103 protein-coding genes (1 of these 103 running past the window's edge) are annotated in these 115,343 nt (G+C 33.0%); 56 read left to right on the top strand and 47 right to left on the bottom strand.

What is annotated here, in order from left to right; genetic code table 11:
* On the top strand, nt 1–796 hold the 3' portion of the coding sequence (locus A8975_RS13490; protein ID WP_410504201.1) for an NAD(P)/FAD-dependent oxidoreductase. 110 nt of this gene lie to the left of the window's left edge; only the last 796 of its 906 coding nucleotides appear in the window; the start codon falls outside the window, past its left edge; its stop codon occupies nt 794–796.
* Between the two features lie 454 nt (nt 797–1,250).
* Here the strand turns inward: A8975_RS13490 and A8975_RS13480 are convergent, their stop codons facing one another.
* Together A8975_RS13480 and A8975_RS13475 are read right to left on the bottom strand one after the other, a co-directional pair.
* On the bottom strand, nt 1,251–2,504 hold the full coding sequence (locus A8975_RS13480; protein WP_134201156.1) for a hypothetical protein: 1,254 nt from the start codon (nt 2,502–2,504) through the stop codon (nt 1,251–1,253).
* The gene (locus A8975_RS13475; protein ID WP_208325376.1) at nt 2,491–3,756 is read right to left on the bottom strand and encodes a DUF4270 family protein; all 1,266 of its coding nucleotides are present in this window, start codon (nt 3,754–3,756) and stop codon (nt 2,491–2,493) included. The genes A8975_RS13480 and A8975_RS13475 overlap by 14 nt, the downstream gene beginning before the upstream one ends.
* A gap of 250 nt (nt 3,757–4,006) precedes the next feature.
* Here A8975_RS13475 and A8975_RS13470 point away from each other — a divergent pair, with 250 nt between their 5' ends.
* The 18 genes from A8975_RS13470 to A8975_RS13385 all read left to right on the top strand — a co-directional run bounded on the left by A8975_RS13470 (nt 4,007) and on the right by A8975_RS13385 (nt 31,885).
* Nucleotides 4,007–4,915: a DUF6268 family outer membrane beta-barrel protein gene (locus A8975_RS13470; RefSeq protein WP_134201152.1), complete on the top strand. Its 909-nt coding sequence runs from the start codon at nt 4,007–4,009 to the stop codon at nt 4,913–4,915.
* Entirely contained in the window at nt 4,912–5,907 is a 996-nt protein-coding gene (locus tag A8975_RS13465; RefSeq protein ID WP_134201150.1) for a Kelch repeat-containing protein, read from the top strand. The genes A8975_RS13470 and A8975_RS13465 overlap by 4 nt, the downstream gene beginning before the upstream one ends.
* A 145-nt stretch (nt 5,908–6,052) precedes the next feature.
* A complete protein-coding gene (locus A8975_RS13460; RefSeq protein WP_134201148.1) occupies nt 6,053–6,397 on the top strand; it encodes a DUF4907 domain-containing protein in 345 nt (114 codons plus the stop codon).
* A gap of 3 nt (nt 6,398–6,400) precedes the next feature.
* Nucleotides 6,401–7,444, top strand: a complete 1,044-nt coding sequence (locus A8975_RS13455; protein ID WP_134201146.1) for a sensor histidine kinase — start codon at nt 6,401–6,403, stop codon at nt 7,442–7,444.
* A gap of 1 nt (nt 7,445) precedes the next feature.
* Nucleotides 7,446–8,174, top strand: coding sequence for a LytR/AlgR family response regulator transcription factor (locus A8975_RS13450; RefSeq protein WP_134201144.1), 729 nt, complete (start codon nt 7,446–7,448; stop codon nt 8,172–8,174).
* An 85-nt stretch (nt 8,175–8,259) separates the two neighbouring features.
* Nucleotides 8,260–11,064: a helix-turn-helix domain-containing protein gene (locus A8975_RS13445; protein WP_134201142.1), complete on the top strand. Its 2,805-nt coding sequence runs from the start codon at nt 8,260–8,262 to the stop codon at nt 11,062–11,064.
* A gap of 241 nt (nt 11,065–11,305) precedes the next feature.
* The gene (locus A8975_RS13440) at nt 11,306–14,416 is read left to right on the top strand and encodes a SusC/RagA family TonB-linked outer membrane protein (RefSeq protein WP_131507921.1); all 3,111 of its coding nucleotides are present in this window, start codon (nt 11,306–11,308) and stop codon (nt 14,414–14,416) included.
* A gap of 12 nt (nt 14,417–14,428) precedes the next feature.
* Nucleotides 14,429–15,838, top strand: a complete 1,410-nt coding sequence (locus A8975_RS13435) for a RagB/SusD family nutrient uptake outer membrane protein (RefSeq protein WP_131507919.1) — start codon at nt 14,429–14,431, stop codon at nt 15,836–15,838.
* A 120-nt stretch (nt 15,839–15,958) separates the two neighbouring features.
* A complete protein-coding gene (locus tag A8975_RS13430) occupies nt 15,959–17,341 on the top strand; it encodes a glucoamylase family protein (RefSeq protein WP_134201139.1) in 1,383 nt (460 codons plus the stop codon).
* Nucleotides 17,342–18,709 (top strand): glucoamylase family protein, encoded by a 1,368-nt coding sequence (locus tag A8975_RS13425; protein WP_134201137.1) that lies wholly within the window; start codon nt 17,342–17,344, stop codon nt 18,707–18,709. It abuts the gene before it with no gap.
* Between the two features lie 10 nt (nt 18,710–18,719).
* Complete coding sequence (locus tag A8975_RS13420; RefSeq protein ID WP_134201136.1) at nt 18,720–19,505, top strand: prolyl oligopeptidase family serine peptidase; 786 nt, start codon at nt 18,720–18,722, stop codon at nt 19,503–19,505.
* Between the two features lie 2 nt (nt 19,506–19,507).
* A complete protein-coding gene (gene bglX, locus A8975_RS13415; protein ID WP_134201134.1) occupies nt 19,508–21,850 on the top strand; it encodes a beta-glucosidase BglX in 2,343 nt (780 codons plus the stop codon).
* A gap of 9 nt (nt 21,851–21,859) precedes the next feature.
* Nucleotides 21,860–24,463, top strand: coding sequence for a glycoside hydrolase family 2 TIM barrel-domain containing protein (locus A8975_RS13410; protein ID WP_134201132.1), 2,604 nt, complete (start codon nt 21,860–21,862; stop codon nt 24,461–24,463).
* On the top strand, nt 24,464–25,351 hold the full coding sequence (locus tag A8975_RS13405; RefSeq protein ID WP_134201130.1) for an alpha/beta hydrolase: 888 nt from the start codon (nt 24,464–24,466) through the stop codon (nt 25,349–25,351).
* A 119-nt stretch (nt 25,352–25,470) separates the two neighbouring features.
* A complete protein-coding gene (locus A8975_RS13400; protein WP_243832990.1) occupies nt 25,471–27,162 on the top strand; it encodes a sulfatase in 1,692 nt (563 codons plus the stop codon).
* A 91-nt stretch (nt 27,163–27,253) separates the two neighbouring features.
* A complete protein-coding gene (locus tag A8975_RS13395; protein WP_134201126.1) occupies nt 27,254–29,107 on the top strand; it encodes a family 43 glycosylhydrolase in 1,854 nt (617 codons plus the stop codon).
* Between the two features lie 76 nt (nt 29,108–29,183).
* Nucleotides 29,184–30,935: a DUF4886 domain-containing protein gene (locus A8975_RS13390; protein WP_131507901.1), complete on the top strand. Its 1,752-nt coding sequence runs from the start codon at nt 29,184–29,186 to the stop codon at nt 30,933–30,935.
* A 125-nt stretch (nt 30,936–31,060) separates the two neighbouring features.
* Nucleotides 31,061–31,885 carry an endonuclease/exonuclease/phosphatase family protein gene (locus A8975_RS13385; RefSeq protein ID WP_166667476.1) on the top strand — a complete coding sequence of 275 codons (825 nt, stop codon included), beginning with the start codon at nt 31,061–31,063 and terminating at the stop codon, nt 31,883–31,885.
* Here the strand turns inward: A8975_RS13385 and A8975_RS13380 are convergent.
* From A8975_RS13380 to A8975_RS13355, 6 genes are all read right to left on the bottom strand, one after another.
* Nucleotides 31,882–32,424 (bottom strand): YceI family protein, encoded by a 543-nt coding sequence (locus A8975_RS13380; RefSeq protein ID WP_134201124.1) that lies wholly within the window; start codon nt 32,422–32,424, stop codon nt 31,882–31,884. The two genes, A8975_RS13385 and A8975_RS13380, sit on opposite strands and share 4 nt — an antisense overlap.
* Nucleotides 32,425–32,429: 5 nt before the next feature.
* Nucleotides 32,430–32,792 carry a hypothetical protein gene (locus tag A8975_RS13375; RefSeq protein ID WP_134201122.1) on the bottom strand — a complete coding sequence of 121 codons (363 nt, stop codon included), beginning with the start codon at nt 32,790–32,792 and terminating at the stop codon, nt 32,430–32,432.
* A 9-nt stretch (nt 32,793–32,801) separates the two neighbouring features.
* Nucleotides 32,802–33,650 carry a DUF5777 family beta-barrel protein gene (locus A8975_RS13370; protein WP_134201119.1) on the bottom strand — a complete coding sequence of 283 codons (849 nt, stop codon included), beginning with the start codon at nt 33,648–33,650 and terminating at the stop codon, nt 32,802–32,804.
* 4 nt (nt 33,651–33,654) lie between these two features.
* Nucleotides 33,655–34,410, bottom strand: coding sequence for a T9SS type A sorting domain-containing protein (locus A8975_RS13365; protein ID WP_134201117.1), 756 nt, complete (start codon nt 34,408–34,410; stop codon nt 33,655–33,657).
* A 16-nt stretch (nt 34,411–34,426) separates the two neighbouring features.
* Nucleotides 34,427–34,801 carry an OB-fold protein gene (locus A8975_RS13360; protein WP_134201115.1) on the bottom strand — a complete coding sequence of 125 codons (375 nt, stop codon included), beginning with the start codon at nt 34,799–34,801 and terminating at the stop codon, nt 34,427–34,429.
* 179 nt (nt 34,802–34,980) lie between these two features.
* Nucleotides 34,981–36,057: a hypothetical protein gene (locus tag A8975_RS13355; RefSeq protein WP_134201113.1), complete on the bottom strand. Its 1,077-nt coding sequence runs from the start codon at nt 36,055–36,057 to the stop codon at nt 34,981–34,983.
* Between the two features lie 97 nt (nt 36,058–36,154).
* Here A8975_RS13355 and A8975_RS13350 point away from each other — a divergent pair, with 97 nt between their 5' ends.
* From A8975_RS13350 to A8975_RS13340, 3 genes are read left to right on the top strand one after another with little or no spacing between them, the layout of a single operon-like run.
* Nucleotides 36,155–36,679: an RNA polymerase sigma factor gene (locus A8975_RS13350; RefSeq protein WP_134201111.1), complete on the top strand. Its 525-nt coding sequence runs from the start codon at nt 36,155–36,157 to the stop codon at nt 36,677–36,679.
* Between the two features lie 45 nt (nt 36,680–36,724).
* Nucleotides 36,725–37,642, top strand: a complete 918-nt coding sequence (locus A8975_RS13345) for a FecR family protein (RefSeq protein ID WP_134201109.1) — start codon at nt 36,725–36,727, stop codon at nt 37,640–37,642.
* Entirely contained in the window at nt 37,626–40,139 is a 2,514-nt protein-coding gene (locus tag A8975_RS13340; RefSeq protein ID WP_134201107.1) for a FecR domain-containing protein, read from the top strand. Before A8975_RS13345 ends, A8975_RS13340 begins: the two co-directional genes overlap by 17 nt.
* Here A8975_RS13340 and A8975_RS13335 read toward each other — a convergent pair whose 3' ends face one another.
* Nucleotides 40,140–40,292: an SsrA-binding protein gene (locus tag A8975_RS13335; RefSeq protein WP_129761565.1), complete on the bottom strand. Its 153-nt coding sequence runs from the start codon at nt 40,290–40,292 to the stop codon at nt 40,140–40,142. It lies immediately after the preceding gene.
* A 550-nt stretch (nt 40,293–40,842) separates the two neighbouring features.
* Between A8975_RS13335 and A8975_RS13330 the strand changes: the two genes are divergently transcribed.
* A complete protein-coding gene (locus A8975_RS13330; protein ID WP_134201105.1) occupies nt 40,843–42,798 on the top strand; it encodes an endonuclease in 1,956 nt (651 codons plus the stop codon).
* Between the two features lie 49 nt (nt 42,799–42,847).
* Here A8975_RS13330 and A8975_RS13325 read toward each other — a convergent pair whose 3' ends face one another.
* Together A8975_RS13325 and A8975_RS13320 are read right to left on the bottom strand one after the other, a co-directional pair.
* The gene (locus A8975_RS13325; RefSeq protein ID WP_134201103.1) at nt 42,848–44,704 is read right to left on the bottom strand and encodes a M56 family metallopeptidase; all 1,857 of its coding nucleotides are present in this window, start codon (nt 44,702–44,704) and stop codon (nt 42,848–42,850) included.
* A gap of 2 nt (nt 44,705–44,706) precedes the next feature.
* On the bottom strand, nt 44,707–45,066 hold the full coding sequence (locus A8975_RS13320; RefSeq protein WP_129761568.1) for a BlaI/MecI/CopY family transcriptional regulator: 360 nt from the start codon (nt 45,064–45,066) through the stop codon (nt 44,707–44,709).
* Nucleotides 45,067–45,206: 140 nt separating this feature from the next.
* Here A8975_RS13320 and A8975_RS13315 point away from each other — a divergent pair, with 140 nt between their 5' ends.
* On the top strand, nt 45,207–46,157 hold the full coding sequence (locus A8975_RS13315) for a calcium/sodium antiporter (protein ID WP_131507876.1): 951 nt from the start codon (nt 45,207–45,209) through the stop codon (nt 46,155–46,157).
* 70 nt (nt 46,158–46,227) lie between these two features.
* On the opposite strand, the gene A8975_RS13310 is transcribed toward A8975_RS13315, so the two are convergent.
* Nucleotides 46,228–47,244 (bottom strand): glutamine synthetase beta-grasp domain-containing protein, encoded by a 1,017-nt coding sequence (locus A8975_RS13310; RefSeq protein ID WP_129761570.1) that lies wholly within the window; start codon nt 47,242–47,244, stop codon nt 46,228–46,230.
* 250 nt (nt 47,245–47,494) lie between these two features.
* On the opposite strand from A8975_RS13310, the gene A8975_RS13305 reads away from it, so the two are divergent.
* The 5 genes from A8975_RS13305 (at nt 47,495) to A8975_RS13290 (ending at nt 53,131) form a co-directional block, all read left to right on the top strand.
* Nucleotides 47,495–49,681, top strand: a complete 2,187-nt coding sequence (locus tag A8975_RS13305; protein ID WP_134201101.1) for a glutamine synthetase III — start codon at nt 47,495–47,497, stop codon at nt 49,679–49,681.
* A gap of 180 nt (nt 49,682–49,861) precedes the next feature.
* Nucleotides 49,862–50,005: a hypothetical protein gene (locus A8975_RS14590; RefSeq protein ID WP_165353718.1), complete on the top strand. Its 144-nt coding sequence runs from the start codon at nt 49,862–49,864 to the stop codon at nt 50,003–50,005.
* A 225-nt stretch (nt 50,006–50,230) separates the two neighbouring features.
* Nucleotides 50,231–50,926 carry a Curli production assembly/transport component CsgG gene (locus A8975_RS13300; protein ID WP_243832989.1) on the top strand — a complete coding sequence of 232 codons (696 nt, stop codon included), beginning with the start codon at nt 50,231–50,233 and terminating at the stop codon, nt 50,924–50,926.
* A 36-nt stretch (nt 50,927–50,962) separates the two neighbouring features.
* Nucleotides 50,963–52,141, top strand: a complete 1,179-nt coding sequence (locus tag A8975_RS13295) for an AIR synthase related protein (RefSeq protein ID WP_134201099.1) — start codon at nt 50,963–50,965, stop codon at nt 52,139–52,141.
* Nucleotides 52,142–52,174: 33 nt separating this feature from the next.
* Nucleotides 52,175–53,131 carry a DUF3078 domain-containing protein gene (locus A8975_RS13290; RefSeq protein WP_129761573.1) on the top strand — a complete coding sequence of 319 codons (957 nt, stop codon included), beginning with the start codon at nt 52,175–52,177 and terminating at the stop codon, nt 53,129–53,131.
* Here the strand turns inward: A8975_RS13290 and A8975_RS13285 are convergent.
* Both A8975_RS13285 and A8975_RS14680 read right to left on the bottom strand, forming a co-directional pair.
* On the bottom strand, nt 53,128–53,790 hold the full coding sequence (locus A8975_RS13285) for an ABC transporter ATP-binding protein (protein ID WP_134201097.1): 663 nt from the start codon (nt 53,788–53,790) through the stop codon (nt 53,128–53,130). The two genes, A8975_RS13290 and A8975_RS13285, sit on opposite strands and share 4 nt — an antisense overlap.
* Nucleotides 53,787–54,074 (bottom strand): hypothetical protein, encoded by a 288-nt coding sequence (locus A8975_RS14680; RefSeq protein WP_131507866.1) that lies wholly within the window; start codon nt 54,072–54,074, stop codon nt 53,787–53,789. Before A8975_RS14680 ends, A8975_RS13285 begins: the two co-directional genes overlap by 4 nt.
* A 213-nt stretch (nt 54,075–54,287) precedes the next feature.
* Between A8975_RS14680 and A8975_RS13275 the strand changes: the two genes are divergently transcribed.
* The 5 genes from A8975_RS13275 to A8975_RS13255 all read left to right on the top strand — a co-directional run bounded on the left by A8975_RS13275 (nt 54,288) and on the right by A8975_RS13255 (nt 58,490).
* On the top strand, nt 54,288–54,986 hold the full coding sequence (locus A8975_RS13275; RefSeq protein ID WP_134201095.1) for a hypothetical protein: 699 nt from the start codon (nt 54,288–54,290) through the stop codon (nt 54,984–54,986).
* 77 nt (nt 54,987–55,063) lie between these two features.
* Complete coding sequence (prfA, locus tag A8975_RS13270; protein ID WP_134201093.1) at nt 55,064–56,140, top strand: peptide chain release factor 1; 1,077 nt, start codon at nt 55,064–55,066, stop codon at nt 56,138–56,140.
* Between the two features lie 30 nt (nt 56,141–56,170).
* The gene (gene lepB / locus A8975_RS13265; RefSeq protein WP_131507860.1) at nt 56,171–56,842 is read left to right on the top strand and encodes a signal peptidase I; all 672 of its coding nucleotides are present in this window, start codon (nt 56,171–56,173) and stop codon (nt 56,840–56,842) included.
* 7 nt (nt 56,843–56,849) lie between these two features.
* Nucleotides 56,850–57,662, top strand: coding sequence for an orotidine-5'-phosphate decarboxylase (pyrF, locus tag A8975_RS13260; RefSeq protein WP_134201090.1), 813 nt, complete (start codon nt 56,850–56,852; stop codon nt 57,660–57,662).
* A 33-nt stretch (nt 57,663–57,695) separates the two neighbouring features.
* Entirely contained in the window at nt 57,696–58,490 is a 795-nt protein-coding gene (locus A8975_RS13255) for an ABC transporter substrate-binding protein (RefSeq protein WP_134201088.1), read from the top strand.
* On the opposite strand, the gene A8975_RS13250 is transcribed toward A8975_RS13255, so the two are convergent.
* From A8975_RS13250 to A8975_RS13235, 4 genes are all read right to left on the bottom strand, one after another.
* The gene (locus A8975_RS13250) at nt 58,459–58,686 is read right to left on the bottom strand and encodes a Lacal_2735 family protein (protein WP_129761580.1); all 228 of its coding nucleotides are present in this window, start codon (nt 58,684–58,686) and stop codon (nt 58,459–58,461) included. The two genes, A8975_RS13255 and A8975_RS13250, sit on opposite strands and share 32 nt — an antisense overlap.
* A gap of 158 nt (nt 58,687–58,844) precedes the next feature.
* Nucleotides 58,845–60,203 (bottom strand): hypothetical protein, encoded by a 1,359-nt coding sequence (locus A8975_RS13245; protein WP_129761581.1) that lies wholly within the window; start codon nt 60,201–60,203, stop codon nt 58,845–58,847.
* A gap of 10 nt (nt 60,204–60,213) precedes the next feature.
* Complete coding sequence (locus A8975_RS13240; protein ID WP_134201086.1) at nt 60,214–62,613, bottom strand: TonB-dependent receptor domain-containing protein; 2,400 nt, start codon at nt 62,611–62,613, stop codon at nt 60,214–60,216.
* A gap of 202 nt (nt 62,614–62,815) precedes the next feature.
* Nucleotides 62,816–62,992 carry a Lacal_2735 family protein gene (locus A8975_RS13235; protein ID WP_129761583.1) on the bottom strand — a complete coding sequence of 59 codons (177 nt, stop codon included), beginning with the start codon at nt 62,990–62,992 and terminating at the stop codon, nt 62,816–62,818.
* Between the two features lie 256 nt (nt 62,993–63,248).
* Between A8975_RS13235 and A8975_RS13230 the strand changes: the two genes are divergently transcribed.
* Complete coding sequence (locus A8975_RS13230) at nt 63,249–63,755, top strand: hypothetical protein (protein ID WP_129761584.1); 507 nt, start codon at nt 63,249–63,251, stop codon at nt 63,753–63,755.
* A 16-nt stretch (nt 63,756–63,771) separates the two neighbouring features.
* Here A8975_RS13230 and A8975_RS13225 read toward each other — a convergent pair whose 3' ends face one another.
* Complete coding sequence (locus A8975_RS13225; RefSeq protein WP_134201084.1) at nt 63,772–64,479, bottom strand: DUF4197 domain-containing protein; 708 nt, start codon at nt 64,477–64,479, stop codon at nt 63,772–63,774.
* A gap of 172 nt (nt 64,480–64,651) precedes the next feature.
* Between A8975_RS13225 and A8975_RS13220 the strand changes: the two genes are divergently transcribed.
* Nucleotides 64,652–65,782: a TlpA family protein disulfide reductase gene (locus tag A8975_RS13220; RefSeq protein ID WP_134201082.1), complete on the top strand. Its 1,131-nt coding sequence runs from the start codon at nt 64,652–64,654 to the stop codon at nt 65,780–65,782.
* A 31-nt stretch (nt 65,783–65,813) separates the two neighbouring features.
* On the opposite strand, the gene A8975_RS13215 is transcribed toward A8975_RS13220, so the two are convergent.
* Nucleotides 65,814–66,698, bottom strand: coding sequence for an OmpA family protein (locus A8975_RS13215; protein ID WP_243832988.1), 885 nt, complete (start codon nt 66,696–66,698; stop codon nt 65,814–65,816).
* A 756-nt stretch (nt 66,699–67,454) separates the two neighbouring features.
* Between A8975_RS13215 and A8975_RS13210 the strand changes: the two genes are divergently transcribed.
* Nucleotides 67,455–70,898 carry a methylmalonyl-CoA mutase family protein gene (locus tag A8975_RS13210; RefSeq protein WP_134201078.1) on the top strand — a complete coding sequence of 1,148 codons (3,444 nt, stop codon included), beginning with the start codon at nt 67,455–67,457 and terminating at the stop codon, nt 70,896–70,898.
* 285 nt (nt 70,899–71,183) lie between these two features.
* Nucleotides 71,184–72,347 carry a toxin-antitoxin system YwqK family antitoxin gene (locus A8975_RS13205; RefSeq protein WP_134201076.1) on the top strand — a complete coding sequence of 388 codons (1,164 nt, stop codon included), beginning with the start codon at nt 71,184–71,186 and terminating at the stop codon, nt 72,345–72,347.
* Nucleotides 72,348–72,436: 89 nt separating this feature from the next.
* Here the strand turns inward: A8975_RS13205 and A8975_RS13200 are convergent, their stop codons facing one another.
* Entirely contained in the window at nt 72,437–72,832 is a 396-nt protein-coding gene (locus tag A8975_RS13200; protein ID WP_131507836.1) for a hypothetical protein, read from the bottom strand.
* A gap of 118 nt (nt 72,833–72,950) precedes the next feature.
* Here A8975_RS13200 and A8975_RS13195 point away from each other — a divergent pair, with 118 nt between their 5' ends.
* A complete protein-coding gene (locus A8975_RS13195) occupies nt 72,951–73,394 on the top strand; it encodes an Lrp/AsnC family transcriptional regulator (protein WP_129761596.1) in 444 nt (147 codons plus the stop codon).
* A gap of 11 nt (nt 73,395–73,405) precedes the next feature.
* Here A8975_RS13195 and A8975_RS13190 read toward each other — a convergent pair whose 3' ends face one another.
* The gene (locus tag A8975_RS13190; RefSeq protein ID WP_134201074.1) at nt 73,406–74,371 is read right to left on the bottom strand and encodes a YpdA family putative bacillithiol disulfide reductase; all 966 of its coding nucleotides are present in this window, start codon (nt 74,369–74,371) and stop codon (nt 73,406–73,408) included.
* Between the two features lie 27 nt (nt 74,372–74,398).
* Nucleotides 74,399–75,631 (bottom strand): MDR family MFS transporter, encoded by a 1,233-nt coding sequence (locus tag A8975_RS13185; RefSeq protein ID WP_134201072.1) that lies wholly within the window; start codon nt 75,629–75,631, stop codon nt 74,399–74,401.
* A gap of 234 nt (nt 75,632–75,865) precedes the next feature.
* On the opposite strand from A8975_RS13185, the gene A8975_RS13180 reads away from it, so the two are divergent.
* The gene (locus A8975_RS13180) at nt 75,866–76,465 is read left to right on the top strand and encodes a DUF1684 domain-containing protein (protein ID WP_134201070.1); all 600 of its coding nucleotides are present in this window, start codon (nt 75,866–75,868) and stop codon (nt 76,463–76,465) included.
* Nucleotides 76,466–76,498: 33 nt separating this feature from the next.
* Here the strand turns inward: A8975_RS13180 and A8975_RS13175 are convergent, their stop codons facing one another.
* From A8975_RS13175 to A8975_RS13160, 4 genes are all read right to left on the bottom strand, one after another.
* Nucleotides 76,499–77,956 (bottom strand): T9SS type A sorting domain-containing protein, encoded by a 1,458-nt coding sequence (locus tag A8975_RS13175; protein WP_134201068.1) that lies wholly within the window; start codon nt 77,954–77,956, stop codon nt 76,499–76,501.
* 21 nt (nt 77,957–77,977) lie between these two features.
* Nucleotides 77,978–79,078, bottom strand: coding sequence for a hypothetical protein (locus tag A8975_RS13170; RefSeq protein ID WP_134201066.1), 1,101 nt, complete (start codon nt 79,076–79,078; stop codon nt 77,978–77,980).
* Between the two features lie 100 nt (nt 79,079–79,178).
* Nucleotides 79,179–79,544 (bottom strand): fluoride efflux transporter CrcB, encoded by a 366-nt coding sequence (gene crcB, locus A8975_RS13165; protein WP_131507825.1) that lies wholly within the window; start codon nt 79,542–79,544, stop codon nt 79,179–79,181.
* On the bottom strand, nt 79,545–80,570 hold the full coding sequence (locus tag A8975_RS13160; RefSeq protein WP_134201064.1) for an SRPBCC family protein: 1,026 nt from the start codon (nt 80,568–80,570) through the stop codon (nt 79,545–79,547).
* Nucleotides 80,571–80,908: 338 nt separating this feature from the next.
* Here A8975_RS13160 and A8975_RS13150 point away from each other — a divergent pair, with 338 nt between their 5' ends.
* Nucleotides 80,909–81,295 carry a nucleoside triphosphate pyrophosphohydrolase family protein gene (locus tag A8975_RS13150; RefSeq protein WP_131507820.1) on the top strand — a complete coding sequence of 129 codons (387 nt, stop codon included), beginning with the start codon at nt 80,909–80,911 and terminating at the stop codon, nt 81,293–81,295.
* 31 nt (nt 81,296–81,326) lie between these two features.
* Here A8975_RS13150 and A8975_RS13145 read toward each other — a convergent pair whose 3' ends face one another.
* Complete coding sequence (locus A8975_RS13145) at nt 81,327–82,391, bottom strand: branched-chain amino acid aminotransferase (RefSeq protein ID WP_208325375.1); 1,065 nt, start codon at nt 82,389–82,391, stop codon at nt 81,327–81,329.
* A 270-nt stretch (nt 82,392–82,661) separates the two neighbouring features.
* Between A8975_RS13145 and A8975_RS13140 the strand changes: the two genes are divergently transcribed.
* From A8975_RS13140 to A8975_RS13125, 4 genes are all read left to right on the top strand, one after another.
* Nucleotides 82,662–83,165: a DUF4920 domain-containing protein gene (locus A8975_RS13140; protein ID WP_134201062.1), complete on the top strand. Its 504-nt coding sequence runs from the start codon at nt 82,662–82,664 to the stop codon at nt 83,163–83,165.
* Nucleotides 83,166–83,603 (top strand): hypothetical protein, encoded by a 438-nt coding sequence (locus A8975_RS13135; RefSeq protein WP_134201060.1) that lies wholly within the window; start codon nt 83,166–83,168, stop codon nt 83,601–83,603.
* Between the two features lie 2 nt (nt 83,604–83,605).
* Nucleotides 83,606–84,274, top strand: coding sequence for a tRNA (5-methylaminomethyl-2-thiouridine)(34)-methyltransferase MnmD (gene mnmD / locus A8975_RS13130; RefSeq protein WP_134201058.1), 669 nt, complete (start codon nt 83,606–83,608; stop codon nt 84,272–84,274).
* 81 nt (nt 84,275–84,355) lie between these two features.
* Complete coding sequence (locus A8975_RS13125) at nt 84,356–85,261, top strand: TIGR01777 family oxidoreductase (protein WP_134201056.1); 906 nt, start codon at nt 84,356–84,358, stop codon at nt 85,259–85,261.
* A 59-nt stretch (nt 85,262–85,320) separates the two neighbouring features.
* Here A8975_RS13125 and A8975_RS13120 read toward each other — a convergent pair whose 3' ends face one another.
* The gene (locus A8975_RS13120) at nt 85,321–85,965 is read right to left on the bottom strand and encodes a YceI family protein (RefSeq protein WP_129761608.1); all 645 of its coding nucleotides are present in this window, start codon (nt 85,963–85,965) and stop codon (nt 85,321–85,323) included.
* A 157-nt stretch (nt 85,966–86,122) separates the two neighbouring features.
* Between A8975_RS13120 and A8975_RS13115 the strand changes: the two genes are divergently transcribed.
* The 9 genes from A8975_RS13115 (at nt 86,123) to A8975_RS13075 (ending at nt 95,213) form a co-directional block, all read left to right on the top strand.
* Nucleotides 86,123–86,662: a nucleotide exchange factor GrpE gene (locus A8975_RS13115; protein ID WP_134201054.1), complete on the top strand. Its 540-nt coding sequence runs from the start codon at nt 86,123–86,125 to the stop codon at nt 86,660–86,662.
* Nucleotides 86,663–86,667: 5 nt separating this feature from the next.
* The gene (gene dnaJ / locus A8975_RS13110; RefSeq protein ID WP_134201052.1) at nt 86,668–87,792 is read left to right on the top strand and encodes a molecular chaperone DnaJ; all 1,125 of its coding nucleotides are present in this window, start codon (nt 86,668–86,670) and stop codon (nt 87,790–87,792) included.
* Nucleotides 87,793–88,015: 223 nt separating this feature from the next.
* Nucleotides 88,016–88,942, top strand: a complete 927-nt coding sequence (locus tag A8975_RS13105; protein WP_129761611.1) for an ABC transporter ATP-binding protein — start codon at nt 88,016–88,018, stop codon at nt 88,940–88,942.
* A 2-nt stretch (nt 88,943–88,944) separates the two neighbouring features.
* Nucleotides 88,945–90,258: an ABC transporter permease gene (locus A8975_RS13100; protein WP_134201049.1), complete on the top strand. Its 1,314-nt coding sequence runs from the start codon at nt 88,945–88,947 to the stop codon at nt 90,256–90,258.
* 4 nt (nt 90,259–90,262) lie between these two features.
* Nucleotides 90,263–91,096, top strand: a complete 834-nt coding sequence (locus A8975_RS13095) for a mechanosensitive ion channel family protein (RefSeq protein WP_131507808.1) — start codon at nt 90,263–90,265, stop codon at nt 91,094–91,096.
* Between the two features lie 3 nt (nt 91,097–91,099).
* On the top strand, nt 91,100–92,263 hold the full coding sequence (locus A8975_RS13090) for a sigma-54-dependent transcriptional regulator (RefSeq protein ID WP_129761614.1): 1,164 nt from the start codon (nt 91,100–91,102) through the stop codon (nt 92,261–92,263).
* Nucleotides 92,264–92,274: 11 nt separating this feature from the next.
* Nucleotides 92,275–93,156, top strand: a complete 882-nt coding sequence (locus A8975_RS13085) for a PPK2 family polyphosphate kinase (RefSeq protein WP_134201047.1) — start codon at nt 92,275–92,277, stop codon at nt 93,154–93,156.
* A gap of 72 nt (nt 93,157–93,228) precedes the next feature.
* Nucleotides 93,229–94,632, top strand: coding sequence for a M20/M25/M40 family metallo-hydrolase (locus A8975_RS13080; RefSeq protein WP_131507804.1), 1,404 nt, complete (start codon nt 93,229–93,231; stop codon nt 94,630–94,632).
* A 5-nt stretch (nt 94,633–94,637) separates the two neighbouring features.
* Nucleotides 94,638–95,213 (top strand): DinB family protein, encoded by a 576-nt coding sequence (locus A8975_RS13075; RefSeq protein WP_134201045.1) that lies wholly within the window; start codon nt 94,638–94,640, stop codon nt 95,211–95,213.
* Here the strand turns inward: A8975_RS13075 and A8975_RS13070 are convergent.
* From A8975_RS13070 to lysA, 15 genes are all read right to left on the bottom strand, one after another.
* Nucleotides 95,210–95,623 carry a response regulator gene (locus A8975_RS13070; protein ID WP_134201042.1) on the bottom strand — a complete coding sequence of 138 codons (414 nt, stop codon included), beginning with the start codon at nt 95,621–95,623 and terminating at the stop codon, nt 95,210–95,212. The genes A8975_RS13075 and A8975_RS13070 overlap by 4 nt on opposite strands.
* Nucleotides 95,610–97,097 carry a PAS domain-containing sensor histidine kinase gene (locus A8975_RS13065; RefSeq protein WP_134201040.1) on the bottom strand — a complete coding sequence of 496 codons (1,488 nt, stop codon included), beginning with the start codon at nt 97,095–97,097 and terminating at the stop codon, nt 95,610–95,612. The genes A8975_RS13070 and A8975_RS13065 overlap by 14 nt, the downstream gene beginning before the upstream one ends.
* A gap of 134 nt (nt 97,098–97,231) precedes the next feature.
* Nucleotides 97,232–98,536, bottom strand: coding sequence for an APC family permease (locus tag A8975_RS13060; protein WP_134201038.1), 1,305 nt, complete (start codon nt 98,534–98,536; stop codon nt 97,232–97,234).
* A complete protein-coding gene (locus A8975_RS13055; protein ID WP_134201036.1) occupies nt 98,533–99,777 on the bottom strand; it encodes a DUF418 domain-containing protein in 1,245 nt (414 codons plus the stop codon). Before A8975_RS13055 ends, A8975_RS13060 begins: the two co-directional genes overlap by 4 nt.
* Nucleotides 99,778–99,797: 20 nt before the next feature.
* Nucleotides 99,798–100,769: a hypothetical protein gene (locus A8975_RS13050; protein WP_134201034.1), complete on the bottom strand. Its 972-nt coding sequence runs from the start codon at nt 100,767–100,769 to the stop codon at nt 99,798–99,800.
* A gap of 2 nt (nt 100,770–100,771) precedes the next feature.
* Entirely contained in the window at nt 100,772–102,175 is a 1,404-nt protein-coding gene (locus A8975_RS13045) for a vWA domain-containing protein (protein WP_161566748.1), read from the bottom strand.
* A gap of 193 nt (nt 102,176–102,368) precedes the next feature.
* Nucleotides 102,369–103,703, bottom strand: coding sequence for an MFS transporter (locus A8975_RS13040; RefSeq protein ID WP_131507788.1), 1,335 nt, complete (start codon nt 103,701–103,703; stop codon nt 102,369–102,371).
* A 31-nt stretch (nt 103,704–103,734) separates the two neighbouring features.
* On the bottom strand, nt 103,735–103,989 hold the full coding sequence (locus A8975_RS13035; RefSeq protein WP_131507786.1) for a lactate/malate family dehydrogenase: 255 nt from the start codon (nt 103,987–103,989) through the stop codon (nt 103,735–103,737).
* Entirely contained in the window at nt 103,946–104,404 is a 459-nt protein-coding gene (locus tag A8975_RS13030) for a hypothetical protein (protein WP_134201032.1), read from the bottom strand. Before A8975_RS13030 ends, A8975_RS13035 begins: the two co-directional genes overlap by 44 nt.
* 151 nt (nt 104,405–104,555) lie before the next feature.
* Nucleotides 104,556–105,074 (bottom strand): nuclear transport factor 2 family protein, encoded by a 519-nt coding sequence (locus A8975_RS13025; RefSeq protein WP_131507782.1) that lies wholly within the window; start codon nt 105,072–105,074, stop codon nt 104,556–104,558.
* Between the two features lie 11 nt (nt 105,075–105,085).
* Nucleotides 105,086–105,862 (bottom strand): hypothetical protein, encoded by a 777-nt coding sequence (locus A8975_RS13020; protein WP_134201030.1) that lies wholly within the window; start codon nt 105,860–105,862, stop codon nt 105,086–105,088.
* Nucleotides 105,863–105,879: 17 nt separating this feature from the next.
* Entirely contained in the window at nt 105,880–106,311 is a 432-nt protein-coding gene (locus A8975_RS13015; RefSeq protein WP_131507778.1) for a hypothetical protein, read from the bottom strand.
* A gap of 148 nt (nt 106,312–106,459) precedes the next feature.
* Nucleotides 106,460–107,200 carry a LytR/AlgR family response regulator transcription factor gene (locus A8975_RS13010; RefSeq protein WP_134201028.1) on the bottom strand — a complete coding sequence of 247 codons (741 nt, stop codon included), beginning with the start codon at nt 107,198–107,200 and terminating at the stop codon, nt 106,460–106,462.
* Entirely contained in the window at nt 107,200–109,083 is a 1,884-nt protein-coding gene (locus A8975_RS13005) for a sensor histidine kinase (RefSeq protein ID WP_134201026.1), read from the bottom strand. Before A8975_RS13005 ends, A8975_RS13010 begins: the two co-directional genes overlap by 1 nt.
* A gap of 86 nt (nt 109,084–109,169) precedes the next feature.
* Entirely contained in the window at nt 109,170–110,375 is a 1,206-nt protein-coding gene (lysA, locus tag A8975_RS13000; protein WP_134201024.1) for a diaminopimelate decarboxylase, read from the bottom strand.
* Nucleotides 110,376–110,613: 238 nt separating this feature from the next.
* On the opposite strand from lysA, the gene sucC reads away from it, so the two are divergent.
* Nucleotides 110,614–111,804 (top strand): ADP-forming succinate--CoA ligase subunit beta, encoded by a 1,191-nt coding sequence (gene sucC, locus A8975_RS12995; protein ID WP_129761632.1) that lies wholly within the window; start codon nt 110,614–110,616, stop codon nt 111,802–111,804.
* A gap of 47 nt (nt 111,805–111,851) precedes the next feature.
* Here sucC and A8975_RS12990 read toward each other — a convergent pair whose 3' ends face one another.
* Nucleotides 111,852–112,109: a DUF1456 family protein gene (locus tag A8975_RS12990; RefSeq protein ID WP_129761633.1), complete on the bottom strand. Its 258-nt coding sequence runs from the start codon at nt 112,107–112,109 to the stop codon at nt 111,852–111,854.
* A gap of 315 nt (nt 112,110–112,424) precedes the next feature.
* Between A8975_RS12990 and A8975_RS12985 the strand changes: the two genes are divergently transcribed.
* A complete protein-coding gene (locus A8975_RS12985) occupies nt 112,425–112,826 on the top strand; it encodes a TerB family tellurite resistance protein (RefSeq protein WP_134201022.1) in 402 nt (133 codons plus the stop codon).
* Between the two features lie 42 nt (nt 112,827–112,868).
* On the opposite strand, the gene uvrB is transcribed toward A8975_RS12985, so the two are convergent.
* Together uvrB and A8975_RS12975 are read right to left on the bottom strand one after the other, a co-directional pair.
* Nucleotides 112,869–114,875, bottom strand: a complete 2,007-nt coding sequence (uvrB, locus tag A8975_RS12980) for an excinuclease ABC subunit UvrB (RefSeq protein ID WP_134201020.1) — start codon at nt 114,873–114,875, stop codon at nt 112,869–112,871.
* 35 nt (nt 114,876–114,910) lie between these two features.
* Nucleotides 114,911–115,343: T9SS type B sorting domain-containing protein (locus tag A8975_RS12975; RefSeq protein ID WP_134201018.1), on the bottom strand; the 433-nt coding region annotated here is incomplete at its 5' end.

Here is a 115,343-nt window from a genome sequence, read left to right as displayed (position 1 = left end):
TAAACCTTGTAATAGGCAAACACCACACTCCCATAATTTCTTAACGCAAGATGGTAGTACACCGCAAGAGATTTCTACGATTGCTAAACAACAGGTTTTAAGCTATGACACTATAAGGTTTTATGAAGGGTTGGCTATTAGTGGTAAGAAAATAGCTGAAGGTTATGAGGTTACTACTTCTAATCAAGATGTTTTTAGAGCAAAAAAACTTGTTTTTGCTTCAGGAATAAAAGACTTAATGCCTAATATAAAAGGGTTTTCAGAATGTTGGGGAATATCTGTAGTGCATTGTCCTTATTGTCATGGGTACGAAATACGTAATAAAAAAACAGCAATTATAGCTAATGGTGAACGTGCTTTTCATATTGCTTCTTTGGTCAATAACTTAACAAAAGACATTACGATATTAACTTCTGGAAAAAAAGATTTTGATGACAATCAACTTCTTAAGCTCAAATCACATAATATAACAGTTATAGAAAATGAGGTTTTAGAGATTGAGCACAAGGAAGGACAATTAGAGACTATCATTTTTAAAGATGGTAGTAAAGCACATTTTGAATGTGCTTATGCTTCTATTCCGTTTGAACAAAGCTCTAAAATACCCGAAGAATTAGGTTGTAAGCTAACTGAACATGGACATATTGAAGTTGATTTTATGCATAAAACAACCATGGATGGAATTTTTGCTTGCGGTGATAATAGCTCAATGATGCGTTCTGTAGCTACAGCTGTTTATGGAGGAAATATTACTGGAGCAGTTATTAATAGTGAACTTACAAAAGAAAGCTTTTAGTATGGTGGAGGTGTTAATAACTAATGAGAGAACGGAAACCTTCTCAAACAAAATTTTAAAAATATTAGTTGATAAATTTCCAAGCTTAAAGTTTAATTTTGATTTAGAAGATTTTAATGAGACATATCCTTGTGGGCACTCCGTTTTAAGAGTAGAAGGTAACCTTATTAAGATTAACTCTATTATTAAAATAGTTAAAAGTTATAATATAGAATGTCAATTACTGGAAGATAGAATTTGTAGTTAGTGATGAGGTTTAGAAAAGTAAACTGAATTAAGGTTTTAATTGTTGTTTTTTTAAAAAGTTGTATAAACAATTGAAATACTATATTTTAAATAGGCTCTGGAGTAACTTATAAGGCCATGAAAAAAGCAAGCTCATTTTAGTAAAGCTTGCTTTTTAGGATTAAATATGAAACAATTTAAAATATATTTAATGAATAGTAGGCAATTATTAATTGTACTTTCTTTTAATAAACCATAAGTCAGTTAGGGATAAGTTTATGTTTATGGTATGAATGTTTTCTTGTATTAAAATACCGTCAATGTTTCCTGTTTTTTTATAACCATATGAGAGGTTTAATTTTGAACCATTAAAATCAAGAGGAAACCCTAAACCTAAACTAAAAGAACTACTGCTAATATTTTTATCATCAACTTTTAAATATCCACTGTCGTAGTTAAATCCTGCTCTATAGTTAATACGTTCCCAATACTTATAACTTGTTGGGTCTTTTATAAATTCGGTGCCAAAATTAATGATGTTTTGATCAACATAATCTCCAGTTTCATCACTTTGATTAGTTGAGTTCCAAAAACTTTTTTTAAAGTCTAAAGCAAAATTAAAATATTTGTATTTTTTGCTGATTCCCAGTCCTAACTTAAGGGGAAGTTTAAAGTTAGCAATGTTCTCATTTGTGGTTTCTTCAATTGTTGTTAATGCAGATTCGGTAATTTTACTGGTCGTCGTATCTCTACTTGCAGATAAAGATGTTGGACTTTCAATTGTTAACCCTATAGTGTTTTTTTCTAAAAAAGTGTATTGAGCACCAAAACCAAACCTAACACCTGAATAATAATTATCTTTTTCTATTGCAAGAAGGCTTGTAGTTGTTTGAACACTTTCAGTTTCTTCAATTTTTCCGAAAAGATAAGAGAAACGTAATCCAACATTCAAGTTTTTAAGCAAAGGTTGTCCATAATCAACACGTAAATCGTTTAAAGAACCAGAGCCTGTTATATTAGTGGAGTAGCTTTCGTTATTGCTTCCTTCAATAACACTTTCAATTCCTACAAGCGTATAGCCTACATTGCTTGATGGTAATAAAGAAAGTCCTAGGCCATATTTACCATTAGCATTAAACCCTATTGCAAAATTTGAAAAATTTGTAACGTGTCTTAGTTCGTTGTTTTCTCCATTGTTTAAACTTTCAATTTGAGTATAAAAACCAATATCAAAAATGAATTTTTTCTCTTTTATGGTTGCAAAGGATGCAGGGTTTAAAAAATTAATCTCTTCACTAGCATCTAAAGAAATACCTGTATAACCCATACCGCTAGATTTACCTATGTTAGAATTTCCTTCAATCCCAAGACCAAAAAGTGAATAAGGTGATCCAGTTAAATTATTAGTTTGGCTATTTATGTTTGTACTTAAAGCAAAAAGTAATATAAATGGTAGTAGTAATTTATTCTTAATTTGTATCATAAATGGCATAAGTTAAAATGAGTTTTGCTCCCTCGTTCTCATACATATCATTAAAAATCATTCTATCTACTGATTTGTTATAATCTGCGTGATATAAAATTATAGCATCGTCGATAAGTGGAGACTGTATGAGTTTTCTGTCTATATATTGCAATACAGGTATTTCGTAATAAACGTCATCATATCCATCAACCGATTCAACAATTGTTGACATGACTTCTCCTAATGAGTTGGAAACTTGTTCTGTAATACTATTGTTTTGATCTATGTAATAAAGGCTTAAGCTATCCTTTAAGGGTAAATTATCGTTATAGGAATGTATTTTGGGTTTTAGCCTTAATTTGGCATCAATAACAGTTCCTTGTCCTTCAATTTCATACAGTTTTCTTATGGAAGGAAAGTTAATTCTTGTAAAATACCCAACTCCAGATTGGTAGTAACTTTCATTATTACTATCTAAAGATGATAAATTATAATCTTGATTGGTTAAATTAGATAAGGGTAAGCCAGAAACATCTGATTGAATACGATTAAAGTGTTTTGGGATATCGCTACTTTCAGTTATGTATAAATCATAAGTGTACTCTGTGTCTTCATCGTCGTCGGATAACCTATAAAAAAACCGTAAATATGTGGAGTCTGTTTCTGTTGAAAAACCAATGACTGACCCATCTGAAGCTTCGTCAATTTGTAGTGTAAACCCTTTGTATTCTTGAACAAATTCCTCAGTATCACTTGTGTTGTCTTTAATAAAGTCAAACATAGTATTACCAAACTCAAAAGGTATAGAGACATGTAGAGAGTCGCTGTTTGGTCTAGGAGCAAATGTTTTAGTTGCTATTGGTGAATCATAAAAACTAAGTGTTGAAGTATTATAAAAATCGCTATCATATGGTTTAACCTTCTCATTTAAACGATGAAACCTCATTTGCATTAATTGTGTAGTATCATTGTAGAAATACTGGTCGTAATTTAAAATTAAAGCAACACTGTCTAAAACTGCAGCATCTGAAATTGAATATGTGTATGATGATAATTCAAAGTAAGGTGTTGTGGAAATTTTTCCTAAAGAAGCGTCATTGTATTGTCCAAATAGTAATCGGCCAGTTTCCGAAGTAGTAATACTATCTAATTTAAATGTTGATAAGTCTACACTAAGTGTGTCTATTCTAATTACTCTAACATTAGAATCGGTAAATTCTTCACCAACTATAAAGTTAGAAACTTCATCTTCTTGTGAGCAATTAAACAAACAAGAACAAATTAATATTGAACATAAAAGTCTTAAGAGAGTCATGTCTTTTTTTGACCAAATAAAGCGCTTCCCTTAACCCTATAAAACAATAATATACAAGACTCTTAAATAGATATACTAAACCCAACAATTTATCTATTAATGAAATTATGCTATTTCATAGATAAAATTATTCCATTGGTAGAGTGATAAGTGTTAAGCGTATAATTTATTTTTTCTACTCTTTTAAAGATTCTATGTTCGTTCAATGAAAAAAATTAAAGCACCTTATTTTATTGTATTCTTAATGTGTTATAAGATGTCAGGGCAACTAAATAACTTAAATATAGAGGAGGTTAGTAATATTAACTTTAAATATGAAATGACGCCTAACTTTGATGATGTTCAATTGCAAACAACTGCAATTGGTGCAACTTATAAAGACTCAACAACAATAGGAACTTTTAGTTATGGAGTTAACTATTCTAACTATAACTACACTTTTAAAGATTTGGGCTCACTAGACCATTTTACAGATGGTTTTAACAAGTTAAACTATGTTGCTTTTAAGTTGCAACATAACATTGAGCTAAAGAATAACTGGAGTTCTTCAATTACTTTTGAGCCTAATGTGTTTTCAAATTTTGAGTCAGCATTATCAATTAACGATGTTAACTTAAGTGGAGGTGTGCTTTTGTCAAAAAAGTGGATTAACTCTGTAAGTAATGAAAAAGAACTTCAATTTGGGATAGGCTATAGTGCGTTATTTGGTAAGCCTCAATTATTTCCAGTATTTAATTATTATTACGCAGTAAGTGATAAGTTTTTTCTGTCTTTAGGTTTTCCAAAAACTAGTTTTAAGTATAAAGTGGATTCAAAAAGTCAATTCACTCTAAGTCTTTTTAAAGATGGTTTTCATACAAGTGATATAACATTGAAAGACGCAAATAACCTATACAATTATCAAAACCTAGAACTTTCTTATGATGCAATTAAAGTAAACCTAAACTATGGTTTTCAGTTAGGTAAAGAGTTTGAAGGGTTTTTGAACTTAGGGTTTTTGCCTGAAGCAAATCTTAAACTATCAACAGGAGAAGAGTTTAGTGAGTTTAAAACAAATCAAACAATTTTTTTTGGATGTGGAATTAAATATAACATTAATATAAATAAACTATGAGAAATTTTTTAAGACTAAATATTTTGTGTGCATTATCGTGTGTGCTATGTGTAAGTTGTAGCGATGATGATAATGATGATTTAATAGGGAATTGGGTTGCTAAATCCACTTTTAATGGATCAGCTAGAGCAAATTCAGCTTTTTTTACAATAGGAACTAAAGGTTATATGGGAACCGGATATGATAGTGACGATTACCTTAAAGACTTTTGGGTTTATGATATGGAAACAAATTTTTGGCAACAAAAAGCAGATTTTCCAGGCTTAGAAAGAAGTTCAGCAATTGGATTTGCTATTGACAATACAGGATATATTGGAACAGGATACAATGGTGATATAAACGATGAATTAGAGGATTTTTACAAATACAATGTCGATACAAATACTTGGGAACAAATAGCTGATTTTGGAGGAGGAGTAAGGCGTGGAGCAATTGGGTTTGCGTCCTCAACAAATGGTTATGTAGGCACTGGATATAATGGAAGTAATGACCAAAAAGATTTTTGGAAATATAACCCATTACAAGATCAATGGGAAGAAATAGCTGGTTTTGGAGGTGAAAAAAGAAGAGACGCTACATCTTTTGTAATAGGAGATACAGCTTACATTGCAACAGGAATTAGTAACGGTATTTATCAAGAAGATTTTTGGGCATTCGATTTAAGCACAGAATCTTGGACCGAATTATCCGATTTAGAAGATGACGATGATTATGAAATTACAAGAAGTGCGTCAGTAGGCTTTACAATTATGGGGAAAGGGTATATCGCATGCGGAGAAAATTATGGAGCAATAAATACAGTTTGGGAATACGACCCTTCTACTGATAAATGGATAGAAAGAACAGAGTTTGAGTTATTAGATAGGCAAAATCCTGTGGTTTTTAATGATGGTTTAAGAGCGTTTGTAGCGCTAGGAAGAAATGGTACTTATTATCTAGATGATAATATGGAATTCTTCCCTACACAAGAGCAAGATGACGATGATAATTGATTGATAGCGAAAAAACAAGGAGCGAATTTAAGTTTTTTTAATTGATAAATCATTTTGTTTGCAACTTAGGTTGTTCAATCAGGTTTAGTTGTTTTTCAAAGACAGTGAGACCTGGCTCCTTGTTTTTATTTTAAATTCTAAGACTATGAAAAAGCATAAAATTTATATAGTAACTTTCCTTACTATAGCATTGGCAGTGGTAGGTTTAAACCTTGTAATATTTTTAACCAACAGGGATAATGTGGGTTTTGAAGAGTCATTGGTGATTACTCAGAATGATAAAGGTTGGATTTATGAAATATATGTAGATGAAAAACTGTTAATAAAACAAGAAACAATACCTGCTATTTCAGGTGAATGTTATTTTGAAAATAAAGGAGATGCTGAAAAAATAGGTTACCTTGTTTTGGACAAACTCAAAAACGGAGTAGTGCCTCCAACTGTTTCTTTTCAAGAAATTATGAGTAGTAACATAATTATATCAAATTAAAAGATGAAAATAAAATTTAAGGCAAGTGTCGTGCTACTGCATATACTTTTTTGGTCTTTGGTAACAGTTTTATTATGGAGCTTGTTAGAGCCTCAAAAAACAGGAGGTGTTCCTAAATTTAGATATTTAAGAATGCTGCAAGGACCTTTCCTATTCTATATTAATTATTTAATATTGGTGCCAATGCTACTCTTAAAGAAGAGAATATTTTGGTACGTTCTAGCATCGATACTTTTCTTAGCTTTATTTAATTTTTTGAATGTTCAATTAGCTCCTGCAGCACCTAGATTAGAAACAATGGAGCAATTTAATGAAGCAACAAAAGGGTTTCGCTTTCCGCCACCACCTAACGGTTTTAGATATATGCTTCCGGTAACATTTTCACTTTCAATATTTTTGTTAGGAGGAGTTTTTGCTTTGATTACTGACTTTTATAAAAGAGACAGTACTGCAACACATATGGAAGCTAAGAAAAAAGAAATGGAATTGCAGTTTTTGAGAACACAACTAAACCCTCATTTCCTTTTCAACTCTCTAAATAGTATTTATTCTTTAGTAAGAAGTAAATCTAACGATGCACCAGAAGCAATTATCATGCTGTCTGAACTAATGAGGTATATGCTTTATGAAGTTAATGAAAATAAAGTAATGCTAGAAAAAGAGCTTAACTACATAAAAAGCTATATATCGTTACAACGAATGAGATTAATAAATAGCGAAAATGTTAAATTACAAATTCATGGTAATACAAATGAGTTAAAAATTTATCCACTAGTTTTAATCACTTTTATTGAAAATGCTTTTAAATATGGAACAGATTATAAGGGTAATACCAATATAAATGTTGTGATTGAAATCATAAATAATGAGCTTTTATTAAATGTAGATAATATTATTGGGCATCATAAAAAAGATTATGTAAACTCAGGAGTTGGTCTTCAAAACATTAATAATCAGTTAGAGTTTCTTTACAAAAACAAATATAGCCTCATTACAAAAGAAGAAAACGGTTTTTATAAGGTAGAGTTGAGGTTGAAATTAGTATAATATGAAATGTATAATAATAGATGATGAGCCACTGGCAATAAACATTATAAGCTCTTATTGTAGCTCAATTGATTCTTTAGAGGTTTTAGAAACATTTACAAATGCAATTGATGCTTTAGACTACTTAAGAAACAATAAAGTTGATTTGGTTTTTACTGATATTGAAATGCCACAAATTTCAGGAATAGATTTTATTAAATCTATAGAAAATAAAAAGCCTTTTATAATTTTTACAACAGCTTATCCACAGTATGCCTTAGATGGTTTTGAATTAAATGCGGTTGATTATTTGGTGAAACCAATTCCATTTCCTCGCTTTGTAATGGCTATCAATAGAGTAAAAGAAATATATAAGTTAAAGCATCAAGAGTTGTCTAATTTGGTGCCATCAGGAGCAACTTCTACAACTCCTAGAGAAGATTTTATTTTTGTAAAATCAGAGTATGAAAACCTTAAGCTAAAGCTTTCTGAAATTAGATATATTCAAGGATTAAAAGACTATTTAAAGATTCATTTGTCAAATCAAAAACCAGTTTTAACATTGATGAATTTTAAATCTATTGAGGGTAAACTTTCTACCTCTAATTTTGTAAGAGTTCACAGGTCATACATAGTCAATATTGAATATTTAGAGTCTATTCAACGCAATCAAATTATCATGGAAGACCAAATGAGAATTCCTATTGGAGATAGTTATAAAGGGTACTTATTTGGTTTATTGGGCATTTAATAAATTTACAGGTAATTTCTAAATACTTTTTACAATTCATATAAATAGGTAAATTAGTACCTTGTAAAAGGATTTATCTGTTGCTATGAATTTTTCCCAAATAATAAAGTATGTACTGCTTCTAGTGCTTTGTTTTCAAGCACAACAAGTTTCTGCACAATATTCACCTTATTTTCAAAACTATTCCCTTTCAGAGTATAATGCTGGTAATCAAAACTGGGATGTTTCTAGAGCTGATAATGGAAAACTTTATGTAGCCAATAATGATGGTTTGTTAGAGTATGATGGACTTAAGTGGAATTTTTATGAGTTACCCAATAAAACCACTGTTAGATCTGTTTTGGCTCATAACGACATAATTTATACTGGTTCTTACGAAGAATTTGGGTTTTGGAAAAAAAATGAAAAAGGAATTTTAGTCTACAAATCGCTTAGCCAAGATATACAAAATGAAATTTCTGCAAATGATGAGATTTGGCAAATTATTCCTTTTAAGAACCAAATCATTTTTCGAGCATTTTCTAGCATTTATAGTTTTAAACCCGAAGTAGGTATCGAAAAAATAAGACCTAAATCGGTAATTATGTCTTGTAGTATTGTTGATGACGAATTGTTAGTCTCTACACTTAATAATGGCATTTTTACCTTAGTAGGTAATGAGTTAAAACAAATAATTAGTGACGAAAAATTAGTTAACACAAAAGTTATTTCTATTGATAAGTATAGAGAAGGGTTGTTGCTTACAACTTCATTAAAAGGCTGCTTCTTATATAATGGTAACGGATTAATTAAAACCAACTTTGAAGTAGATGACTACATTATTCAACATCAACTTAATGACTTTTCAATATTAGCAGATGGCAGAATGGTGTTTGGTACTATTAAAGACGGAATTTACTTAACCGATAGTAAAGGAAAAGTGCTTTTTCATTTAAGTAAAGAAAATGGACTTGTCAATAACACTGTTTTAAGGCATCATTTAGATGAGACTAATAAACTCTGGTTAGGTCTAGATAATGGTTTGGCGTCATTAGATTTAAGTAGTCATAATTATTTTTTTAATGATGTTTCAGGAAAGCTAGGAGCTGTTTATGACGTTATAGATTATAAAGGAGATATATACATAGGCAGTAACACAGGCTTATTTTATTTAGATAAAAAAAATAAACTTCAATTTATTGAAGGTTCTCAAGGACAAGTCTGGAATTTAAAAGAAATCAATGGGGAACTTTTTTGCGGTCATAACGATGGAACATTTTTAATTAAAGATAAAAAGCCTATACCTATAAGTAACTACACAGGAGGCTTAACAATAAAAAAGGTACCAGAACAGAAGAATGTTTACATTCAAGGGACTTATACTGGTTTAGTCACTTTTAAAAACGAAAATAATACCTGGAACTCACAGCGACTTGGAGGAGGAATTGCAATGCCAATTCGCTTTTTGGTTTTTGAAGACCAAAATACAGCTTGGGTTTCTCATGCTTATAAAGGACTTTATAAAGTAAAATTTAATGGTAATTATGATAAAATAATAAGTTTTAAAAGTTATGAAAATAAAGGCATTTGGTCGAGTTTTAATGTAAGAGTTTATAAAATTAAAAATGACATTTGTTTTAAAACTAATGACGGATGGCAAAAATATGAACCACTTTTAGATAGTATAGTTCCTCATAAATTACTAAATGAAAGTTTTGGAAAAGGAACACACATTATTTCTGAAGACAACGTAAAACGATTAGTCTTAAAAAATGAAAATGACGTTATAAGTTTTAAATCCTTGGCAATAGCAGAAGATGAGTTTTCATTGACTAGCAATTATTTTAAAAATAGGCTTATTGTAGGTTATGAAAATGTTTCAAAAATTAGTGACTCTACCTATGCTTTAAATTTAATTGATGGTTTTATGCTTATTGACGATAGGTTAAATGAAACTCTAAAAATGGAACAGCCACAGGTAGAAATGGTTGAAATTAATAAAGAACCTGTTGCTATTAATGAAGAAAAACCAATAGAACTTAAGTTTAATCAAAGTGTTGGTGTGTCTATATCTTCAGCTAAATCTGATAACCATTTTTTTGAATATGCTTTTCTTGGGATTGACTCCTCTAAGTGGAATAGAATGGAAAATCATAAACTAGAATTATCCAACCTTAACCATGGAGAATATGATATAGCTATAAGAGCAAGTAATGGATTTGGCGAAACTTCGCCTGTTAAAGAATTAAAAATTAACATACTTCCGCCATGGTATAAAGATGATATAGGTTTTGCATTATACACATTTTTAATTCTCTTAACCTTATTGGTAATTTTCATTTTACACAAACGAAAAATTATTAAAGAGCAAAAAATACTCGAATTAAAGTTTGAAAAGCAACAAGAAGAACTACTCAAAGAAAAAACCTTAGAAAACGAGAAACGTATAGTGCAGTTAAAAAATGAATCGCTTCAAAATGAAATAAAGCTAAAGAGTAAGCAATTAGCAAATACTGCTATGGCTTTAGTTAAAAAGAACGAAACCTTGCAAGAGATTAAGCAAGAATTAGTAGGTAACAAAACAAGTTTTGACAATTACTACTCATACAAAAAGCTATTGAAAAAAGTAGATGGTTCAATTGCACATAAAGATGAATGGAAAGTTTTTGAGTATAACTTCAATCAAGTTCACGAAGAATTCTTCAAAGGTTTAAAGGAAAACCATCCGCAATTAACACAAAAAGACTTAAAGATTTGTGCCTACATCAAAATGAATTTATCCACTAAAGAGATTGCGCCATTGATGAATATTTCGGTAAGAGGCGTAGAAACACATAGATACAGGTTAAAAAAGAAGCTTGATTTAGAAAATGACATTTCTTTGACTGATTATTTGCTAAATTTTAAATAATCACTACTTATTTTTATCTAAATCTTATTTTTTATTACGTCATTAATACGTCATTTATCGTTTTCGTTAGTCTTTTAGCGTACTTCTTTGTAAATTTAAAGTACGTCAAACGTTGATTTTAAGCGGAGTTTCACTTTTGTTAATTCAAATGGCGTAATTAAAATGTAAACAACACTATTTCGTCAAACGCTTAGATTATTAATTTAGAAGTCGAAAACTAACTCATTCTAATTATTAATTTATGAAAACTAAATTCAGTTTATTATTACTTTTATTTTTCTCTCTTGTCTCATGGAGTCAACAAATAGAAGTAAATGGTCAAGTGACCGCTGCAAGTGATGGATTACCATTGCCAGGTGTAAGTGTTATTGTCGATGGTACAAATCGAGGAGCATCCACCGATTTAGATGGTAGATATACCATAAGTGTAGCACCAGGTGAGGTGTTGCAATTTAGCTACATAGGCTTTAAAACACAAAAAATTACAGTTGGTAGCCAAACAACTTTAAATGTTGTTTTGGCCGATGATGTTGAAGCTTTAGAAGAAATTGTAGTTATTGGATATGGTACACAAACCAGAAAAGAAGTAACTGGTGCAATTGCAAGTGTATCTGGTGACGAATTATTAAAACAACCAGCTGCTAACGCCTTACAGTCAATACAAGGTAAAATGACTGGTGTTAATATTGTAAATACTAATGCTCCAGGTAGTCAACCAAACATTATTATTAGAGGTATTGGTACTGCAGCAGGAGGTGATGATCCTTTATATGTAGTAGATGGTGTACAAGTTAACAGTATTACCAATATAAACCCTGCAGATATTGAGTCTTTTGATGTACTTAAAGATGCTTCATCAGCAAGTATTTATGGTATGAATGCTGCTAATGGAGTTGTAATTATTACAACAAAAAAGGGTAAACAAGGTAAGATGAAAATTGAATTGTCTTCTTTTTATGGAGCTAAGTCAATGCTAAACCCAGTTGAAATGGCTAACTCTAGTCAATATGTTAGATATTTTAATGAAAATCAAGTAGCTATTGGTGAAACAGCATTTTTATCACCAAATCAACCTCATGATACCGACTGGTATGATGAATTAACTGACATAGGGTTTAGTAACTCTAACAACATAGCTATCTCAGGAGCAAGTGACGATATTAGCTACTTTTTTAGTTTCAACAATTATAATGAAGATGGTATTTTAGATAATGATGACTATAACCGTAATACTCTAAGAGCAAACAATAGCATTGAGTTATTTGATGATCGATTAAAAATATCTTCAAATATTAGTGCATCTTTTATCAGGTCTTTCCCAAAACCATTTGGAGCATTTAATGCAGCTTATAGACAAGCACCTGTAATTCCTGTGTATTATGAAACAGGACAATATGGTCAATCGTTTTGGAATCAATCAACTGGTATTGCAACTTACTTAGGAAACCCAGGAGAAATTATTGACAGATTAAACTCTACAGGTAACCCAATTATGGCTGTTGATTTTGCAAATGAAAAAAACAATACTACAGACTTACAAGGAAGTATTCAAGCAGATTTACAGATTACAGATTACTTAAAAGCTTCGGCTAGATATACTGCTACAAAATCGTTTAACAAGTCAAGAGCATTTAATGATACAAGAGGTCAATGGTTAGCAGGAGATCCTACTAGAACAGATGAGGAGTTTCAAACTAATCAAGATAACAACCCATCAGTAGTATCATGGGCAGACAATAGCTTGTTTTATCAAAACTCTGAAAGTTATAGGTATAACGTAGAAGGATTTTTAACTTTCGATAAAACCTTTAATAGTGTACACAATGTAAATGCTGTTGTTGGTCTTTCAAGAGGACAAAGAAACGATGTGTACACAATGAATGCAACTGGTTATGGTGTGCCATTACAAGAAAACTATTGGAGCATAAACTTTGCGGACGATGGATATGAAAAAGTTGTAAACCAGTTTTATACTACACCAACAAGAGAGCAGTCTTATTTTGGTAGAGTAATGTATAATTATGATGAAAAATATTACATCCAAGCAAATGTAAGAAGAGATGGCTCTAGTAACTTTAGAAACGATAATAACGAAGAGTATTATGACAACTTCCCAGCAGTAAGTTTAGGTTGGGCGTTATCTAACGAAGAGTTTTTTAATGTGCCATCAATCAATTATCTAAAATTAAAAGCAGGTTGGGGACGTGTAGGTAACTCTAGAGTACCATTTAACCAAACAACAATAACAACTAGTGCAGGTAGTAACAGTGTTAACTACGTGTTTGGAGCAAATCAAGATTTGGCATTTGGAGCAGCATTTGGAGCTGAAACATTCCCAATTTCATGGGAGGTGACTGAGGAGTTAAATGCAGGTTTTAACCTAAGTGCATTAGATAACAGATTAGATTTTGAATTTAACTACTATGACAGAAATACTGAAAATGCAGTATTGTTAGTAACGCCAATATATACAACCGAAGGTTCTTTAAGCTCTTACGATCATGGAGCTGAAGTATCAAACAAGGGTATCGAGATTAACCTAGGTTGGAAAGATTACATTGGAGAAGATTTCTCTTATAACATTGGTGCAGTGTTTTCAACTAATAAAAACAGAGTTGAAAATGTAAAATCTGCTTATGATGGACAAGTTGGAGGAAGCTTAGGAAATGGACAAATAACAAAACGATTAGAAGAAGGACAACCATTATATGCATGGTGGATGTACGAAGTAGAAGGTGTTTGGCAAAACGAAGATGAAATAAATAACAATGCTAGTATATCAGGAGCTTTACCAGGTCACTTACGCTACAAAGATCAAAACGAAGATGGTGTTATTGATGATAAGGATAAAAAGTTTTTTGGAACATACTTACCAACGTTTTCTTACGGTCTTAACTTAGGATTCAATTATAAAAACTTTGATTTAATTGTTGAAGGTTATGGAGCTGGAGGAAATAAAGTTTACAATGGATTAAAAGGAACCAGAATTAATGGAGGAGAGAACATTACTGCAAATGTGTATAACACAAGATGGAATGGAGAAGGATCTACAAATACTAATCCAGGAGCAAACAGAGACTCTTACGCATCTAATTATTACCTAGAAGACGGAGACTTTTTCAGAATCAATAATATTACTGTAGGCTACACATTGAAAAATGTTGTAAGCGGAGTAAATTCTTTAAGAATATATGCAACAGCGCAAAATCCTTTTATGTTTACTGAATATACAGGATTCACTCCTGAAATAGTAGGAGGAGCAGGAGGTAGTGCAGCAAATACATCAGGTATAGAGCTGTCTGCTTATCCAAACCTTAAAACATTTTTATTTGGTGTTAACATTGAATTATAAAAAAAACGAATTATGAAACTAAAAGAAATAAAATTTGGAATACTACTATCCTCATTATTAATGATAGTGAGCTGTAGTGATGATTATTTAGATGTAGACAGTAGAGCTGAAATTGATGCAGCTGATATTGGTGAAGCTATACCACCAGAGCAAATGGTAAATGGTATATACGGAATGCTAACAGATTGGGATTATGCTTTCTCTTATTTAGGAATTACTGAAATTATTTCTGATAACGCTGATAAAGGTAGTTCTGCTTCTGATACAGGTACTGATAAACACCAGTTAGATGCATTAGAGCATACAACTACAGGACCTTCAATTAGATCTATGTGGGAACATTGGTATAAAAGTATTGGTAGAGCAAGTATTGCTATTAACTATACTGAAAACTTTGGATTAACTGATCAGTCGTATAGAGACAGACTAATTGGTGAGGCTAAATTTTTAAGAGCATTAAATTACTTTTGGTTAGTACGTTCTTTTGGAGATGTACCTTTACAGCATGTTGATTATGTTGTACGCCAACCTAAAAATGATGTATACGAGTTTATAGAGCAAGATTTATTAGACGCAATCGATATGCTACCTGAAAAGAGTGAGTACAGTGCTTCAGATTTAGGTAGAGCAACAAAAGGAGCAGCTCAAGGGTTATTAGCTAAAGTATACATGTACCATGAAAAATGGCAAGAAGCTTATAATATGGCAACAATAGTTGCAACAGACCCACAATATAACCTTCATCCTAATTATGAAGAAATCTGGAGAGCTTCTCAAGAAAACGGAGTTGAATCACTTTTTGAAGTTCAAGCTAGAGGTGAGTCAATTGCTCATGGTGTACAACAATATTCTCAAACTCAAGGTGCTAGAGGTACTGGAGGTTGGGGCTGGGGCTTCAACACTCCTTCTCAAAATCTTTTAAATGCTTTTAATGCTGAAGGAGATGTAATTCGTAGAGATGCTACAATAATCTTTGCCGGAGAAACACTATGGGATGGAAGACAGGTTAGTGCTGCAGCTGAAAACCCAATGTATAATGAAAAAGCATACTCAAGCGCTAATGCTGGAGCTGGTGATGGAGACAAAAATGTTAGAATTCTTCGTTATGCCGATGTATTATTAATTCAAGCAGAAGCAGCTTTACATGTAGGGGAAGATGCAGCAACACCTCTAAACAGAGTTAGAAATAGAGTTAACCTTACTCCAATCAATTCTCCAACATTTAACGATGTATGGAAAGAAAGAAGATTAGAACTAGCTTTTGAACACGACCGTTGGTTTGACTTAGTAAGAACAGGTCAAGCGCAAAGCGCTATGGCTGCAGATGGTAAAACATTTGTTGTAGGAAAACATGAGTTATTCCCTATCCCAGACCTTCAGTTGATTCAAACACCTGAAATGACTCAAAATCCAGGTTGGTAATACAAATTTAAAAATGACCTAAAACACCTATGATTAATAGCGTGTAGAAATCTTTGAATTAGTCTTTATTGCTTTAGCTGCATTTAATAAATGTAGCTAAAGCTTATTCTAACTTTGCTAATGAAATCAATCCATCAAAATAAAATTTTTGTTTTGACAGCTATTCTTTTGTCGATTTTTAGCTGTAAAAACAATACCGAAAACAAAGAAAACTCTGAGTTAGCTTTAGCTAATAATACTAAAGTTGAATTAACCGAAAATCAACTGTTAGACACTATTCAATATCAGACGTTCAATTACTTCTGGGATGGTGCAGAACCTAATTCAGGTTTGGCAAGAGAGCGTATTCATATGGATGATAAATACCCTTCATCACCAAAAAATACAGTTACAACTGGAGGAAGTGGTTTTGGGCTTATGGCAATTTTGGTTGGTGTTGAGCGTGGTTGGATTACTAGAGAACAAGCGTTCAATAGATACACTAAAATTGTAAACTTCCTTGAAAAAGCTGATCGTTTTCATGGTGCTTGGTCTCATTGGATAGATGGTGAAACAGGAAAAATGTATCCATTTGGAAAGAAAGATAATGGAGGAGATTTAGTTGAAACAGCATTTTTAATACAAGGTTTACTTACTGTTTCAGAATATTTCAAAGACGGAAACAAACAAGAGCAAGAATTAGTAGCCAAAATAGATAAGCTTTGGAAAGAAGTTGAATGGAATTGGTATACCAAAGGAGGTGAAGACGTCTTGTATTGGCATTGGTCGCCAGAATACGGTTGGGAAATGAATTTTCCTGTAGGCGGTTATAACGAATGCCTAATTATGTATGTGCTTGCAGCAGCATCACCAACGTATCCAATTACAAAAGAAGCTTACGAAAAAGGTTGGGCAAGAAACGGAGCTATTGTTTCCAAAGATTCATATTATGATGAAGAATTAGTTTTAGACTATTTTGAACATAGCGATGCACCAATAGGTCCTCTATTTTGGGCACATTATTCATACTTGGGTTTAAACCCAAATGGTCTAACAGATCAATTTGGAGATTACTGGAAACTGACTCAAAATCACGCTAAAATACATTACAAGTACGCTATAGATAACCCTAAAAATTACAAAGGTTACGGAAAAGATATTTGGGGATTTACCTCAAGCTATTCCGTAAAAGGTTACGCAGGTCATAGACCTGGAGATGATCTTGGTGTAGTATCACCAACAGCTGCGTTATCCTCTTTTCCTTACACACCAAAAGAGAGTATGCAAATGCTTAAAAACCTTTATAAAAACCACGATAGTTTGGTAGGTAAATATGGTCCTTATGATGCTTTTAGTTTAGAACATAATTGGTACGTGCCAAGATATTTGGCAATTGATCAAGGTCCAATTCCAGTAATGATTGAAAATTACAGAACAGGTTTGTTCTGGGATTTATTTATGAAAAATAAAGACCTGCAAAACGGTTTACAAAAACTAGGTTTTAAATACGAAAACAAAAGCTAAATGAAGACATTCAGTTTTATATTATTATTAATTTTTTTTAGTTGTGGTTCTAGCGATGAATCTACATATCAAGAAAATAATGATCCTGTAGATGACGAAGTGCCAACAGATGATGATCCTGTTGTAGTTAATCCTCTAACTGATGATCAAATAATGAATTTAACCCAGCGAGAAACCTTCAAGTATTTTTGGGATTATGCTGGTACTAATTCTGGTGCAGCTAAAGAACGTTACCATCCTAACAATCCGTCAGACAGTCAAAATGTAATTACAACTGGCGGAAGTGGTTTTGGACTTATGGCTATTTTGGTAGGTATAGAGCGTAATTATATTTCTCAAACTCAAGGTGTACAACGTTTAACACAAATACTCAATTTCTTTGAAAATGCTGATCGTTTTCATGGAGCATGGTCACATTGGATAGATGATGGAACAGGAACTACAATCCCTTTTAGTACGCAGGATAATGGAGGAGATATTGTTGAAACAGCATTTTTTGCTCAAGGCTTAATTTGCGTAAAAGAATATTTTAAAAACGGAACAACTGAAGAACAAGCTTTAGCAAACCAAGCTGATGCGCTTTGGAAAGGTGTCGAGTGGGATTGGTATACTAATAACCAAAATAAATTACTATGGCATTGGAGTCCAACTAATGAGTTTGCCATAAACCTAGAATTGAAAGGTTATAACGAAACTTTAATAGCATTTATTCTTGGTGCTGCATCACCTGACTATGCAATTTCTTCAGATGTATACCATCAAGGATGGGCAAGTAGTGGAAGTATTGTGTCTTCATTAAGTCAATATAGTATTCCACTGATATTAGATCATGCAGGTTCAGGGACTGGTCCTTTGTTTTGGGCACATTATTCATACTTAGGATTAAACCCTTCAAACCTAAACGACCAGTATGCTAACTATTGGAACTTAAATGTTAATCATACCAATATTAATTATCAGCATTGTGTTAGTAACCCTCATAACTTTGCCGATTATGGTCCAGATTGTTGGGGATTAACAGCAAGTTATAGTCGTAATTCCGATGGTTCTGTAGGTTATTCTGCTCACGAACCAGAAAATGATAACGGTACAATTTCGCCAACAGCAGCTGTGAGTTCTATTCCATATACGCCTGAGAAATCATTAGCAGCAATGCATTATTTCTACAATAACGATTTAATGGGACCAGCTGGTTTTTATGATGCTTTTAATCCACAATATAATTGGGTGACTGAGCGCTATTTGGCAATTGATCAAGGGCCACAAATTATTATGATAGAAAATTATCGTACTGGGTTGCTATGGAATTTATTTATGCAAAACGAAGACGTACAAAACGGATTAGATATACTAGGATTCACCTATTAAACCAACTAAAATGAAACACATTAAAACACAAATTACTTTTTGTTTGTTATTTATTTCAGCAATAGCATTTGCGCAAAAAGATGTATTTAAAGAAAAGAAACATATAAAAGATGGAGATACGCTTAAGTACCGTATTATGTATCCCGAAAATTTTTCAGAAGATAAACAATATCCTGTGGTATTATTTCTTCATGGTGCAGGTGAACGTGGTGATGATAACCAAAGACAACTAGCACACGGAAGCAAATTATTTGCAGACAAAACCAATCGTGGTGCATTTCCTGCAATAGTAATTTTTCCTCAGTGTCCTAAAGAAAGTTTTTGGTCTAATGCGGATGTAGACCGATCATCTTTTCCAAGAAAGTTAATCTTTCCTAAAGATAAAGAAGCGACAACACCAATGCAATTGGTTATAGATTTAATGCAAGACGTTACTAGCAAAGACTATGTAAATACAGACAAAGTTTATGTTGGTGGATTGTCTATGGGAGGAATGGGAACATTCGAAATTCTATCAAGACAACCAGATATGTTTGCTGCTGCTTTTGCCATTTGCGGTGACGGTAATGCTGAATTAACTAAAAATTACGCTACTAAGGTGGAATTATGGGTGTTTCACGGTGCAAACGATGATGTTATAGACCCAAAAGGCTCAATGAAAATGGTTAATGCTATTCTAGAAAATGGCGGAAAACCGAATTTCACTTTATACTCAGACGCAAACCACAATAGTTGGGATCCTGCTTTTGCAGAACCTGGATTATTAACATGGCTTTTCTCTAAATCAAAAAAATAATAATGACAACGCTTAAACTTACTAACATAAAATCCCTTGCAATTGGTTTTGGTTTACTAACCGCTGTATCATGCAACACCAATAGCAATAAAATAACATCGAAAAATACTGACAACCCTTATCAAGCTAAAGTAGATTCCATTATCGGGTTAATGACTTTAGATGAAAAAATTGGTCAATTAAATCTTCCAGCTACAGGTCCAATTACAACAGGTTCTTCAAAAAGTACTGATGTTGTAAAAAAGATTGAAGACGGAAAAATTGGTGGTCTTTTCAATATTAAAGATCCAAAAAATATTTATGAAGTTCAGAAAATAGCAGTTGAAAAAAGCCGATTAGGTATTCCGCTTATTTTCGGAATGGATGTAATTCACGGTTTTAAAACCACATTCCCAATTCCGTTAGGTTTATCAGCCTCTTGGGATATGGAAATGATTGAAAAAACAGCACAAATTGCAGCTAATGAAGCTAGTGCAAACGGTATTAACTGGACCTTTTCGCCAATGGTAGACATTTCTCGCGATCCACGTTGGGGACGCGTTTCCGAAGGAAATGGTGAAGATCCGTTTTTAGGTAGCGCTATTGCTCGCGCTATGGTTCGTGGCTATCAGCAAGATGATATGGCTGCAAATAATACCTTAATGTCTTGTGTAAAACACTTTGCTTTATATGGTGCGCCAGAAGCAGGTAGAGATTACAATACGGTAGATATGAGTCGTATTCGTATGTATAATGAATATTTAGCGCCTTACAAAGCTGCTGTAGACGAAGGTGTTGGCTCTGTAATGGCATCCTTTAACGAGATTGATGGTGTGCCTGCAACAGGAAACAAATGGTTATTAACCGATTTACTTCGTGATGATTGGGGATTTGATGGTTTTGTAGTGTCTGATTACACTGGTATTTACGAAATGCGTGCACACGGAATGGGTGACGAATACGATGTGACCTCGCTAGCATTAAAAGCTGGGTTAGATATGGATATGGCTGGTGATTCGCCAAATATTAAAGCCTCTTTTACGCATGCTTTAAAAGGTGCGTTAGACCAAGGTGGAATTTCTATGGAAGATATTGATACTGCTGTTGCACGTGTGTTAACCGCAAAATACCAATTAGGTTTATTTGACGATCCTTACAAATATTGCAGCGAAGAACGTGCTAAAAACGAAACCTACACACAAGAAAATAGAGATTATGCACGTCTTGTTGGTGCAGAATCTTCAGTATTATTAAAAAACGACAATCAGCTTTTACCATTAAAAAAATCTGGTACTATTGCTGTTATTGGTCCGTTAGCTAAAGCTAATAGTAATATGGCTGGTACTTGGTCTGTATCTACAGATCATCAAAGTTCTATTTCGGTTTGGGACGGTTTACAACAAACCGTTGGTAACGATGTTAATTTGTTATATGCAAAAGGAAGTAATGTAGATTACGATTTAGATTTAGAAAAACGCGCTACAATGTTCGGTAAAGATATTCCAAGAGATGGAAGAACAGATCAACAAATGCTTGATGAAGCTTTAGCAATCGCTAAAAAATCTGATGTTATTGTAGCTACTATTGGTGAGTCTGCTGAGTTTAGTGGCGAAAGTAGTAGTCGTACAGATTTAGGTATTCCGCAAGTTCAAAAAGATTTATTACAAGCCTTATTAAAAACAGGAAAACCGGTTGTCTTAGTACTGTTTACAGGTAGACCTTTAACGTTAGTTGAAGAGAATGAAACTGTTCCTGCGATCCTTAATGTTTGGTTTCCTGGTAGCGAAGCTGGTTTATCTATTTCAGATGTGTTGTTTGGTGATGTTAATCCTTCTGGAAAATTAACTGCAACATTCCCAAGAAATGTTGGTCAAGTTCCGTTATTCTATAATCACAAAAATACAGGTCGTCCATTAGGAAACGACGAAGGTCATTTTGAAAAATTCAAAACCAATTATTTAGATGTTCGTAACGAACCTTTATATCCTTTTGGTTTCGGATTAAGCTACACCAATTTTGAGTACGGCGAGCTTAAACTAGATAAAACATCGATGTCTCAAAACGATACAATTAATGTTTCGGTAGATATTACAAATACTGGTGATTACGACGGAAAAGAAGTAGCACAGTTATACATAAGAGACCTAGTTGGTAGTGTAACAAGACCAGTAAAAGAGCTTAAAGGCTTCCAAAAAGTATTCATTAAAAAGGGAGAAACTGTAACAGTAACGTTTAAAATTTCGGTTGAAGACTTAAAATTCTACAACTCTAATTTAGATTTTGTTGCAGAACCTGGTGAATTTAAAGTTGCTATCGGCACAAACTCTGATGTTGCGCTAAAAAATTCATTCAAACTTTTAGACTAATAGCTAACTATGATGCCACACATTAAATATAAGACGCTTCCCCTTTCTCTCATATTATGTGTGGCTTTCCCTTTTTTGTGTTTTTCTTTATCAAAAACCATCAATTCGGGTTGGCAATATTCCGAGGATAAAATACATTGGCAAACCGTAAATATTCCGCATACGTGGAATGATAAAGATGCCTTTGATGATGACTCTGGTTATCGTCGTGGTTTAGGCTATTACAAAAAACAAATCTATGTGTCTTCTCAAGATAAAGACCAGATTTTCTATTTGAAATTTAATGCTGTAAATCAGAAAGCTACTGTTTTTATTAACGGAAAAAGAGCAACCAATCACAAAGGTGGTTACACAGCGTTTAATTTTGAAATTACATCGCTTTTAAACTTTGATGCTTATAATTTAATTGAAGTTGAAGTCGATAATTCTCACAACGACAACATTCCGCCATTAGATGCAGATTTCACTTTTTATGGTGGTATTTATCGTGATGTGGAATTGATCAAAGTCCCAAAACAGCATTTTAGTTTAAAGGATTTTGCGTCTGATGGTTTTTATGTCAATTATTACAACGTTTCCAACGACAAAGCTGGTGTAAAAGTTGATATATTGATAGATAATTTTGAAACCAAAACCGATGCACATTTATATCTTGAAATTTTAGATGCCGAAGGAAATCGTATTAGAGAAGAACATCAAGGATTAACTTTAAAATCCTATAAAACCGAAACCGTTAAGGTCATGTTTCCTGAAATTAAAAACCCAAAATTGTGGTCACCAGACAATCCATATTTATACAAATTACAACTAACCTTAAGTGATAAAAACGGAACCATTTTAGACCGAAAACAATCCGATTTAGGCTTTCGTTGGGCAACTGTAGATCCTGAAAAAGGCTTTTTTCTTAACGGAAAACCAATAAAATTAATTGGCGTAAATCGTCATCAAGATTATAAAGATTATGGTAATGCAGTACCCATAGAGCTACAAAAACAAGATATTCATCTTATTAAAAATATGGGTGCAAATGTGATACGTTTTGCACATTATCCGCATTCTAGAGAACTATATAAACTTTGTGACGAACTTGGAATTTTGGTATGGACTGAAATACCGATAGTAAATAAAGTGACCGATTCTGAAACCTTTTTTGAGGTCTCAAATACAATGCAAAACGAGCACATCAAACAATATTACAATTACCCAAGTGTTGTGATGTTTGGGTACATGAATGAAATTTTTCTGCGTTTAGCATTTGATAAAAAATCATCGGATAAAGAAAAAGAAGCATTAAAAACAACGACTTTAAAACTCGCTAACCAGCTAGAGGATTTAACCCAAAAATTGGCACCAAACCACATTACAGTTATGGCAGGTCATTTAAATGAAGTCTATAACGAAACAGGTATCGCAGACTTACCAATGTTATTTGGTTGGAATCTGTACTTTGGTTGGTATGATGCACAAATTGAAGATTTAGGTAAATTCTTAGACCAGCAACATCAACGTTTTCCAAAACGCTCGTTATTGTTGTCGGAATATGGTCCGGGTGCAGATGTTAGAATTTTTACCAAAACACCTAAAAAATTCGATTTTTCTACCAATTATCAAGCAAAACTGCATCAATCGTATTACAAACAGATTACAGAAAGACCGTTTATGACAGGAATGACAGCTTGGAATTTTGCCGATTTTGGTTCAGAATTTCGTGGCGATGCTATTCCGCACGTTAACCAAAAAGGACTGGTGCAATACGACCGAACACCAAAAGACATTTACTATTGGTACAAATCGGTTTTAGACGATAAAAAACCATTCATACATATCGCAACAGATTATTTAGAAGGAATAACTTTGTTTGAAGAGGAACTGTTTCCTATTCAAATATATTCTAATCAAAATGATGTTAATGTTAGTTTGAATGGTAAAAGCTTAGGTGGTTTTAAAGTAAAAAACGGTATTGTTTCTATTGATATGCCTTTCAAAAATGGTAATAATTCTATTAGAATTTCAACTGAAAATTTTTCTGAAGAAAAAACAATGCAAGTCAATCGTATTGAAGCTTTTGACTTTAAAAACTTTAAACGCTTTGGCATCAATTTAGGTGCGCATTTTAACTTTTATGATGAAGCACAAAACATCACATTTGTACCAGACCAAGAATATAAAAAAGGATGGTTTGGATATAAAGATGGTTCAGCTTATGGGATGACCAAAGATAAAAATCAAGGTCTGCCACATAATATTAAAAACACGGATGAGGAACCTTTATTTCAAGCCTTATTAGAAGGTTGTACTAAATATCAACTAGACGTTCCTGAAGGCAATTACAACATTAAATTATACTTCGTAGAACCACAAATTAAGCCAACTGAAAACATTTATAACCTCTCAGAAGAAACATCAGAAAGTAATAAAACACAACGCATTTTTGATGTGTATATTAACGATATACTAATCGAAAAGCAATTGAATTTAGCCCAAGCTTATCCAGAAAAATATGGTATAACGCTTCAGGCAACTATTCAAACAAAAAAAGGACTAACTTTAAAACTCAACGCTATTGAAGGGTTACCTGTAATTAGCGGCATTTTAATTGAAAAACTAGACTAAATGAAATTAGTAATAAACGTATTTATATTCTTTTTTGTGTTAACACTTTCTGCACAAAATAAAGCAACTTACACGTATTCCATCAAAGGAGCAGACACATTAAAACTAGATGTTTACACACCAGAAAACATCAAAAAAACAGACACGTTACCTGTGTTACTTTGGATGCATGGTGGCGGATTTGCAGTTGGTCATAGAGATTATATAGACGATGAAAATTTAGTAAAATATGCAGCCAAAGAGCAGAATTACATTGGTATTTCCATTTCGTACCGTTTGCTAAGAAAAGGTACAAAAACAGGTTTTGGTTGCGATTGTACAAAAGACGAAAAGCTTGAGACCTTTAAACAAGCTGCTATCGATTATATGGATGCTGCAAAATATGTAGTTGAACACGCTAACGAGCTTCAAATCGATACTACAAAAATCATTGCTGGTGGTAGTAGCGCTGGTGCTGAAGGTATTCTAAATGCAGTTTTTATGCGCGAGTATTTTGTAGATAATGCTGAAGATTACAGCAATGTAAAATTTGCAGGTGCCTTTTCTTGCGCTGGTGCTATTGTAGATGCAAGTTATATGACACCAGAAAACGCTGTGCCAACTGTGTTGTATCACGGTACAAAAGACCAACTGGTACCTTACGGAAATGCGCCACACCATTATTGCGCACCAACAAAAGACGGTTATATAATGCTAGATGGTTCTAAAATTATTGCTGATAAATTAGAGGAATTTGAAACGTCTTTTTATTTCAATATTGTTAAAGAAGCACGTCACGAAATTTCCAGAATTCCTTATGAAGAATTGGATATTGTGTTCAACTTTTTTGAGCGTACGGTACTTAATGACGAAGTTATTCAAACTAAAATTATAAAAACGAAAAAGTAATGCATTTTTTGAATACATATAAAAGCGTCAGTTCGAGTATTTTGACTCAAAAGTCGAAATGTATCGAGAACAAGAGTATTGGTAACACTCTGTTTTTATTACTACTATTAACTTTTTTATTGACGATTGTAGGTTGCAAAGAAAACAAATCAGAAGCTAACAATACAGATGTAACTGAAAACTCAAAACGACCAAACATCATTTACATAATGGCAGACGACCACGCAGCGCAAGCCATTAGCGCGTATGGTCATCCTATTGGTCAACTGGCGCCAACACCAAACATTGATAGATTGGCAAAAAACGGTGCAATTTTCAAAAATAATTTTTGTACTAATTCTATTTGCGGACCAAGTCGTGCTGTAGTGTTAACAGGAAAACATAGTCACGTTAATGGATTTAGAATGAATGGCGACCGTTTTGATGGTTCACAACAAACGCTTCCAAAATTGCTAAAAGAAGCAGGTTACAATACTGCAATTGTAGGTAAATGGCATTTACACGGTTATCCTGAAGGTTTTGATCACTGGAATATTTTAAACGACCAAGGTAACTATTACAATCCGCAGTTTATTAAGATTCAAGATACGGTTCACATCAACAAAAAACACATTGATACCACTGCGCATTGGACAACCAAGTTACCAGATACAACTGTGGTTAAAGGCTATGCAACCGACTTAATAACAGATTACGCAATTGATTACATAGATGAAAAGAAAAACAGCGACCAACCTTTCTTTTTAATGGTGCATCACAAAGCACCACATCGTAATTGGATGCCAGCGTTACGTCACGTTAATAAGTACGATTCGGTTCAATTTCCGTTACCTGATACGTATTTTACAAAGCACGAAAATTCAACTGCATCAAAAGAGCAATTGCAAACTATTTATCGTGATATGTACGAAGGTCACGACCTTAAAATGACCAAAGAAAAAGGCAGTCCAGAATTGGCTTGGAATCCTTGGAAAACTGATTTTGAACGTATGACACCAGAGCAACGTGCTGCTTGGGATAAAGCCTATCAACCAAAAAATGATGCCTTTCACGATGCTAACCTATCCGGAAAGGCGTTAGCTGAATGGAAAGGACAACGTTATCTGCAAGAATATTTATCAACGATAGCTTCGGTAGATGAAGGTATTGGGAAGATTTTAGATTATTTAGATGCTAACGGTTTAACCGAAAACACCATTTTTGTGTACACATCAGACCAAGGTTTTTATTTAGGCGAAAAAGGATGGTTTGATAAGCGTTTTATGTATGAAGAATCCTTAAAAATGCCATTATTAATACAATATCCTGAAAAAATTAAACCAGGAACTGTTGTTGAAGGCTTAACGCAAAACCTCGACTTTGCTGAAACCTTTTTAGATTTTGCAGATGTTGACATTCCTAATGATATGCAAGGAAAATCCTTTGCAGGTTTATTAGATGGTACTGAAAATAACGAAGATTTTAGAGATGCGGTTTACTACCATTATTATGATTACCCAGCATTCCATATGGTTAAGAAAATGTATGGTGTTCGTACCAATCGTTATAAATTAATTCACGTGTATGACGATATTGATGAGTGGGAATTATATGATTTACAAACCGATCCGAAAGAATTAACTAATCTTATCGATGACGAAAATTACGACGAGATTGAAACCAAACTAAGAACACGTTTAGCCGAATTACAACAACAATACAAGGTTACCGAAAAAGAATTTGAAAAAGCACCAAAGCAACGTGTAGATAATGCTTACAAGCAGTTTGACAGATTAAGAGGTAACACAGGATCAAAATATCATCATCATTAAAATGAAACATCTCTGGTTAATCTCAAGTCACTTAGTGAACATATTATTAAGATGTTCCATCTGACGATTGAAAAACAATAAAAATTAACAGATGAAATTAAAACATAGCATACAACTCACATTCGTAATTATAGCAATGGTATCTTGTAAACAAAAACAAGAAAATACTGTTGTTATAGAAGATAATAAAACTGAAACAACAGTAATAGATACCATGCAAACCTATATCAATCCGCTTGATATTGACTATACCTATATGGTTTACAATTCTGCTAGAAATCAATCGTATCGTTCTGGTGCAGATCCTGCTGTAATTGAGTTTAAAGGCGAATATTATATGTTTGTGACACGATCTTTTGGGTATTGGCATTCCAAAGATTTAGTCAACTGGAAATTCATCAAACCGCAACAATGGTTTTTTGAAGGCAGCAATGCGCCAACAGCTTTCAACTACAAAGATTCGCTAGTATATTTTGCTGGCGATCCTGCTGGTTACGGAAGTATTTTATATACCGATGACCCTAAAAAAGGATTATGGACACCAACTGCTTCCATTTCAAACAACATTCAAGATTCCGAATTATTTATTGATGACGATGGTAAGTCGTATCTATATTGGGGAAGTTCTAACCTACATCCAATTCGCGTAAAAATGCTGAACAAAGATGACCGTTTCTTAGAGACTGGTGTTAGAAAAGAGCTGATAAATTTAGATGAAGAAAAGCACGGTTGGGAACGTTTTGGCGAAAACAACTTTCATCCAACTTTAAAAGAAGGTTATATGGAAGGCGCGTCAATGACTAAACACAACGGAAAATACTATTTACAATATGCTGCACCTGGTACACAATTTAATGTGTACGCAGATGGTGTATATGTTGGCGATTCGCCACTTGGACCTTTCACCTATATGAAAAACAATCCGATGAGTTTTAAACCTGGAGGATTTACCAATGGTGCAGGACACGGTATTACAGTAAAGCAAACCAACGGTCAATACTGGCATTTTGCAACGATGGCGTTGGCATCTAATGCGCAATGGGAACGTCGTTTATGTATGTTTCCCACTTATTTTGATGATGACGGTTTAATGTACAGCAACACATCGTACGGCGATTATCCGCGTTATGGTGCTAATCATCCAACAAAAGCCGGACAACATAACGGTTGGATGTTATTATCGTATAAAGGCAATGTAACTGTATCGTCTTCACTTCAACAAATCATGAAATTTACGTCTAATGATGATGAAGTTGAAGTCAAAGAAATCCCAACAGAAACGAATGCTGAAGGACAAATAACTTCAAAAGTTTTAACCGACGAAAACCCTAAAACCTTTTGGGTTGCCGAAGCTAATGACGATAAACAATGGATTACAATCGAATTGTTAAATGAAGGAACCGTACACGCTATTCAGCTAAACTATCACGATCACGAATCTGGAATTTATACTAGAGTTGAAGGATTAAAACATCAATTTACTATTGAAACATCAGAAGATGGAAAAAACTGGAAAACCGTTGTTGATAGAAGTAAATCTGAGATTGACGCACCAAACGCTTATCTAGTTTTAGGCAAACCTGTAAAAGCAAAATACGTTAGATATAATAACATCAAAGTACCAGGGAACAACTTTGCAATGTCAGAGGTTAGAGTGTTCGGATTAGGTTTAGGTGAAGCACCAAACAAGGTGTCTAACTTCAAAATCAACCGCGAAAAAGACCGTAGAGATGCATCATTTTCTTGGGATAAAGTTGAAGGTGCTCAAGGCTATAACATCCGTTGGGGAATAGCACCAGACAAACTGTACCAGTCTTGGCAAGTGTATGATACTAATGAGCATTTTATGCGCTGCTTAGATAGAGATACAACGTATTATTTTACCATTGAAGCGTATAATGAAAATGGTATTTCGGAACAAACTGAAACTATTTTTGTAGAGTAAAAAATGAATCAAATTTAATTTTATAGACAATAATAAATTTATTTTAAAACTGAATATTAACTTAATAATTATAAATATGAAAAATCTCACAACCAGCAAATTAATTAAGTTGGCACATTTTTGTCTTTGTGCATTCTTAGTTATCAATTTTTATTCGTGTAGTAGAACATCTGACGATTATACAACATCAAATTTAGAAACTGAAGCATTACTTGAAGGAGACTTAACTTTAGCGACAAGTTGTCAATATACAATTGTCCCAGAATTTAATAATGTTATTTTTCCATCAAGAAGCTACACATGGTCAGCTGAACCTTCTAATTTAGTTGATTTTACTGTTGACCCATTAACATTTGCAATAACTATTCAAACACTTGCGGAGGGAACTGTGACATTGAGCTTAAACTCAGATGATGGTCAAGTTTCTTCATCTACTCAAGTGGTTATTGACGATGAAAATGATGGAATTTTAAAAATCTTAGCTATTGGTAATAGTTTTTCTGAAGACGCGTTAGAATCGCATTTTTGGGGATTAGCTAATGCTCAAGGTAAGCAAGTAATTGTAGGGAACATGTATATTGGTGGTGCAAACTTAGATACTCATGCTACAAACGCATCATCTGATTCAAATAGTTATAGTTACAGAAAAATTGACCTAGATGGAACTCGTACAGTAACTTCTGGAGTTTCTATTTCTGAGGCTGTAGCTGACGAGAACTGGGACTATATTAGTTTTCAGCAAGCAAGTTATGAGTCAGGACTTTTTGAAACCTTCATAAACCCACTTCCAATTGTTTATAATGCTGTAAGAAGTCATAATAGTAACCCATGTACTAAGTATATCTTACATAAAACTTGGGCTTATGCACAAAATTCAACGCATTCTGGTTTTGCAAACTATAACAATGACCAAATGACGATGTTTAACGGAATTATAGATGCTTACATTTTAGCTGAAAATTTAATTCCTGTAGAAATGGTTGTACCTGCTGGAACTGCAATTCAAAATGCAAGAACAAGCTTTTTAGGAGACGGATTTACAAGCGATGGTTATCACTTAAACGATTTTGGTAAATATATTGCTTCTTGTACTTGGTATGAAACCCTGTTTGGAGAGTCGGTTATAGGGAATTCATATTCTCCAGATGGTATGTTGCCTTTGTATATAGAATTGGCTCAACAAGCAGCACACGAAGCAGTGTTGACGCCTAATGAAATTACTGAGTTAACTGATTATCAAGATCCAGGTGGAAATGGTATTTTAACTCAACCAGTATTCATTAACTTTTCTACTAGTGATAATCCTGATGGATGGAATGCTTATACAGGCTTTTTAGAAGGTGTTGCAATACCAAATATGATTTACACTAATGGACAGTTTACAGGTATTGAGGCTGCTACAACTTCTAGATTTAGAGGTGTTAATAATACTTCAGGAGCAGGATCTACAACTACTGATTTAAATATGGATGATTCAGTATCAAAATCTAATTTTTATTCTCATGCTTTAGCTTGGGGATCAAATGACCCAATTGAAGAGAGTATTATTGAGTTTTCAGGTTTTGAATCAAATGATACTTATGAATTTTGCTTCTTTGCTTCAAGAAATAATGTAAGCGATAATAGAGATACTAAATATACTCTTGTTGGAGCTAACGAGCAATCTGCAAACTTAGACGCTGCAAATAATGCAACAAATACAGTTTGTATATCGAATGTACAAGCTGATGCTAACGGTAAAATTATCTTAAAGGTTGCAGCTGGAGATTCTAATAATAACGGAAACCAGTTTTATTATATTAATGCTTTAAGAATATCTCCACAATAAACTCATAAGTTTATACAATGAAAAAAGCCTCTTTAAATGTTTACATCAAATACATTTAAAGAGGCTTTTTTACTAAACTATTTATGCATAGATTTAAACATATATAAAGATTTTTATTCATGATTATGAAACGTTTTTTTACCATTATAGCTATAATTATTTCATTTTCGGCTACATCTCAAGAGCTGAAAATTATGAGCTACAACATAAAGTTAGATTACCCGAAAGAAGGTAAAAATAGTTGGACTAACCGAAAGCCTTTTATGATGAATCAAATCAAGTTTTATGAACCAGATGTTTTAGGTGTACAAGAAGCAATGCCAAATCAAATGAAGGATTTAGATGCTTTATTGACCAATTATAGTTTTGTGGGTGTTGGTCGTGATGATGGTAAAGATGAAGGTGAATATTCAGCAATATTTTATAGGAAGGATGACTTAGAAGTTTTAGAATCTTCAACTTTTTGGTTGTCGCAAACACCAGATAGAGTAGGAATGGGTTGGGATGCAGTTTGTAATCGTGTATGTACCTATGCCTTGTTTCAACATAAAACTACCATGAAGAAATTTTGGGTGTTTAATACGCATTTTGATCATGTAGGTAAGGAAGCACGTTCAAAAAGCGCTGTTTTAATTTTAGATAAAATTAAAAGCTTAAATACAGAAAATCATCCTGTGTTTTTAACTGGCGATTTTAATATGGAACCTAATCACGAAAGTGTTGATTATATTACGCAAACTTTAAAAGATTCTAAAATAGTTGCAGAATTAGATTTTGGGCCTGAAGGTACATTTAATGGATTTCATTTTGACCAACCTGTAACGCGAAGAATCGATTATGTTTTCGTTTCATTTGACGTTAAAATAAACAAATATGCAGTGTTAAGTGATAATTGGAATATGCAATACCCTTCAGATCATTTACCAGTACTAATAGAAGCGAGTTTTTAGTTCTGAATAAGTTTTAAATCAAAGCTTACAAGGATTTCATTGGACAGTTTGTTCTTAACTATTTTGGGGATTTTTATGTTAAAATCTGAAGCTAAAACTTTAAAGTTTCCTTTTAAAGTAATTGTGCTTCCTTTTTTTTGAATTGATGCTGAAATATTTTCAATTTTTTTGGTTTCTCCATGAAAGCTTAATTCGCCTTCAATTTTAATTTGCGTTTCGGTTTCAATTTCTGAAAGAGAAAAATCTACTAAATTACCTTTAAATGTTGCCTTTGGGAATTTTGAGGATTCAGCATAATTTTCATTGAAATGCTCTTCCATTAATGCGTTTTGAAACCTAAACCCTTTTACTAAAGCTAAAGCTGCAAACTCACCATTTTCAGTGTTAAGTATTGCTGTTACTGAGTTATTGGTTGCCGCAACTTCTTCAAATGAAGGGACTGAAGCTTCAAAGTTTAGTATGCCTGTTTTAGTCAAAAATTTACCTTGAGAAAAACTTTGGAAGCTAATAAGCAGTATTATTAATAGTGTTTTTTTCATTATGTTTATTCTTCTAAAAGTCCATCGACTTCCCATTGTATAACAATGTCTATTATGTTTTGAGGTAATCTTGGGCCACCAAAAGGCATTAAAAATCCAGTATCTTCTGATGAAATTCTGCTAATTAAGCCTCTGTTTTCAACAGCATTTTTTACATCTTCATAAGTTAGTAAAGGCATTGGAGCACCATTAACAGGAGGGTTGTTATGACACGAAATACAGTTGTTGTCAATTAATGGTTTAACATCATTTACGTAGGTAATGTTCTCTATTATTGGGGTAGCATCAATTAAGTCTTCTTCGCTAGCGTCGGTACAGCTATTAGTGACTATAAAAAGACAACTTATAATGAGTGTTAATTTTTTCATTTTAAATTCTTAAAAAACTCTACTTAAATTAAATCCGAAATAAATATTACCATTACTCCAATCGCCTGTACTTTGTCCTAAAAACCCATTAGTGTTCATTGGTTGTGCATTGGTAAAATGCATTTGAAATACATGTCCTCCTGTTTCTAAATCGACACCTATTGAAAGCGGATTTTTAAAAGGAGAATTTGAAGCTCTGTTGAGATGCCAACCATAATCTACATTTAAAGACCACCTGCTTGCAAGTTTATAACGACCACCAAAACCTAAAGCAAATTGTGAATTGTCTTGCTCATCAAATTGTACAAAATTGTCATGGAAAAAAGTAGGAGCAATCTCTAATGAAAGATTATGGTTTATTTTCCTTGAAGCTAATAATTGTACTGTATAGCCTAAACGGTGTTTGAACTCTAACTTAGGTAAATTGTCTTTTTCTAAAGCGGTATTTACAAGAATAGAATTATAACCAACGATAGTAAAAGGAAATCCATTGTCGTGTTGTGATACTAAGCGATATTTAATTGCGCTTTCATAAATTTTTTGATAAGAACTACGAGAAACACTAATGTTAAATGCATCTGAAATTCCATAAATAAAATTCAATCTAGTGACAGCATCATCAAGACCAAAAAAGGTGTCAAAACCATTTTCTATACTTCCAAATCTGTGAGCAACTACAAAAGTGAATTCGTTTTTAGATACCAGTTTTGTGGACTCAAAATTTACAATTTTGAGTCCTTTAAAAACCGCTATAGTTTTTTGATTTTCTAAAGAGTCTGTATCGATTTCGTCTAGCAAACTATCTTGAGAAAATGCAAGGAATGGGAATAATACTATTAAAAGAGTTCTATAGAGCACTTTTTTAATTTTTAATGAAACGTTTACTCTCTTTATTGCTTTCAGAAGTAACTGTAATAATATACATACCACTATTTAATGAAGAGACATCAAATGTAGCTAGGTTTGTATTGCTTATGTTTTTTGAGTTTACTTGCTTACCTAAAAGGTTGTAAATCGCGACTTCTCCTGAAAAAGCACTTTGAGAAAAATTAAGGTTTAAAACAGTGTTTGTTGGATTTGGTGTTAGACTAAAACTTGAAATGTTTTCAAAATCCTCTAGTCCTAATAAAGTATCCCAAAAAGGAGCTCCATTTTGCCCACCATTTCCAGTATATTCAAATGGAGGCGCAACATTAACAAAAGTTCCTGCTGTCCAAATTCCTTTATTTACCGCAACGACTTCTCGTTGATGTCCAGCAGAACCCCATTGCATATAGTCTTGCATAGCAACGGATGATGCAAAACTAGCAGAATTGTATAAACCTAACTCTGCATCATTAGGATTACTGATTACTGTGGTTATTACGGTTACATCAGCACCAGCTGCTAAGTTTAATGAGCCTTGAGTAACTGTTAAAGAGCTTAATTGGTTGTAACTTGGGAAATTACATAATTGGTAATTACTAATGTCTACTGTAGTTCCTCCATAATTGTGCATAGTAACTTCTCCTGTTGATGGATTAACAACTGTTAACCTCACTTGAGCATTTGTATTAAAACAAAATGCGGTAAAGAACATTAGGGCAATAATTGTTTTGAGTGTGTAATTGTTTTTCATTTGAATTTATTTTTGGTTAATTAATAATTATACATTGGTCTAATTTGATTTCGTTTAGTAAATCGTCATAGCCTATAACACGTCCTTTTATTTTTATGTTTTTATCTCGTTCGATGTTGTCTAGAGGTGTATTGAATTGACAAAAAATACTGTTGTTTAATGTGATGCTGTTCTTGTCAGAATCAGTTACAGTTCCATCCACTTCAATAGTTTTGTTTAGGTATTTACTTTCAGATGCTTTGGGGTTTATAGAAAATTCGGCTGAAAAATTTGAAGCTTTAAATACAAATTCAGCTTCTTCATTTCCAATATCTCTATGGTCTTGATAGATGTAATTATATGCTATAAGAGCAATAATAATGAGGATTATTATGGCGATCCATTTTTTCATGTTGTCTCATTAGCTTAAAACCTAGACTTTACTTTTTTATAAACTGCTCCAACATTGTTGAAGCAGTTTAAACATCAATCTAAGAACTTAGTTGTGCTTTTAGGAAAAACAAATAATAGTGGAACTTTTCTTTTTCAATTAATCTTTTCCTTTGGCTAACACAATCACTAAGTGTATTTTTAATTACAAGTACTCTCGTATCTCAATCTATCTTCACCACCAACTCTAAGATCTACTTTGGTTTCCCCAGAATATTGTTGGATTTCATGTAAAACCCAATCGTTATTACAATATGGTAAACCTGTAATGTTTATTGTTACTGTTATATCGTTTTCACTACCGTTAGTTGACCATGTTCCGTTGTATGTAGTTCCTAAATAATAAGCATAAACAGTGCCTTCTTCATAAAACTGAAATGTATAACCATCATATAAATCGTCATAATCATTATCATTTCGTTCTAGTTTATCAACAATCCAACTATTGCAACTTGTAAGTATATTCACTAATTCAACAGGAGAACAATTGTCGCAATCGTCATCATTGTAATCATTGTCATCATCTTCATCGCAACTTTCAGCATAAGCGTTTATTGTTGTTTCGAGTTCAGTAAAATTGCTAATCGTAATCTCGGTGTTGTCCTGTAAAACAACAGTGATAGGAAACCCAATAGTAATTAAATCATCTTCATCTATTTCATCAATAAAATCAAACAACATGAAGTCATTTGTGAAAGTAACAGTGTTTATAATTTCATTGTTTGTATTAAAAAAAGAAGCTGTAATAGGGTATTGAAAATCTAAACATTCAATGTCATCGTCATATTGGTTTTCACCATTACAGTCATTTGCAAAGTTTTGTAGTTCACTTATGTTGTTTATTGTAGTTTGACTAAAGTCAGAAAAAATGATTGTAATAGGAAAAATGATTTCAAGAGAGTCAATATCATCGTCGCTATCATCAAAAATGATTTCTATAGCTTCATAATCATCAGTAGTGTTAATTACAAGTTCTTGCCCATTGGCAATAACCGTTACAGGAAGTTCAACATTAAAACAATTGGCGTTATCAATAATATTATCATTAGAGCCATCATTCATAGCAGTGCGTTGCATTAAATTGGCAACGACTGATCCGGCTACTAGAGTTTCTTCTTCTGGAGCTTGCTCAAATACTACTTCTTCTTTTCGGCATGATGTAGCTAAAATAGCTAAAGCTAGTAGTGGTAGAAAAAAGGTTTTTAATTGTAATTTCATTTTATAAGCAATGTTTATTATTAAACAACTCAGTTTTAAAAACTCCTGAACACTTTAAAAAATATTTATATACATTTAGGCAATTAAAGTGCTCAAATTGTCAAAAGATTTAAAAGAAAATATCTGCGAAGAAACTGTTTTTGAACGTGTTTATAATAAGTATTCAAAAGACTTAAACGACTTTTTATTTTATAAATATGGAGCTCAGTACAACCCTAGTGATAAAGCGCAAGATGCTTTTATGAAATTATGGGATAATTGTAAAAAAGTAACATTAAGTAAAGCAAAATCTTTTTTATTCACTGTTGCCAATAACATGATGTTGAATGAAATAAAGCATCAAAAAGTGGTGATGAAATTTGAAAAAGAAACACCTAAGAAATATACAAACGAAACTCCCGAATTTTTACTTGAGAAGGAACAGTATTTTGAGCGTTACCAAGCTGTACTGGAGAGTTTAACCGAAGAGCAACGAGTCGCTTTTTTGCTAAGTAAAGTTGAAGGTAAAAAACATGCTGAAATAGCTGAAATGTTAGACGTTACCAAGAAAGTTGTTGAGTATAGAATTTATTCAGCATTTGACAAATTGAAAGAAGGATTGGATGATTTTAAAATTAAATAATCAGGATTAATTAGGGTTAAGTTGTTATATATAAAATGATGGTTAATGGATAAAGACTACCTATTGCATAAATGGTTAAGAAATGAACTGACGCATGAAGAGCGTGAAGCTTTTTCAAAATTAGAAGATGCTGATTTTTATAACGAAATAATAACTTCTGCAAAAGCTTTTAAAGCATCAAAATTTTCAAAAGTAGATTCTTTTGAAGTGTTTAAAACCAAAGCCTTAGAAGCTCAAAATAAAAAACCTGTTTACATGCTTAATACTAGAAAATACTTGATGCGAATAGCTAGTGTATTAGTCATTGCTTTCGGTATTTATTTTCTATTTGTTTTTAATCCAAATACTCAAATAGAAACATTAGCTAGTGAAAAGACTACCATTGAATTGCCTGATGCTTCTTTGGTTAGTTTAAATGCGTATTCGACTATCTCATTCAATAAAAAAGATTGGAAGGAGAACAGGTTGGTTGAATTGGATGGTGAAGCTTATTTTAAAGTTTCAAAAGGAGGTCAGTTTGATGTAAAAACCCAAGAAGGACTAGTAACTGTTGTTGGAACAGAGTTTAATGTTAAACAACGTAGTAACTACTTTGAAGTGGTTTGTTTTGAAGGTAAAGTTAAGGTTGTGTCAGATACCATATCAAGACTTTTACAAGCAGGAGATAGTTATAGAATCCTTAATAATATGTTTACTGAAACGACTACTACTTCAATAAAACCAAAATGGACAGAAAATATTAGTGAGTTTGTTTCAGTGCCTTTTAAAGAAGTTTTGGCAGAGTTAGAGAGACAGTATAATATTGAGGTTACGTTTAAAGATGTAAATGTTAATCGTATATTTACAGGAGGCTTTATGCATAATGATTTAGAAAGTGCATTATTATCCATTACTCAACCTATGGATATGACCTTTGAACTGAGCTCTGATAACCTTGTTGTAATTCATGCAAAGAAGAATTAAAAAAGGGTTTTTACTATTTTGGTTTCTATTTTTTACTGTTCTTACCATAAATGCTCAAGATAGTAAAGAACAACAATCCCTTGCTCAAATAATTCAAAATTTACAACAGAGTTATAACGTACAATTCAATTATGCTCAAGATTTAGTGGATAATATTTTTATTGCTCCGCCACCTCAAAATGTATCTTTGCAAGATGCATTACAATACCTTGAGAATAATACCCAATTAATCTTTTCACTCACAAATAACCAGTTTGTTTTAGTAACTGCAAAACAATCTATTATCATTTGTGGATATTTAAAAAACAAAGAAGGGCAACCTTTAGGTAATGCAACAATACAGAGCGAATCTGTTTTAATTGTTAGTGATGATAATGGTTTTTTTGAGTTGGAGCTGCCTTTAAAAGCAAAAACTATAACTGTTAGGTATCTAGGTTGTAAAACACTACAAAAGCCAATTAAAGAGCTTCTTTCTAGGACTTGTGAAACTGTTGAGTTAATCCCAAATTTTGAATCACTTTCAGAAGTAATTATTTCAAACTTTATTACTCATGGTATTAAAAAACTTAATAACGGAACATATCAAATAAACTTTAACGAGTTTGATATTTTACCAGGTGTTATAGATACTGATGTTTTGCAGTCAGTACAAGCGTTTCCTGGTATTCAGAGTATTAATGAAACAGTGTCAAATATAAGTATTAGAGGTGGAGCACATGACCAAAATTTGTTGCTTTGGGATAATATAAAAATGTACCAATCTGGTCACTTTTTCGGGCTTATTTCTATGTATAACCCTCAAATTACACAAAGCGTTAGTTTGGTTAAAAATGGAACTGATGTGGTTTTAACAGATGGAGTTTCGGGTACAATTGATATGAAAACCGAAAGAGAACTGAATACAAAGTTTAAAGGAAGCTTAGGAGCTAATCTTACTGATGTTAATGGATTTGCCGATGTGCCAATAGGAAAAAAATCGTCTTTTCAATTTGCTGCCAGAAAATCAATTAGCGATTTTATAAAAACACCAACTTACAATGAGTTTTTTGATCGTATTTCGCAAAATACTGAGGTGGAAACAAATATGGGAGATATTATTAATTCTGATAAAGAGTTTGACTTTTATGACGCATCGCTTCGATGGATTTATAAAATAAGTGAAAAAGATGAACTAAGACTTAATTTTATAACAGTATCAAACAGGCTGCTGTTTAATGAAAATGCTATGGTAAATGGTGTTGAAGACTCAAGAGAAAGTAGCTTAACCCAAAATAGTATTGCTGGTGCAATACGATATGATAGAGAGTGGAATACTAAGTTTAAAACCGCTCTTGAGGTTTATGAAACAGATTACAAATTAAAAGCCGTAAATGTAAATATACTAGATTCGCAAAGATATTTACAAGAGAACGTGGTGTCTGAAACGAGCTTAAAGTTAATCTCAAATTACAAGCTAAACCCAAAAATGCAGTTATTGAGCGGATACCATTTTGTAGAAACTGAAGTAACTAATCTAGATGATGTTGATAATCCGCTATACAAACTATTGGTCTCAGAGGTTGTTAGAACTCACGGTGTGTTTTCGCAATTTGGTTATACTTCAACTAATAGAAATACGAATATAAATGCAGGAGTAAGGTTTAATTATATTGACAAGTTTAAAAAAACAATTTGGGAGCCAAGACTCAGTTTTAGTCAGCGTTTTCTTGAGGATTTTACGTTTGAAATTCTTGGAGAGTTTAAACACCAAAACACGTCTCAGGTAATAAATGTTCAGAACGATTTTTTTGGAATTGAAAAACGTAGATGGCAACTTTCTAATGATGACAATATTCCTGTAATTACAAGTAAACAAGTTTCTACAGGAGTAAGTTTTTCAAAAAAAGGATGGTTATTAAGTTTAGAAGGATATTATAAGAATGTTGATGGAATAACTTCACGCAGTCAAGGGTTTCAAAATCAATATGAACTTTCTAGGACTTCAGGAAGCTATGAGGTAAAAGGTCTTGATGTTTTACTTAGAAAAGGATTTGATAAAGTAAGTGCTTGGTTGAGTTACTCCTTTATGGATAACAATTATGAATTCAAATCTTTACAAGAAACAGTTTTTCCTAGTAATTATAATATTAGGCATGCAATTACTTTTGGCACAACGTACTCTTCAAATAGATTTAAGGTTTCAGCAGGCTTAAATTGGCATTCAGGTAAACCAACAACAAATCCTATGGTATTAAATCCAATAAGTGATGGTGAAATTAATTACGAAGCATCAAACAACAGTAACCTACAAGACTATTTAAGAGTAGATGTTTCTGCTATATATAATTTGAAGATTTCTGAAAAAGTAAATTCCCATTTAGGACTTTCAGTATGGAATGTTCTCAACAAAGAAAACCAAATCAATAAGTTTTACAGTTTGGAAAATAATTCGGTAACACAATCTATTCAACACTCGTTGGGTATAACTCCCAATGCAGTTTTTAGAGTGTACTTTTAATTAACCCAAAGCATTTTTTGTAACATAAGCTCTCCAAGCAATAATTGCTAATTGGAGTTTACTTGCTTTGGTAATGTCGAGTTTTCGCTTAGTGAAGCTTGGTAGTAAAGCTTTGTTAACTGTTGCCAAGGTTTTGAAGACTTGCTTTTTCATTTAGCAAAAATAGTAAAACTTATTCTAGAACTAAGTTTTATATTTTTGTTAGGGTTGTACTTAACTGAAAATAATATCAATTAAAATTTTAGCAATTGTCATCATAATTTCTTGGTTTTTGGTTGTTAAAAAATCTTTGTTTTTTTGATTGAGTTTTCAATATATATTTTTAGAAATCTATCCTCCAAGTGTTTTAATGAAAATCGATGAAATTAACTTCTAATTGATAAGTAAAAAAATCATATATGTTTCAATTTATATGTGACTTGTCTTAAATGAAGTTTTATATTGTAATTTTTAAATGGTTTTTTGTTTTAAATTGTAATAATTGTAGGGCTTTTTTGAAGGTGAAAAATAAAACCAAGGGGATTTTGGTTATAAAAAGGCTGTTTTTTTAGCTTTTCATCTTTTTGAGTTAGTAAAAATATAAATACGAACCAATAAAGATAGATGTAGTTTTTAGCTCATTTTATGTTAAAATTAATGATTTGGTAAACCCCAAAATGTATTCTAGTTAAATTGATGCGTACATTTGCAAAAACTCCCTAATATGAAAAAAAAATTACTAGCAGTCATTTTACTTTTTTTTGCATGTACAACATTATTTAGTCAAGTTGTGATTAATGAGTTGGACTGTGATACACCAGGAATAGATGACCAAGAGTTTGTTGAGTTAAAGTCTGATACACCAAACTTTTCTTTAAACGGTTATGTTTTGGTGTTTTTTAATGGTTCTTCTTCTGGAGGAGATTCTAGTTATATGACTATTGATTTAGATGGTGCAGTTACTGATGTTAATGGTTTATTGTTAATAGGTAGTAGTACTGTAACTCCTTTTCCTCAGTTCTTAATTTCACCTAATGTTATTCAAAATGGAGCTGATGCAGTTGCTATTTATTTAGGAGACGATACCGATTTTCCTGAAGGTACTCTAGCAACTCAAATCAATTTAATTGATGCGTTGGCTTATGATACTAATGATAGTGACGATACTAATTTAATGGCGCTTTTAGGTTTAACTGAACAGATTAGCGAAGGTGCTTCAAACAATACAAATTCTATTCAAAGAAATGATGATGGCTCGTATACAGCAACAACACCAACTCCAAGAGCTTTAAATGAAGGTGGAGGAGTTGTGTTTAATGCGATTAGTATTTCAACTGCGCTAACGCAGTATGGAGAAGGAGACACGTTTGATATCACTTTTACAGCGCAAGAAAACGTTACTGAAGATTTTCAGTTTAATTTTACTTTAAACAATGGAACTTTTGATACTTCAGATTTTACAGGAACCACAACTGTTACTATTCCAAATGGACAAAACGCTGTAACTACTACAATAACTATTGTTGACGATGCTATTGATGAAGGTGATGAAGAGCTATTAATTCGATTTTTAGGTCTAGAACCTCCTTATATCCCATTTAATAATTTTATAAAAATTAGAGTTATTGATAATGATTTTACTGTTGCTCCTTTTGGAACTCCAATAAACCCAACATATGGTGTTGTAGAAAGTACACAGCCTAGTGGATATTACAATAGTTTAGACGAGTTGTCTGATACAGCGTTAAGACAAGCGTTACAAGATATTATTGCTGAAGAAGGTGTGGTCAGAGCTCAAACGTATACTGATGTAATTGATATTTTAAAAGAGGCCGACCAAAACCCTGAAAACAGTAACCAGGTTTGGTTAGTGTATCTAGAACAAGGAAGAGCGAAATTAGATTTTCAAACCACTTCTAATAATGTAGGAACTTGGAATAGAGAACATACTTTTCCAAGGTCTAGAGGAGGGTTTGATAGTATTGAAGAAGATGAAGTTGGTGACGGAATTGATATATTTTGGAACACCACAGCAGATTCTCTTCGTCATGGAAACTCAGATGCTCATGCACTACGAGCAGTTGATGGACCAGAAAATAGTAGTAGAGGAAACCAATTTTATGGAGAGTACAATGGACCTTCAGGAACTTTAGGTGGCTTTAAAGGAGATGTTGCAAGAAGCGTATTTTACATGGCTGTTAGATATAATGGTTTAGAAATTGTAAATGGTTTTCCAGAAGGGTTGACAGGACAATTTGGGGACTTAGCTACGCTTTTAGATTGGCACAGAAATGATCCACCTGATGATTTTGAAATGAACAGAAACAATGTGGTGTATCAATGGCAATTTAATAGAAATCCATTTATAGATCAACCTGATTTAGTGGAATACATTTGGGGAAATATGGTAGGGCAAGTTTGGAATCAAGAACTTGGAATAGATGATGTCGATGTCACTCAAGTAAAGGTGTATCCTAACCCAACAAGCAGAGGTGTTCATATTTCAGGAATTAATAATCCTGCAAGTGTTGAGGTGTTTGCTGTTGATGGTCGTAAGGTTTATACTGAAAGTATTTCAGGAGGGAATTCGTATTTGAATATTAACGTTTCTCCTGGTATGTATTTGCTTAACATAGTCTCAGAGGAACTAACAATTGTTAAGAAAATTATAGTAGAATAACAAAAAAGCCCAAATTTAAGTTTGGGCTTTTTTGTTTGTATAAGGGTGTCTAGTTTTTCTTTGTAATGATAATGACAACACCATCTTTGGCTTTGTCTCCATATTTTTCTACAGCTTTTTCGCCTTTAAGAACTTCAACCTCTTTTATTGTTTTTGGATCAATGTCTTTCAATTCCTTTCTTGAAACTTCCTTTCCGTCTAAAATAAATAAAGGATTGCCATTGCTATAAGCAAAAGTATTGTTACCGTTTTCAGAAGCTATAATTTCAACATCTTTACCATCTTCATCAGTTAATACAATAGTTTTTACATCTTTTGTTACCCAAACATTGTCCTTATCTTTTTTAACAACAAAAACATTCTCTTCGTTATCTGTGTCTTCGTTTAATTCTATAACTTGAACATTGTCATCATCGGTTTTAATTTCAATAACAGTATTGCTTTTTCCGTTGGTGGTTGTTTTAACGTTTTGTTTTACAATAACTTTTTTGTCAGCATGTACGTTATCATCATCTTTTGAAATGAAAACTACATTGTTACTATTGTTTTGGCTGAATTTTACTTTACCATCATCAGATACAAAATGGATGTTTTTTAAGCTGTTTTCTACATGGCCAATTGCAACACTTTTACCGTCTTCGTCAAGTGCAATTTTAATATCTGCTATTGGTTCGTCTCCTTTTACATGATAATTAGCATTTGAATTTTTGTATTCAATATCAATTTTAATGGCAGTTATTTCATTGCTTTTGTTGCGTTTTATGCCTTTAAATTTTACCGAAGCACCATTGCTTTCCAGCTTAGATTTTAAATTGTCAAAATCAGCATCAGTGAAATCTTTAGTAATTAAAAACATTTCAGTATCTGCTAAGATAGATGTTGTACTTTTAGTGGTTTTTGATTTTACAGCAGCTACTTTCTTGGTTGATGTCTCTTTAGCAGTCGCAGTTATTGCTTTTGTTTGTTTTTGTGTTGTAGCAACTTTAGGTTGTTCAATAGCGTCTAAACCTTCAACTGTAGCGTAATCAATTATTGGTGTTTCAATAGGAATTACTTTTTCGATATAAACAGTTTTAGTGTTGAAGCTCATTAAAAATAAAGCTAAAGCAGGAAGTATTAATATATATTTCCAAGCTCTTAATTTGTTCGATTTTGATTTGTGTAACATAACTATTCGTTTTTTGATTAATGAAGTATAAAAATTGTTGGCTAATGCCAATTGATTGCTGTTTGTGCTTGCTTTTATTAATAGCATTTGATAACTTTTTTCACATGATGAAACATGCTGAGCTTCTTGGTCTGCAATAAATTCTAGGTTTTGCTGTAGCGCGTTTTTGTACAACCACATAAAAGGGTTGAACCAAAAGAGTATAGTGGCAAGATGGGTAATTATTATGTCAATTGAATGAAATTGTTTTGAATGCACTTTTTCATGATTGATAATATGTTTAAGCTCTTCAGGATTAAAATGAGAAGGGTTGTAAACGATATAGTTGAAAAATGAAAAAGGAGCGATGCTTTTACTTGTTTTTATGTAATAATGATTTTCACTTTTTTCAAGGCTGTTCTTTTTTAATAAAGAGAATAAAGAGAATAATTCTATTCCAAACTTTAGTAACAATACTACAACTCCAATGCTGTAAGCTAATGGGAGTAGTTGCATGTAGTTAAAAGCTTGTTCGGTTTGTTGCGTTTCAATAATTTTTCCAACAGTAATAAAATTTTGAGTTACAGGAGTGTATTCAACATAAACAGGAATAACAATAAATGGAATAGCGATTGCTGTAAATAACCCTGTAATTAAAAACCAACGATTAGATGTAAAGAAGGTTTCGCGTTGTAAGAATAGCTTATAACACAAATAAAAAAGTACAATTATGGCTGATGATTTTAAAAGATATTCCATAACTAGCTCTTGTTTTCAATTAAAGCAATAATCTCTTTAAGTTCATCAACGCTTATCTTTTCTTCTTTAGCAAAAAACGATACAACATTCTTGTATGAGTTGTTGAAATAGTTTTCAATTGCTGTGTTCATAAAACGTTTCTTGTAGGCTTCCTTAGAAATAATAGGGTAGTATTGATGCGTTTTACCATAAGCATTATAACTTACATAACCTTTTTCTTCAAGGTTTCTAATTATGGTTGATAGTGTGTTATAATGAGGTTTGTCGTCTTTTATTTCAGCAAGTACATCTTTAACGAAAGCTTTTTCAAGTTTCCAGAGTACATGCATAATCTCTTCTTCCTTATTGGTTAACTTTTGCATAGTGGATTTTAATTTGATTGAATACTCAAACTTATAACTATTTTTCTAGTTATACAACTACAAATATAGTTTTTTAACGAAATTTTTAGTTTTTAGCACAGATTGAAACTAAATAGTATCTTCGCCAAAAAATAGTTTTTATGAGTGTAATTTGGGTTATTTTAGGGTTATTGCTTTTAGTGGTAGGAGGTGAGTTTTTAGTACGCTCATCGGTTGCACTTTCATTTAAATTAAAATTATCCAAGCTTGTAATAGGTATGACAGTTGTGTCTTTTGCAACTTCTGCACCTGAATTATTAGTGAGTTTGCAAGCTGCTTTAGATGGTTCTTCTGATATTTCTTTAGGAAATGTTATTGGTTCAAATATTGCCAATATTGGTTTGGTTTTGGGTATAACCGCAATTATTTCTCCGTTATTAGTAGATAAAGACTTTTACAGATTGAATTGGCCAATGATGATGCTAATGTCTGTGTTACTTTATGTTTTTCTGAAAAATGATGATTACTTAAGCTTGATGGAAGGTGTGCTTTTTATTGTTATGCTTACAATATTCCTTGTTGTGCTTATTAAAGATTCTAGAAGAAAAACTAAAGTTAATTTAGATGAGGTCGACGATTCGCTTAAAGAAACATCTAATTTTAAAATTATACTTTGGTTATTAATAGGAGCTGCTGCATTGTATTTTGGTAGTGAGTGGTTGGTAAAAGGCGCAAAAGATTTAGCTTCAGCGGTTGGAGTAAGTGAGTATGCTATTTCGGTTACTGTTATTGCAATTGGTACAAGTGTTCCTGAGTTAGCAGCATCAGTTATCGCAGCACTTAAAAAGGAAAAAGCAATTTCTTTAGGAAACCTAATAGGTTCAAATATTTTCAATATTGCATCGGTTTTAGGGCTTACAGCTATTATAAAGCCAATAGCAGTAAATCCAAATACTCCAGAAATTTTATCGACCAATATCTTTTGGATGATAGGTTTTGCGGCTGTATTAATTCCATTAGTGTTTTTGCCTAAACGTTACGAACTTGGACGTTTAAAAGGCTTTTTGTTGTTTGGTGCGTATTTGATATTTATCTATTACGCAGTGGTATAAAAAACAAAAGCTTACAAATTAATGTAAGCTTTTGTGATTGTTTTTATGAACAAAACAAGATAATGTCTAATTAAACATTTGCCGACTTAACTGTTTTTACAATTCTACCAGCAATTTTGTAAGGATCTCCATTGGAAGCAGGACGTCTGTCTTCTAACCAGCCTTTCCAGCCTTTTTCAACAGTAATAATAGGTATTCTAATTGAAGCTCCTCTATCTGAAACTCCATAACTAAAATCAGTTATAGCTGCAGTTTCGTGCTTTCCTGTTAAACGTTGGTCGTTAAATTCACCATAAACTTCAATGTGTTCTTTAACAACTGGTCTGAAAGCTTCACATATTTTTTCATAAGTTTCCTTGCTACCACAAGTTCTTAAAGTGGTATTAGAGAAATTGGCGTGCATACCAGATCCATTCCAATCCATATCTTTTCCTAATGGTTTTGGGTGGTATTCTATATAGTAACCATATTTTTCAGTTAATCTATCTAAAAGATAACGTGCAACCCATAATTCATCACCAGCTAATTTAGCACCTTTGGCAAATAACTGGAATTCCCATTGACCACAAGCAACTTCTTGATTGATACCTTCAAAGTTTAAACCAGCAGCAATACATAAATCAGCGTGCTCTTCAACAAGCTGTCTACCATGAGTGTTTTTTCCACCAACTGAACAATAATACAATCCTTGAGGCGCAGGATAACCTCCTACAGGGAAACCTAAAGGTAATTGTGTTTTAGTGTCCATAATGAAATATTCTTGCTCAAATCCAAACCAAAAGTCATTATCATCGTCATCAATTGTAGCTCTTCCGTTAGATTCGTGAGGAGTACCATCTGCATTTAAAACTTCAGTCATTACTAAGTATCCATTTTTTCTTTCAGGATCAGGAAAAATTGCAACAGGCTTTAATAAGCAGTCAGAAGATCCACCTTCTGCTTGTCGTGTTGAACTTCCGTCAAAAGACCAAATAGGACAGTCTTCTAGTTTACCGCTAAAGTCTTCTTCAATCTTTGTTTTACTTCTCATGTTTTGAGTAGGATAGTAACCATCCAGCCATATGTACTCAAGTTTAGATTTTGCCATTGTGTAAATAGTTTTTGTAATTAAGCTACAAATATAATTTTTTTGTTTTTAAGTGTCATTTTTGAGGGGTTAATTTATTAACAAGTGATATTTTTTTATTTACACCCTTAAATTTAAGGGGTGATTTTAATAAATAATCATTTTAAAGCGTCTTAATTGTTAAATTGTTAATAATCTAATGTTAATTCGCTTTTTTAAAATTCATCATAACTATAAGTTTGTACTTTATTAACAAACAAAAACATACGTTATGTCCACATTACGATTTCATGCGATAAAAGAATCATTAACAAGAAAACCTTTAGAGATTAAAGAAACAGAAAGACGTTCTGAAATCTTTGGAGCTAATGTTTTTAATGAGGTTTCAATGCGACAATACCTTACAAAAGAAGCTTACATGAGCGTTATGGATGCTATAAATAAAGGGACAAAAATAGATAGGGTTGTTGCTGACCATATTTCAACAGGAATGAAAGAGTGGGCAATTTCTAAAGGAGCAACGCATTATACACATTGGTTTCAGCCTTTAACAGGAACTACAGCTGAGAAACACGATGCCTTTTTTGAGCCATTAGGAGGAGGTCAAGCTATTGAAAAATTTGGAGGAGGTCAACTTGTACAGCAAGAACCAGATGCATCTAGTTTCCCAAATGGAGGAATAAGAAATACTTTTGAAGCAAGAGGTTACACCGCTTGGGATCCAACTTCGCCAGCATTTATTTATGGTACTACATTATGTATTCCAACAGTTTTTGTAGCATATACAGGTGAAGCTTTAGATTATAAAACACCATTGCTTAGAGCGCTTCAAGCAGTTGATAATGCAGCTGTAGATGTGTGTAAGTATTTTGATAAAAATGTGAAAAAAGTAAATGCGTCTTTAGGTTGGGAGCAGGAATACTTTTTAATAGATAGTGGTTTGGCAGCTTCTAGACCAGATATTGTTTTAACAGGAAGAACTTTATTAGGTCACTCTTCGGCCAAAGGACAGCAATTAGACGATCATTATTTTGGTACAATACCTAATAGAGCTATGGCGTATATGCGCGATTTAGAGCACGAGTGTATGTTGTTGGGAATTCCTGTAAAAACTAGACATAATGAGGTGGCGCCAAATCAGTTTGAGTTGGCACCAATATATGATGAAGCTAATCTTGCAGTAGACCATAATTCATTATTAATGGATGTAATGGGTAAGATTGCCGAACGTCATAATTTTAAGGTGTTGCTGCACGAGAAACCTTTTGCAGGAGTTAATGGATCAGGTAAACATAACAACTGGAGTTTAGGAACCGATACAGGGGTTAACTTATTAAGTCCAGGAAAAACACCAATGAGTAATCTTCAGTTTTTAACCTTTTTTATCAATACTATAAAAGCAGTTAATGATAATGAGGAGTTGTTAAGAGCAGCAATAGCTTCGGCAAGTAACGATCATAGGTTAGGAGCAAACGAAGCTCCACCAGCAATTATCTCGGTATTTATTGGTGAACAACTAACTAAAGTGCTTAGCGAACTAGAAAATGTAACCGATGGTAAACTGTCACCAGAAGAAAAAACAGACCTTAAACTTAATGTGGTTGGGAAAATTCCTGAGATTTTATTGGATAATACTGATAGAAATAGAACTTCATCTTTTGCTTTTACAGGTAATAAGTTTGAGTTTAGAGCTGTAGGTTCTAAAGCGAATTGTGCAAACCCAATGACCACGCTCAATGCTATTATGGCAAAACAGTTAATAGAGTTTAAAAAAGAAGTAGATGCGCTTATAGATAAGAAAAACCTTAAAAAAGACGAGGCTGTATTTAATATTCTTAGAGAGTATATTAAAAAATCCAAAAACATATTATTTGAAGGTAATGGCTACAGTGACGAATGGGAAAAAGAAGCTAAGAAAAGAGGTTTAAGTAATAATAAAACCACTCCTGAAGCATTAAAAGCTAAAGTAACCAAAAAGGCAATCGACCTTTTTGAGGAGTTGGGTATTATGAATAAAGTAGAGTCTGAAGCACGATATGAAATTGAAATGGAAGAATACATTATGCGTATTCAAATTGAAGGTCGTGTATTAGGAGATATAGCTCGAAATCATGTGGTTCCTACTGCTGTACGTTATCAAAATATCTTGATTGATAATGTAAAAGGGTTAAAAGAAATTTATGGAACAAACTATAAAAAATTAGCTCAAGAACAGTTGAATTTAATCGAAGAAATTTCTGGGCACATTGCATCTATAAATTCTAATGTTACAAAAATGACAGAAGAACGTAAAACCTCAAATAAAATTGAAGATATAGAAAAGAAAGCACATGCTTACTGTAATAAAGTTAAACCAATATTTGATGATATAAGATACCATTGTGATAAGTTAGAATTACTTGTTGATGATGAGCTTTGGCCACTTACAAAATACAGAGAGCTACTTTTTACTAAGTAGTAAATACTGTGTTTGTGGCTCTTTTCTGTAAAAAATGATAAGTAGGTATACGTACATGAAAATGAGTGGGATAGCATTTCAACGCTAAATTTTACTAATAATCGATTATTTGGTTAAACATAGTCAGGTCAGCTACTTAATTTAGTAAGTTTGTGACGCTATTAATCAATTATTTGTAAAATGAAGAAGTTACTATTAAGTGTGGCTGCTTTGATGTTTGCTACATTATTATTTTCTCAAGATGATTCTAATGTAGAGAATGACGAATTAACACATGACACAAGTGTTGTTAAGACAGAAATGAAAGTAACGAAAGAGTCATAATATTCTTTCGTAAATACTTAACTGTTTTATTAAATGGGTTTCACACTCATTTAATAGGAAAAAGACAGGTGATTTTAAAATCATCTGTCTTTTTTGTTTCAGAAATACCTAATAAGTTGATTCTTTGAATTTTATTTTGTTATATTGCGCTCCTTATTGCCTCATAATTAGAACTTTAAATCTCTTTTGTTATTAATTAAAGAACGTTTAATTAATACTAAATTGATGATAGCAAAATTCAAATGTATTAAGACGCTTGTCTTAATATTCCTAACTTTCTACGCGACTATATCTTTTGGTCAGGAAAGCGAAAGCCTTGATAACAGTAAAGCTTTTAAAAAGCTAAAATTTTATGACTACAGAAGTGATAATGTTATTGATATTGCAGGAGGAACTTCAGTAATGAATGGAGATTATTTTACCGATCCCTTATTTGAAGTGTTTTTTCATGTTGGTTATAAACGTTATATCTTTCCTTATTTAAATATCAATTTCGGGTACAACAAGTTCAATCTTGCATATAAAGATATTTTTAATGAAGGGTTTATGTCTTTCGATTTGAACTTAGAGTATACAATGCTACCTTATGAAAAATTCACACCTTATGTGTTTGTAGGAGCAGGTTATAATGCGGCTAATTATTTTGAACGTACAGATATGAAGGCACAAGCAGGACTTGGCGTAGAATATATAGTTATTGAAGGTTTGGGGTTAAAGCTTTACGCTGACTATAATTATGTTTTTACCGATGAACTTGACGGTTTTGAGTTTGGTGATGCTGATGATGTATACTGGAGAATTGGGTTCGGAATTAACTTTTATTTAGGTGGAACTAAGAAAAGAGAAAAGATTTTAGCCAAATTACCAACAGTTATTAACACCAATTCTATAATTGAGAAACAAAATTGGGGTAAAAAATAAATTACAATCCTTATTTTTGTGGCTCAAAACAAATCCATGAGTCAAAATATAAGTAAAAGATATGCGCAAAGAGGCGTTTCAGCTTCTAAAGAAGACGTGCATAACGCTATCAAGAATATTGATAAAGGCTTGTTTCCTAAAGCATTCTGTAAAATTGTACCAGACTATTTAACAAACGATGAAGGTCATTGCTTGATTATGCATGCAGATGGAGCTGGTACAAAATCGTCTTTAGCTTATATGTATTGGAAAGAAACAGGAGATGTTTCAGTATGGAAAGGTATCGCGCAAGATGCACTTATCATGAATATTGATGACCTTCTATGTGTTGGTGCTACTGATAATATTATGCTGTCTTCAACTATAGGGAGAAATAAAAACTTAATTCCAGGAGAAGTTATTTCGGCTATTATTAATGGAACTGAAGAGCTGATCTCTGAATTAAAAAACTTTGGAGTAACCATTCATTCTACAGGTGGAGAAACTGCTGATGTTGGTGATTTGGTAAGAACCATTATTGTAGATTCTACTGTTACTGCTCGAATGAAACGTGAAGATGTCATTGATAATGCTAATATTAAAGCAGGTGATGTTATTGTTGGTTTAGAGTCTTTTGGTCAAGCAACTTATGAAAAAGAGTACAATGGCGGAATGGGAAGTAATGGATTAACATCGGCTAGACATGATGTTTTTAATAATTATTTAGCAGAAAAATATCCTGAAAGTTTTGATGCCTCTGTGCCTAAAGACTTAGTGTATTCTGGTAATGTGAAGTTAACTGATGCTGTTGAAAATTCGCCAATTGATGCAGGTAAATTAGTACTGTCGCCAACACGTACTTACGCTCCAATTATTAAGAATATTTTGTCAAAATACAATAGTGATTCCATTCACGGAATGGTACATTGCTCTGGTGGAGCACAAACTAAAATCCTTCATTTTGTAGACAGCCTTCACATAATTAAGGATAATATGTTTGAAATTCCTCCGTTGTTTAAGTTAATTCAAGAGCAATCAAATACAGACTGGAAAGAAATGTACCAAGTGTTTAATTGTGGACATAGAATGGAGTTATATGTATCTCCTGAAGTTGCACAAGACATTATTACAATTTCAAAATCATTTAACGTAAACGCTCAAATTATTGGAAGAGTTGAAGCGTCTTCAACTAAAAAACTAACTATTGAGAGTGAATACGGAACCTTTAACTACTAAAATTTTCACATCCGCTTAAAACCCTATGATATAATGAAAAACCTTTTTTACCTTATCTTTTTATTAGTATTTCAATTTTCATACTCACAACCAGATTCATTGTTTTTCAAGAAGAAAATTAAAGAGATTGCTCCCAAATGGGAATTGGTAAATAGGGCAGGTTTAGATTTAAGTGAAGTGGCATTTGTAAACTGGAGTGCTGGTGGTAGTAACTCAATATCTGCGCTTGTAGGTGTAACTTCTAATTTAACTTATAGACATAAAAATTTTGTTTGGAAGAGTATTGGTTCTGTACGTTACGGAATTAATAAGCAAGAGAGTCAAAAAGTAAGAAAAACAGAAGATGTTATTGAGTTAGCGTCAAATTTAGGCTATAGAAAAGATACCCTAAATAACTGGTTTTATTCTGCAAGGTTTAACTTTAAAACACAAATTACCAATGGATATAACTATCCTGACAGAAATAATCCTATTTCTCAGTTTATGGCACCTGGTTATTTGTTTTTTGGTGTTGGAGCAGAGTATGGTAAAAATATGGAGAAGCTTAATTTGTATTTATCGCCATTAACCTTTAAATCAACATTTGTTCTGGATGAAGATTTAGCTAATGCTGGTTCTTTTGGTGTTACACCTGCTGAATTTGATGACGAAGGTAATGTACTTATTCCTGGTCAACGAGTACGAACCGAAATGGGAGTTTTAATAACTAATGCCTACGAAACGACATTGCTGGAAAATATATCAATAGTGAATTTAGTGAGTTTTTACACAGACTATCTCAATAGTTTTGGAAATGTAGATGTCGATTGGGAAGTTGTCTTCGATTTTAAAGTAAACAATTATGTGAGAGCAACTTTAGGGTCTCATCTAAAATACGATAATGATGTAAAAATCATTGAACCAACCGAAGTAGAAGACGAGTTTGTTGAAAAAGGAGCTAGAGTACAATGGAAACAACTTTTAGGCGTTGGCGTTGTTGTAGACTTTTAATCTAGACTTCCTGTGCTTACATAGTTGTAGGTCTCAAGTTCTTTGAGATCATTAATAGGCTTACTGCATCCGTTTTTTATTAGATATAGGTTGTCACTTGTGTTAATTACATTTTTATGCATGTGATCCGTTATGATGATTATCTTTTCGTGCTTTTCTTCAGAAATTAAGCCTATAATTTTTTGAATGTGTAAAGGCGATAAGTGCGAAAAAGGTTCGTCCAATAAAGCAATTTTGTTTTTTCCTTTTAGTATTAGGTAAGTTTCAATTACACGACGTTCTCCACCTGAAAGTTTATTGAACCTTTTGTCTTTGTAAGACGAAAACGATTCAAATTCTGCTACGAAATCATTCCAGTCTATCTTTAAAAGTTTGAAGACAGTTTTTAACTTGGCGCGATCTGGAGTAAAATTAAATTGAGGTAAAAAGCTTGCGAGTTTTGTTTTATATAAAGCAGATGTAATTGGCTTTCCATCAATTCGTATAAGTTTATATTTTGATTGTAACGAGCCAAAAATAATGTTTAACAAGCAACTTTTTCCAGAACCATTACTACCAAGTACACCTGTGACTTTTCCAGTTTCGGCTTTTAAGTAAATACCGTTTAAAATGCATTTGTCTTTAAAATAAAGCTCAACATTATCTACCTCTAACGTCATATAAACTCTTTAATGAGTATAATATAAACAATCATTATAGATATGTCTATTATAAAAAGGGACGAGAAAAGTTTAAAAGATGAGATACCTAAGTTTTTGTAGAAAATAAGCTTTCGTCTAGCATTAGTTTCGGTGACTAAATACCATAAAAACACAGTAAGGAAGAGTTTAGTAATTACAGCAGGAACAATGTGTGGGTTAAATATAGTAATGCCAATATTAACAAGAAAAGACCAAATAAAATAAGGTCTGTAAAAAGCAAGTATAGCTCCAAATTGCTGCATAATACTAAGAAAACGTATTTTTAATAAAAATATTTTGAAGCAGTATTCGTAGCTAATAGTGCATATTAAAATTTAAGGATTCATAAATCATTGTAAATTCAATTTAAAGAAATATTTTATGAAAAAATACTTGGATAAAAGAGTAAGTGTTGTATGTTTAAAGTTTCTTTTAAGTAAGAAAGGTTACAGTAATTTTTTCATACTATTTTTATAATGCTTAAAACAAATTTAGGAGTATTTATAACTACCATCATCTTAATTTTATTCAATTTTTTATCTATATATAAATTCGGATTAAAATATTTTGATGAAACTAATTGTGTTGTTGTGTTTCTTTTATTTGTAGTGTTTTTGTATAACAAATGCTACTTAAATTTTAAACTACTTCTGGCATTTGTATTGGCATTATTAGCCAATATTTCACTTATATATTATGAAAACATTGTGTTTTCTTTTTTAGTTAACATATTTAAACTTCTCTTTTATGTTGTGTTAATGTGGCATGTAATTCCGCTTCAGAGAAATGTCAAAATAACCCGTTTAGATTGGTTGTCTTATATATTTGTGTCTTTTTTAGGATTCGGTATAATTAAATTACTTATTGATTCTATTGAACAAAATCTAGAAGCAGGTCTAAGCTTATTGTTTTATATACATGGTTTATGTTTAATGATTGTTCTGATTATAGCTTTTAGGTATAATAGTACTGACTTTAAAGGTGCTAAGTATTTTGCATTTCTTTTAGCGTTGTTCCTTTTTTCAGACATATTTTCATCCTTTGGGTACTATCTTGGTTATGATAATTTGTCTTACTTTGAACGTTTTTTCTATACTATGGGACTTTGTTTTACTATAATATATTCAAAAAAATATATAGCAAAAAGCGTGAGTGAAAAGGGTAGAGTTATCTAGCAATGTATATCGAGCAGATTTAAACATTTTAAATTCATAAATTATCGTATTTTTGCGGCACAATTTTAAGAAGATAAATGTTAGATAAATTACAAATAGTAAAACAGCGTTTTGATGAGGTTAGTGACCTAATCATTCAACCTGATATTATTTCAGACCAAAAACGCTATGTTGCTCTCAATAAAGAATACAAAGATCTTAAAGTGCTTGTTGATAAGCGTGATGAGTACCAAGAGCTTGTAAATAATATAACTGAAGCTGAAGAAATCATTTCTGATGGAAGTGACCAAGAAATGGTTGAAATGGCTAAAATGCAGTATGATGAAGCTAAAGCAAGAATACCTGTTTTAGAAGACGAAATTAAATTCTTACTAATACCAAAAGATCCTGAAGATGCTAAAAATGCTGTGGTTGAATTACGTGCAGGAACTGGTGGAGATGAGGCTAGTATTTTTGCAGGAGATTTATTTAGAATGTATACTAAATACTGCGAAGGAAAAGGGTGGAATGTAAGTACTGTTGATTTTAGCGAAGGAACAAATGGTGGGTTTAAGGAAATCCAGTTTGAAGTGTCTGGTGAAGATGTTTACGGAACTTTAAAATTTGAAGCAGGTGTACATCGTGTGCAACGTGTACCGCAAACCGAAACACAAGGTAGAGTACACACAAGCGCTGCAACGGTTATGGTATTCCCAGAAGCCGAAGAATTTGATGTGGAAATAGACCCAAAAGATGTGCGTATTGATTATTTCTGTTCGTCAGGACCAGGAGGACAATCGGTAAACACTACCTATTCAGCTGTACGTTTAACGCATATCCCAACAGGTTTGGTGGCTCAGTGTCAAGACCAAAAGTCACAGCACAAAAACAAGGAAAAAGCCTTTAAAGTATTACGTTCGCGTTTGTATGACTTAGAGCTTGCGAAAAAGCAAGAAGAAGATGCAGCAAAACGTGGTAGTATGGTAACATCTGGAGATAGAAGTGCTAAAATTAGAACTTACAACTATCCACAAGGACGTGTTACTGACCACAGAATTGGTTTAACACTTTACGATTTACAGAACATCGTTAATGGAGATATCCAAAAAATAATAGACGAATTAATGCTGGCTGAAAACACTGAAAAGTTGAAAGCTAGTGACGAAACCATATAACAACAAGCCTCTTTTTTTGAGGCTTTTTTTATGAAGAAAAAAATAGTAATAGTTTTTATTGTCCTAGCAGTATTGAAAACTTTTCTTTGGATGTTTGATATACTTAGGTTTTATAATTATCCAACCCTTGCTAACGAACCTAATTTAAAACAAGGAGCTAAATTTGTTTGGTCAAGTTTTGTTAAACCTGAAAGATTAGATTTTATCTGTTTTGAAGTAAAAAGTGATACATCGAATTATGAGGTTGCTATGAGGCTGGTTGGTTTGCCTAATGATGTTTTAGAGATAAAAAAAGGAACTTTGTTTGTGAATAATATCAATATTGATAAGGGTCTTGATTTAAGGAGATTGTATAAGTTTGAAAGAAATTATTTTGATTCTCAAATTTCTCCGCATATTGAAAGTAATCAGTTTTATTATTCAATTTATTCGGATTCAATTTCTGTTTTTATTGATGACAATAAAGTAGAAGAACTAAATTTGAAGCTTAATCCAGAAGTCATGAGTGTTGATGCTATTGATGAGTTAGTGAGTTTGGAGTATGGCAAGAAATGGAATTCTGATAATTTTGGGCCAATACATATACCTGAGAACAAATATTTTGCAATAGGAGATAATCGTTCAAATTCGTATGATTCTAGATATCTTGGATTAATTTCTGAAGAGAATATTTTAGGAACAATAATTTATATTTACCAGTAATAGCATAATGACAACACACCAACTCACTGAGCAAATCAAAAAAAAGAAATCCTTTTTATGTATAGGATTAGATGTTGATTTAAACAAAATACCACAACACTTACTACAAGAGGAAGATCCTATTTTTGCATTCAATAAAGCCATTATTGACGCTACACACCATTTGTGTGTTGCCTATAAACCCAATACAGCATTTTATGAAGCTTATGGACTTAAAGGTTGGAAAGCGCTTGAAAAAACCATAATGTATCTTAACGTAAAGCATCCTGAAATCTTTACTATTGCTGATGCAAAACGTGGTGATATTGGTAACACAAGTACCATGTATGCTAAAGCTTTTTTTGAAGACCTTGCTTTTGATAGTGTAACCGTAGCACCTTACATGGGAAAGGATTCTGTAGAGCCATTTTTAGCTTTTGAAAATAAACACACTATACTTTTGGCGTTAACTTCTAATGCAGGTGCTTTTGATTTTCAAACCAAAAAGATTGATGAGGTTGAGTTGTACAAACACGTTTTAGAAACCTCAAAAACTTGGAATAATTCCCAAAACTTAATGTATGTGGTTGGTGCTACAAAAGCTGAATATCTAGCTGAAATACGCAAGATTATTCCTGAGAGTTTTCTTTTAGTGCCAGGAGTTGGTGCTCAAGGCGGAAGCTTGCAAGAGGTTTGTAACTACGGAATGACCAACAATGTAGGTTTGCTTATAAACTCTTCACGAGGGATTATATATGCGTCTAATGGAGAAGATTTTGCCCAGGCTTCTGCTGCAAAAGCTAAAGAACTTCAAGAACAAATGGAGAGTATCTTAAATTAGAAGTTAACTTATTTCTAATTTAAGTATCTTATCATGATGTATAAAGACCAACTCAATAGAACATTTCAGTTTACAACAACACCAAAGCGAATAGTTTCTTTGGTGCCAAGTCTTACAGAGTTAATTTGCGATTTAGGGTTGGAAGCATCTCTTGTAGGTGTTACTAAGTTTTGCGTGCATCCTCAGCATATAAGGACTAATGTTGCTGTAGTAGGAGGAACAAAACAAGTTCATATTGATAAAATAGAAGCGCTTCAACCAGATATAATTCTTTGTAACAAGGAAGAAAATACCCAAGATATTGTTGAGAACTGTTCTATAGTTGCTCAAGTGCACATAAGTGATATTTACACCATTGATGATTGCTTAGCGCTAATTACAATGTATGGTGAATTGTTTGCTGTAGAACAAAAAGCACAAGAATTGGTTAAAACGATAACTGCAAAAAAAGCAGATTTTTTAAAAACTATAGATAATAAACCTAAACCTAAAGTTGCTTATTTAATTTGGAAAAACCCTTGGATGGTGGCTGCACAACAAACGTTTATTGATTATATGCTTTCAATAAATAATTTTGAGAATGTTTTTGGCGCGTTACAGCGTTATCCTGAAGTGGATTTGAAAGATGAAAAGTTTAAGGATGCAGAATATGTTTTTTTATCTACAGAGCCTTATCCTTTTAAGGAAAGTGATGCCATAGCTATCCAAGCATCGTACCCAAATATTAAAGTGATTTTGGTAGATGGTGAACTGTTTTCGTGGTATGGTTCAAGACTCATTAAAGCTTTTGATTACTTTAAAAAGCTGCATCAAGAGTATTTGAATTAGAACGTTTTAAGCTCAATATTCTTTTTTTGAGTTTAGAAGCTTCATGGTATAAAAAGTCGCTCAAACCAGAGTCGGTTTGGGTAACGTTATACGCTTCCTCAATAAAGTTTAAATACGTACTTTCTAATTCTTTTAGATTCAAAACCTTCCCAAGGTTTGGTCTAATTCTTCCTACTTTACAAAAATGTGTGTTCATAAACTTGTTTTTATATAAATACGAGTCAATGAACCTTTTAGACTAGCGGTAAAGGTTAAATAATTGTGAAATATAAATTAAGAGCGAAAAATTATTGAATAAAAAAATCCGTAGAGAAATTCATCTACGGATTTTTTTAAGGCTAAAAAGCAATAATTTTAGAAAGCACCAATAAAGTGATTTCCTGGTTTGTTAATTAGTTTTGCGCCTTCAGTTACTTCACCAGTAATGCTATTGATGATGTAGATGTTTCCATCTTGACCTACAGGAGCAACTGTTACATACACATCATTACCATCAACTACAAAACCTTGATATTGAAAAGCGTATAAGTCTACATGGTAAGGTAAATCTACTTGTTGAGCGGTTGCAGAGTTCAAATCTACACGAGCTAAATAGCTTTGTTGTTGATTTGAAAGTGATGATGTTTGTGCTCCATCATGAGTATAATGAACAAAAGCAATTCCATTTCCAGCATATCTCCAGTTTTGAATATATGATCCAGTTACACCTAAAGCAGCGTCAAGACTGAAAACAAATGTGTTATCATACTCATTGTTTTGGTTTATTTTTAAAATGTGAGAACCTCCAGAATCTCTTTGAGTCGCTTGGTAAACGTTTCCATCTTCAGCAACAAAAGCATTAAAACTTCTGTACCCACTAGTATCTCCATAACCTACAGTAGAAGTAATAATTGTTGGGTTGTCTAAAGAAGGATAATCAACAACAATTGACTTAGAGCCTAAACGTTCATAATCTGATTCGCTATTTCCTGTTTCAGGATTAGTTTTACGCATCCAAGTACCAATAATCAATTTGTCGCCTGCTGCATTTAATACTGGTGAATCTAATCTAAAAATGTAATGACCTAAAGCTTCTTCTTCCGCAGAAAGAGGAATTTCATAAGATTTAGTTTCAGAGATTAAAGCGTTAACTAGATCTAAAGATAATACAGTTGCAGTACCTCTTGTGTATAGGTAGTTACCATCATTGTCTGAATTTACCTGTGGTGAAGTAACATTAACAGCAACACCTGTTTGATCTCCATCAAAAAGTTTTGCCCATCTTGGGTTTGTCCCTGCATATTGTGAAATATTTACAGTACCACCAATAGGACTAAAGTCTTGTCCGCCACCAACAACATATTTTTGGAACTCACCACCATTGCTACCACCATAAGCAATATTGAAAAAAGTAGAACCATCAACTGAAGATTGTAAACGTGCAGTTCTAGCAGATTGAACTAAATATCCGTTTTCAAAAACATCAAATGTTTTATTTGGGTCTTGTGCATCTTGTTTGCTTATAGAGTATACCAAAGTACCTCCATTACCATCTCCTGGAGTTCCATCATCTGTTCCCATTATGGCTCCAGCAACAGTAATCCATCTGTCTTCAGTTTGGCCTGAACCATCTGGAGTACCACCATTATCATCGTCACTACTACAGCTAGTTGTGAAAAATAACGTACTTAATGCTACTGCAAAAGTTAAAAGTTTAAAACTATTTCTTTTCATTGTATATATATTAAAGGTTATTGATTGTATAATTTAATTTTATGTAAAAGGCTCTTCCTGGTTTTTGAACTGCAAAATTGTCAAAAGCTCTTTTGTTGAATATGTTTTTCATGTCTAAGCTTAATACTACCTTTTTACTTGGAAACATATAGCTTACTCCTGCATCATGAATAAACTGTTGAGGAACATCAAAAAAATCTGTTCCAGCGTTGTTTCCGTAAGGTTCTAGCAAGTAATTAAAGGTGTCAACAAACATGAAATTATAAAACAGGTTTAGCTCAGCTTTTTCTTGAAGAATGTTTTTAAATTGGTACTGAGCGTTTGTGTTAATTGTAAATGTTGGCTCGTTTGGTACTTTTCGTTCGTTAAATTGATTCTTATAAGTAAGGTCTAATTTTGAAGCGTTTAGTACTATTCTTAAATTGTTGTTGTATGTATAGTTTAACTCGGCATCTATTCCTTTTGAAATAACATCACCTTGATTTTCAAAAGGTAAAACTTGAACATTGCTATTTAATGATGTTTGTACTTGTGTGCCAATTCTATCTTTAATGTTTCTGTAAAATAAATTGGTAGCTAATGATAAGTCGTGTTTTTTTATGGTGAATGTCCCAAGTTTTAAGCCTAAGTTAATATTGTTGCTTGTTTCAGGTCTTATGTTTGGGTTTTCAATAATGTTATCTCCAGCATCACCAAATACTTCGTTTTCGGTTGGGAGTCGTACAGCCTTTTCTGCTGAAGCTAAAACTGTAATTAAAGGTGATATTTGGTAGGATGTAGCGACACCATAACCTTGAATGCTGGTGTTGTTACTTACAACATCTTCAACATAAGTTGGTTCGTCATCAATAGTTTCAACCGTTGGGTTTGTTCTTTCAATATGTTGTTGATAGTTTTTTCCAAAAACAGAAGCTTTTAGCTTGTTGTTGAATGCATTAAGTTCATAACTCAATGAGGTTATATTTTTGTGTAAATAACGAGTACCCATAAACCTTCTTTCTAGAACAGAGCGTATTTCATCATCATCCTTTCTATCTACAGCTGAGAATAGGTGGTTTAATAAAAACTTATGGTTTTTATTTAAACTATAGGAAAGACCAATTCGTATAGAGGAAACCTTTCGATTAATGTTTGCAATAGTTGGCTCGCCTTGTTGAGCGCCTTGAGGTCTTAAAATAGGTTGACCATTCAGGTCTAAGCTTTTTTCGCCATACCAATTATAGTTCCATTTTACGGTATCGTTGATTACTCGATTTCGTTCTCCATAAAGTCCATGTAAGTTGAAGTCTAAGCCTTTAGTTAAGATGTCTTTTTTAGAATATGTTAAGCTTACGATGCTTGCATCAGCTTCAGTAAAACGACCTTTGTAAGGAATGGTCATAAAAGCACCATGTTGTATTTCGTTGTAAGAGTCTGAACCTGTAAAACCAATTAAGAATTTATCAGCCCATTTAACATCAGTAAAACCTGCTTCAATAATTCCGCCATAAGATCTAAAGGCATCATTAAAACGTTTGGCACGAACATACTGTAATTGTCCATTGGGTTGTATGTTGTATACATTTGATCCCCAAACTTCATAATCATTATCTGAATAATTAAAAAACCCAGAAGCTTTGATAGTAAAGCCTGAATTTTTAAAACGGTAAAGCCCATTAAAATTTAATTGAGAGGTATTAAATGAACCGTAAGAAGCGGATGCCGTAAAGCTGTTTTTGGCATCCTCTTTTAGTACAACATTAATAGCTCCTCCTAGAGCATCATTTGATAAATGCCCAGGAACAACACCTTTGTAAACTTCAATTCTCTCAATCATTGAAGGAGGGATGCTGTTTAAATTGAAAGAAGAGCCATAAGTGGAAATTGGGATGCCATCAATAAATATGCGTACAGCATTACCTGACAATCCATTTATATTGTAGTTAACAGCAGAACCTAAACCTCCATTTTGTCGTATTCTAACACCTACAGTTTGATTAAGAAGCTCGTTTGTTTGTATGTTTCTAATACCAGCTTCTTTAGTTTTAATTACGTCAACAGCAAATCCTTGCGTCTCAACAATTTTTTCTTTGGATTTACCAACAACTAGAACTTCTGAAAGTTCTACGTCTTTACTTGACTCTACAGTATAATTTACAGTTTTATTTTTGGTGTTTACTTCAATTGTAAATGTTGTGTCAGTAATCTCTATTGATGTTACTTCTATTTTATGAACTCCATAAGGAACTTTTCTAAATTCAAAAACTCCATTATCATTTGTGGTGCTAAACTTATTGAGTTGTTTTATATATACATGTGCATTAATTACTGGAGCGCCATTTTTTAAAGTTATTGTGCCTGTAATAGTACTGGTTTGAGAGTATGCTAGAGCAGAAAATAAAAAGAAAACAAAGCTAAAAAAACGAGTCATTTATTATGTTTGAGGCGTTAAAACGCTGCAAAGTTAAGTCTATTTAGAATTAATCCAAATAAAAACTAAAAATAATAATTGATTTTTGTATCTGTAATTTTTTTAACTATTTATTAGTTGATTTGTTAATTATAGATAGTATAAAATAGTGAGTTCTTATAAAATTAATGTTTTTATAAGTATAGTAAAAAGTGGGAGTGAATTATCTGTTTAAATATTTCAACTTATTGAGCTTATCAAGTAATTTTATAGCTCTATATTCAGAAATGTCACTGGTTGCAGAATCTGTTTGACGTAAATTGTAGGCTTGTTCAATAAGTTGCTTGTAGCGAATTTGCAACTTTAGCTGGTGCTTTTTTATTTTGGATAAATCTTTCATTCCTACAGCTTTAGAGTGTTAAATATATTCAAAAAAAAATTATTCGGCAACTTAAAACTTAAAATTGTTAATAAAAAAATCGACCCTAGGAGCAGGTCGATTTTTCAAACTAACTTTTCTAATTTAATTTTAGTGAAGGATATTCTCTTTTGCTAACACTGCAAAGATGCGGCTTAATCTAAAGACTAATGTTATGTTAATATTAGGTTTGGATTAAGAATCATTTAATAAATTTAAAAGAACTAAAACTCTCACTATGAAACAACTACTGCTTTTTTTAATACTTGTCTTTTCTCCGGTTTATATAAACGCACAAAACAATGCGTGTAATTGCTGTACCGAAAAGCATACAGAGTTTGATTTTTGGATTGGTAATTGGGAAGTGATAAAACCTGATGGAACACCTGCAGGCACAAATGTTATAGATAAAATACAAGACAATTGTATTTTACGAGAAAACTGGACAAGTGCAACAAAAGGGTATACAGGTACTAGCAATAACTTTTATAACACTACAACCAAACAATGGGAACAACTTTGGATTGATAACCAAGGACAGAGTTTGCACTTAAAAGGGAATAGGGTAGGAAATCAAATGATTTTAAAATCGGATGTTGCTACAAACAAAGCTGGTCAACCTTATTACCATCGTGTGACTTGGACTGCTAATGACGACGGAACCGTTAGGCAATTATGGGAAACTATTACCAATGACAATTCAGTAACCGTTGCTTTTGATGGTTTGTATAAAAAGGTAAAATAAGTGCTTTAAGAATTGCTTAGTCTTGTAAAGCGAATACTTTTTTAAGCAAATCAGTAGTACGTGATGACACTTTATTTCTGATTTCTTTTTCCTCAACAGCAATCATTGTGTAAACACCTTTTAGTGCTTCGCCTGTAACATAATCAGTTAAATCAGGGTTTACGTTATTAGTAAAAGGAATGCTGTTGTATTTATTAATAAGATTTGCCCAAATTTGGTCAGCACCAACTTTAGTAAACGAATTATTAATTACAGGGTGAAACTTGTCGTACAATGCAGTTTGGGTTTTGCCTGTTAGATATTGAGTAGCAGCATCGTCATTACCAAGTAAAATGTTTTTAGCGTCATTAAAGGTGATGTCTTTAACTGCACTCACAAAAATAGGAGTTGCTTCGCTAACCGCATCTTCAGCAGCTCTATTCAAAACCTTTAAACCTTCATCTGCAAGGTTGTCTAAACCTATATCGCGTAAAGCTTTATCTACTTTTTGAAGTTCTTCAGGTAATACAATTTTTACCAATTCATTCTTGAAAAAACCATCCTTTTGTGTCAGCTTGCTAACCTGTTTGTCTATTCCTTGGTCAAGTGCCTCACGTAAACCAGAAGCTATATCAGCATTGCTAAGTACACTACCATCTTGAGGAAGTTGGTCAATTACGTTTTGTAATTCGGCACAAGAGTTAAGAGTAAAAATTGCAAGTAAAATAAAAAGTGACTTTTTCATAGGTATGATTTTTGGTCAAATTTACAAAAGCAGTTTTTTATAATACAAGTATTATTGAAAATATTAACACACCAATTATTTAGTAGTCATTCAATTAAAATTAAAAAATATAATTAAAACACTATTTTAGCACAATAGTTGTTATGACACTAGTGTTATATTGTTATTTATTATGAAAATTGATTATTTACTTAAGAATTTTTTAATTGCATTTATTGTATTGCCAGTTATGGCGTTGGGACAAATAAATGTTTCTGAAAAGGTTCAAGTCTCTAAGTCTGCAAACAACTCTGAAAATGCGTTGTATTTTATTGATTTTTGGGCTACTTGGTGTGGACCATGTGTGTATGCCAAAGAATATTTAGGTGTGCTTCAAAAACAATATCCTAATGATTTTTATGTGGTTTCAATTTCGCAGGAAAACCCTGAATTGGTTAGAAAATATTTGAAAAAACGCCCTACAGATTTAGCGGTTTTTGTGGATTATGAAGGTGAAACATTTAATAAGCATAATATAAGACTATTGCCTCATGGAATTCTTATGAATGCTGATGGAGATGTTTTGTGGGAGGGTAGTCCTACTGATTTTAAAGCGTCAGATTTAGCACGATTTTTACGCAGTAACACAAAGAAGAAGCATGTGGACAAGTTCTTTAAGGATAAAGGTGCAAAGACTGAAAATATTGAGACTGTTTACCAGCCCAAATCAGCTTTTGAAATTAAAACATTAAAAAAGGAATCTTTCGATTTTTTACAAATTCAAGAACGTTCAAATTATGTTGAATTTAAGGGGAGTGTTAAAGATATTCTGGCTTACAACCTAAAGGTTTATAAAAGCCAAGTGAAGTTGTCTGACGATTTAGACCAGCAATATCATATGTGTATTTCAAAAAGCAACAATCCTTATGGTAACCATACAGCTGAAATTATTGATGCTTTAAAACTAGAGATGTACCATTCCGAAGTAAAAGGGGAAGCAATGGTTTTTGATATTGAGAGTATCACGTTTTGGGATACAAATCAGATAGATTGGGGAAGAGATACAGCTAAATATTTAATCGATGAGTATCAAATACAGGCAGATAATGTAACTTTTAAGGAGGTGTTGTACCAACTATCACAAGTTTTAGAGAAGCCAGTTGTAACGGTTCAAGATATTACTGATACTGCTGAGCACGATTGGTCTATTCATTACAAGTTTTATGATTTGATGCAATCGGATCTATTGGATAATTACGGGATTAAAGCTGAAGCAAAAACAACTAGTTATAAGTTATATACGCTAACAAAAAAAGCTCCTTAAAGGAGCTTTTTTTGTTTCTATAAAAAAGAAATTAGTTGTTAATTACTCTAAACTCAGTACGTCTATTTCTTTGGTGTTCAGCTTCTGAACAATCAACACCATTAGAACAACGGTTAGTAAGTCTAGACTCTCCAAAACCTCTTGCTGTTAATCGGCTTCTAGAAACACCCTTAGATACTAAATAGTTTACTACAGAGTTTGCACGTTGCTGTGATAAAGATCTGTTGTAGTCATCGTTACCTCTAGAGTCAGTGTGAGACATAATTTCTATGCTTACGTTAGAGTCGTTTAGTAATGGTAATAATGTTTCGTCTATTACTTTTTTAGATGCTGGTGTTAAACGAGCACTTGCAAGTTCATAAAATATTGGTAAAACAGTTGGATTTAATAATTCACATTCAACTTCTTCCCAAGTTGTAATACCACCTTTTTTAGCTAAAACTGTTCTGGTTACTGTTTCGTATTTAGCAGGCACAGTTACGCTAGTTGTTGTAGCAGGAGTTTCAACTACTTGACGTGTAATAGTAGTATATTCCGCAGGAATTTCAATTTCGTCCATTCTTGCAGGAGTCTTAATCACACGCTTTTTGTAAGTTGTTGATTGCTCATCAACAGGAATTCCGTTAGTAGTTGCGTCACTAGCTAAAGTAGTGAAAGGCACATCTCTAAATTGTGCAGGATACTCCACAAAACAAGCAGCAACACAGTCTTCTTTGTTAACTGAAGGGCAATCCTCTAGTATTTTGTATTCCCATCCTGAAGTTTTTGGGTAAACCTCATATGTGTTAGAGTCTTTTCCAAAGGTTGCTGGTACAACTCTTAAGTCAGTTCTTCCTTCCTTTTTTACATAAGGAACTTCAACGGTTTCATAAACTGCTGGTGTGTAAACATACTTTTTTGATGCTTCTTTAACCAATACAGTTTCTTCAACAGTTTTGTAAACAGCTGGAACAACTTGTAATGTAGTGTAAGCAGGATAAACTTGTAGCGTTTCTTCTACTTCTTTAAATTCGTCCTTAGTGATACACTTAACGTAGCATTTACCTGGTTCAGGATTTTCCGGTAGGCTTGAGCCTGAGAAAAACTTATACCTGCTAAAAGGAATAAGCCTAATAATAATTTTTGTTTCATAGAATAAAAATTAGTTAATGGTTATAGTTTAATTTTTACGGTTTTTTTAATGACCGCATTCATTAGACCCATAAATAACTGATGCGTCACTTTTTTAAATCACTAATTATCTATTTTTACAACTATTGAATTGATTGTTTCTCATATTTAGTGTTAAATTGTTTAATAAAATTTAATAAATGTTTGCTTTTGATGGTTTTTAATTAAAAAAATAGTCGGAAGTGTTAAAAAATGTTTTTTATGCAATTGTAAATCAATAGGTTGCTTTTGTATTAAAATTCGCACTAGACTCTAGCTTTAAGTGGAGTGTAATTGTAAAAGGTTATAATTTATAGAGTTAGAGGTTTGTTGCTTTGATGTGATAAGTGATTTGATGATTTTTTAGAACGAAGACTTTAATAAGGCCTCTTAATTCATTTTCTAGATGCTATTGATGATTATATACCTACTCTCAATTTTTGTATTAGATATTTTGGTATAAATCGAGTATTTTTTTGAATATTCCGTAAATTTGTGCCTCTTATAATTAGATTTTTTGTCAATGAAACAAATTCCGCCATATAAACCAAAGTATAAAGTACGTATTGTCACAGCAGCCTCTTTATTTGATGGACATGATGCCTCAATAAATATCATGCGTCGTATTATCCAATCTACAGGTGTTGAGGTTATTCATCTTGGACATGACAGAAGTGTTGAAGAAGTAGTAAATACAGCTATTCAAGAAGACGCCAATGCTATTTGTTTAACTTCCTACCAAGGAGGTCACAATGAATATTTTAAATATATGTATGACTTGCTTAAAGAGCGAGGAGCAGGACATATTAAAATCTTTGGAGGTGGAGGAGGAGTAATCCTTCCTTCAGAGATTAAAGAGTTAATGGATTACGGGATTGCTAGAATCTATTCGCCTGATGATGGTCGTGAAATGGGACTTCAAGGGATGATTAACGATTTGGTACAGCAATCAGATTTTGCTATTGGTGACCAACTAAATGGTGAAGTAGCGACTTTAGAAGAGAAAAACCCAAAAGCTATTGCACGTGTTATTTCGTCTGCTGAAAACTTCCCAGAAGTTGCTAAAGGAGCTTTAGACGAAATTCATGAGAAAAATAAAACGTCTAAAACGCCTGTATTAGGAATTACAGGAACTGGTGGTGCCGGAAAATCTAGTTTGGTAGATGAGTTGGTGCGTCGTTTTTTAATTGACTTCCCAGAAAAAACTATTGGCATTGTTTCGGTTGATCCGTCAAAACGTAAAACAGGTGGTGCACTTTTAGGTGATAGAATTCGTATGAATGCTATTAATTCACCACGTGTATACATGCGTAGTTTGGCAACGCGTCAATCTAATTTAGCCTTGTCAAAATATGTAAACGAAGCTGTTGAAGTATTAAAAGCAGCGCACTACGATATCATTATTTTAGAAACGTCTGGTATTGGGCAAAGTGATACCGAAATTTTAGAGCATAGCGATGTGTCCTTGTATGTGATGACACCAGAATTTGGTGCAGCAACACAGCTGGAAAAAATTGATATGTTAGACTTTGCTGACTTGGTTGCGATTAACAAATTTGATAAGCGTGGTGCATTGGATGCGCTTCGTGATGTGAAAAAACAGTACATGCGTAACCACCAATTGTGGGATACCAATCAAGATGATTTACCTGTTTTTGGAACAATTGCTTCGCAGTTTAACGATCCAGGAATGAACACGCTTTACAAAGCGATAATGGATAAGGTGGTTGAAAAAACTGATGCTGACCTGAACTCAACTTTTGAAATTTCAAAAGAAATGAGTGAGAAAATCTTTGTAATTCCACCAAACAGAACACGTTACTTATCAGAGATAGCAGAAAACAATCGTGCGTATGATAAAACAGCTAACGAGCAAGTTGAGGTAGCTCAAAAACTATATGGTATTTATAAAACTATTGGTTCGGTTGCAGGAATTTCAAACGAAAAGGAATACGCATTTTTAGATAACAAAGGCATTAATCAAGATGAGATTCTTGAATTGGTTAAGAGTGATAACGATAAAGCGTTTTTAGATCTATTAATCAAAGAGTTTGACCGTGTGAAAATGAATTTAGATCCTTACAACTGGGAAGTTGTAATAGGTTGGAATGAGAAGGTCAATAAATACAAAAACCCTGTTTACACATTTAAAGTAAGAGACAAAGAAATTAAAATAGACACGCATACCGAGTCTTTATCACATACACAAATTCCAAAAGTTGCTTTACCAAAGTATCAAGCTTGGGGCGATATTTTACGATGGACACTTCAAGAGAATGTACCTGGAGAATTTCCGTATACATCAGGATTGTATCCTTTTAAACGAACAGGAGAAGATCCTGCGCGTATGTTTGCAGGAGAAGGTGGTCCAGAGCGTACCAACAAACGTTTTCATTATGTAAGTCAAGGTATGCCAGCTAAACGACTATCAACAGCTTTTGATAGTGTTACGCTTTATGGTAACGATCCAGACTTACGTCCTGATATTTATGGTAAAATAGGAAACGCAGGTGTATCTATTTGCTGTTTAGACGATGCAAAAAAACTCTACTCTGGTTTTAACCTAGCTGATGTGATGACTTCGGTAAGTATGACTATTAATGGTCCTGCGCCAATGTTGTTAGGGTTCTTTATGAATGCTGCCATAGACCAACAATGTGAGCTTTATATCAAAGAAAACGGTTTAGAGAAAGAGGTTGAAGCAAAGATTGCCAAAATATATAAGGAAAAAGGCGTAGAGCGTCCTAAATATAATGGTGAGCTACCAGAAGGTAATGATGGTTTAGGCTTGTTTTTATTAGGCGTTACTGGTGATCAAGTATTGCCACAGGATGTTTACCATGATATAAAAACACGTACCATTGCACAAGTTCGTGGTACTGTACAAGCTGATATTTTAAAAGAAGATCAAGCGCAAAATACGTGTATTTTCTCTACGGAATTTGCACTGCGTTTAATGGGAGACGTACAAGAGTACTTTATTGAAAATAATGTGCGTAACTTCTATTCGGTGTCTATTTCTGGATATCATATTGCAGAAGCAGGAGCCAACCCTATTACGCAATTGGCATTGACATTATCTAATGGTTTCACTTATGTAGAATATTACTTAAGTAGAGGTATGGATATTAATAAGTTTGGTCCAAACTTATCATTCTTTTTCTCTAATGGTATTGATCCTGAATATGCTGTTATTGGTCGTGTGGCGCGTAAAATTTGGGCAAAAGCCTTAAAGCATAAGTATGGTGCCAACCCAAGAGCACAGATGTTGAAATACCATATACAAACTTCAGGTCGTAGTTTGCATGCTCAAGAAATTGACTTTAACGATATTCGTACGACACTTCAAGCCTTGTATGCTATTTATGATAACTGTAACTCGTTGCACACAAATGCTTATGACGAAGCAATTACTACGCCAACCGAAGAGAGTGTGCGTAGAGCAATGGCTATTCAGTTGATTATTAATAAGGAGTTAGGGCTTGCTAAAAACGAAAACCCAATACAAGGGTCGTTTATTATAGAAGAGCTTACCGATTTGGTAGAAGAAGCGGTATTACTAGAGTTTGATAGAATTACAGAACGTGGTGGTGTACTTGGCGCTATGGAAACTATGTACCAACGTAGTAAAATTCAGGAGGAAAGCTTGTATTATGAGACTTTAAAGCACAATGGTGATTTTCCAATTATTGGTGTAAACACCTTCTTGAGTAGTAAAGGGTCGCCAACGGTACAACCTGCTGAAGTTATAAGAGCTACAGAAGAGGAGAAGCAATACCAAATACAAACCCTTGAGAACCTACATAAGAGTAATGATACCAAGGCATTGCTAAAAGCGCTTCAGCATAAAGCGATTAATAACGAAAACATTTTTGAAGCCTTAATGGACGTTTGTAAAGTGTGTTCTTTAGGACAAATTACTGAAGCTTTATTTGAAGTAGGCGGACAGTATAGACGTAATATGTAGTGTATTTTTACACCTTAAGATATAAGAATCCCGAGTGTTTGCTCGGGATTTTTTATGGAATTAACCTAACATAAAGGGTTGTTTGTAAATTTATGTTGGAGTTTTTAATTTGCTACACGAGTAATTTATATAACTACTTAATCTTGCATAAAGCTATTAACATCCATATACACCTTACTGACCAAAAAATAATTTGATTTTGTAAGAAATTTACTAAATAACTAATTCATTTGCTATATATTAGATTTTTTTTGAATGTACAATTGTTAACCCAAAACAAACCCTATGAAATACTTATACAACAAAAAACAGTCCTTATTATTTTTATTAATGCTTGTAGTTACTACTCATGTTTTTTATGCTCAAGAACCGCACAAGGAATATTATGATGATGGAACAGTAGCTAGAACGGGTTACTATAAGGATGATAAACGCGTTGGCGAATGGAAATTTTATCATGAGAATGGAAAATTAGCATTGGCAGGAAAGTTTGAAAACGGTAATACTGTTGGTGTGTGGAAAAGCTATACAGAAAGTGGTAAATTATCTGGTGAAGGTTATTTTGAAAATGGCATTGAAATAGGTGAATGGAAGTATTATTATGAAACAGGTCAATTAGAAAAAGTAGTACTATATAATGCTAATAAACAACTAGATGGTGTATATAAAAAATACCATGAGAATGGTAAATTGTCTACCGTAGGAACCTTTGAAAATAATGTTCAGGTAGGGGAATGGAAAGTATATCATGAAAATGGTCAGTTAGCTGAGGTAGGAGTTTTTGAAGCTGGTGAACATGAAGGTCTGTGGAAGTTCTACCATGAAAACGGTCAATTATCTGAAATAGGATATACAGAAAATGGTAAAAAAATAGGTGAATGGAAATATTATTATGACAATGGCAAATTATCTGAAATAGGAACTTTTGAGGCTGAAGGATCACAAGGAGTGTGGAAGTCCTACCATGAAAACGGTCAATTATCTAAAATAGGATATATAGAAAATGGTAAAAAAATAGGTGAATGGAAATTCTACTATGACAATGGTCAATTATCTGAAAAAGGAACTTTTGACGCTGAAGGATCACAAGGAGTGTGGAAGTCCTATCATGAAAATGGCCAATTATCAGCTGTCGGAATACGTGAAAATTATAAAAAAGATGGCGAATGGAAACATTATCACGATAATGGGCAGTTACAGGAATTTGGGAATTTTACTAACGGTAAAGCCACAGGAGAGTGGAAAATTTATCATAGAAACAATGCTCTTTACCAAATAAGACTATGGGATGATGGTAAGTTTATGGATATTATTTCTTGTTATGATAATAAAGGCAATAAACTAGACAAAGGCACCTTGGTACATGGTAATGGTACTGTAAATTATTATGATGAAAACGGTAAACTAACCGAAACAAAAACATTTGTAGATGGTTTAGAACAAAAATAATGAGTTATTAGCACTCTCTTAAACTCAGAGTTCTAAAACTAAATATTAGATACGTAATCGTTTGTTCTTATCGATTGTTAAACACCTAATTACAACGTCAGCATCCAAGTATGTTGAAGCTTTTTAAAGGTTTTAAGCTCGCGTCTTAATAACGGAATGTAATCTTTACCGTTACTGTTGCATTTTTCCAAACGACGACAGTTGCTGTACAAACGGTTGGTAAGCTGTCTTACCGATGCCATGTGTTTGTGTTTTTTATCTGTGTGACGTTCTTGTTCGGCTTTAGCGATTTCAGGTGCTAAAGAAATAGACTGTTGTACGATGTCTCCAGAGAAGTAGATGTGTTCGTTTTCTGAACCATCTTTATGCAAATATGACAAATCGTGGTTTAAGTAGGTAGAGATGCTTCTAGACAGTACAAAAATATCCATAGCCTTTTGATATATAGGCAATTCTGATAGATGAGATGGTAAATGAGGTAACATAGTATGTAATAGCAATTTATATCAAAATTAAGCACAAGAAATGAGATTCTACTTTTGATATTAAAGCAATATGTTATATTTGCTTTAAATATTAAGTTATTTTTTAATTTCTCTTTAAATGAGTATAGATAGATTAAACTGGAAGATTTTAAAGTGTTTGCAGGACAATGCAAGACAGTCTAACGCTGAAATTGGTAGGCAAGTTGGTATTACTTCGCCAGCAGTTTCGGAACGTATAAAAAAGATGGAAGATGCAGGTATTATTGAAGACTATTACACATCAGTTTCTTATTTTGAAGCAGGTTATCAATTAAAGGCTATTATTACCTTACGCGCTTTTATGGGAAAGCTAAAGCCTTTTTTTGAGAAGGTAAAAACCTATGATGAGGTGTTGAACTGCTATCGTATTACAGGAAACGAAAATATTGTAATGGAAGTGGTCCTTAAAAACCAAAAGCACTTAGAAACCTTTATTGACCAGTTGATTATATATGGAGAAACCAAAACGCAAATAGTGCTTTCGCAAGTGGTAAAGAATGGAGCGATAAAGCCATTGAAGTAATGGCCTTATCGTTATAGGTTAGTTTCCATATGCTCAGCAATTAGTTTAGCATGTACTCTTGAGTTTTCAATAAACCATTTGTGGGTTTCGGTTCCTCCACAAATTACACCTGCAAGGTAGAGTCCTTGTACGTTGCTTTCCATGGTGTCAGGATTGTACTTCGGAAAGAAATTTCCATCATTAGACAAGGTAACTCCTGCTTGTTCTAAAAACTGAAAGTTAGGTTGGTAGCCTGTGAGAGCCACTACATAGTCGTTAGCAATGGTTTCAGTGCCTTTAGGTGTGGAAATGATTACCTGATGTGGTGTAATTTCTTTGATTTCGGAATTAAAATAGGCTTTAATGCTACCTTCTTCAATTCTGTTAATGATATCAGGTCTTACCCAATATTTTACACGTTCGCCAATAGTTCCTTTACGCACTACCATAGTAACGTTTCCACCTTTACGCCAAATTTCAAGTGCAGCATCAACTGCAGAATTGCTAGCGCCAACCACAATAACATCTTGCATACTAAAAGGATGCGCTTCTTTGTAGTAATGTGACACTTTAGGTAAGGACTCACCAGGAACATTTAAAAGTTTTGGGATGTCGTAAAACCCTGTGGCGATCACTACTTTTTTTACACTGTAGTTGGTTTTGTTTGAGGTAACCTGAAATTGGTTGTTTTGCTTTTGTATGGCTGTTACTTCTTCATACAGGTTTATGTTGAGCGTGTTAGATGTTGCTACACGACGGTAATATTCCAAGGCCTCGTCTCTATTTGGTTTTGGGTTATTGCTTATAAATGGAATGTTGTCGATTTCCAAACGCTCCGAAGTGGAGAAAAAGGTCATGTTTAAAGGGTAGTTAAACAAAGAGTTGGTGAGTGCTCCTTTTTCGAGCACGATATAATTCCAACCTCTTTTTTCACATTCCAAAGCGCAGGCAATTCCAATAGGACCTGCTCCAATAATTAGTATATCTGTTTGTGTCATTAATATTGTGTTGCTACTAAATTAAGGTTATTCTTCTATTTTTTGAAATCTCATTTTACGCTTTAACATTAAAAGTATGGCAATACATACTACCATCACTAAAGACACAATGTACCATGTGTTGGTAAAGCCTACCAATTCCACCATGTGCATTCCTGAATTGTGCCCAAAGATATGTGCTATAGCAAACGCCATACTGTATAAAGCCATGTATTCGCCTTGGTTGCCTTGTTTTGCACGTTTTAAGGCAAAAGCATTAGAAAAAGGAAAGGCAATCATTTCGCCAATGGTCATAAACAACATCCCAATAACCAATACACCAACCCAAGTGGTAACATTAAGCACAATAAAGCTTATAAGTGTTAATACAGCTCCAAAGGCTACTAAACCTGTTTTGGTGTATTTAGGAGATTCGAGCCATTTTACTAGAGGCATTTCAAATACAGCAATTAATAAACCGTTCATTCCCATGAGTAATCCTATTTTAAATTCTGATAATACATGTACGTCTTTGTAGTACAGTGGCATTGTTGAGAAGTACTGGAGAAAGGCAATACTAAATAATACCATAGCTACTAAAAAGATAATGTACTTTCCGTCTTTATAAGCCGATTTAGGGTTTTGAGAAACGATGTTATCCTGAACTCTGGCAGTTTTAGGGTTGAGTACCTTGAGTAATAGGAAACCTGCAGCTATACAAGTAATACCATCTACCCAAAACAAACCACCATAACCCAATGTAGCAATAATTAATCCGCCAATGGCAGGACCAGCAGAAAATCCAAGGTTAATAGCCAAACGAATAAGTGTTACTGAGCGTGTTTTGTTTTCAGGCTTACTGTAAGCACTTAATGCTACAAACATTGCAGGACGAAACATATCGGCTACTGCAAGGAGTAAAAATATACCTAGCATGATACCATAGTAGGTGCTTATAAATTGTAAGCCAATGAATAGAAGCCCTGACAATACTAAACTAATTACCATTACTTTGTAATACCCAATTTTGTCGGTGAGTTTGCCACCAAGCCAAGACCCAACTACTGAACCTGCACCAAAAGCACTCATAATCATACCAACATCAGAAAGACTAAAGTCTAAGCTTTTATTGAGATATAATGATAAAAACGGAATAACCATGGTACCAGCTCTGTTAATGAGTGTAATGAGCGATAACCACCATACTTCTTTAGACAACCCACTAAATGTGTTTAGGTAGGGTTGTAATAACTTGTTGTTTAAAAAATAAATAAACTTCATTGTTTGATTGATTGTTATAAAAGTAAAAAGTCCGACGCTAGCGTCGGACTTTTCTATATTGATTAATTGTATTCAACTATCACTACAATATATAGCAAGCCCGACTTCGTTGAGAAGAGGTATATTTTTGCTTTACAATTGTATTACAGTTGAACATGATTTTTTCTTTATTGCTCTTCAAAGCTAGGTAAAAAAAGTTTAAGTTGTATTTTTGAATTGAAAAAATTAACCCAAATGAGAAAAGTTATTGCATTTTTAGTGTTGGTATTAGTCTTAGGTTGTCATCAAGGAAAAGAACCGATTGTTGGTGAGACCGAGTTTCAAAAGAAGATGAATGCTGATTTTAGAGATGCAACAAGTTCGCCACTTAAAGGAAGAGCTAAAAAGAATTTTAAAGGACTTGATTTTTTTAAGTTTGACTCGGCTTATGTAGTTACTGCTCAATTAAAACGTACACCAGACTCTAAGTGGTTTAATATGAAAACGAATACTGACCGTTTATCTAGAGAGCGTGTTTATGGTGTTTTGACGTTTGACTTACAAGGGCAAACTTATCAGTTGAATGTATACCAAGGCGAAGATTCTATTACTAGCGAAGATCAGCAAGATTATTTGTTTTTACCTTTTTTAGACAACACAAATGGAGAGACGACTTATGGAGGCGGACGTTATATTGATTTAAAAATTCCTGAAGGCGACACTATTGTGGTTGATTTTAACAAAGCTTATAACCCTTATTGTGCTTACAATGAGAACTACTCTTGCCCAATTGTGCCAAGAGTAAATTACTTAGATACCAACATACAAGCAGGTGTGAAGGCATATAAAAAATAAAAGCGCCATTTTAAACGACGCTTTTATTTAAGATTATTGTTTTATTATTCGTTTGGAGAGTGCTCCACTACTGGTTTTTAATTGTAATAGATATACTCCATTGGAAAACGAGCTGCAATCGATTTTAGAGAGCGACTCTTGAGAGTGAAATATAAGTCTTCCGTTTATGTCAATTACTTCAATACTTTCTATAGTAATATGAATAGGTAGTTTTATATTTACTACATTGGAAGTTGGATTAGGATAGATACTTATTTTGGATAATTCTTCAGTTTCGATACCTAATGTACCACTTACTTCAAAATATTGCTTGTCGTAAAGTGACCAAGTGCCATCTGCATTTTGTACTCTCACAAATACGTAATGATCGCCTTGAGCTAAACTACCAGATGTAGCCACAATAACATTTTCGTCAATACTATCACCAGATGTCGTTATTGAGTTTCCGTTACCTTCTCCAGGATCTACGTCAATAAAATATTCAGCAGCTACAATAGATGCATTATTGAAAAACGTAGGTGTTCTTACAGAAAATACTGTATGTGTGTAAACACTATAGTTGCCAGCAGTATTACCAACACGTATAAATAATCTGTGGCTTCCTGTAGGTAAACCTGTTGTTGGAATGGCAAGATTTTGGTCTACGGTTTCAGTATCAGTGATTGTTACTTGATTGCCTAAACCTATGCCAGGATCAGCGTCAAAATAATATTCTATGCTGTTAATATCAGCTATATTAATCTCTGCTAGTGGTACAACTGAAAACACTATATGGTCATATAAAGACCATACATCGTTTGCATTTTTTACTCTTACAAAGGCTCTATGGCTACCTTGCGGTAATGTGTTTGTAAGAAATGCTAAATTCTCATCCAAGGTTTCGCCTGTAGGTATTGTAATTACTGTTGCATTTCCAGTTCCAGGGTCAGTACCAAAATAGTATTCAGCAGCTGTAATATCATAATTGTTTAATACAGCAGGACTATGGTTAATGCTAAAAGCTACATTGTCATATGCGCCATAAGTTCCATCGCTATTTTTTGCTCTAATGAATAATTTATGACTACCAGAACTTAAAGCAGCTGTTGGAATATTGAACGATTGGTCAATAGTCTCCATAGCAGCTACAGATAATTGTGTGCCGTTTCCAATACCAGGATCTGTATCAATATAATATTCAAAACCATCAATGTTTGCTGTATTAAACGTTGCGTTAGCTGCTTTAACACTAAAGCTTTGAGAATAGTAATAGCTAGTGCTGCCATCATCTTTTACAGCGCGTACAAATAGCTTGTGGTTGCCAGCAGATAATCCTGTTGTAGGAATACTAAAGTTTTGATTAAGCACTTCAGCATCTGGATCAATATCTATACTTGTGCCATTGCCAATACCAGGATCGGTGTCAAAGTAATATTCTATTTCAGAAATATCACCTTGAGCAAACGATAGGTAAGCGGTAAGCAAAAAAGTTATGTGAATAAGTCGTTTCATAATCAGTTTATTTTTTGATTATTAATTAGACTTATTAGCATTTGCCTTTACGTTTACGTTGATGTTTTCACCAGCTTCAATTAAGTTGTTGCTGATAGTAAAGCTTGTTAAGTATGGTAATTCGGTTGGGTAACCACGCATATCAAAATCGTAATCACCATTGTAGATACCGATGTCATTTCCGTCAGAACCAGCATTTAGACCAGGAGAACTTGGAGAAAGCGTGAAATCATCTTCAGGAGCAATATCAAAAGCCGATGATGCTACACTGGTAAAAAATGGATTTTGGTTGTCGAAATTACCTGTTCCAGGCATTGCAAGCGTAAGCGTACCACCAGTTGACATATAGCTAATAGAGTTGTTAAGAGTTAGTGTTCTACCTGTAGTTGGTGTAAATAAAGTGTTTATTCCGTTTGAGATAAATATATTATTGAAAGCAGTTACATCACCAGTCATGTTTGGGAAAATATTTGTGTTTCCCCATGTATGGTTGATTCTAACAATGTTATTGTTAAAAATGGTTGTGTCGTTAAAGTATCGTAAGGCGTAACTAGCAGTTGCATTACCGTTTAATAATGTAATGTGGTTATTGGTAATTACGGTATTTATACATTTTGTTGGGTCTGCATGAAGTGTGATACCAAAATTAATGACATTACCTCTTATAATCCAGTTGTTGTTGGTAGTGGTATGGCCAGCATTTGTAGAGCCCACAAAAATAGTTTGGTTAACAAAGTTATCTTCAATAATAATATTATCAGATGTAGATGTGCTTGAGTTGTAAGTGATGTAAGTACTGATGTAAAACCCACTAATTTTAATGTTATCAGCATCAATTCTAACACTAGATAATTCAGATCTTCTACCATCATTTAGTTCCGGTGCATAACCAGAACCAAAAAGAGTAATTTCTTTGTTGATAGTAACAGCTCCATAACTTGTTAAAGACGGTTGTACGTAAATAATGTCTCCATTATTAGCTGCTGAAATAGCATCAGTAATGTTATTAAACATATGAGCAGGAGACGTGTCAATAACAGGGTCGTTATCAACAATAAGAATGTTTTGAGCTTGGGTGTAGCTAAGTACAAAAATTGATAATACAGTAAATAGTTTTTTCATGATAATTAGGTTTGATTAATAACATTTCAAAAGTCCTAATTGTCAGTAAGAAAAAACATACGATATATGTCGTATATTTAATTATATGATTGGATGTTAATTATTTAGTTAGGTATATGCCTGCAAAAACCGCTAAAAATCCAACTATAAAACTAGCAATTGTATATAGCGCAAAACTTGTAAAATCACCTGATTTTAAAAAGACATGGTTTTCGTAAGCAAAGGTTGAAAATGTGGTGAATCCACCACAAAAACCAGTGGCTAAAAGCAGTGTTTGATTTGAAGACAGTGTATTGTTTTTAACTGCTAATCCTAAAATAATGCCAATGAGTAAACTCCCTAAAATATTTGCTGCAAATGTACCATAAGGAATTCCAGTTTCGGTGCTGTTAAGATATTTGCTTAGGATGTATCTTAAAACACTTCCAAAACCACCACCAACAAACACAAGAAGTAAGTTTTTCATCTATTTTACAGCAATGTATATTTTAGTTATCCAATCAGCAGGATTAGGTGTGCTTGTAGGATCGGTTAAGTACGTTTCAAGCATTGGTCCGTTTTCATCGGTGAATTCAAGATTATTTTCGGTGATATACTTCATAGTAGTATCCCAAGCCTCTTTTAAGTTAGCATAATCGCCAGTAAGAGTTGTTTCAACTGCTTTAAATGGTTGTAACTGTCCTGTTAAAATATCACTATCATCAGCAGTAATTACTTGAGATGTTGTAGGTATGCAGCACGAAAACATTACAGCATTATTGGCTTCGTCCCATTTGTGATAATATACAAAAGGAGGTCCAGCCATAGTTATATTGTGTGTAATAGCATAAGCACCAACTTTAGGTAACATATCCTGCATTTTAGTGTCTAACTCACTAATTTTACAAGATGTAGTATTGTATAGGTAAAAGCCACCACTGTGCTGCGTTACTCCATTTACTTTAATTGAATAGACTTTCATAGACTCAACAACTAAACTATCTAGTTTTTCTAAACCACGCTCAAAGTCTGGACCAATCATGTTGTCAAAACCACCAGAAGCTAATGCAGAAGCTTTAAAGATGAACGGAACATTGTCGCTGTTCATTTTCCATACTACATTAGTTTTACCATCTTCGGTAGGAGTAAATTCCCATTGTATTTTTGAAGGGTCAAAATCACCAAATTGTAATTCTTGATCAATAGAAGTATTAGGTTTGGTTGCTAAGGTTTTCATATTGCCTTCTCCGTGGGAATCCACCCATGAGTAAGCACCTCCAACACCTTTGGTTTGTTCGCTAAGAGTAATTACTGTTTCTGGATCTTTTTCAACCCAAGACGACCATGCTTCCCAGTTTTTAAAATCAATAACATTATTGTAAATAACAGCAGCAGGCGCATTGATTGTACGTTCTCTTTTAACTTCAAAAGAATTAGGCTGTACAGCAATGTAAATAGCAATACCTATAATGAGTATAAGAAGTAAAAAGAATATATATTTTAAAGCTTTCATCTTTGGTTTTAAAGTTGTTTTACCAAAGATAATTAAAAAAGCGATACTATTATTATCGATATAGCATCAAGAAACTACATGAATACAAATTTAATTGTGGAGATAAAAAAGATGAAAGAAATAAAAGCTATTAGCACCCAAATAACGCCTTTGTAATAACGTTTATGTAGCTTAAGGTCTTTTTTGTAGGTGAAAATTAATACAATAATAAATGCTATTGCAAATAAAATTCCAAAAACCCATTGCCCTTTAGTAAACATAAAATTAAATTTATGTAAAATTAAATATTTATATTTCAAAAATTTTTAAAAAAAGCATAAAATAATACTAATATACTAATGAAAGATAAAATTGAAGCTGTAAAAGCTTTTCACTCAGCATTTAAAATAGGACATAGAGAAACCCCAAAAGCCGATTTAGGTTTAGAAAAAAATATGTTGCGTTATAAACTGATGAGAGAAGAAAATGAAGAGTATCTAGAAGCAGCAAATAACAATGATTTAGTTGAGGTTGCAGATGCGCTTGGTGATTTACTTTATATTTTATGCGGAACTATTATTGAACACGGTTTGCAATATAAAATAGAAGAAGTTTTTGAAGAAATACAACGCAGTAACATGAGTAAGCTTGGTGAAGATGGAGAGCCTATTTATAGAGAAGATGGTAAAGTGTTGAAAGGTCCTAATTATTTTAAACCTGATATCGCATCTATTTTAGATAAATAAAAAAAGAGAAGCAATGTTGCTTCTCTTTTTTTTAAACCTTAACTCTCCAACCAAAAGGGTCGTCAGTTCTGTTATATTGTATGTCTGTAATTCGTTTTTTCAATAATGAAGCGTAGCTGTTTTCTAGTTCTGGCAGGTCGTAATCAGTTCCTTTATATCCAAAAGCAGCTATTGGAGATACAACAGCAGCAGTACCAGAGCCAAACATTTCTTTAAGTGATCCATTTTTGGCAGCTTCAACAACTTCGTTCACCGATATTTTTTTGACTTCAACATTTATACCTTCGGCTTTTGCAATTTCAATAATACTCTTACGAGTAATCCCATCTAAAATTCTATCGCTAGTAGGTGCAGTCATTAACGTGTCGTTAATTCTAACAAAAATATTCATTGCGCCAGCTTCTTCAATATATTCGTGAGTGTTATCGTCAGTCCAAATAACTTGATTGTATCCTTTTTGAATTGCTAACTGAGTTGGGTAAAATTGACCTGCATAGTTACCACCAGCTTTAGCATATCCTACACCACCATTAGCTGAGCGCGAGTATTTTTCTTCAATAGCCACTTTAACTTTACCAGAAAAATAAGCGCCAGAAGGTGCAGTTGCGATAATAAACTTATACGCATTGGCAGGCGACGCATGAAAACCATTTCCAGAAGCAAAAATAAAAGGTCTTATGTACAAAGAACCGCCAGAGTTTGTAGGAATCCAATTGCTATCCAGTTTTAAAAGTGCTTTTAAGCCTTCCATAAAATACGCTTCTGGTAATTCAGGGATTGCCAAACGTTTTGCTGAAATATTTAAACGCTTACAATTGTCCATTGGGCGAAATAACCACACGTCTTCATTAGTGTCTTTATAGGCTTTCATGCCTTCAAAAATAGACTGTCCGTAATGAAATATTTTAGCAGAAGGGTCTAAAGTAATAGGTTGGTAAGGTACAATTTTAGGAGTTTCCCAAGCGCCATTTTTATAATCGCAAACCAACATATGATCTGAAAACACACTACCAAATGCTAAATTGTTAAAATCTACATCACTTATCTTGCTTTTTTCACACTTAGTTACAGGGATATTGTTGATTATATTTTCCATGGATATGTTTTGAGTATATTTTGCAAAATTATGAAAATATAATGGTATTTAATTTAGTATTGGATTAAGAACTCGTCTAAACTTTTTCAATTGGCTAAAAAAGTATTGATTTTTATGCACTTTTGATTTTATAAAAGTGATTGTGTTTTTAACTTTTATAAATGATTATTACGCAATACTCTTTGTATTATACCTTAAATTAAAAAGTTTAGAAACATTCTAACAAAAAAAACAAGTATCTTAGTGGCGTTATTAAAATTTATTAAAATTATGAGAAAAATAGCTGCCCTTTTGGTTGTGTTAGTTGCTTTTGCAGCGTGTAAAAGTGAAAAGAAAGAACCTGCAAATGATACTGTAAAAGAAGAAGTGACTTATGCTTCTTTTGGAAAAGAAATAGTTGCTGATGATGCCGTTGATGCTAAATCTATGGCAAAGCATTATAAAGACATGAGTGTAGGAGATAGTATTCCTTCTAAAATGATTGCTACTGTTGAAGAAGTATGTCAAGCTAAAGGTTGTTGGATGAAATTAAAACTAGAAGATGATAGCCAAGTTATGGTGAAGTTTAAAGACTATGCTTTTTTTGTGCCTAAAAATATTGCAGGTAAAGAAGTAATCATAAACGGACAAGCTTTTGTTACTGAAACTTCAGTAGATCAATTACGCCATATTGCTGAAGATGGAGGAAAAACAACTGAAGAAATTGAAGCAATAACTGAGCCTAAAAAAGAATATGCTTTTTTAGCTGATGGTGTATTGTTAAAAGAAGAGTAAATGAGACTATTTGCTTGCATAGCTTTGACTTTTGTGCTTTTTGGGTGTGGTGAGTCTGATAAAAAAGAAACCACTGAGCAAAAAGAGGAGATTGTGTATGATATGTACGAACCGTCTGAAATGGCTATCCTCATGAATCAAATGTATGAACACAACATGAAGGTAAAGCAAGATATTTTGGAGGGTAAAACACCAACACAATTTCCAATGGATTTTCTTAAAATCCATTCTGCTGAAATGACCAAAGCATCTGATAGAAATGAAACTTTTGAAAGCTTTTCAAAGTTGTTTATAGCAACAGAAAAGGAAATATTCAATGACGAATCTACAGTAGATGTCAAAGAAAGGTTTAACAACGCTGTAAACCTGTGTGTGGCATGTCACCAAACCAGTTGTACAGGTCCAATACCTAGAATAAAAAAGTTGCTTATCAACTAGTTTTGAAGCGAAAAATTATTACCACAGCAGATGGTTCTAAAACCATTCAAATTGAAGATTGGAACGAACAATACCATTCTGTTCATGGTGCTATACAAGAGGCTATGCATGTTTTTATACTGCATGGTCTTTTTTGTTTTTTAGATAGCCATAAACCAATTTCTATCCTTGAAATAGGTTTTGGTACAGGACTAAATGCATTTATTACACTTTTAGAAAGTGAAAAAAGCAACCTTCATATCAATTACACAGGAGTAGAGGCTTATCCTGTAACACAAGAAGAAGTTGATGCTCTAAATTATACCGAACAGTTAAAAACTAACAACACTTTATTCTCTAAACTACACCAATGCGATTGGGAAGTATTACATCATATTACACCTAAATTCTCATTAACCAAGCAGCAGAAGTTTTTTAAAGATATTGATGCTGTAGCAGAATTTGATCTCATATACTTTGATGCTTTTGGAGCAAGAGTACAACCAGAACTTTGGACAGAAACTGTTTTTGAACTAATGTATAAAGCATTAAAACCCAAAGGCGTATTAGTTACCTATTCCGCAAAAGGAAGTGTAAGACGCGCAATGCAAACTGTAGGGTTTAGTGTTGAAAAGCTTCCTGGACCACCAGGAAAACGTGAAATGCTTAGAGCTACTAAGTTAGAAGTTTAAAGTTTAGTTAAATCTGTTAAACCTTAATTAAATACCAAGTCTAAGGGTAAACTATTTCGTAATTTTATTAAAAAATTGTAAATGAGAGTCTTAATTACAGGCGCAACAGGTTTGATAGGAAAAGCAATAGTGAAGCAATGCCATAAAAAAGGTATTGAAGTTCATTATTTAACAACTTCTAAAAATAAAATAAGTACAGCAAGTAACTATAAAGGATTTTATTGGAATCCTAAAAACAATGAAATTGATAGTGAGTGTTTTGTGGGTGTAGATGCTATAATTAATTTAGCAGGAGCCTCAATTTCTAAACGTTGGACACCAAGCTACAAACAACAAATTTTAGACAGTAGAATTCAGTCCTTAGAGTTGTTGAAATCAACCCTTGCAAATGAAAATATCAGTGTAAAACAAATTATTTCGGCAAGTGCTATTGGTGTTTATCCTGATTCTTTAACCAATTATTATGAAGAAACTTTTGATGAAGTTTCGCCAACATTCTTAGGAAAGGTGGTCAATGCTTGGGAAGATAAAGTTGATGCTTTTAAAGCGTTAAACATAAAAGTAACCAAAGTTAGAATAGGCTTGGTTTTAGATGCTAAGGAAGGTGCGTTACCAGAAATGGTTAAACCTGTAAAGTTTGGTGCTGGAGCAGCTTTTGGCGAAGGCACACAATGGCAATCTTGGATTCATGTAAAGGATTTAGCTAGACTTTTTGTGTATACATTTACCGAAGAACTTGAAGGTGTTTATAATGGCGTAGCTCCAAACCCTGTCACCAATAATGAGTTGATTAAAGCTATTGCAAAACAAAAAAAGAGACCTTTGTTATTACCTAATATTCCAAAATCCATTATGAAACTTCTATTAGGAGAGATGCATATACTGCTTTTTGAAAGTCAAAGAGTGAGTAGTAAGAAAATAGAAGATGAAGGGTTTCATTTTAAGCATCATCATCTACAACCAACACTTGAAGATTTATTAAAATAGAACATATAAAAAAAAGCCACTCCAAAAAGAGTGGCTTCAAATTTTATCTTGAAAATTAATTAAGACTTGTTAGCCTTAACAGTAATTTTTAATTCAATATCATCGTTGATGAACTTATCACCTAAGTTATCAAAGAACGATTTTGAACCGTATTTTACGTCCCATTTAGAACGGTCAATAGTAAATGTTTCACTAGTGATAGTAACAGAATCTCCACTTTCAGTAACCGTTACAGGAATAGTAATGTTATTAGTTTTCTCTTTTAACTTTAAGTTTCCAGATAAGTTTCCGTTTTCAAAACCAGTTACTTCAAAACCAGCAGAAGGGTATTTTTCTACGTCAAAGAAATCAGCATTTTTTAAATGACCAACTAATTTACCGTTCATTTCTTCCTCAGCAGGAATATCAGTAACAGTAATAGAATTCATGTCAATTAAAAACGTACCACTTTCAATAGCTCCATCTTTTACAGTAACTACACCGCTTTCAACAGCAATAGTTCCGTCATGGCTTCCTGTAGGTTTGTAACCTTTCCAAGTTATAGTTGAAGCAGCAGCATCCACTGAGTATTTAGTGGCTTCTGCAGTAGTTTCAGCTACTGTTTCAGCATCTGTAGTTTCAGCTTCTTTAGCCTTATCTTTACAACCAACAACTGCAAGTCCTAAAAACGCTACAAATAAAATATTTAAAAAATTAGTTTTCATATAAAGTTTAAGTTTTTGTGTTAAAGAACAAATTTAAATATTTAAAAAGACACTTTTGTTAAAAAAGCGTAAAAAATATTTAGTGACATTTTGACATTTTAATAATAATGGCAGTACTTTTGCCAACTATTATTCGAAGAATAAAGCGCACTTAACAATGAGTAAAAAAGATAAAAGCGAACACGCTGAAAAAGAACAAATACAAGAAGAAGTAACTACTGATACAGCTCAGGTAGAAGAACTTAGCATAGAAGAAAAACTAAATGAAGATTTAGCAAAAGAAAAAGACAAGTTTATGCGTCTTTTTGCTGAATTTGAAAACTACAAAAAGCGTACTGCCAAAGAGCGTCTAGATTTATTTAAAACTGCAAGTCAGGATGTAATGTTGGCAATGTTGCCAGTTTTAGACGATTTTGAAAGAGCTTTAACGCATATTGAAGAAGATAAAGAAGCTGAAGATTTAAGAAAAGGCGTATTGCTCATCTATCAAAAGCTATTAAAAACCCTAGAGCAAAAGGGGTTGAGCGCTATTGTAGTAGAACAAGGAGATATGTTTAATGCAGATGACCATGAAGCTATTACCCAAATTCCTGCTCCAAGCGACGATTTAAAAGGAAAAATTATAGACGTTGTTGAAAAAGGATATAAGCTAGGAGATAAGGTAATACGTTTTCCTAAAGTGGTTATTGGACAATAAAAGATATGGCAAAAAGAGATTATTACGAAGTATTAGGAGTCAGTAAACAGGCTACTGCAGCAGAAATAAAAAAAGCTTACCGTAAAATGGCATTAAAATACCATCCTGATAAAAATCCGGATGATAAAGATGCTGAAGCTAAATTTAAAGAAGCAGCCGAAGCTTATGAGGTTTTAAGTAACGCTGACAAGAAAGCACGTTATGACCAATTTGGTCACCAAGCATTTGAAGGCGCTAGAGGCTTTGGTGGTGGAGGCATGAATATGGATGACATATTCAGTCAGTTTGGTGATATTTTTGGAGGTGCTTTTGGTGGAGGTGGTTTCTCTGGTTTTGGAGGCGGATTTGGTGGAGGTCAAAGACGCGTTAAAGGAAGTAACTTAAGAATTAGAGTGACTTTAACACTAGAAGAGATTGCTAATGGTGTTGAGAAAAAAATCAAAGTAAAGCGTAAAATTCAAGCACCTGGAACAACCTATAAAACTTGTGGTACTTGTAATGGAACAGGTCAGGTTACCAGAATAACTAATACCATTTTAGGTAGAATGCAAACCTCTGCACCATGTCAAACCTGTGGAGGAGCTGGTCAAACTATTGATAAAAAACCTGCTGATGCTGATGCACAAGGTTTAAAAGTTGCAGAAGAAACCGTTTCAGTAAAAATCCCTGCTGGTGTAGTAGATGGTATGCAACTTAAAGTTACTGGAAAAGGTAACGATGCTCCAGGTAATGGTATCTCTGGTGATTTATTGGTTGCTATACAAGAAGAAGAGCACCCAACCTTAAAACGTGAAGGCGACAATTTGCATTACGATTTATATGTAAGTCTTCCTGATGCGGTTTTAGGAACCTCTACTGAGATTGATACCGTTACTGGTAAAGTAAGAATAAAAATAGAAGCTGGTGTTCAATCTGGTAAAATCCTTCGCTTACGCGGAAAAGGAATACCAAGTATTAATGGTTATGGTAAAGGGGATTTGCTAGTTCATGTGAATGTATGGACTCCAAAAACGCTTAATAAACAGCAAAAAGAATTTTTTGAAAACATGAGAGAAGATGAACACTTTGCTCCAAAACCAGAAAGCAGTGACAAGTCATTTTTTGAAAAAGTTAAAGATATGTTTTCTTAAAAAACTCTTAATTTAATAAAAAACACTATATTTGAATATCACTAATTAACTTTAGTGGTAATTTTTCTTTTTCATAGCAATTTTTTCCCATCCTTAATTTTTTAAGGGTGGGTTTTGTTTTTTTAGACACAATTGTTGATATTTAAATGCCTATAAAAATGCTACTTGTGTAACATTTAATATCTTTACGCAACAAATAAATATATTTCACAAAACAACATATATGAGCAATTTATTAGTGGCTAATTCTGTTTCTAAAAGTTTTGGAAACTTTAAAGCACTAAACAATGTCTCCATTTCTGTACCTACAGGAAGTATATTTGGTCTTCTTGGACCTAATGGAGCAGGGAAAACAACACTTATTAGAATTATCAATCAAATTACAATGCCAGATGAAGGTAGCGTAATGTTAGATGGAGATGCATTACAACCTCACCATATTCAGGATATTGGTTATTTACCTGAAGAACGTGGACTATACAAATCCATGAAAGTTGGTGAACAAGCATTATACTTGGCACAACTGAAAGGATTATCAAAATCTGTTGCTAAAGAGCGTTTAAAATACTGGTTTGATAAATTAGATATTGGTGATTGGTGGAATAAAAAAATACAAGAACTCAGTAAAGGACAAGCTCAAAAAATTCAGTTTATAGTCACAGTTTTGCATCAACCTAAACTGTTGATTTTTGATGAACCATTTTCAGGCTTTGACCCTATAAATGCCAACTTGATTAAAGACGAGATTTTACAATTGAGAGATGAAGGAGCAACTGTTATCTTCTCAACACATCGAATGGAATCGGTTGAAGAGTTGTGCGACCACATTGCGTTAATACACGAGTCTAATAAAATATTGGATGGTAAATTAACAGATATTAAGCGTCAGTTTAAAACCAATACTTTTGAGGTTGGGCTACAAACAGATAACATTAATGAGGTGACTAGATTAATAAAAGATAAGTTTGAAGTGTTTCCAGCTACGTTTAAAAATCTTAATGACGATTTAAAGCTAAATATCAAGCTAAACGCAAACGACACCTCTAACGACCTACTATCGTTTTTAACATCTAAAGCAGAAGTTCACCACTTTGTTGAAGTTGTGCCAAGTGCTAATGATATTTTTATTCAAACTGTAAAAAATAATTAAGAATGAATCATTTATCACTTATAATAAAAAGAGAATACCTTACAAAAGTTAAGAATAAATCATTCATAATCATGACAATTTTGAGTCCGTTGATTATGATTGCTCTTATTGCTGTGGTGGCTTATTTGACTCAGCTTAACAATAATAAAGAACGTACTATTGCCATTTTGGACGAGTCAGGATTGGTAAGCGATATTTTTAAAGATACAGAACATACCACTTACAAAGTTTTAACTAATACTACTCTTGAAGCCGCTAAAGAAGACGTAAAAACTAATGAAACTTATGGTTTATTGTACATCACCAAAAGTGTAGATACCACTCAGTTTTATAACAATGTTACGTTTTACTCAGAAGACACACCATCTTTAACTGTAATATCTTCTTTAGAAAACAAACTCGAAAAGAAATTTCAGGATATAAAATTGGAAAGAGATGGAGTAGACTTAGAGAAGATAAAATCTTCAAAAACAAGTGTTGATATTTCGCAGGAAAGCTTTTCAGGAGAAACCACTTCAAAAATTGATAATGTATTAAAATTAGCCTTTGGTGGTATAGCTGGTTACTTACTGTTTATGTTTATCATTATTTATGGAAACATGATTATGAGAAGCGTTATCGAGGAAAAAACCAGTAGAATAATTGAAGTCATCATTTCTTCAGTAAAGCCTATTCAGCTTATGATGGGTAAGATTATTGGAACATCCTTAGCAGGAATTACTCAATTTGTAATTTGGGTGATTTTAGGAGGTTTAATGATGCTTATTGTGTCTACAATTTTCGGAATTGATTTTAGTGAGATGCAATCCTCTCAACAACAGCTAATGCAACAAGCTATGGAGAGTCCTGAGTTTGAGTCGCAACTAAAACTTGCTTTTGCAGCATTTCAAAACTTACCAATAGCTAACCTTATACTTGCATTCATCTTTTTCTTTGTTGGAGGCTATTTACTGTACAGTTCTCTATATGCAGCCATTGGAGCAGCAGTAGATAACGAAACAGATACACAACAGTTTATGATGCCTATTTTAATGCCTTTAATTTTGGCAGTATATGTTGGTGTATTCACAGTAATTGAAGATCCACACGGAACTGTTTCAACAGTATTCTCATTTATTCCGTTAACCTCTCCTGTGGTTATGCTTATGCGTATTCCTTTTGGAGTACCAATTTGGCAACAACTGTTGTCATTGGCATTATTAATTGGTACATTTATGTTTACGGTTTGGTTTGCAGCAAAAATTTACAGAGTAGGTATTTTAATGTATGGTAAAAAACCAAGCTACAAAGAGCTTTATAAATGGTTGAAATACTAATTGCATGAAAGATTTTTTAAAAGCTTTAAAAGAATCTTACAAGATTACTGATAATATCTCCATAAGCATCATGGATGTTATTATATTGGTTGTAGTCTTGGTTATTGCAAGTGTAATATTAAGACTTATTCGTAAGCTAATTACTAGAAACCTACCGTATTCTGACAAGCAAAAATTTAAAGTTGTTTTTTCCTACGGAAGATGGTTTATATATGTTGTAATAATGCTAATAACGCTGCACACTTTAGGTGTAAATGTTACTGGTATTTTTGCAGCATCTGCAGCACTTTTAATTGGTATTGGTCTTGCGCTCCAAACCCTGTTTCAAGATATTATTTCAGGTGTTTTTATACTTATAGATCAAACAGTACACGTTGGAGACATTATTGAAATAGATGGAAAAGTAGGACGTGTTGAGGAAATTAAATTAAGAACAACTCGAGCAGTAACTATAGATAATAAAGTGTTAATTATTCCTAATCACTTATACTTAACCAATACTTTATACAATTGGACCCAAAACGGAACTATAACTAGAGATAGCGTGTCTGTTGGTGTTGCTTATGGGAGTGATGTACAGTTGGTTAAAAAGCTGTTGTTACAAGCTGCCAATTCGCATCCTGATACTTTAAGCGAACCAGAAACAGCTGTTGTTTTTACCGATTTTGGCGATAGTTCGCTTAACTTTAAAGTGGTTTTTACGCTTAATGATAGTTTTAAAGGACAATTTCCGAGAAGCGATATTCGTTTTGAAATTGACCGATTATTTAGAGAGCATAATATATCTATACCATTTCCGCAAAGAGATATTCACATTATATCAAAACCTAAAGAATAAAACATGCCTAAAATATTAATTATAGAAGACGAAGCAGCTATTAGAAGAGTATTGGTTAAAATACTTTCAGAAGAAAATGATACTTATGAGGTTTTTGAAGCTGAAGATGGTCTTGTTGGAATTGAAAAGATTAAAAAAGACGATTTTGACCTAGTACTTTGCGATATAAAAATGCCAAAAATGGATGGTGTTGAGGTTTTAGAAGCTGTTAAAAAGTTAAAACCTGAAACTCCTATGGTTATGATTTCTGGTCATGGAGATCTTGATACTGCTGTAAATACCATGCGACTTGGTGCGTTTGATTATATTTCAAAACCACCAGATCTTAATAGGTTGCTGAATACTGTTCGTATTGCTTTAGATAGAAAAGAACTTGTGGTTGAGAACACTAGGCTTAAAAAGAAAGTGAGCAAAAACTATGAGATGATAGGTGAGAGTAAGGCGATTCTTCATATTAAAGAAATGATAGAAAAAGTGTCTGCTACAGACGCTCGTGTACTTATTACTGGACCAAACGGAACAGGAAAAGAGCTCGTAGCGCATTGGTTACATCAAAAAAGTGACCGTTCTAAAGGTCCTTTAATTGAGGTAAACTGTGCTGCAATTCCGTCAGAACTTATCGAGAGTGAATTATTTGGTCATGTAAAAGGCGCGTTTACTAGTGCTGTTAAAGACAGAGCTGGTAAGTTTGAAGCAGCTAATGGAGGTACTATTTTTCTTGATGAAATTGGTGATATGAGTTTGTCTGCTCAAGCTAAAGTTCTTAGAGCATTACAGGAAAATAAAATTCAGCGCGTAGGTAACGATAAAGACATAAAAGTAGATGTAAGAGTTGTTGCTGCAACTAACAAAGACTTGAAAAAGGAAATCGCTGACGGAAAGTTTAGAGAAGATTTGTACCATAGGTTAGCGGTAATATTAATTCAAGTGCCTGCCTTAAATGATAGGAGAGAAGACATTCCGTTATTGGTAGATTTCTTTGCCAATAAAATAGCAACAGAACAAGGCTCAACCAAAAAGGAGTTCTCTGATAAGGCTATAAAACTGTTACAAGAATATGATTGGACAGGTAACATTAGAGAGTTAAGAAACGTAGTAGAACGTTTAATTATTCTTGGAGAAAAAATAGTGAGCGAAAATGACGTGAAGTTGTTTGCTTCAAAATAAAACCTAACCGTATGAAAAAGAACATTGATATCAACGATTTTAAGGTAACGCAAAACATTTCTTTAAAAAATGTAAGTACTACCTATGACCTTGAAGCAGATAAAGATAAGATTGAAGATGAAATGGAAGAGGTGTGCGAAGACCTAGCTGATATTCAAAATGCAATGTATGCGCATGGTAAATATGCTGTTTTAATCTGTATTCAAGGTATGGATACAGCAGGAAAAGACAGTATGATACGCGAGGTTTTTAAGGAGTTAAACGCAAGAGGTGTTGTGGTGCATAGCTTTAAAGTTCCAACCGAATTAGAGCTAAAACACGATTACCTTTGGAGGCATTACATTGCTTTACCTGCTCGTGGAAAGTTTGGAGTTTTTAATCGTACGCATTACGAAAATGTATTGGTGACAAGAGTGCATCCTAATTATATTTTAAATGAAAACTTGCCTGATGTTCATTCGGTAGAAGATGTCAACGAAGCCTTTTGGGATAAACGTTTTGAGCAAATTAATAATTTTGAAAAGCACATTGCTGATAACGGAACCATTATCTTCAAATTCTTTTTACACCTTTCAAAAGAAGAACAGAAAAACCGATTACTTCGTAGGTTGGAAAAACAAGAAAAAAACTGGAAATTTTCTCCAGGAGATTTAAAAGAGCGCAAACTTTGGGACAGCTATCAAGAGTGCTATGAAGATGCTATTAATAGAACGTCTAAAGCACATGCGCCTTGGTACACTATTCCCGCTGATGATAAACCTACAGCACGTTATATTGTAGCCAAAATTTTATACAATACACTGAAGCAGTATGACGATATCAAGGAGCCTGAATTAGATGATGACGTAAAAGAAAACCTTCATATTTACAAACAGCAATTAGAAAACGAATAAGTTTTTAAGTTTTCTTTTAGAGTTTAATGTCATTTAAAACTTATCTTTAGCTTTTTAAAACATTAACCATCTATGAGAAACATTTTATTTCTACTCAGTATTCTTGTATCCATTTCAGTAACTGCACAAGAAGATGCTGATAACATTAAAAAAATATACTCAACATCATTAACCAACGGAAAAAGCTACGAATGGTTAGACCATTTATCTAATCAAATTGGAGGTCGACTTTCAGGTTCTTTAAATGCTGAAAAGGCAGTTGAATATACTAAAGAAGAACTAGAAAAATTAGGTTTAGACAAAGTATGGTTGCAACCAGTTATGGTACCAAGATGGGTAAGAGGAGCACCTGAGTTTGCATATATTGAAACCTCTCCAGGAAAGACTACCAGTGTAAATATTTGTGCTTTAGGAGGCTCGATAGCAACTCCAAGTGGAGGAATAAAAGCTAATGTAGTTGAAGTTAAAAGTTTAGATGAATTAGAGACTCTAGGCAAAGAAAAAATAGAAGGTAAGATTGTATTTTTTAACAGACCAATGCAAGCCGACTTAATCAATACTTTTGAAGCTTATGGAGGTTGTGTAGACCAAAGATATGCTGGAGCAAGAGAGGCAGGAAAGTTTGGAGCTGTTGGTGTAATTGTACGTTCAGTTAATTTAAGATTAGACGATTATCCGCATACAGGAAGCATGAGTTATGGCGATTTACCTAACTCACAACGTATCCCTTCAGCAGCAATAAGCACTAACGATGCTGAGTTGCTTAGTAATATGCTAGGTTTAAATAAAGATATTAAGTTTTACTTCAGTCAGCATTGTCAACAATTGAAAGATGTGCAGTCTTATAATGTTATTGGAGAAATTACAGGTAGTGAATTTCCTAACGAATATATTATTGTAGGTGGTCATTTAGATTCATGGGATTTAGGTGATGGTTCTCACGATGATGGAGCAGGTTGTGTGCAATCTATGGATGTGTTACGACTGTTAAAAGAAAGTGGTATAAAACCAAAACGTAGTATTCGTGTGGTGTTGTTTATGAATGAAGAAAACGGACTTAGAGGAGGACGAAAATATGCTGAAGTTGCAAAGGCAAAAGGCGAGAAGCACGTTTTTGCTTTAGAAAGTGATTCGGGTGGATTTACACCTAGAGGCTTTACTTTTGATTGCAGTGATGCGGTTTATAATAAAGTTTTAGGTTGGAAAGAACTCTTTAAACCCTACTTAATTCATTATTTTGAAAAAGGAGGAAGTGGAGCAGATATTGGACCTTTAAAGGATGACAATATTGTATTAGCTGGTTTAAGACCAGATTCTCAACGTTATTTTGATCACCATCATGCAGCTAATGATACTTTTGAGCATGTTAATAAAAGAGAGTTAGAACTTGGTGCTGCAACAATGACCGCTTTGGTCTATTTGTTTGATAAATATGGTACTGAAACAATAACTACAGAACAACAGTTAAAAGATTAATAGGTATGAAAAAAGTATGTTCAGCGTTATCCTTGTTTTTTACGCTATCTATTGTTGCTCAAAATAATGATGATAATTTACCTTATTACGAAATCCCTGAATATTCAGATACTTACACTGCAGGAACTGTAGCCGCAAGAATGATAGATGGTTTAGGGTTTAGGTTTTATTGGGCTACAGATGGATTGACAGAAGAGGATTTAAGTTATAAACCTATTGGTGGCTCACGCTCTACAGGAGAAACTGTAGATCATGTTTTAACACTTTCTTATGTGATTTTAAGTGCAGCTTTAAATCAACCATATGATAAAAAAGATACATCACAATTAAATTTTGAAGAAAAACGTAAGCGAACATTAATCAATTTAAAAACAGCTGCTGATATTTTAAGAGCTAGTGATGATGTATCAAAATTTGTTATTGTTTTTGGAGAAAGAGAAAACCCTTTTTGGAATGCTATTAATGGCCCAATTGCTGATGCAATATGGCATTCAGGACAAATAGCATCTTATAGAAGAACTTCAGGAAACCCAATAAATTCTAATATTAATCATTTTACAGGCACTGTGAAAAGTAATTAGTTTACTAAGGCTGTAATTTCACTAGCTATATGTTTTATTTTTTCGCGAGTAATAGGTTTAATAATGTAGTTTGAAACGTTTTGGTACTCATTAGCCTTTTGAATATCGTTAGGATCAATTGAGGAACTAACAATAAAAATGATAATTTTCTTTTCGGTTTTGTGTTTTACAAACTCGTCAAGAAACTGCCATCCATCCATAATAGGCATATTCAAATCCAGTAAAATAAGTTCAGGAAGTTCTTCTTCATTATTAGCATCCATTAATGGCGTTAAGTGATTTATAGCATCTTCTCCATTAGAGAATACTAAAATGTTTTTGCAGATTTCTTCCTTATCGAACATCTTTTTTGTTGTAAAAACAAAAATAGGGTCGTCGTCTATTATATATAGTGTGTTAATTGATTTCATGTTTTAAATGTAGTAAAAATGTTGTACCAATACCTACTTCACTTTCAACTTCTATTTTTCCACCTATTGCTTCTACCTGATTTTTGGTTATAAATAACCCAAGACCTCTAGAATCTTTGTGTTTGTGAAAGGTTTTGTACATCCCAAATAATTTTTTTCTGTGCCTGTTTAAATCAATACCCATTCCATTGTCTTCAATTTTTAAAATAAGATATTGGTTATCGTCAGTAAAACTAGTACTAATATTAATTTTTGGAGCAACATCAGGCTTTTTATACTTTATACTATTACTTATAAAATTTAAAAGAATACTGTCTAAATAAGCAGGTACAGTATCAATGATAAGATGTTTTGGTACATTATTGATTATGCTTCCATCATTTTCTAAGATGTGTGCTTTTAAGCTTTCTTTTGTTTTGTTTATGGCTTCATAAAGATTGGTTGGTGTTAAATCTTCATGCAGTTTTGTGTTTAAAATAGCAACTTGGTTAAGGTTTTCTACCGTTTCACTTAAATTATTAACTGCAGTGTCAACTAGAGGAAAATAGCTATTATCTGTAGCTTCAGGTTCTTCGTGTTTCATCAAGTCTAGTAACATTTCTAAGTTACCAGAATGTGAACGCAAATTATGCGAAACTATGTGAGCAAAGTTTAATAATCTTGAATTTTGGTCTTTAGTGATTTCTAAAAGGGTGTTAACTTTTTTCTCAGATTCTTTTCGTTTAGTAATATCATTTATTTGAGCGACTAGATGAAGAGGTGTACCATCTTCATTACTAACTAAAGATACATTAAGACTAGCCCAAATTATACTTCCATTTTTATGAAGATATCTTTTTTCTATTTGAAAATTTGAGATTTCATTACTTAATAATTTTGCAAATTTTTTATCTCCTAAAGTAGTGTCTTCTTTGTGAGTTATATCTTTAAAATTAAAGGTTTTAAACTCATCAGTAGTATAACCTAGCATGTTTCTTAAGCTTTGGTTTACCCTAATGAATTTACCCTCTAAACTTACAATAGCCATTCCAATGGAGGCACTGTCAAAAGTTTTTCTAAACTGTTGTTCTCTTAGTGCAACCTTTTTTTGAGTTTTATTTTTCTCAGTAATGTCTTGAAATAGTCCTTGAACTTTTACGCATTTTTCATTCTCTAATACAGGAAAACCAATAGCGCGAACCCATTTTTCTCGACCTTTAGCACTTACAAGTTCTAATTCTACGTCATAAGGTTCTCCTTGCTCAATACATCTATTGAAATAGTAAGTTATTTTATCTCTAGAGTAGCCTTCTTTGTAAAAATCTAGTGCTTTTTCAAGTTCTATATTATAGGATTTTCCAACATCATGAATTTCTCTGGTTATATCACTCCATTGAATTTCATAAGGTTCTAGTAATACTTGCCATGTTCCAATTTTTGCAGCTTTCTGAATAAAATCGAGAACTTGCTGAGAGTCGTTTACATTGAATTGCATATATAGCTATTAGTTTTAAGGTATTATTGGGATAATTCAAATATACAATTTGAAATGAAATTTGCAATTATACCGTTACTAATAACTTAATGGTTTTGATTACTTAACAATGTTTGAGTATGCTTCTTAAACATTTAATCGGTCTTTTTACGTTTAATAAATCTTATAACAAAGAAAATAGCACTTAGTAAACCTATAAAAACAGCTGTAGCTATCATTTCTTTATTAGAAAGATTAGATAAGAAATATATAATAATGCCAATTGATAGAATTGGAACAGTTAGTCCACCAGGAATTTTAAATTCACCAGCCTCAGATTTTTTAGTTTTCCTAAGTTTTATAACTGAAAGTGCTACACCCAAGTAAAGTAAAAGAATAGAGCTAGTAGCAATAATTACAAGTTGTTCAAAACTTCCTGTAGATGCAAATAAAAACACCAAAAAACCATGTACAATAATTGCAATGTATGGTGTAGCAAATTTAGGGTGGATTTTAGCTAGTGGTTTTATAGGAATAACTTTGTCTCTAGCTAAAGCATACATTACTCTTGGTGAGTTTAGCAAGTCGCCACTAACCATACCAAACATTGAAACAGCGGCTCCAATGGTAAGTAAAACATAACCAAATGTTCCCATTGATATTTTTGCGGTTTCAGCTAGAGGTGTTGCTTTGTGGTTTACTAAATCAGTTCCAAGAACACCTTGCGACACCGTTTGAATAAGAATATATAATACTACTACAGAGCCTATGCTTAAAAAAATTGAACGAGGTATTGTGCGTTTAGGATTCTTAATTTCTCCACCAACAATTAACCCAGTTTCACAACCTAAAAAAGCAAAAAAGAGAATTAATGAGGATTCACCAAGTTGACCTAAGGTAGGTAATGTCTCAATATGCAAATTAGACACTGATATGTTTTTAAACCCTAAAACCACTAAAACAATTAAAGGGATAACTTTTAAAAGTGTGTTGATTTTCACCAAACCAATACCTTGTTTTATACCTCTTACATTAATTGTAACCAGTAATACATACACTATAAGTAACGAAAGAACTCTGTAAGAAGTTAATTCAAACAAAGGGTTGAATGTTGCTATAATATTTAATAAAGCATTAGCCACTGCTGCTGATGCAAGTATATTACTACCTGAAGCAAAAATACCTGCAAGAAAACCTGCATAATCACCAAAAGCGGTTTCAATGTAAGTGTAAGGGCCTCCAGTATTATTTACTTTACTTCCTGCTTCAGCAAAGCAGAGTACTATTAATGCAATAAGAATTCCACAAAAGATGTAAGAAAAAATACTTGCTGAACCCATAATGCCAGCAATTACAGCAGGAAGAGCAAAAATTCCAGCTCCAATCATAATGTTCATTATATTGGCAGATAGTCCAAAAACACCAATGGAGCGTTTTAAGCCTTCATCTTTTTTTATCATCTTTTAAGTGTTAGTTTTTTACCATAAGTTAATTGTCTCCAAATCCATTCCATTGGGCCAAATTTAAAATAGTTAAGCCATAGTTTGCTGAGAATAACTTGAAGAACAAAAATAGTTAAGGCAATTAGCATCACAATAGTAAAACCATATTTTCCAGTTTGGTTGAATCCAAAACCGTAAAAAATAATTATTGAAATAATGGTTTGTGTGAGGTAGCATGTTAATGCCATTTTTCCAACAGGCTTAAACCAGTTTAAAAAACTTACTTTTCTTTTGTATAGTAAAGCAATTCCTGCAGCAAAAGCCATAGCTAATGGTACAGTGCCAAAGGCATAAGTTAGTATATGTAAGATTTCTAGTGACACATTTTTTACGCTAAAAAATTCTATATAACCTCTTATGAAGTTCATTGGTAAACCTAGTAGAATTCCAATAAGTAAGCTCTTCCTTAAAAATGGAATATTGTTTAATAAATTTTCATTTAAAATTTTTCTTCCAGCCCAAATGCCTAATAAGAAAATACCAAAAACTTTAAAAATGCGACCTTCTTCTAAAATCATACCTATCCTAATAAATGCATTTCCTAAACTCATTTTAAAAAAATCAGGAAGGTTTGTGTTGGTTAAAAAAGCTACAATGTTAGGTTGTAAGTGGCCATTCATTTCTATAACTGGCATTCCAAAATGTTGATATATATTTGTACTTAGTTGAAAGTAAGTTTCAGGATAAAATATTCCAGTAAAGTATATAAATGCCCAATTTACAATAGGAGCTAAAATTAAGATTATGGCAGTAACTAAAAGTGTTTTATTTGATTTTTTAATAAACCAAATCAAGAAAAAGCCCAAAAGCGCATAGAGTGTTAAAATATCACCAGGCCATAAAAGAAACAAGTGTATTAACCCAAACACTAAGAGCCAAAACATACGTCTCCTAAAAAAACGAGCAAATGCCTTGTTGTGTGAAGTGACATTGTTAAATTGGATAGTACAACCTATGCCAAAAAGTAATGAGAAAATAGAATAGAATTTTCCATCTACAAGCACATACATTATATAGTTGAAAATTTCATCGGTAGCACAATTTATTTCTCTTAAGTTGCTATCTGCATTGACAAACCAAAGTCCAGAAAAAAACGGAATATTTGCAGTGAAAATAAACATAATAGCGATGCCTCTTAGAATATCTAAATATTCTATGCGATTATTTTTTACAACAGGGTTAATGGTTTGGTTTTGCATAAGGTTGGTTTTTTAAATTTTTAATTAAGAAGAGAGTATTTTATTAAAAGATTATCATCTTTCCGCCATCGAATCCAACCAGTTCCCAAGGTTTTATAATTATTATCTTGTAATTCAACATACATCCATTCATTTTTAATTTTTATAGGTCGCATAAAGCTATATGGTATAGTTACTGTTTCAGCATGCTCTAAAGGTTTTATATATACTTTATAGGCAGAAGGTTCTCGAAACTCAACACTATGAACACCCAATAAAAACTCTGGCCAATATTGAAGTTTTCCAGCGTATCTGTCTACAAAAGCAGTTTGGTTGATTCTAGTATTTACAACTACTTCAATAAAATCATGTGATATGGATTTTACTTTGAAATACAGCATGTCATAATCCAGTTTCAAATGCTCTGGCATTAACCAAGAAGGAGCAGTTGCTATATCAAAACCTCCATATTCTCGTTGTTTAAATGTTATGCTATCAACAGGTATATGTTCTTGAACAGATTTCCTATGAGTTAAATTTCCATAGAAATAGAGCGTTTTGTGCTCATAAAAGTTAGGAGAGAACATACCTAAACCCATTTCATTTTTAAGTTGTTTTTCAACGTTTGTGCGTGTTAACATCGCCATAGGTTTAGCATCTAAAGTTGGAGTAGTAGGTTGTTCCTTTTTAGGGAGCTCATCTTTTAATTTCTCTTGTTGTCGTTTTTGGTATTTTATTGTGAAATATGTAAATGAGGCAATAACAATGAGCGTTAAAAAAATATTGATTTTAATGATTAGATTTCGTTTAGATTTTATAGCTGTAAGTATTGATAAGAGTAACCCAATAAAGGCTCCAATAACACCATAACCCAATACAATTGCACCACCAGCTAGCATTTGTCCTTTACCAGCTTCGGTAATACCTGCATAAATTAACCCTAAAAAGAAAAAGGCAATTATTGATAAAAAATACATTAATAAGCTATAAGGTTTAACCGCTTGATGTGCCATAATTAATAGGTTATTGTTTTAGTAACAGTTTCGCCTTTTTTCACTTCAATTGTAAATGTTTCGGTTTTTCCTTTATGCACTCCAAGGGTTACAACTTTAACTTTATAAGTTCCTGTGCTTAATAAAAATTCTCTAGGGTTGCTACTGCTAGATGTATAGGTTCTTGAGGCTGCCACATTTTTATTGGCATCTACTTCATGGAAGTTAACAGTAGCATCAATTAATTCGCCACTTGAAGTTTGTACACCAACCATCACTTTTCCAGTGTCAAAATTATGGGTTATTGGAGTTGTGGTGTTCGATTTTACTTCAACATTATCTATCTCAAAGTAGGTGTTGATACCTTTCATTACAAGGCCCTGAAAAGTAACTTTATATTTTCCAGCTGGTACTTCCATGGTTTTAGAACGACCATAAGTTCGAGTATTAGAGGCTACTTTCCCATTTGAGTCAAACATTTTTACCACAGCATCCCAACCTTCGCCATTATTAGTAGCTGTAACTTCTAGTGTGCCTCCATCAAAACTGATTGTTTCGTGTTTTGTTTCCCCTTCTTTGATCTCAACTGTAATTGAAGTTCCAGGAATGTCTAAACCTTCAAGAGGTCTAATGGCAATGTCGTATTTTCCAGGAGGTAAATGTACCCAAGCGGAATCTCGATAAGTTCTTGATCCATCAACAGCTTCATTGGTTCCAGCTTCTGTTGCTTTTACCCATGCATCTACAGGTTCTCCGTTTTTTGTTGCATAAATAGAAAAATTGCCTTCGGGTTTATCTACTGTTGCTGATGTTGCTTCAGTAAGACCTTCTCCTAATGCACTAGCGTTTGAAGCGTCATAATACCTTCCGCCTCCAGCATCAGCAGCACATTTAAGCTGTTCGGTTTCATTTTCTTTTAAACCAAAACCAACAATGTGCAATTTAAAATCAATGCCACTTGCTTTAGCTTGTGCTACAATATCACAGAGATTGCCATCACACGACTCAATTCCATCGGTCACTAAGATTATAGTGGCTTTTACATTGTTTTCTTTTAAAGAGTTTATAGCTAAAGTTGCAGATCGTGCTAATGGTGTTTTCCCTAAGGGATTAATAGTTTTTACAGTTTCAGTGATTTTTGATTTAGAAGTATTGGTTATGTCTGCCATGTACTCAATATCGTCACAGTCACCTTTGGTTCTATGTCCATAAGCAATAAGCCCAACATGTTGGTTTTCGGGTAGGTTGTTTACGGTTGTTGACATTACTTCGGAAGCAATTTCTTTTTTGGTTTTTCCATCAAGTTGTCCCCACATTGAACCACTTGCGTCGTAAATAAATAAAATTGGCGAAGGAGCTTTTTGTTCTTGTGAATAGGTTTGAATAACGAATCCAAACAAAGAGAAAAGAATAACTAAACGTTTCATTTTTAAAAAATTTAATAAGAAGTAGATGAATCTCTTAAAAGTAAAATGGGAACGGGTTAAATTGTTGCGTTTTAAAATAAGCATAAAAGTCTTTTAAATGAGTGCTATTAATCAAAAGACTTGAGGAACAATTGTTTATAAATATAGTGTTTTGTTTGATTAGTTTTAACTTTTGAATAAAATCAATTTATGTTTAATCGCTATAACTAATGTTTATGTTTTTAAAGCTTTTTACTTTTTCTTGATGTTTTTTAAAGTTGGTGAATTTCAAAATTACAATAGTAAGTAATGGGATAAGAGTGATTAGTAAAAATAGAACTTCCCAACTAAAATAAGATTTAAGCATTCCCAATAGAGCAGCACCTGTAGATCTTCCTAAGTTGGAAATAGTCATGTATAAAGTAAATTGACTGGCTGCTACGGTTTTCCAGCAAAGATGCATTGCTGCAGCAAAAATAGCTATGGTTAAAGAAACATATAAACAACCGTAAAGAAACATAAAACCATAAACAACAATTTTACTACTCCATGAATTTACTAAGAAAGAAAAGATAAGTATTGAAATGATTATCAAAATAAGATAGTGGTTAATCATTTTTAATTTTCCATGTTTATCCACCAAATAACCACCAATAAGCATCCCAACAATACCAGAAATAATATTGACTGTTGAGAAAACTTGAGAAAAACTCGTGTTAGTCCAACCTAACTCCTGTACCGTAAAAATCGGAAATAAGGCATCTACCACACCAAACAAATTGCTGACTACAAATACAGCAATTAAAAACAACATACTTGTAGGTTGTTTTACCACTTTAAGTAAGTTATTCAATAGTTGTTTCCAATTTCTACTTTGTTTATTTAGAGATTCTGAAGATATTTTGCCTTTAGTCCATGGTAGTAGTTTTTCACCAGGTCGCTCTTTTATGAAAATAGGAACTAAAATTATTAATGCTACAGTAATAGCTACTGAAGAGATAGCTAATGAAAACCCAATAGTATTAATCAAGAATGTACCAACTAGTAATGATAGGGAAGTACCTATTATCTTCGTTCCCCACATAAGCCCATTAGCCCTTGCTTGTTCTTTGACAGGAACCATATCTATAGCCATACCATCGGTTGCAACATCTTGAAAAGCACCAAAAAAGTTGACGCAGAATCCTGCAACCATAAGTCCTGTTATGTTATTAAGAGGGTCAGGTACAATACCATAAGCCAAAAAACTTAAGATTAACCCTAATTGCCCTAAAATTACCCAAGGTCGTTTTCTGCCCATGCTTAAAAATGTGTAACGATCCATTAGAGGTGCAACCACTATTTTAAAACTCCATGGAATTAAAGCAATACTTATAAAAGTGGCAATTTCAGCTGGAGATTTTCCATTCATAGCTAACCAAGCAGGTATGGCATAAAATGTAATGCCTTCTGGAATGCCCTGCGCCAAATACAATATCGAAAACGAAACATATCTCGTAATGACATTGTTACTTAGGGTTTTATGTGGTTTTATATTTTGTGATTTCATTCTTCAGGTATTAACAGTTAAAAACCCTAGATTAAATGTTGGTAGGATCTATGAATATCACCACATCACAATCTTTGGTAAAATTTTTCAATTCAGATTTTATTGAAGTGTCCAATTCACATACATGAAGGTTTTCAGCATGTTCTAGTTCCATTAAATGATGATAGTTTTCTTTCTTTTTAATGTCTAAAGTTGAAATTTTCACATCAAAATTTTGATTTAAAAATAGGGATACAACATTGTCATCTATGTATCCTGAACCACCTATGATACCTACTATTTTCATGTTGGGTTATTTGGTTTAATGTTCTACTTTTTTTAATCCAAAGATGTTCAAAACTTGTAGAGATGTAATCGCATTCTGTTGGTTGACGACCTGATAAAATACCTGAAGCTATTATTTTATTTTCACTAACAATTTTTAACTCTAGATTAGTGATTTCAATTTGTGTCCATTGGTTGATTAAAACAGCTTCTAGCGTTATAAAGTTTCTGTTATTTAGGTTTTCAGTCTCAGTTCTCAAAAACTCCCAACTCATTAACTGTTCTAGAGTTTGTAAATGAATTGATGTTTGTTTGTTGTCTTGTAACGAGTTGTAATACTGTGTTATGGAGTTTAAGTCTTTATTGTTTATTGTTGATTGAGAAAACCCAAAGTTTGATAGTAACAGTAAAGCTGAGTATAGAATTATTTTACCCATTATTTTTGTGATTTTGAATTACTTAAGGTAGATGCAATGGTTATAAGATCAGCTCTATAAATATTTAACACTAAACTTTAATGATGTTTTACTTATAACCATTGATTTAGTCATCTCCACCAAAACTAAAATCTACCTTTTTGTGAGTTGGTTATTTAGAAGCTTCGGCTTCTTCTTTCGACAATTCTTTTTTACTAGCTTCAATAGCTTGAAGTTCTAAGATAACCTCTGTTGGGTCCCAGTAACCTAATTGTCTTACAATTTTACCATCAGCAAACCTATAGGTAAGATGAACAGGCATTGTAATTTCTTTACCAGTTTCTTTCATTGTACCTTTCCATTCTAGCCAACAGTTTACCCAAGTTTCGCCATCGTCAGTTACTACCATTTCATATTCTGGATCATTGTCGGTAAACCCTCTGCTAGAGTAGTAATTTTCATTAGCTTTATGAAACGACATGGTTTCTTCTACAGTCATAAACTTATCAGAGTTGAAATAAGTTTTACAAGTGTCAGCATAAAAGCTGGTATCATAATTCTTGGCATTGTATTGCTGTATCGCTTTTTTTACTGTTTCAATTTCAGGCGACTGTTGTGTGTAGCGTTTGCTTTGCTCTTGGCAAGCTGTAAATAGAACGAGTACAATACTTAAAATAAATAGCTTTTTCATTGGTTTAGGTTTTATTGTTTACTGTAGCTTAAATCAGGTCGCATCCAGCCAGATATTTCACTGTAACTTGAAATAAGACTATTTAAATTGTCAAAAAGCGGTCTAGCTTCTTCACCTAAGAGTTTCCAATTGTCTTCAGAAATTTGTTCATAATCCAAAGCGCTTTTAGCTGAAATAACCACAACAAATCTATCTCCAACATGCCCAAAACCGTTTTGGTAAATGCGATAGTGCATTTTGGAATTTTTTTGTGCAAACAAATCTTTAATAGCTTTTATTGCTTCTCTGGTTTTACTTACATTTTTGGCTGCAACATCCATAAAAATCCATCTTCGGTAGTTTTGCCCTTCTTGAGTTGTACTCATCCCATCTGGCATGTAAGACAGGTTTTCATTTAGTAATGTAATGTAGCTACCGTGTTTGTCGTAGCATTCGTTAAAACGCTCAAAGTAAGAGGTGAATTTTTCTTCACCTACGGTTTTAGCAAAATCTTCCATTGGATCTTCATCTAAATCTGCAAATTTTTCAACAGGAGTAATAGTTAAAAATGTACCATCATCCATTTGTGCAACACTCCAGGATTCTGAAAAATTATGCTTTTCACAAAGCGCTTTAAACTCTTTAGAGACTTCAATATAGTCATTGTGCTTTGAAGGTTTTACTTGATCTTCATGAACAAGATAAGCTTGTACTTGAGCTACTGTTACTAAAGGCAATACAAGTAGAGCCAAAAGCAATAGTTTAGATTTCAATGTGTTTGAGGCACTAATTGTTTTTGAAATTTTCATGATTAATAGTGTTTGAATTATTTTTTGTCTAATTGAGGTAACCCTGAAAACAGTTCGTCTGTATGCATTAAAAAGTATTTATCAAACTTTTTGAAAAATGCATCTCTATCATTTTCAGTTTTCCAAGCAGAATTAATTAACTCTCCTTGCTTTACACTTGCAGCTTCAACATCATTCCAGTTGGCATACTCTGTAACGAATACTAAATCTCTAGAATCGCTACCTGAAAGATGTCTCATTGCACGCTCGCTTATGATTTTGTCATTAGGTAGAACAACCTTTTTTTGGAACTCTTCTAATAATGAAGCTAATTCGGCTTGTGAGCCATTTTCTGGAATTGTAATTTTCCAAGTGGTAACTGTAAATACAGTATTGTCTTGAGCACTTGCGTTTGTTGGTGCAAGTATTAATAATAAAGCTAATACTAACGTAGTTTTTAAAATTTTCATGATTAATAGTTTTAATGGTTAATTAATAGCGAATCACATGTGAATCAGTGTCTAAGTAACTAATAATCAATAATTGAAAGAAGTGTGTTAGGACGAATGGATATAAATACTGTCCGAAGGGTAGGTTATAGTTTTCTAAGCAGAAAAATTAAATAGTATGTAGTCTTTTTAGTAATTCTTCTTTTAAAGTTTTACTAACAGGAATCGCTTTTTTAGCAATAACCACATGGCTTGTGGCAACTTCATCTATGTGCGAAATATTAATGATAAATGATCTGTGAATACGTAAAAAATGCATTTCTGGAAGTTTTTCATCTAAATCCTTTAAAGTGATAACCAATAGGTACTCTTTGCTTTTGGAGTGAATCCTACAATAGTTGCGTTCGGCCTCTATGTAAAGAATATCTTTAATATCCACCTTTACCATTTTTTCATGATGGCGCACAAATATAGAATCGCTTAAAATAAAAGGAGAAGGGTTGTCTTCTACAGTTTTTGTAGTGTTTTGTTTGAGGTCTTGTTTAGCAATTACAAGTTCAATAGCATGCTGAAGGTCTAGTTTTTTAAAAGGTTTTGATATAAACGCATGAGGATTGGTAGCTTTTGCTTTGTTAAAGTGGATGTCATCAGCATTTGCCGTTAGGTAAATGATTGGGATATCAAACTCTTTTTGAATCAGTTTTACGGTTTCTACGCCATCGAGAGCTCCTTTTAAGTTAATGTCCATTAAAATAATATCAGGAGTGTCTTGTTTTACATTAATAATAGCTTCTTCACCACGAGGAATAACACCAGTAATTTCATAACCCAAAGATGAGAGTTGTAACGAAATATTAGCTCCAATAACCATTTCGTCTTCTACAATTAATATTTTTGATGTTTGTGACATTAGGTTGATGTATTAAGTTTAAATTGAAATAAAACCGCTGTTCCTTTATCAATGATTTCTTGCATTTTTCCATTAAGCTGAAGTGTCAATAATTGAATAAGCTGTGAGCCAAATCCTGTGCCTTTTGCTGGTGCATTTTTTACTTTGCCAATGCCATTGTCTTTGACTTTTAATGTAAGCGTAGCATCGTTATTTTTTTTAAGGCTAATATTTATAATCCCTTTTGCGTCATCAGGAAAAGCATATTTTATTGCATTTGTGAGTAGTTCGTTTACTATAAGGCCAATAGGTACAGCTGTGTCTACATCAAGTTCTAGATTTTCCATAGCACATTCTATTTTTACTTTGTTTTCAGCATTAAAAGAGTCTAAAATACCATCGCCTAAGTTTATAAAATAGTCTTTCATTTCTATGGCTCCTAAGTTTTCGCCTTGATAGAGTTTTTGATGGATAATTCCCATAGATTGCACTCTGTTTTGGCTCGCTATCATAGCTTCTTTAGTTGCTGAATCATTTAATTGCGCAGATTGTAAACTGATAAGACTTTTAACCATCTCGAGATTGTTTTTTACACGATGGTGAATTTCCCTAAGCAGTAATTCGTTTTGTTTGTTTTTGGTGTCGAGTTCTTTATTTAAGATTTGAAGTTCTTGATTTCGCTTTTGACGTTTTCGGTAATTGTAAAACAACCCAAAGAGGATAAATGCTAATAAACTAGCAAGTATAATGTAGAGTACTTGTGTGCGCTTTTGTTGTGCGATTTTTTCATCCTGAAAATAGATAGTCGCATTTTTTTGACCAGTTTCATATTTTGCTTGAGCTTCAGATTCTAACCCAAAAATGACATTGTCTTTAAACTCTTCTAAAGTTTGAGCATATAAATGATGGTAATGCAATGCGGATTCGTAGTTGCCTAATGACTCGTAAATGTTAGATACATGCATATAGTTTTCCCAAAGATTTCTAACTCTACCTGTTTTTTTTATAAGCTCAATGGCTTTGAGATTATAGGGCAATGCTTCTTGATATCTACCTTGCATATAATATACATGACCAGTATTTGCAAGTGATGGGATGAGATAACGCTCTAAACCTAGCTTGGTTGAATTGTCATAATTAGCTTGATAATCTGCAATAGCTTCATCATAGCGTTCCATGTATTTGTAAATATTTCCTCGCCAGTTTACTGAAGCCATCATAGGAATTCCGTATTCGTTCAATTCCTTGTATAAGTCAATTGAAGTGTTAACGCTTTCAAGTGCTTCTTCTAGGTTTGAAGTAGAAAATAATTGATCAAACGCCTTAAAACGATAGGTTTCGGCTAGTTCAACTTTTGCATTGTCAAGCTGTTCTAATATAGCAATGGCTTTGTCACACCATTCAACTCCTTCAGCATAACTGCGTTCGTAATATTTTAGGTCGCAAATAGCTGCATAGCATTGCGCAATCCCTTTTTTATTGTTTGTTTTCTCATATAACTCCAGAGCTTCATAGGTTTTTTTTGTTGCCTGAGCATAATCAGCTTTTACCATTAAAAGTTCTTTGTGTTTTAGATATACATTGGCTAAAGCATTGTTGTTGTTTTGTTGAGTATAGATGTCTTTAGCTTTTTCAAGATAAATAAAAGCCGAATCTAGTTGAGAATAGTCTTTATGATAGGTGATTAAAAAGCTGTATGATTTGGCAAGTGCATCAGAATTTTTGGTAGTGTTTGATAGTGCAATGGCTTTATGCGCATTTTTTGAAATATGCGTAGAATCTTTTGAATTATGGATGTGATTATCTAACCAATTGAGCAGCGAATCTAATTTTTGAGAATTAGAATGTTGTGCAGAACAGGTGATTGCAAATAGTAATGCAAAAAAAATGGTTAGTTGTTTCATAAGCCTTAAATAAGCTATTAATTAAGACTTTAGGGTAAGCTAAAGGTAGTGAAAATAGATTTTATTTACTAAAATCTATTTATAGTTTATAATTCTATCTCTACCTGATTTTTTAAAATGTCCTCAAAAGTTTCTCGTTTTCTAATCAATTGCGCTTGTTCTTTGTGCCATAATACTTCAGCAGGACGATAACGTGAGTTATAGTTTGAAGACATAGAGTAGCAGTAGGCTCCAGCGTTTTTAAACGCAAGAATATCACCTTCAGCAATTTCATTTATTCGTCTGTTATTGGCAAAGGTGTCGGTTTCACAAATGTAGCCTACAACCGAGTAAAAGCGTTCTCTTCCTTTTGGGTTCGAAATATTGACGATTTCGTGCTGAGAACCATAAAGCATTGGTCTTATTAAATGATTAAAACCAGAGTCTATTTGAGCAAAAACCGTTGAGGTAGTTTGTTTAACAACATTTACTTTAGCTAAAAAGTAACCAGCTTCACTCACTAAAAATTTTCCTGGTTCAAAAGCTAAAGTGAGCTCTTTACCATATTCTTTACAAAATGTGTTAAATCGTTTCGTTAGTTTTTTACCAAACTCTTCAATGTTGGTTTCAATGTCACCTTCTTTATAAGGAACTTTAAATCCTGAACCAAAATCTAAAAATTCTAAGTTTTTAAAATGCTTAGCTGTGTCAAATAATATTTCGCTAGCATATAAAAACACATCAATATCCAAAATATCACTACCAGTGTGCATGTGAATACCATTGATGGTCATTTTGGTGTTTTCTACAATACGAAGTATATGCGGAATTTGGTGAATGGAAATACCAAACTTACTATCAATATGTCCAACAGAAATGTTAGTGTTTCCACCAGCCATGACATGCGGATTTATTCTAATGCAAACAGGAACTTTAGGATATTTTGTCCCAAACTGCTCTAAAATAGAAAGGTTGTCAATATTTATTTGCACACCAAGTTTTGCTGCAGTTTCAATTTCTTCTAATGATACACCATTAGGCGTATAAATAATAGTCTCAGGTGAAAAACCAGCAGCTAAACCTAATTGTACTTCTTGAATAGAAACAGTATCGAGTCCTGAACCTAATCCTTTTAATAATTTTAATACTGAAATGTTTGACAATGCTTTAGCAGCATAATTGATTTTAAGATGTTTTACTTTATTAAAAGCATTAGTTAATCTCTTGTATTGAGAGGTTATTTTTTCAGAATCATATACATAAACAGGACTCCCGAATTCTTGAGCGATATTAAGTAGTTGCTTTTCTAACATTATATTGGTGCAAATTTTTTCCAAAGGTATTTTATTCTCTTTAAATTAAAATTTAAGATTTAAAATATCACACAATTTAAACATTGTGTTAAATAATTAACAAATAATTTTTTATCTAGAATAAAAGACTTTTGTGACTGTATTTTTTTAGAGGATTAAAATTTCAATTATCGAGTAAATATTAGGGTAAGTAATCTCTATTAATTACATTTGTGCCACTTAAACTTTATAGCGAATTATGAATTTACACGAATATCAAGGAAAAGACATATTAGCAGGTTTTGGAGTTCGCGTACAACGTGGTATTGTAGCCCAAAACGCTCAAGAAGCAGTAGCTGCTGCTAAGCAATTAACTGAAGAAACTGGAACAGGTTGGCATGTTATAAAAGCTCAAGTTCATGCAGGTGGACGCGGAAAAGGAGGAGGAGTTAAACTAGCCAAAAACCTTCAAGAAGTAGAAAGTATAGCAGGACAAATCATAGGAATGAATTTGGTTACACCTCAAACTTCTGCTGAAGGTAAAAAAGTACACCAAGTGTTAGTTGCTGAGGATGTGTATTATCCAGGTGATAGTGAACCAGACGAATTTTACATGTCTGTGCTTTTAAATCGTGGTACAGGTAAAAATATGATTATGTATTCTACTGAAGGTGGAATGGATATTGAAACTGTTGCTGAAGAAACACCACACTTAATTTTTCATGAAGAAGTTGATCCTGCTGTAGGTTTAATGCCTTTTCAAGCAAGACGTATTGCATTTAACTTAGGGTTGAGTGGAGTAGCTTTTAAAGAAATGACAAAATTTGTTTCTTCATTATATACTGCTTATGTGAAGTCTGATTCTTCTCTTTTTGAGATTAATCCTGTTTTAAAAACAAGTGATAACAAAATTATGGCTGTTGATGCTAAAGTGACTATTGATGACAATGCACTTTACCGTCATAAAGACTATATAGATTTAAGAGATTTACGCGAAGAAAACCCTATTGAAGTTGAAGCTAAAGAAGTTGGACTTAACTATGTTGACCTTGACGGAAACGTTGGTTGTATGGTAAATGGTGCAGGTTTAGCAATGGCAACTATGGATTTAATTAAGCAAGCAGGTGGAGAGCCAGCTAACTTCCTAGACGTTGGTGGTACTGCTGATGCTGCTCGTGTAGAGGCTGCGTTTAAGATTATCTTAAAAGATCCTAATGTAAAAGCTATTTTAATTAACATCTTTGGAGGTATTGTTCGTTGTGATCGTGTTGCACAAGGTGTAATTGATGCCTATAAAAACATGGGAACTATAAACGTGCCAATTATTGTACGTTTACAAGGTACTAATGCTGATATTGCTAAAGAATTAATTGATAATTCAGGATTAGATGTACTAAGTGCTACTGAGTTCCAAGAAGCTGCAGATAAAGTACAGCAGGTATTGGCTTAAGAATATTATAAATACAAAATAGAAAAAAGAGTTGAAGCGTTTAAGTTTCAACTCTTTTTTTGTGGTTTATTTGAATTTTCCTTTTTAGGCATCGGACCACGTAAATGAATGATAAGTCCATTTAAAAAGTTACGTAAAATTTGGTCGCCACACTCCATATATTTAGGATGGTCTTCTTTTCTGAAAAAAGCACCAAGTTCACTTTTTGAAATTCTAAAATCAACCAAAGCTAAAATTTCAACAATTTCATCGTCTCTTAATTTATGAGCTACTCGTAATTTTTTAAATATATCGTTGTTTGTCATAGTCTGTTAACTTAATTGAGAGGGTGATTTTTCTCTGAATTTTTTGAAAGCATTAATAAAAAACCAAAGTACAATAAATTTAACGATTTCCTAATGTGCATTTCATCGAACTTGTTTTTTTAAGTCTATAAAATCGACGAAATGCGCATGTGTTATTAACATATTGATTTTCAGTTATTTGGATAAAATAAATGTACGAACGTAAGAAAACTACGATGAATGACATCTTTTTTTTCGATAAGCGACGAAATATCGACGACAATAAAAGTATTTATCTATTTAACTTTATAAAAAGTAATAATTACTCCCTCAGGTATGATAAATCGTGTTGAAAAGTTGAGTTTGTTATCCGAGATGATAGCATTCGCTATGAAAGATGAGAATATTAAATCCATTGAATACAATTTTCTTTTAGGCATCGCTAAACAATTAGAAATATCTAAAGAAGATTTTGATTATTTATTTAAGTCTCCAGTACATTATGTGCATTTAAAATCGCACAGCGAACGCATTGTACAATTCCATAGATTGGTGTTGTTAATGAATTTGGATAAAGAATTTACTTCCAAAGAACTCGTAAAGTTACATAATTTTGGATTGAGAATGGGCTTAAGCCATGAATCTATAAATAGAGTGTTGGATTTAATGGAAAGTTTCCCAAACAAGATTGTACCACCAGATTTTTTAATTGACATCTTTAAAGTACAATATAATTAGATTTGTAAGCAGTTAGCAGTTGTTCTAAATGTTAAACACAAATCACTTTACTTTTAGTTTTTCTAACTTCTCTTGATAGACTTTAATTTCATCCCTTAATTGAGCAGCAGCAATAAAGTCCAACGCTTTGGCAGCTTGTTCCATTGATTTGCGTTTTTCGCGTATTTTCTTTTCTAATTCACCTTTTGTTAAATACTCACTTTCAGGTTCTGCAGCTTTTAAAGCTTCTAATTCATAGCTGTAAGTACTCACTGAGTTTTTTGCTAAGGCATTATCCAAACTTTTGTTTAATGCTTTTGGTGTAATATTGTTTGCTGTGTTATAAGCAATTTGTTTTTCACGTCTGTAATTAGTTTCATCAATGGTTTTTTGCATGCTATTGGTAATTTTATCAGCATACATAATAGCTTTACCGTTAAGGTTACGCGCAGCTCTACCAACAGTTTGTGTTAATGAACGTGCTGAACGTAAAAATCCTTCTTTATCAGCATCTAAAATAGCAACTAAAGACACTTCAGGTAAATCTAACCCTTCACGAAGCAAGTTGACACCGACAAGTACATCAAACAAGCCTTTTCTTAAATCTTGCATAATCTCAACACGTTCCAAAGTATCTACATCACTATGAATGTAACGACAACGAATTTGTATGCGCTCCAGATATTTGGTAAGCTCTTCTGCCATACGTTTGGTAAGCGTAGTGACTAATGTGCGCTCATCTTTTTCAACACGTTGCTGAATTTCTTCTATTAAATCATCAATTTGATTTAAACTCGGTCTAACTTCAATTTCAGGGTCTAAAAGACCTGTAGGTCTAATCACTTGCTCTACATAAATACCATCGGTTTTTTGAAGTTCATAATCTGCAGGAGTTGCACTTACGTAAATTACCTGGTTTTGTAAAGCTTCAAATTCTTCAAACTTTAAAGGTCTATTATCCATAGCTGCAGGCAACCTAAAACCGTATTCAACCAAATTTTCTTTTCGGCTTCTGTCGCCTCCATACATAGCATGTACTTGCGATATGGTTACATGACTTTCATCCACAACCATAAGAAAATCATCAGGGAAATAATCTAGCAAACAGAACGGTCGCGTTCCAGGAGCTCTACCATCTAAGTATCTCGAATAGTTTTCAATACCTGAGCAATATCCAAGTTCGCGAATCATTTCAAGATCAAATTCGGTACGTTCTTTAAGACGTTTAGCTTCCAAATGTTTACCAATTTCTTTGAAATAATCATGTTGTTTTACTAAATCATCTTGAATGTCTTTTATTGCATTTTGTAAGACTTCAGGTGAAGTCACAAACATATTTGCAGGATAAATGTTGAGCTTTTCATATCGTTCAATAATTTCATTGCTCATTGGGTTGAACGCTTCAATCTCTTCAATTTCATCTCCAAAAAAATGAATTCTGAATGCATTATCTGCATAACCAGGGAAAATATCTACTGTATCGCCTTTTATTCTGAAATTACCATGATTAAAATCGGCTTCAGTACGCGAATACAAACTTTGTACAAGTTGATGGAGCAGTTTGGTTCGGGAAATAGTTTGGTCAACTTCAATAGAAATTACATTCTTTTGAAATTCAATTGGGTTTCCAATACCATACAAACAAGACACTGAAGCAACTACCAAAACATCTCTACGACCTGACAGCAGAGAAGAGGTTGTGCTTAAACGCATCTTCTCAATTTCTTCGTTTATTGATAAGTCTTTTTCAATGTAAACACCAGATACAGGAATGTAAGCTTCTGGTTGGTAGTAGTCATAATAAGACACAAAATACTCTACAGCATTGTCAGGAAAAAACTGCTTGAACTCACTGTATAATTGTGCTGCTAATGTTTTGTTATGTGCTAAAACCAAAGTTGGTCTTTGCACTTCTTGAACAACATTGGCAACAGTAAATGTCTTACCTGAACCTGTAACACCAAGAAGCGTTTGGTATTTTTCATTACTCTCTATACCAGTAGCTAATTGTTTTATAGCTTTTGGCTGGTCTCCTGTAGGCTTAAATTCTGACTCTATCTTAAATCGCATAACACAAATTTACGATAAAGATTGCGTGTATTCAACTATCGTTTTAATGTAAAATGACCTCTAAACTCTTGGTTGTTATACAAAGTAATAAGGTACCAATAGTCATTAGATTCTAGATTGTTACCATTGTAAGTTCCATCCCAACCATAAGAGTTTGGAGAAAGCTGTTTAAGTAGTTTTCCGTATCTATTGAATATAAAAATTTCTTTGACACTATTGTTTGGGTCATATACCATCCAAGTGTCATTGAAGCCATCACTATTTGGAGTGAAAAATTTAGGGATATGTAAACTTGCTTGAATTAAGAATTGTAAAGATTTTATAACGCATCCATTTGTATCTTGAACAAAAAGAGTATGGAAGCCTTCGCTTAGATTATTAAATATAGTACTCGTTTGGAAATTGGAATTATCAATAGCAAACTCATAATTAATACTAGAGTCGTCCATAACAACAGTAATGTCATTA

Source organism: Meridianimaribacter flavus (assembly GCF_004366715.1).
Taxonomy (GTDB): domain Bacteria; phylum Bacteroidota; class Bacteroidia; order Flavobacteriales; family Flavobacteriaceae; genus Gaetbulibacter_B; species Gaetbulibacter_B jejuensis.
The sequence above is the reverse complement of the archived record's forward strand: the minus strand, read 5'-3'. Positions and strand labels throughout refer to the sequence as shown.

Bases quoted from the DNA above. Each gene is read 5' to 3' on its own strand.
- A8975_RS13030 (WP_134201032.1), bottom strand. From the start codon at position 104,404: ATGGGTAAAATAATTCTATACTCAGCTTTACTGTTACTATCAAACTTT.
- A8975_RS13290 (WP_129761573.1), top strand. From the start codon at position 52,175: ATGAAAAACCTTTTTTACCTTATCTTTTTATTAGTATTTCAATTTTCA.
- A8975_RS13285 (WP_134201097.1), bottom strand. From the start codon at position 53,790: ATGACGTTAGAGGTAGATAATGTTGAGCTTTATTTTAAAGACAAATGC.
- A8975_RS13360 (WP_134201115.1), bottom strand. From the start codon at position 34,801: ATGAAAAAATGGATCGCCATAATAATCCTCATTATTATTGCTCTTATA.
- sucC (WP_129761632.1), top strand. From the start codon at position 110,614: ATGAATTTACACGAATATCAAGGAAAAGACATATTAGCAGGTTTTGGA.
- A8975_RS13145 (WP_208325375.1), bottom strand. From the start codon at position 82,391: ATGGAAAATATAATCAACAATATCCCTGTAACTAAGTGTGAAAAAAGC.
- A8975_RS13430 (WP_134201139.1), top strand. From the start codon at position 15,959: ATGAAATCAATCCATCAAAATAAAATTTTTGTTTTGACAGCTATTCTT.
- A8975_RS13355 (WP_134201113.1), bottom strand. From the start codon at position 36,057: ATGAAATTACAATTAAAAACCTTTTTTCTACCACTACTAGCTTTAGCT.
- A8975_RS13465 (WP_134201150.1), top strand. From the start codon at position 4,912: ATGAGAAATTTTTTAAGACTAAATATTTTGTGTGCATTATCGTGTGTG.
- A8975_RS13040 (WP_131507788.1), bottom strand. From the start codon at position 103,703: ATGAAATCACAAAATATAAAACCACATAAAACCCTAAGTAACAATGTC.
- A8975_RS13010 (WP_134201028.1), bottom strand. From the start codon at position 107,200: ATGTCACAAACATCAAAAATATTAATTGTAGAAGACGAAATGGTTATT.
- A8975_RS13080 (WP_131507804.1), top strand. From the start codon at position 93,229: ATGAGAAACATTTTATTTCTACTCAGTATTCTTGTATCCATTTCAGTA.
- A8975_RS13385 (WP_166667476.1), top strand. From the start codon at position 31,061: ATGAAACGTTTTTTTACCATTATAGCTATAATTATTTCATTTTCGGCT.
- dnaJ (WP_134201052.1), top strand. From the start codon at position 86,668: ATGGCAAAAAGAGATTATTACGAAGTATTAGGAGTCAGTAAACAGGCT.
- A8975_RS13365 (WP_134201117.1), bottom strand. From the start codon at position 34,410: ATGAAAAACAATTACACACTCAAAACAATTATTGCCCTAATGTTCTTT.
- A8975_RS13170 (WP_134201066.1), bottom strand. From the start codon at position 79,078: ATGAAAAAACTATTTACTGTATTATCAATTTTTGTACTTAGCTACACC.
- A8975_RS13405 (WP_134201130.1), top strand. From the start codon at position 24,464: ATGAAATTAGTAATAAACGTATTTATATTCTTTTTTGTGTTAACACTT.
- uvrB (WP_134201020.1), bottom strand. From the start codon at position 114,875: ATGCGATTTAAGATAGAGTCAGAATTTAAGCCTACAGGAGACCAGCCA.
- A8975_RS13020 (WP_134201030.1), bottom strand. From the start codon at position 105,862: ATGAAAATTTCAAAAACAATTAGTGCCTCAAACACATTGAAATCTAAA.
- A8975_RS13085 (WP_134201047.1), top strand. From the start codon at position 92,275: ATGAAAAAGAACATTGATATCAACGATTTTAAGGTAACGCAAAACATT.
- A8975_RS13455 (WP_134201146.1), top strand. From the start codon at position 6,401: ATGAAAATAAAATTTAAGGCAAGTGTCGTGCTACTGCATATACTTTTT.
- bglX (WP_134201134.1), top strand. From the start codon at position 19,508: ATGACAACGCTTAAACTTACTAACATAAAATCCCTTGCAATTGGTTTT.
- A8975_RS12990 (WP_129761633.1), bottom strand. From the start codon at position 112,109: ATGACAAACAACGATATATTTAAAAAATTACGAGTAGCTCATAAATTA.
- A8975_RS13460 (WP_134201148.1), top strand. From the start codon at position 6,053: ATGAAAAAGCATAAAATTTATATAGTAACTTTCCTTACTATAGCATTG.
- A8975_RS13395 (WP_134201126.1), top strand. From the start codon at position 27,254: ATGAAATTAAAACATAGCATACAACTCACATTCGTAATTATAGCAATG.
- A8975_RS13345 (WP_134201109.1), top strand. From the start codon at position 36,725: ATGGATAAAGACTACCTATTGCATAAATGGTTAAGAAATGAACTGACG.
- A8975_RS13090 (WP_129761614.1), top strand. From the start codon at position 91,100: ATGCCTAAAATATTAATTATAGAAGACGAAGCAGCTATTAGAAGAGTA.
- A8975_RS13185 (WP_134201072.1), bottom strand. From the start codon at position 75,631: ATGAAGTTTATTTATTTTTTAAACAACAAGTTATTACAACCCTACCTA.
- prfA (WP_134201093.1), top strand. From the start codon at position 55,064: ATGTTAGATAAATTACAAATAGTAAAACAGCGTTTTGATGAGGTTAGT.
- A8975_RS13420 (WP_134201136.1), top strand. From the start codon at position 18,720: ATGAAACACATTAAAACACAAATTACTTTTTGTTTGTTATTTATTTCA.
- A8975_RS13305 (WP_134201101.1), top strand. From the start codon at position 47,495: ATGTCCACATTACGATTTCATGCGATAAAAGAATCATTAACAAGAAAA.
- A8975_RS13015 (WP_131507778.1), bottom strand. From the start codon at position 106,311: ATGAAAATTTTAAAAACTACGTTAGTATTAGCTTTATTATTAATACTT.
- A8975_RS13100 (WP_134201049.1), top strand. From the start codon at position 88,945: ATGAATCATTTATCACTTATAATAAAAAGAGAATACCTTACAAAAGTT.
- A8975_RS13065 (WP_134201040.1), bottom strand. From the start codon at position 97,097: ATGCAATTCAATGTAAACGACTCTCAGCAAGTTCTCGATTTTATTCAG.
- pyrF (WP_134201090.1), top strand. From the start codon at position 56,850: ATGACAACACACCAACTCACTGAGCAAATCAAAAAAAAGAAATCCTTT.
- A8975_RS13070 (WP_134201042.1), bottom strand. From the start codon at position 95,623: ATGAAATCAATTAACACACTATATATAATAGACGACGACCCTATTTTT.
- A8975_RS13180 (WP_134201070.1), top strand. From the start codon at position 75,866: ATGAGAAAAGTTATTGCATTTTTAGTGTTGGTATTAGTCTTAGGTTGT.
- A8975_RS13410 (WP_134201132.1), top strand. From the start codon at position 21,860: ATGATGCCACACATTAAATATAAGACGCTTCCCCTTTCTCTCATATTA.
- A8975_RS13025 (WP_131507782.1), bottom strand. From the start codon at position 105,074: ATGAAAAAGCTATTTATTTTAAGTATTGTACTCGTTCTATTTACAGCT.
- A8975_RS13195 (WP_129761596.1), top strand. From the start codon at position 72,951: ATGAGTATAGATAGATTAAACTGGAAGATTTTAAAGTGTTTGCAGGAC.
- A8975_RS13120 (WP_129761608.1), bottom strand. From the start codon at position 85,965: ATGAAAACTAATTTTTTAAATATTTTATTTGTAGCGTTTTTAGGACTT.
- A8975_RS13340 (WP_134201107.1), top strand. From the start codon at position 37,626: ATGCAAAGAAGAATTAAAAAAGGGTTTTTACTATTTTGGTTTCTATTT.
- lysA (WP_134201024.1), bottom strand. From the start codon at position 110,375: ATGTTAGAAAAGCAACTACTTAATATCGCTCAAGAATTCGGGAGTCCT.
- A8975_RS13440 (WP_131507921.1), top strand. From the start codon at position 11,306: ATGAAAACTAAATTCAGTTTATTATTACTTTTATTTTTCTCTCTTGTC.
- A8975_RS13435 (WP_131507919.1), top strand. From the start codon at position 14,429: ATGAAACTAAAAGAAATAAAATTTGGAATACTACTATCCTCATTATTA.
- A8975_RS13445 (WP_134201142.1), top strand. From the start codon at position 8,260: ATGAATTTTTCCCAAATAATAAAGTATGTACTGCTTCTAGTGCTTTGT.
- A8975_RS12985 (WP_134201022.1), top strand. From the start codon at position 112,425: ATGATAAATCGTGTTGAAAAGTTGAGTTTGTTATCCGAGATGATAGCA.
- A8975_RS13245 (WP_129761581.1), bottom strand. From the start codon at position 60,203: ATGAAAAGAAATAGTTTTAAACTTTTAACTTTTGCAGTAGCATTAAGT.
- A8975_RS13005 (WP_134201026.1), bottom strand. From the start codon at position 109,083: ATGAAACAACTAACCATTTTTTTTGCATTACTATTTGCAATCACCTGT.
- A8975_RS13310 (WP_129761570.1), bottom strand. From the start codon at position 47,244: ATGGCAAAATCTAAACTTGAGTACATATGGCTGGATGGTTACTATCCT.
- A8975_RS13470 (WP_134201152.1), top strand. From the start codon at position 4,007: ATGAAAAAAATTAAAGCACCTTATTTTATTGTATTCTTAATGTGTTAT.
- A8975_RS13275 (WP_134201095.1), top strand. From the start codon at position 54,288: ATGCTTAAAACAAATTTAGGAGTATTTATAACTACCATCATCTTAATT.
- A8975_RS13060 (WP_134201038.1), bottom strand. From the start codon at position 98,536: ATGATAAAAAAAGATGAAGGCTTAAAACGCTCCATTGGTGTTTTTGGA.
- A8975_RS13255 (WP_134201088.1), top strand. From the start codon at position 57,696: ATGATGTATAAAGACCAACTCAATAGAACATTTCAGTTTACAACAACA.
- lepB (WP_131507860.1), top strand. From the start codon at position 56,171: ATGAAGAAAAAAATAGTAATAGTTTTTATTGTCCTAGCAGTATTGAAA.
- A8975_RS13315 (WP_131507876.1), top strand. From the start codon at position 45,207: ATGAGTGTAATTTGGGTTATTTTAGGGTTATTGCTTTTAGTGGTAGGA.
- A8975_RS13105 (WP_129761611.1), top strand. From the start codon at position 88,016: ATGAGCAATTTATTAGTGGCTAATTCTGTTTCTAAAAGTTTTGGAAAC.
- A8975_RS13190 (WP_134201074.1), bottom strand. From the start codon at position 74,371: ATGACACAAACAGATATACTAATTATTGGAGCAGGTCCTATTGGAATT.
- A8975_RS13225 (WP_134201084.1), bottom strand. From the start codon at position 64,479: ATGAAAAAGTCACTTTTTATTTTACTTGCAATTTTTACTCTTAACTCT.
- A8975_RS13055 (WP_134201036.1), bottom strand. From the start codon at position 99,777: ATGCAAAACCAAACCATTAACCCTGTTGTAAAAAATAATCGCATAGAA.
- A8975_RS14680 (WP_131507866.1), bottom strand. From the start codon at position 54,074: ATGCAGCAATTTGGAGCTATACTTGCTTTTTACAGACCTTATTTTATT.
- A8975_RS13125 (WP_134201056.1), top strand. From the start codon at position 84,356: ATGAGAGTCTTAATTACAGGCGCAACAGGTTTGATAGGAAAAGCAATA.
- A8975_RS13075 (WP_134201045.1), top strand. From the start codon at position 94,638: ATGAAAAAAGTATGTTCAGCGTTATCCTTGTTTTTTACGCTATCTATT.
- A8975_RS13390 (WP_131507901.1), top strand. From the start codon at position 29,184: ATGAAAAATCTCACAACCAGCAAATTAATTAAGTTGGCACATTTTTGT.
- crcB (WP_131507825.1), bottom strand. From the start codon at position 79,544: ATGAAAAACTTACTTCTTGTGTTTGTTGGTGGTGGTTTTGGAAGTGTT.
- A8975_RS13230 (WP_129761584.1), top strand. From the start codon at position 63,249: ATGAAACAACTACTGCTTTTTTTAATACTTGTCTTTTCTCCGGTTTAT.
- A8975_RS13380 (WP_134201124.1), bottom strand. From the start codon at position 32,424: ATGAAAAAAACACTATTAATAATACTGCTTATTAGCTTCCAAAGTTTT.
- A8975_RS13320 (WP_129761568.1), bottom strand. From the start codon at position 45,066: ATGCAAAAGTTAACCAATAAGGAAGAAGAGATTATGCATGTACTCTGG.
- A8975_RS13375 (WP_134201122.1), bottom strand. From the start codon at position 32,792: ATGAAAAAATTAACACTCATTATAAGTTGTCTTTTTATAGTCACTAAT.
- A8975_RS13095 (WP_131507808.1), top strand. From the start codon at position 90,263: ATGAAAGATTTTTTAAAAGCTTTAAAAGAATCTTACAAGATTACTGAT.
- A8975_RS13210 (WP_134201078.1), top strand. From the start codon at position 67,455: ATGAAACAAATTCCGCCATATAAACCAAAGTATAAAGTACGTATTGTC.
- A8975_RS13250 (WP_129761580.1), bottom strand. From the start codon at position 58,686: ATGAACACACATTTTTGTAAAGTAGGAAGAATTAGACCAAACCTTGGG.
- A8975_RS13205 (WP_134201076.1), top strand. From the start codon at position 71,184: ATGAAATACTTATACAACAAAAAACAGTCCTTATTATTTTTATTAATG.
- A8975_RS13220 (WP_134201082.1), top strand. From the start codon at position 64,652: ATGAAAATTGATTATTTACTTAAGAATTTTTTAATTGCATTTATTGTA.
- A8975_RS13325 (WP_134201103.1), bottom strand. From the start codon at position 44,704: ATGGAATATCTTTTAAAATCATCAGCCATAATTGTACTTTTTTATTTG.
- A8975_RS13450 (WP_134201144.1), top strand. From the start codon at position 7,446: ATGAAATGTATAATAATAGATGATGAGCCACTGGCAATAAACATTATA.
- A8975_RS13295 (WP_134201099.1), top strand. From the start codon at position 50,963: ATGAGTCAAAATATAAGTAAAAGATATGCGCAAAGAGGCGTTTCAGCT.
- A8975_RS13050 (WP_134201034.1), bottom strand. From the start codon at position 100,769: ATGGCACATCAAGCGGTTAAACCTTATAGCTTATTAATGTATTTTTTA.
- A8975_RS13240 (WP_134201086.1), bottom strand. From the start codon at position 62,613: ATGACTCGTTTTTTTAGCTTTGTTTTCTTTTTATTTTCTGCTCTAGCA.
- A8975_RS13175 (WP_134201068.1), bottom strand. From the start codon at position 77,956: ATGAAACGACTTATTCACATAACTTTTTTGCTTACCGCTTACCTATCG.
- A8975_RS13330 (WP_134201105.1), top strand. From the start codon at position 40,843: ATGAAAAAAAAATTACTAGCAGTCATTTTACTTTTTTTTGCATGTACA.
- A8975_RS13425 (WP_134201137.1), top strand. From the start codon at position 17,342: ATGAAGACATTCAGTTTTATATTATTATTAATTTTTTTTAGTTGTGGT.
- A8975_RS13140 (WP_134201062.1), top strand. From the start codon at position 82,662: ATGAGAAAAATAGCTGCCCTTTTGGTTGTGTTAGTTGCTTTTGCAGCG.
- A8975_RS13115 (WP_134201054.1), top strand. From the start codon at position 86,123: ATGAGTAAAAAAGATAAAAGCGAACACGCTGAAAAAGAACAAATACAA.
- A8975_RS13480 (WP_134201156.1), bottom strand. From the start codon at position 2,504: ATGATACAAATTAAGAATAAATTACTACTACCATTTATATTACTTTTT.
- A8975_RS13035 (WP_131507786.1), bottom strand. From the start codon at position 103,989: ATGAAAATAGTAGGTATCATAGGTGGTTCAGGATACATAGATGACAAT.
- A8975_RS13045 (WP_161566748.1), bottom strand. From the start codon at position 102,175: ATGAAACGTTTAGTTATTCTTTTCTCTTTGTTTGGATTCGTTATTCAA.
- A8975_RS13200 (WP_131507836.1), bottom strand. From the start codon at position 72,832: ATGTTACCTCATTTACCATCTCATCTATCAGAATTGCCTATATATCAA.
- A8975_RS13135 (WP_134201060.1), top strand. From the start codon at position 83,166: ATGAGACTATTTGCTTGCATAGCTTTGACTTTTGTGCTTTTTGGGTGT.
- A8975_RS13150 (WP_131507820.1), top strand. From the start codon at position 80,909: ATGAAAGATAAAATTGAAGCTGTAAAAGCTTTTCACTCAGCATTTAAA.
- A8975_RS14590 (WP_165353718.1), top strand. From the start codon at position 49,862: ATGAAGAAGTTACTATTAAGTGTGGCTGCTTTGATGTTTGCTACATTA.
- A8975_RS13235 (WP_129761583.1), bottom strand. From the start codon at position 62,992: ATGAAAGATTTATCCAAAATAAAAAAGCACCAGCTAAAGTTGCAAATT.
- A8975_RS13160 (WP_134201064.1), bottom strand. From the start codon at position 80,570: ATGAAAGCTTTAAAATATATATTCTTTTTACTTCTTATACTCATTATA.
- A8975_RS13300 (WP_243832989.1), top strand. From the start codon at position 50,231: ATGATAGCAAAATTCAAATGTATTAAGACGCTTGTCTTAATATTCCTA.
- A8975_RS13335 (WP_129761565.1), bottom strand. From the start codon at position 40,292: ATGAAAAAGCAAGTCTTCAAAACCTTGGCAACAGTTAACAAAGCTTTA.